Below are 115,343 nucleotides of genomic sequence, written 5' to 3'. Positions count from 1 at the left end.
CCTGGGATGGCATATATGATTCCACAAGTAAGAAGTGCTGATATAGAGGAGGATAGTTCAGTATCCCACATAGAAATAATCATAGCAAGTGGAGCAAAAGCTGCTATTAAATCAAAAAGGCGAGTACCTGCTCTGAAGCATAACACTATAGCAATAACAAGAGCACATATGCTGAATAGGGATACTATCCCAAGAATCAAGTTTGCCACTCTTTCTGCAATTAGATATAGAAGAGAGCGTTTAGAATGGTTCAACGCAGATGCGGATGCAATGTATTCTCCCTTCCGCCATGAAGAAATTGTTTCATCTTTTGTAATGAAATTAATAATACTCCGCTCATTGAATCTCAGAGTAAAATATTGTTTAGCAAGCTGATAAATAATAAATACATGATGTATCACTTTGCCAAGAACCGGAGATAGGAGTATGCTGACTACTTTACATAGATAATAAAGGAATTGTTCGATCTTGCTCCGATTTTCAGTATCATTAAATTGAATGAAGTAGGGCCTGATATGAAATATGGAAACACTGGGTTTCTTTTTAACTCCCGAACATGTATTTATATTTCCGTTGTCTACATAAGAAAGTGGTGGTTGAATGTGATGGAGGCGCATTAAGTTGGCTATAGAGGTATTTGAAGCAGGTGTTCCCTCATTAAGCTGATTTAAAGGTCCTTCAGGAATAGTCAAAATTGGGTGTGGAGAAGTGGGATTAGCGAGTTCACAAAGAGAGCTTACAAGCTCGCGATTGTAAAGATTTCCCCTTAGAGGACTAACCATATATCTTATAAGATACAATAACATCGATTCCATTTACTATAGTGTTTTATTTAATTTGTATTCAAGGATTAAAAAGAACAAAAGAAGATGACTTTTTGGTATGTATTTTTCATGTTTATTGTTAAGATTTTTTTCAGTTTTTATTTTAATTTTTAAAGATCAAAAATTGTGTTAATAAATATGTTTTATATCATCATGGGACCTCCGGGATCAGGAAAGGGAACGCAGTCGCAACGTCTTTCCATTAAGTTAGGTCTGCCTCATATAAGTTCTGGGGAGTTATTGCGTTTCGATATTAAAAAGAGAACTCCTTTGGGAATCAAAGCTCAAGAATATATAGATAAAGGAAAGCTAGTTCCTGATGCTTTAGTTTGGAATATCATTAAGGAAAAATTGCAAGAGCCGGAGTGTGCATCGGGATGTATTATTGATGGATTTCCTAGGACTTTGGACCAAGCCATTTGGTTACATGAATTCTTAGTGCAATGCCATGCTCAGTACTGTGTAATCCAATTAGATGTGTCTCAGGAAGAGGTTGTCCGAAGAATTCTCTCTAGGTTTATTTGTCCCTCATGTAACTATATATCGTCTCAACAAGAGAGTAGTAGATGCCCCCAGTGCCATACAGAATTGATTCGTCGCTCTGATGATACACCTGAGACCATTCTTCAAAGATTAAAAAATTATAAAACATCTACAGAACCACTGACACATTATTATCAAGAATTAGGAAAATTATTACGTATTTCTTCAGAATCTCCTCCAGATGAAGTTTTCCAACGTATTTTAACTGGCATAGAAGTTAAATTTTAAGACGTACCGCAGTTTTGAGGAGTAATGCAACATTATCGACTATGTTCTTCTGTTTCTAATCTTCTTTCTCAGGATGGTGGTTTAGAGACGCAGTTATTGTTTGGAGAGCGTTGTTTACTTGATGATGGGGGAAAATACTATGCTTATTCTCAAATTATATACAGCCGGAAACACAATGTTTGGCACCCTTATCCAGGCTATATTTCTGAGCAATTCGATGCTATTCCTGGCTATTTAGCCCCTAATGCTTTGGTTAAAACATTTGATGCTTTTTTGGAGCCTTGGCACATTCCCCTTCCCTATGGGTCTGCTCTAGTTATAGATCCTTTTGGTAATGTATGTTTGCCTAGAAATTTTCCATCTGTATCGAAAGATGGGAAAGCTTTTTGTGATTTAAATCACCTACGTTTTTTAAATGAATCATTTTCATTAACTACTTTGCTCCAAGAATCACAAAAATTTCTTGATTTTCCCTATCTTTGGGGAGGAAGGTGTGCGCATAACTGTTTAGTGAATTCCGGAGTAGATTGTTCGGGGTTTATTCAGATTTTATTTCAAGCTAATGGGTGGAATATTCCTAGAAATTCTAGAGATCAGTATCAAGACTGTACTTTTATAGATAGTTTTAATAGCCTCCCTTTGGGAGGATTTGTTTTTTTGCAAGAAGACAAGGACAAACATATTTCTCATATCATGTTAAAAACGAGTTCTACATCTTTAATCCATGCATTACAACCTGCGGGTAAAGTTGTTTATTTTGAAATAGGGAAAGATGGAGAATTTGCTGAAGATCGTTTTTACTTTCCTAAAAAGGAGGGAAAAGCATTCTTTGGCATACCTAAAAAAAGGAAGATATTTTTTTAAAAAAAATTTGAAAAAAACGTCTGAGGAGACTTGATCATCATTTTCCTATAAAAAGAGTCGAAAAAATTTTTTTCTATGTTTCGCTGATTTTATAATGAAACATCCGATAGATTATGTTCAGAATATGAGAATGTTGCTAGCGCAATATGCACTGAAACTTGAGCCAAAAGTAATCGCATGAATAGAAATATTTCCACACGACTACTTTTTTTTCTTTTAAGAACTCACTTAAAAAACTAGTCCTAAAGAGACATCAAATAAGTACAAGCAAGCAATTTTCCATCTAAGAAAAACCGTTACTATTTGTCTCTGAATATAGAAATTAACGTTTAGAAAATTGGAAGCTTTTACGAGCTTTCTTATGGCCATATTTTTTACGTTCTTTCTTTCTAGGATCTCTAGTTAAAAAGCCACGAGTTTTTAGTTCTTGCTTGATCTCAATATTCTTTTTTAATAGGGCTCTAGCTAATCCTAATCGTGTAGCAATTACTTGTCCTTGAATGCCTCCCCCATTAATACGAATAATTAAATCAAATTCGCTAGGATTTCCTATCATTTTTAAAGGAGAAAGAATAGTAGCTCTTTGGATTTCCAATGGAAAATAATCTTCAAAAGCTTTTCCATTAACATCAATTTTCCCTGTGCCTGAACGAAGCCTCACACTTGATACTGCTTGCTTTCTTCTTCCCGTTGCTACTGATTCTTGTATTGTAACTTTTACCACAACCTACCCCAAATTAAACATCTAATAAAATCGGTTTTTGAGCTTCAAAAGCTTGATAAGAACTTCCTTTCAGTACCCTTAAGGATTTTAACAACCGCTTACCTAAACGAGTTTTGGGCAACATGCCTTTTACTGCGTGCTCAATAATATATGAAGGCTTTTTAGCTAACATATTTTCGAAAGGGACCTCACGCATCCCAGAAATAAATCCTGTATAATACCGGTAGACTTTTTGAGCTTTTTTACTTCCAGTTAAACGAACTTTTTCAGCATTGATAACAATAACACCATCCCCCATGGGTACATAAGGCGTATAAGTTGTTTTATGCTTGCCTCTTAAAATTTTTGCTATTTCAGATGAAATCCTTCCTAGAGTCTTTCCCTCTGCATTAATAACATACCAAGATCTTTTTACATCAGATACTTTGGCTAAGGTTGTTTTCGTGTCTTTTCTTTTTTCCATAGTAATACTAACCACCTAGTCAGAAGGGGAATTATAATTTTGTGCAAATTTTTTTCCAAATAAAAAGCATAAAAGATGTTACAGATTCACATGACAAAAAAATAATTGCAGCGTGTAAATGAGATAAAATATCTTTTGTTAAGATATAGATGAATATATTGATATTGTTCTTAGTTAAACTAGATAGAGTAAGCTTTAATTCCTTTTTTCTAGAAGATACGTAAGGCTGATGTGCAGAGGATTTCTCTGCGTCGGAATTTGCTTTAAAATATAAGTTCTCCATTTTGTAAAACGCCTTGACGATGGCACTGATTTGCTAGTTGCTTATTATGAGTAACGATGAGAACTCCACGAGTTGTTGTACTTTGAGAAAGTAACAGTTGGTGGACATGCTCAGAGGTTTTGTCATCTAGGTTCCCTGAAGGCTCGTCAGCAAGTAAGATTTCGGGATCATTCATGAGAGACCGTGCAATAGCTACGCGCTGCTTCTCCCCTCCAGATAAGTAGGAGCATCTTGCATGTATACGATGAGATAATCCTATAGATTCTATTAGCGTCATTGCTCTGTCATAGGCCTCAGAGTTTTGGGAGACTTTTTTCTTGGCGATACGTGCTGGAATTAAAATATTATTTATTACTGTCTCATCTTCTAGGAGATAAAAGTTTTGAAAAATAAAACCAATATGTTGGTTTCTAAAAGCAGGGAGGTCATATGCTTCTTTAGATTTTCCTAGAAGTTGTATTTCTCCTGATGATGGCGTATCTAGAGAGCCTAATAGATGTAGTAATGTGCTTTTCCCATTTCCAGAAGCTCCTGTAATCGCGACAATTTCCCCGGGATATAGGTTAAGATTGACCTTATTGAGTATCCTAAGATTTTGGTTATTGCATTGGACAGTTTTGGAAAGATTTTTTGCTTCAATTAGTGGCAGCATATTTATTCCGCCTTTAAAATATCTGAAATTGACATGCGAGCTACCTGCCTGGCCGGGATGCTTCCAGAGATAGCTGCTAAGAAAAGAGTTGCTAGGCTTAGAAAAACAATCGTAGGGATATGGATTTCTTGAGGCAATCCTTGTCCAAAAAATGAGGAATTAAATGCTTCCCTCCCTTGGACATAGCTTAGGCCTCTGGTAATCATTGGGAGGTTTCTCATGGTAAAAATGGAAAAAATGGTTCCTAGAATCATTCCCATTCCTCCAGATATTGCACCACAAAGACCAAAAATGATTTTTAGACTTTTTGATGATGTTCCCATGGCTTTTAGAATACCAATTTCTTTTTTCTTATTATTCACTAGGAGGATGGACATAGTGATAATATTAGAACACGCTACGATGAGGATAATAATAGAAACTAAAGAGAAAAGGGTTTGATCACTATGTAATTGGTCTAAGATGGGCTTAAATTGTTCATGATCATAAAGAGATGTTATATTCCAGTAATTAATTAGTCCTGCTTCTCGTAAAATATTTTCTATATTGTTTGCTATAGGAGAAATTTTTTTTATATCAGAAAAGAAAACATTTAAACCATTGTTCATCCCTAGTCCTAAGGATTCAGAGCGGATTCGTGAAGCCATTTCCATATCAACGAACACAATCTTATTTCCTAAGGGGGATAATCCTGGGTTATAGAATCCAATTATATAAAAAGGATAGGAAACTTCCTTACGAGTTTCTGAGGAAAAAGTAATTAAACTCCCTCTATCCCCTACACAGTATCCTAGCTCTCGGTAACTGATGGGGAGAATAATCGAGCTTTCACGATATTGTGTTTGTAGACGAGAAAAGTCTTCCTTCCACCCTTCAGAAGAACAATTAAAAGGATTTAGAATATCAGAACTATAATCTGTTTGCTCGAATGGAAGGACGCGATCTTGGTATATTTGATTGTCTGAGTAGGCTATAAATTGTGAGAGTGTGCGAGCTTCTAGTTTATTGCTATGAATTTCTCTATCCATGTGCAAGTAACCAATACCCTCTTCAAATTCTATGAGTTTAGCCTGTGTTTTCTCTAAGTAGGGTTTAAGGTTTTCAAAAATAAGCTTTACAGGATCTTTTAATTCTCCATTAGGTTGCTTATCAGGTAAGGGGAAATGTTCGGGAAGATCGTAGTCAATATCAGGATTATAGGGATCAACAATTGAAGAAGCGAGTTTCTCCCCTATGGTTTTCGTAGTGTATTGTGACAAATCTGCATGTTTATCTACTTGATAATAGTAAGACTCATAATAAGTAGCTGAGGGTAAAATTCTCACTGGAGAATGGAGCTGTGAGAGATCATGAACCCACCGTTTTTCTAGTCCATGTATCACAGAGCTAAATACTATAGATAGCCAAGTAACTAAAGAAATAACGCCTATAGAAAATACAGAAATAATGGCAGAAGAAAATCTTTTTTTTCTTGGTATTAAATACTTTAGTGCGATTAAGAGCTCAAGTCGCATAGTTTACCCACAACTTATTGGGAAGCTAGTAGGTAAATTAAAATTTCTACTTTGCTTCTTTAAAGATTACGTGCCTACGCAGCTTCTTATCATATTTTTTTAGTTCTAGTCGACCAGTTGTTTTTCTCTTATTTTTTATTGTCCAATACATATCGGAGCTTTCAGAACTTTTTAATTTAATAATTTCACGATTCTTACTAGCCATGGATCAAACCTTTTAAGAAAATGATAAATCGACTACGATAGTATATTTATTTTCAAAAATAATCAAGGAATCTTCCTTGCAACTACATAGAGAATTTTCATGGCAATTAGTGAACAGGTTTTTTTTACGCAATCAATTTCTAAAAATAAAATTCATTTTATTAGTCTAGGTTGCGCCAGAAACCTTGTGGATAGCGAAGTTATGCTTGGAATTTTACTAAGGGCTGGTTACGAAGCTACAGAAATACTTTCCGAAGCAGATTATCTTGTTTTAAATACTTGTGCATTTTTGAAAGCATCGCGTAATGAATCTATTGATTACCTTCAACACATTATTGATACAAAAAAGAAAGATGCGAAGATTATTTTAACTGGCTGTATGGTATCTAAACATAAAGAAGAACTCTCTCCCTGGCTGCCCCATGTACACTACTTATTGGGATCAGGAGATATTGAGCATATTCTATCTGCGATTGAATCAAAAGAAGCTGGAGAAAAGCGTTCAGCAAAAAGTTATTTAGAAATGGGAGATGTTCCTAGAAAATTATCTACTCCAAAGCACTATGCCTATTTAAAAATAGCTGAGGGATGCTGCAAGCGCTGCGCTTTTTGTATTATTCCCTCAATTAAGGGAAAGTTAAGAAGCAAACCTATCGATCAGATAGTTAAAGAATTTCGCGTGCTTTTAAAGCAAGGGGTTAAAGAAATCATTTTGATAGCTCAGGATTTAGGAGATTACGGCAAAGACTTGTCTCAAGATAGGAAATCTTGTTTAAATGTTTTACTCCAAACTTTGCTTAAAGAGCCGGGTGATTATTGGATTCGTATGTTGTATTTATATCCTGATGAAGTTGATGATGACATTATTGACCTCATGGAAAAAGATGCTCGGTTGCTTCCCTACATAGATATTCCCCTTCAGCACATTAATAATCGTATATTGAAAAGTATGCGTCGCACAACTTCTAAAGAAGCAATCATGCAGTTGCTAACCAAACTACGTGAGCGTATTCCTCATATATATATTCGTTCTTCTTTTATTGTTGGTTTCCCTGGAGAAACAGACGAAGAATTTCAAGAATTAGTAGACTTTATTAAAAGTCCATGGATAGATCACGTAGGAATTTTTTCCTATTCTCAAGAAGAAGGTTCACCAGCTGCTAATATGCCTGATCAGATACCACATAGTGTAAAACTCAAACGAGTGAAGACGCTGTCTCAAATGAAAAAGAAAAATGTTATGAGACACAATAAACAGCTTATCGGGAAGGTACTTGAAGCAGTAATTGATGGATATCATCCAGATAGTAAGCTCTTGCTTACCGCACGTTTTTATGGGCAAGCTCCAGAAGTAGACTCTTGTATTATTGTTAATGAAGCTAAAAAGATCTCAGAATTTGGAGAACGTTGCTTAATTGAGATTACTGATTTAGCAGGATATGATTTAGTAGGACGTGTAATAAAAAGTGCCCGGAAATAAAGTCTTTCCGGGCAGTGAACGCATAGAGTTTATAGTTCATAATAAGGCAGTTGCACAACATTCCAAGAAAAATAAGCAACGCGAAATCCCCCGTTTATGTTAACTAGTGTGAAGTATCCGTTATTTTTTGCTAAAAAAGTAACAGGCGGGAATTGCATCCCCCTAGGCCGCTTATACGAGGTACTTTGAGTGGTTCCTGTTTGAAGTAAAAATTCTTGGTTGTTAACTACTGCATATAATTGCATCGCCCCCCCTACACCATTATCTAGCCAGGCTCCGTGTTTACAGAAAACTACAGTGATGCGGAATAATTTAGGTATGCTAGGACTCGCTTCAAATTCAAGAAATCTTTCTTGAGTCCCATATTTGACACAGGATTCGTCTAATTGTTCTGTGTATGTAGTAAAAGCACTCCAGTTGACATATTTTTCAATGTTACCTATTCCTCCTGTATGTCCTGCAGAATAGGCAGATCGCATGCTGTATTTAAGCCCAGTTTGCTTATAGACGGAAAAAGGAAGATATTGTTGCGGAGCTCCATTAAATAGGCTTTGATTGGTATACTTTACTGTGTTGTTTACTAAATTCACCCTTCCATAGAAGTTAATTTGATCTGAATTATTTGCTAGCGTAGTTGATATCTTACCTCCTGTAAATAAGTTATCGTTACAAGACAACCCCCCTTTTGTGGATATAAGTTGCTCTGTATGCGTATTTTTCGCTACGATACCTTCTGTAACTGTAAGAGCTTTCTTTTTCTTATCTTCTGTAAGATTTTGAGAAATAAGATTGAAGCGTACAAATGTTGGGAAACTAACGTTAGTTTTAGGAGTAGTCATGACTAATCCTCCTCAAAGAATGTTATGGGGAATGGGAACCAGATAATACTAATTGTAGAAGTGTAGGGGAACATATCTTTGTTAGTGAAAATGCTAATATTAGGATTCCCTGTTAAGTCTGTAATAGAGAACATTGCGAATAAAGGTGTTCCTGTTTGTTCCCATCGATTATTCCCGCGAGTATCCCCCATGCATAAAGTCTGACTTTCTTGGTTATCTCTGTTTAATCTTAAGAACAGTGTGGGGTCATTGTTCCCACTATGCGCTCCGCTATTTCGCATTACTTGGTATGTGACTTGATAATTCCCTAGAGATTTTAATGTAATGTACTCCCCATTAGAAGGGATATCAAAATGATTTCGGTATAGTTGTGTGTAATTTTCATAATTATAACCTGCTTCTGCATGTCTAAACTTAATATTTGTATTAGGTTGTACGTAGTAACTACTGGAATAATATAGTGAGCAACATGAATAAGATTGAATTGTTTTATTTTGATAATAGTTGTATGTTATAGCATCTCGTTGAGAAACAGGATCAGCCACACCATTAAATAACGGAACGCTATTCAAAGAATTAGCTGTAATCAACATATCTCCTGATAATGTTGTTTCGTTTAAGTTCATACCATTTTTCCCCGAGACATTACCACCGACATATAGGTCATAGTTTGTAGTTACTTGGTTTTCTACGGTAAGCGTTCTGGCTTGTAATTGATCGTCTATAGTTAAGCTTCCTAAAACTTCAATAGTGGAATTATCAAAGTAAAGGTTTTGATCTTTAATTCCTGTACCTGCGTCATCAATATTAGTTATAGTAGGATAAGGAGAGGAACTCTTAATAATTTTTTTTTTCATGGTAAACTCCTGTCCGGATAAAAGATTACATTAAAATACAAGGCACAGTAGACAAAAGATCCTCCGTATAATCTCATTCTGATTATGTTTTTCTTTCCCTCATCGTTTAATTTTCCTGAGGTATTTTCATTGTTCTTATCAAGTTTAATCACAGTGGCTAAACCACATCTTTCAGCATACCCTCCACCACTATAAACACTAGTTGCGCTATAGGTGGTAGGAGTATCTAAGAGATCTTCTAGGAATATTGTTCCTCCCCAGCCATTATTCCATCCCCAACGTTTAGTAATTCCACAGTCTATAATGTACGTTCCTTTGCTTAATAATTGCAGACAGGTGACACCCTTTTTAACTGTTTGATCCGTAGAAGAATAATCCACAATTTGTATGTGAGAAAATACTTCTGGTGATTGGTAAATAAGTCTACTTTCTCCGAGAATATCAATAGGAGCGTCTGTTGGAGTAAGCAGCATGCCACCTTGAGCTAGAGAGCAAAAAAAGTATTCTGGGGTGAGAATATAATTTGCTGGAACGGGAGAGGTATCATGTTGAGGAGGAGCTACATTGCTGAGTCTGTTTCCATTTAAGTTTATAGATCCTAGTTTAGATTGTGTTAATGTAGAAGTGATATTTAACCCCGAAGCAGACGTTCTTCCATTGACATTAATAGAAGAAGCAAAAGACGCGTCATTTTCAACGTAGAAGCTTTGTGTGGATTCTATAGATTTAGCTTGTGTATCGAAAGTATTGACGTTACCGGCAGAAACATCTCCTTCGAAGGTTGAATCTATCTGGAAATAACAATCATCATTATTAATCATAAGCTATTTTATTATTTAGATTTTTTTTAAAGAAAAATCAAAATAATAAATTATTGGTCAACAACTAATTATTTTAATAAATAAAAAACAAACAAAGAATAAAGATGATTAAAAAAAGAAAAGATGGGGGCGGCTGGATTTGAACCAACGTATCCGTAAGGAGTCGGATTTACAGTCCGATGCAATTGACCACTATGCGACACCCCCAAAAAAAATGCTGGAGAAAGGACTTGAACCCTCAACCGTTCGATTACAAATCGAATGCTCTGCCAATTGAGCTACTCCAGCAATTAAGATACCTATTCTTATGAAGAAAATACTTAATAAGAAAGCAAGTTATACGCGATTAGTTATTTTCTTCCAAGTCTGAATTCATATTTTCTTTAATACGGTAATCTTTTTGTGTGGGGATAAAGTGATCAGTATCTATACTAGCATTTTGAGTCTGGTGCTGATTGCTTACTAGATTTTCATCAGTAAAGTTTGTGTTCATGACTTCAAAATTATATTTATTTAGATTTTTTGAGATTCGTAGTTCTTCTTCAGCTTTAGCTTTTTTTATTGTTTTTTTCCCAATAGTAGATTTATTTTTAGTAATTTGATAATACTTGTCCCTCGCTTTATTTGTTTCTATAGAAAGGCTTCCTGAAAGACGTTGAAATAATTGGGAGCAGGAATTTTCATTTGCTCCTTGATTTGAAGAAAGAACTTCAGCAGAAAATTTAAATTTCCCTTCAGCAGTATATCGAGCAGGCTGGTTATTTTTTTGAAGACAGCAGTGCTTATACTTTTTATTCGAACCGCAGGGACAGGGGGAATTTCTATTAATTTTTTTTGACATGTAATCCTAGGTTGAAGTTGATTAAGAAGGCAGCTAAAATAGTCACAGAATGAAAACAAACTATAAATTTCATATCAACCATATTTTATTATAAGCTTTGTGCTGGGGATCAATTATTTCTCATGTCAGTTCTTCACCTACATCCTCCATGGATTAAAATTGGCAAGCGTATCGAAAGTTTAGTCCGGAAAGCGCTATATACACATGCAATGTTAGAAAAACACCGAAAGATTGTTATTGCTCTTAGTGGAGGCAAGGACAGTCTTACCTTACTTTTAATGCTCAAAGCTATTTCTGGAAGAGGTTTTCCCGAGCTGGATCTTCACGCTGTTCATATTGGAGGAAAATACTCTTGTGGTGCTGAAGTTGGTCAGCAGTATTTAATTAATATTTGTAACAGAATTCATGTTCCATTTACTTCAATTGCATCTTCTTATGAACCTGAAGTCCTAGAATGTTATTCCTGCTCTCAAGTAAGAAGACGCTATCTTTTTCAATCTGCACAAGAAATTGGAGCCTCAGCTGTTATGTTTGGTCATCATAGAGATGATCAAGTCCAAACTACGTTAATGAATCTCTTACACAAAGCTGAATTTGCAGGAATGCTTCCCGTTTTAGATATGGTGCACTTTAATATTACGATTTTACGTCCCTTAATTTTTATTCCAGAATCTTGGATACAAAAGTTTGCTAAAGAAAGTGGATTTGCTAGGGTTACGTGTCGGTGCCCAGTCATTTCCTTAAGAACGAAAACAGAGGCTATGTTAAAGGAATTAGAACTCACGTTCCCTCAAGCAAGACATAATATTGCTTTAGCGGTAGAACGATTTGGCTTATCTAATTCTCAAAAACAAAAAAATGATTAAATTGTATTACAAATTAATTGTATTGATTTTATCAATAAATTCCATTTATTTATGGGCTATTTTATGAGCAAACGATTGAAAATTCTGTTAACTAATGACGATGGTATTTTTGCAAGAGGTATGAGCCTCCTGGTTTCAAGTTTAATTAAAGCAAATTTTGCTGATCTTTATATTGTATGCCCTAAGGAAGAACAATCGGGGAAAAGTATGTCGTTTTCTTATACACATCCTGTGTGTATAGAGGCGTACGATTATCCTCAACCAGTACAAGAAGCTTGGAGTGTTTCTGGGAGCCCTGTCGATTGCGTTAAACTAGCTTTGGGTGACTTGTTCCGGGACTCTTTACCTGATCTTGTATTATCTGGGATTAATCATGGGTCGAACGCGGGAAGAAATATTTTCTATTCAGGAACTGTTGGTGCTATTACAGAAGCTGTCCTTACAGGAATTCCTGGTATAGCTTTTTCTCAAGATCAACATATTTCTTTTTTTCAAGAAGAGCGTGCTCCAGAAATATTCAAAGCTCTTGTTTATTATGCTCTTTCCCTACCCTTTTCTCGTGTTATTGGGTTAAACGTCAACTTTCCTGTGAGCAAGCATAATGAGTCATGGAAGGGATTGCGTCTTGTGATTACAGGTAAGGAATTTGCTAGCGGAAAACCCAGATTGCTCAGTGATACTGGGAAACGACGCTACTTTTCTCTTCATGATTGCCAAACAATCGTGGATGAAGAAGATTTATCAGAAGAGTATCGTACTTTGATGAATAACCATGTTGCTGTGGCACCTTTATTAGTTAGGAACTCTCCGCTATCTTTGATGAGTTTTGAAGAATTTCAGGAATTACAGAATCATTTCGACGCTTTCATCAGTGAAAATATGGAAAAATTTAATGCAGAATTTAAAACACGAGACTTCTGAAGTTTGGGTGGATTTTTAAGAAAATCATATTCTTAAGTATAAGCCGATCTTTTTTTTCGTCATTTCAAACAGCTTCTACGTGCTATACTCTACCCTTCAAATATTAAATTTCTAGACTTTGTGTCTCATGGGCTTATATAGCTAAGCCCTCGACTACTATTCTTCATACTCCACGGAATTAGGTTGTACTTTTTGTTCCATCTTCTAATGTGTTGCTCATTAGTTTTCTCTTGCTATCGAATGAAAATGATTGTGATTAAACTATTTCTTCTGTTAACCTACGCTCCTGATCTTATTTTTGGATGCGTAGCTCAGCGGTTAGAGCACCTGTCTTACACACAGGGGGTCATAGGTTCAAATCCTGTCGTGTCCATTTGCGGGAGTAGTTCAATTGGTTAGAGCACCGCCCTGTCAAGGCGGAAGTTGCGGGTTCAAGCCCCGTCTCTCGCGAACACTCAATCAGGGGTTAGACATGTCCCAGGGAGCTAGTTTAACAAAGTTTAGTTTTCCTCTATATTTTTCCAAAACATTAAGTTGGTTTATTCTTGGTGGGTTTCTTGCTGCCTGCGGTGTTCAAATGGTCTTAGTTCCTAATGAATTAATCGATGGCGGTATAGTAGGCCTATCGCTCGTAGCATCTCATTTTTTAGGGCATAAATACCTTCCCTTTTGTTTAGTTCTATTTAACCTACCCTTTGTTATTTTAGCGTTTAAACAAATTGGTAAGTATTTTGTTATTCAAATGATGACTGCGGTTATTATTTTTTCATGTGCTTTATGGTTGATCGATGCCCTGCCTTTATGGTTGGGATTGAGTCCTATAGTATTTAAAGGCTCTGAAATGGAAACAGTAGTCTTGGGTGGGGCTATTATTGGAGTAGGCTGTGGATTAATTATCCGTCACGGAGGATCTACAGATGGTACTGAGATTCTAGGAATTATTATTAACAAAAAAAGAGGATATACGGTTGGTCAAATTATCCTCTTTGTTAACTTTTTCATTTTTGCTTTGGCAGGACTTGTTTATCAAAATTGGCACACAGCATTTGTATCCTTACTTACCTATGGTATTGCTACAAAAGTTATGGATATGGTGATCCTAGGCTTTGAGGATACTAAATCTGTAACAATCATCACATCATCTCCAAGAAAGTTAGGCCATATACTTATGGACAGTTTAGGCATAGGTCTAACCTATATTCATGCTGAAGGTGGTTTTTCTGGAGAGCCACGGCACCTTCTTTACATCGTTGTTGAACGTTTGCAGCTTTCACAACTCAAAGAAATTGTGCATAGAGAAGATCCTAATGCATTTATTGCTATTGAAAATCTTCATGAAGTTATTAATGGAAGACCTACGCATTAAGTAGGATTATCCCATACTTTCTCTAAGTCGTTTTCTATGCCTAGTGTGGAAAGAATTTTTCCAACAATGGCATTGGTAATGTCTTCTACTGTTTGTGGTTTAAAATACCACATAGGCATGGGGGGTAAAATAATAGCTCCACTACGACTTAATTTTAATAAATTTTCTAAATGAATAGTGTGTAGAGGACTTTCCCTAGGAACTAAAACGAGTTTTCTATGTTCTTTTAAAGCCACATCAGCGACTCTTCGCAAAAGATTATCGCCAAGACCTATGGATAGAGCAGCAATTGTAGCCATACTACAAGGAACAATAATTGTGCCATCTACATGATAAGACCCTGAAGCTAACTTGCTATCAATAGATTTAATCTTATGCTGATGAATGTGAGTATGATTTTCTTTAGGAATTAAAGAAAGTAATGATGTGGTTCCAAGTTCATAATATAGAGTTTGAAATGCCGCATGAGAAAGAATAACTTCAACATTATATTGCATATTCGATAACTGTTCTATTAATTTCACAGCAAGTATAATGCCTGAAGCCCCCGAGATACCTACAATATAACGTTTCATTTTATGTAGTCTGTTTTAAAATTAGTAAAGTTATCATGCTAAATAAAAAGGATAAAGCAATATAGATATTTCCTTTGAAAAAATATGTTTCTGTATTCGTATTAGATTTCAAGGAGTAGTATTGTTTTATTGTCCATATAATCATTAAAGTAGGGAAAGTCACAGACATCCCCCCTATCCAAGGCTGACATAAAAAGACGAACACTAAAGATAAATAAGAAATTAAGCTGACTACTAAACATGCTGATGCTATAGAAATAGCCACTTTTTTACCAAAGCAAGCAGGAATACTGTATAATCCAGATTGTCGATCAAAATGAATGTCTTGCATAGCATAAATGATATCATTTCCTGTAATGATCATAGCTACGCTGATCCCCCATAAAGAAGCAGGAACGATAATATTCCAAGAAAAAGATTCTGGAGATAGTGCTAAGAAATTGATAAGAACAGCTAAGTAGTAGATAAATCCAAGCACTCCATGGCAGAGGAATGTATAATGTTTTGTCTTTGGGTAGAAGGCCATTATAAAACAGGCAAGCATAGAAAATATTCCGCATAAAGGACTAAAGAAAAAAGATATCGTTATAAAAACTACACTAGAAACAAGAACTAAAGATATACAAAATTTTAATGAAAGTTGGCACATAGGAAGGACTCTAGAGGATGTACGCGGATTTTTTTTGTCTATTTCCCTATCAAGGATTTGATTGATAACGATTCCTAATGTTCTAGCAAAAATAAAGGCAATAGACCCCAGTAAAATAGTACTCACCCCCTTCTTTAGAGATAAAAACATTAAAATCTCTGGAAATGATAGTGCAAAGATTGTGGTTGCAGACATAAAGATAATAGAGAATAGTGCATACTTTATATTCACTAGTTTGCTTATATAGTTGATATCCATAGCTCGATATTATTTAAAATTTTTCATTAAAAATACTAAAGTCAACGTATTTAAAACACTTAAGTTATTTACTTCTCACAAAAAATTACCTACCCATCTTTCTTAAGACCTCTATTTACTGGTTTCTTTTATGCTATATGCATATGCATTATCTTAAATAGTTGTTATTTATGTTTATTTTTTTACTTCTCTTTTTAACAAATACCATGCTTCTATAATGGGGATTAGATTCTCTTTTGATTATGAGACAATTACTTTTTATCCATGTAATTAGGTCAGCATGAACGTTATAATGCAGAGTAAGAATAAACGAGAGTCTGATAACCTTAGAGAAGCAATCTCAGAGGAAGTTTCTTTGGCATTCTCTTGCCTAATGAATTCACACTATATTTGCTAACCAATTTATGTATTAGGTTTCCAAAGTTTTCCATTGTCTATGCGGATTGTTTGTTTTCAGGATATTTTGGATTTTTCTAGAGGATGGAGAGTAGTTATAAATGAGACCAGACCGTATTATGCTATTGATCTCTTCATTCCATACACACTACTACCTTTCTAGGATTTTTATTAGTTGAAGAATAGTCTTTATCGTTCATGTATTTATTGAATGTAGAATTTCTGCCTATGGCTATCGAAATTACCAATAAAAACTCGTCTATATTTGTAGATCTATTTGCATATTTAGATTGTTAAATTAATTTTTTTTATATAATTTTCATTAACTTAATTTTAACAAATTAAAATTTGATGATTTATAAAAAATATGTTAACTTACTTCCCTATGTTATAGCAGATGAAGGTTTTACCAAACTATGATCTCCGGTTCAACTCAACAAGTCCCACTAGAATTAAATTCTCATTTAGTAGCTAATCGGAATTTTATTAAAAATGAAAGACAAACTTTTGTTGCAGTTATTGGAGCTATAGTTCTAGGAATCCTAACTCTTTTGACTGGAGTCTGCGTCTTATTACTCCCCTTAGGTATTACTTCAACACTAAGCATTTCTTTTGGAGTGTTAGGTATAGCTGTAGGGGCTGTAGTGATTGCTTTCAGTCTTAGAATTATTTATACTCAAGCTGCTCTACTTAGAAAAAATTTCCTAGAAGTTAAGCAGGCTTTTAAGTTAAGTTGCTCCTCAGTTTCTTTAGAAAAAAATGAGGAGCCAATCTTATCATTTCTCCTTCCCTCTCCTCTCGATGCGTTTACTTATAGCAAGACTCATTGTATGGAGAAAACTAGTACTTGGGTTGCTTTATTGGAAATTATTTTAGGTGTCTCTGCTATTGTAGGCTCTGTTCTTAGTGAGTTGTTAGTTTTCTCTTGGCTTCGTCCTGGAATCAGTCTAGGTTTAGCGATTACTGGAGCTGCTTTACTTTCTTCTGGTATAGCTAATGTTCGAGCTTTTAGTTTAAATTGCCAGGGAATTCTACATTTGTACTTTGCTCGTCGTATGCAGGAAATAAAAAATAGAGAGGAAAAATCCCACGAACAAGCAATAGAGTCCCTGACATCAAGAGTAAATTTACTAGAATCGCACTTAAATCAAGCAAACATTAAAGTAGCAGATTTAACTACCCAACTTGTAGTAAAACAGGCTGAGATTGCTCATCTGAAAAATTCTTTCTTAAAGCCAAGTGAAGTATTGCCGTCTCCCTCTCCTATACAGCAGTTAGGATCAAAACCCCCTTGGGGCCTTGTAAAGTCAACAGCTGCTTACATAGGCTCATTCTTTATTAAAACTGGAGACACGGCAACTAGTGCGCCCCTCGCAATGCTCCAATCTACCAATGCACCGCTTCCTTTAGGAAGTGCCTCTAAGGATTCTTTGTCAGAGGGGTCTTCCGATGAAGAGTGGCATGACGCGGATTAAAAAATTATCTTTACACTTTTAAAAAGTTAATAAACTTATTAAAAAATAAAAAACTTTATTTTGAAAAAAATTGGATAATTAAGGTTATTTTGTTATCATTTATATGGTTTTTCAATTATTTTCAATAAATTATGGGTTTGCCAACGTCTCCTTCGTCTTTACAACAGCACGAAGCTGTTCAAAAGTTATCCATACTCAATAAAGTATACAAGGAGTGCCAGTTAAATCAGAGCATAGTGTGTATTACGATTATTGTTATTGGAATTATTTGTATATTGTCTGGAATTGTACTTACCTCTCTATCATTTATTTTAGTATTTTCCTTACTTCCAGCTCAACTGTCCGTATTTTTGGGTGCCATTCTTATAGGTGTTGGATCCGCACTAGTTGCATTTGGCATAACAAAATATTTTTCTAAACCTCAATCAACAGAACAAGATCAATTATTAGCCGAAGAACTTTTAAAAACTAAATTGATTGCAGAAGAAAAAAAAGAAGAAGTTTTGAGATTAAAAACTCAACTGGGAGAAACACAAGTAACTCTGTGTAATCAAACAGAAGATTTAAAAAATCAGTTAGAGGAAGCTAGGACTCAGTGTGCGAATCTTTTAGTGGAGCGTGAAGAAGCGCAGAAGATTGTGCAGACTAGCCAAAACGAGGTGTCCCAGTTACAAAATGCGTTAGAACAAGCTAAACTTGATTCTGAGCAAAAAGCTGCTAAGATAGGCGAGCTAGAAATTGTGGTTAAAAACCAACAGGTAATTACTGAAGCAATTGCTTCAGATCTAGATACAGTTGTTTCTTCTCAACGAAACACAATAGCTCAAAAAGATCAACAACTAACAGCCTTAAAACAGCAAGTCCAAAACCTTACACTCCAATTACTCTCATCATCATCATCTTCATCAACGGCATTATCACTAAAAACACGTTTTCTTGAAAGCTCGTTTGTAAGAAGATTATCTATGGGTAGTAGTGGTGGCAGGAGTCCTTTAAGATCTATAGACAGTCTCTCTTCTTCGGATTCTGATGAGCGACTTTCCCCACAACAAAGAGAAGAAATCAAAGAGTCGGATGGCGAGGGAGAAGAGACCTGTTCTTCTTCCGATTCTAATTTATCTTAATCTAAGTATAGTCGTTCTGCGTGCCTTTCTTTTTGTTCACGTATTACTGTATTAAGGAAGACCTGAGCAGATTTGCCGAGGATATTCTCGGCCTGCTCTGGCTTTAGTAAACAATTGCGAATAATTTGATGAAGATAGGGATGATCTCTAGCAGTTGTACAATTTTCAAAAAATTTGTCTTCTGATTTCTCATAAAAAAAGTCGGTTCCAAGAACTAAACTGTTTAAAATTCCTAATTTTTCTGCATGAGCAATATGGTATTTTATACTATCTAAAGAATCTCCAACGAAATAATTTACAATGTTTAACCCTATGATTCCTCCTCTTGAAGAAATTTCTTTAGCATGTACATCAAGAAGATTTCTGGGGATATGAGTAATTTGACGGAAGTTTGAGTGGCTAGCCATAACTCGCATGGCTGGTAATTTATTTATAGTATAATCTAAAATATCCTCAGTAAGTTGATCGCAGCAATGGCTTAAATCAATAGGAATTGCTAGTTGATCCATGACTTCTAGCAGACGGCATCCATCCGTTGTTAACTTATAAGGATCTAAAACTCCTCCTCCAAAACGATTTCTTCCATTCCAAACGATCCCAATATAAGCAATAGGTCCTTGAGAGAATAAAGAAACCAGCTTGCGAAAAATGTCATGTAAGTTAGTAGCATCATCTCCAAGCCCTGACGCATTTTCTATACTACGTATAATTGATAGGAATCCTTCTCTATAGAGTTCCTCAGAGTCGAAGGTAAGTAATCTAATACGTTGATCCTGCTTAGGAAGTGAGAAGAATAACTGATTTTGTTCGTTTAGACTGAAAGAATCTAAGTGGTGGTGGGTAAACATAGCACATACTTGAGTATGAACTCCTCCAGAAAGTAGCTGATCTGGAGAACAACGAACACCGAGATCTTGATCAGAAAAATGAGGATGAGAAAGTAAATCACAATGAATATCAATAATCATGAACTTAGCTTTATAGAGTTAAAGGTATAAGGAACTAGATAAGGAGAAAGCTCAGAGTACATTGAAGTGCAAGGATCATATACAAATAAAACTTCAGGTTCTCCGGATCGCAAAGCTTTTCTCAAAGTAGGATAAAAATCTTGAGGTTGCGGGTGATAACAAACGATACCTTGAAAATAAGGATGAAGTTCAAGAAACTCGTTTAAATGAGATGGATTTTTTACTGTATAAATTTTTACATGATTATCAAAAGATCTCGGTATACAATCACAGACAATAGATCCAGGAAGAACACGAGAAATTGCTTCTTTAGGAATAATTCCCTCTCGATACATCTTTAAAGGACGCACACTCATCACTGTAGACTCTAATCCGTAATTACATTGACCGGGAATAATAAAGATGTCTTTATCAGGAAAGTCCTCTAACACCTCGTTGGAGGTTATTGCGGGAGGGAAGTTAGAAATATTTGCAGAAGTTCCTAATAAGGGGCCTGCTTCTTGAATTAACTTCCGCACTATAGGAGAATCTACTATTCTAAATCCTAGGTATTTTTGGGGAAATTGAGGATTAGAATGATGAACAAGTAAAGTCAAAGGCCCCGGGAAAAATTTTTCAGCTAATTTTTTTTCTTGTGCATCTAATGATTGCCTAGATACCTTTTCAATATCTTTTATTTCATTTACGTACACTACCAGGGGCTTAGTAAGATTTCTTTGTTTTAGAGTATAAATTTGTGATGCAGCGTTAGAGAAATTTAATGCTACGCCGAATCCATAAACGGTGTCTGTGGGAAAGGCAATAACTTTTCCCATCTCCAGATATTCTAAAGCGCTTTTTATAAAAAGATCTTGAATAGCAATAAACATCGAGAATGCAAAAAAATTTGCTTAAAATGCTAATAATTTTAGAGTAACTTTTCTCGAGAAATTTTATCACACTAACTTTTCTCATCCAAGGCATTTGTATTTTCAAATCAAAAAGTGATGGAATAAATGAAACAAAAAACTTGACATCCAAAGTATATCCAACTTAGTATTTTGAGGACTCGCAATAAGATTCAATGTCTCTTCTTTTTTGTCTATGGGATATTCTTTTTTTCGTCGTCAATTTTCTCAATTAGACGCTATTGTGGCCCCAGGAAATCCTGAGGATCCAATAATTATCTTTCTTCATGGTTATGGAAGTGATGCTGATAACCTAACATTTTTCCCTACGGCCTGCCCTTTTAAAAATATAAGACCTACATGGGTATTTCCCAGAGGTTTAGAACAATTACACTCTTTTGCAGGTGGACGGGCTTGGTTTCCTTTAGATGAGTCTTTATTTCAAAATCTGATTTCTAATCCTGACATTACTCCAGAAACGGAGCATCAGTACCAAGTATTATTTAACCTTGACTTTAGTAGGCCCAGATTAGCTTTAGAGAGTCTTATATCAGACCTAAATCGCCCTCGCCATGATATCATCATTGGAGGGTTTAGCCAAGGAGCTATGATGACTACTCACCTAATTTTGTCTTCAAAAGTACCCTATTGTGGCGCGTTAATTTGCTCTGGAGCTATGATTTTAAATAAAGACTGGGAAGAGAATATTACTATTTGTGGTAAATCCCCTTTTATTCAAAGCCATGGTTACCGAGATAGTATTCTTCCCTACTATCATGGAGAAAAATTATATTCTCTCCTATCTTCTCATCTTACTGGTGATTTTATTTCTTTTCATGGAGGTCATGAAATACCTACAGCTGTGCTACAGAAAATTCAACAAACAGTTCCTCAATGGACGAAACTACCTTAATTTTTCATTAAAGAGCGAAGAGAAAGCAACTGCAACGCTACCCATTCCATACAACTAGATGCTGACGAAGAGTTATTCAAGGCTTGACAGGCTTTGTCAATGATGACTAGAACTTTTTCTATAGGAAGTACCGGCAAATTAATAATTTCTTTAGCATATTGAGGATAATTTAATGTAGAAGCACTCATATTTAAAGAAAGGATAAATCGGTCACGAAATAATTTTAAAAGAACTTCTAAAAAGAGTTTGGCCTTATCTCTAAGAATTTGTTTGTCTATATCAGGTGTCCCCTTAACAATTTTTCCAACTTCAGTAATGTTCATAGTCCCTGAAGCATATGCAAATAAGTAGGCCATTTCTTCTGAGTTCAAAGAAAACTGTTCCTCTCCACCAATATAAAGTACTAGATTACGAGAAATCAGAGTTGGAGGCAAGCTCTGCAGATTTGTAGATGTTAATATAATTTTACTATGTAAAGGAGCTTCTTCAAGGACTTTCAAAAATATGGAAATTGCTGGCAATAGCATGCGATCTACTTCATGTATAATATACACTTTATAGGTGCCCTCAAAAGGGAAGACAGAAATATTTCTTTTAATTTCTCTCGGGATTTCTATAGTATGTAGCCTACCTTTCCCTGAGGGAAAGAACTCATAAATATCCGGATGAATATTTTTGGAAATTTTATACTGGGATTCAGGATTATCTTTTAACAAAATATGAGATGCTAAATCACGAGAATACTGAGAAAGCAGAGGTAACGAAGATCCATGTAAAAGTACAGCGTGAGGAAGCTTTCCTTGGTTGATCTTTTCAAGCAAGGACTCCCATGGGTCTTTAGCAGCTTGTTTCATAGGATAAGTTCTGTATACGCAGGTAAACCTTACTTAAAGACTCTTCAATGGGCATCGTACCATCTAAGACAAGATAACTATTGATGTTCTTACGAGCAAGAGATAGAAAACCCTCACGAACTTGACTATGATATTCAAGGGGTTTATTCTCAAATTTATCTAAAGCTTTCTGCCTTTGCTTTCTTTCGATTCCTTCAGTTACAGGAATATCTAAAAGACAGGTGAGGTCAGGAAGGAAACTTTCGTTTCCTACTACACGATAGCAAAGATCAGCAACATAATCTTCACCTAATCCTTCAGCAATTCCTTGATAAACAATTGTAGAATCGTGGAATCTTTCGCAAATTACAATTTTCCCTAAGTCTAAAGCCGGAAGAATTATCTCTGATATATGTTGAGCACGTGATGCAAGAAACAAAAATAATTCTGCATGTGGAGAATTAGGTGGTTGGGGATCTAAAATCCATTGACGCAATTTTTCCCCCAAAACTGATCCTCCCGGCTCTCGGGTGGAAACGACGGACTTACCTGCAGTAATTAGCTTATTCGCTAAAAGTTGTGCCAAAGAGCTTTTCCCAGCACCCTCACATCCTTCAATTACTATAAACACGACGAATTCCCTTCTTGTTCGTACTTATTTATGGTAAGACACTCTGCATTTCTTCCAATGTTGTTTCTTCTTCTGTTAAGGAAAGTTTTTCCATAGCTACTAAGGTATCGCCATCTTTAAGATGTACGAGACGCACTCCTTGAGTAGATCTTCCCATAACACGAACATCCTGCATATTAATACGAATTGCCTGACCTTGCCCAGACATGAGTAAAATGCTATCATGATCCGCAACTGAAATCGCTCCAAGAACATTACCATTTCTCTCATTAATTAAAATAGAGCGTACGCCAACTCCTCCACGATTTGTCTCCCGGAAATCACTAACTTGGGAACGCTTACCAAATCCATTGTTACAAACAACGAGAACAGATTGACTATCCTCAACAATTTGGCAAGCCACAACACAATCTTGATTATTTTTTAATGATACTCCCCGGACTCCACGTGCTGTTCTTCCCATGGGGCGCACTTTATCATGAGGGAAGCGTACGGCCATACCTAATCTTGTAAATAACATGACTTTTTCTTCGTCACTTGTAATGTGGTTTGCAGCAATAAGCTCATCACCATCGTCTATTTCTAGAGCACGTATACCTTTTTTCCTCGGGTTACTAAAGGCCTCTAAAGCCACTTTTTTCACAAGTCCTTGCTTCGTAGCTAAAAACAGGAACCCAGCATTTTCAAAACTTTTTATATTGAGAACTGCTGCTAGCTTCTCCCCAGAACGAATTCCCTCTAGGAAATTAATAATAGGCTTCCCTTTGGAACGCCTTTCCCCTTCAGGGAGTTGCCAAACCTTTAACCAATAACACTGTCCGAAATTTGTAAAGATAAGAAGATAATCTTTTGTAGAAGCTGAGTATACAGCTTTTAAAAAATCTGTATCTTTTTTCATATCAAATCCAGAAACACCGTGTCCTCCACGTTTTTGTTCTTTGAAGACTTTAACAGGCATTCTTTTGACATAATCATCACCAGAGATCGTAATTACCATAGGCTCATTGGCAATCATATCCTCGATATCCAAAGCTTCACCTGAATGCAACTCTATAGTTGTTCTACGTGGAGTTTTATGTAATTTGTGTAATTCCTGTAGTTCACTCCTAATAATATCTTTAACTAATCCTTCATCAGCAAGCACACGTTTATAGTAAGCAATTTTATTACGCAGCTCCTCATATTCTTTTTGAATTTTTTCTGATTCTAAGCTCGTTAGTTGATACAGGCGTAAATCTAAAATAGCGGTAGCTTGCTGTTCAGTGAAGGAAAAATTTTCCACTAACTGCTGCTTAGCGAGCTCTTTACTCTCACTACTACGAATTGTGCGAACAACTTCATCTAAATAAGAAAGAGCTCTTAAGAAACCTTCTAGAATATGAGCTCGTGTTTCAGCTTTATTCAACTCATACCGAGTTCTCCTACGGACAACTTCTGTGCGATGTCGTATCCATGCTGAGATTATTCTATGGATGTTCATTGTCCTAGGAAGATTCTTATCTAAGGCTAACATATTGGCCCCAAAAGTTACCTGTATATCGGTAAATTTATAGAGACGATTGATTACAATTTCTGAGGATTCTCCTTTTTTTAACTCTAATACAACACGTATGCCATCTTTATCTGACTCATCACGAACATCAGAAATGCCTGCTAAAGTTTTATCATTTACAAGGTCCGCTATTTGTTCAATAAGACGAGATTTATTCACGTTGTAGGGCATCTCAGTCAGAATAATATTCTCGCGATGTTTCTCTTTATTCTCTTCTACATGCAAACGAGCACGAACTTTGATTTTTCCTTTTCCAGTATGATATGTAGAACGAATGCCTTCGATACCGCAAATAATCCCCCCGGTTGGGAAATCGGGCCCTGGCATAACCTTCAAAATTTCATCAATAGATACATCAGGACAACTTAAAACCAAAAGCGTAGCTTCTATTAACTCGCCAAGATTGTGTGGAGGGATATTTGTCGCCATCCCTACAGCAATACCTGAAGAACCATTACAGAGAAGATTAGGGAACTTAGATGGGAAAACAGTGGGCTCAGATTTTGTCTCATCATAGTTCGATACCATATCTACAGTATCTTTATCTAAATCTTCCATAAGGCAAATTGCACTATGAGTTAGACGAGCTTCTGTATAACGCATAGCAGCTGCGGGATCTCCATCAATGGAGCCGAAGTTACCTTGGCCATCTACTAAAGGATAACGCATTGCCCAATCTTGAGCCATACGCACAAGTGTGGGGTAAATAACGCTTTCTCCATGAGGATGGTAGTCACCGGAAGTATCACCACAAATTTTAGCACATTTACGGTGCTTAGCTCCTGGGGTAAGACTCAATTGTCTCATTGCAAAAAGAATGCGTCGCTGCGAGGGCTTCAAACCATCACGAACATCAGGAAGTGCTCTAGAAATAATTACAGACATAGAGTAGCGAAGGTAGCTCTCTTTCATTTCCTCTTCAAGATTTTTAGGGACAATGATTTCTTCTTTATTCAACATAATAATACCCGCGTCTCCTAAATATCTAAGTTATTCATCCTAATAGATAGAGCATGACTTTCAATAAACTCTCTTCTAGGAGGAACTTCCTCTCCCATAAGCATAGTAAAAATATGATCTGCTTCAACAGCATCTTTTAATGATACACGAACTAAAGTTCTCTGCTCAGGATTCATAGTTGTATCCCAAAGCTGATCAGCGTTCATCTCTCCTAATCCTTTATAGCGTTGGATTTCTATTCCCTTTCTTCCTAGAGTTTTTAAATAATCAACAACTTCTTTCAAAGTAAAACATGTATAGGGAAGAAGGCTAGAATCTCCATTAGTAATCACTATCTCCAAATCCTTAGAAATCAGATAGTGACGAATATCCAACCCATAATCTCGAAGCTCATCTTGAATCTCTGTGAAAATTGCGGTTTTATATAACTCAATAACTTTTGTAGAATTAGTATCACTAAGTTGAGCAAGCTCAAGATCTTTTTCTTCTGAAGAATAAAAATACCGCCCTCCCCGATTTTCAGTTGCAGGGTAATAATATACTGGGTATCCCTGATTTTCTTTATACATTTCTATAAACTCAGAAAAAGGAATTGCCTTTTTCTCTAATGTAGTAATGAAACTCTCTACGCTCAAAATGAGCTTCACAAATCGGTCAAGAGCGTCCCCGGATAACTCTCGATTCGTATTCTTAAATACTAACTTACTATCTTCTATTCCAAGAGTTAAAAGATAATCATCCATTTCTTTTTCAGAAAGGATATAACGAAAATCTTTTTTCTTACTGATTTTATATAAAGGTGGCTGGGCTATATATACACATTCATTTTCTATCAATGCAGTCATATGACGATAGAAGAATGTTAAAAGCAAGGTACGAATATGAGAACCATCTACATCGGCATCTGTCATAATAATAATGCGCTTATAACGTAACTTACTTAAATTAAAGTTATCTGAACCAATACCACAACCCAAAGCAGCTATAATGGTTCCAATCTCTTGATTTTGAAAAATCTTTTGTAGGCGCGCTTTCTCCACATTCAAAATTTTACCTCGAATAGGAAGAATTGCTTGAAACTGTCTATCCCGGCCTTGCTTAGCAGATCCTCCTGCTGAATCCCCCTCTACAATGTACATTTCGCACTTTTCAGGGTCTTTCTCTAAGCAATCAATAAGCTTACCTGGAAGGCGTGCGCTATCTAAAGCACTTTTTCTTAAAGTAAGTTCTCTAGCTTTTTTTGCAGCTTCCCGCGCTTGAGCAGCAACAAAAACCTTGTCTACAATCAGCTTAGCAATCTGAGGATTTTCATCAAAAAATGTAGCTAAAGCTTCTCCTGTAATTTGTTGTGCTACAGAACCTACATCACTGTTCCCTAATTTTTGTTTTGTTTGTCCTTCAAACTGTGGGTTAGGAACTTTAACAGAAACAACACCAGTCAATCCTTCACGGATATCCTCCCCTGTTAAAGACAACTTATCAGTTTTTGCTAAATTATGTACTTTAATATACGTATTTAACACTCGGGTAAGAGCAGTAGAAAACCCCGTAAGGTGTGTTCCACCTTGACGTGTTGGAATATTATTTGCGTAGGAATAAATTAATTCCGTATATCCCGAATTCCATTGAAGAGCTGCTTCAAATTCAATATCGCCATCATCTCCACTTCGAGAGCCGGATATATAAATAGGATCTGGGAAAAGACTTTCTTTATTCTGATTCAAATAGCTAACAAAAGAACGAATCCCTCCTTCATAAAAGAAAGTAACTTTACTAAAGCTCTCATCCCGATCATCATCAAAAATAATGGTAATACCACGATTTAAAAAAGCAAGTTCTCGTAATCTTTTAATCAAAATAGAACGATCAAAAATACACGAAGAAAAAATTCGACTATCTGGATAAAAAGTAATCTCAGTCCCCTGCCTATCTGTAGATCCTAAACACTGTAGGGGAGTGAGAGGAACTCCTCGAGAAAACTCCATAGAATAGATCTGAGAATTCTTAAACACTCGGGCGACTAGCTTCTCTGATAAAGCATTAACACAAGAAACCCCAACTCCATGAAGACCTCCTGATACCTTATAGCTATCTTTATCAAACTTTCCTCCAGCATGGAGAACAGTAAGAACGACTTCCAAAGCAGAAACTTCTCTACCTTGCTTTTTAGATTCTTTTTCATGAACTTGTATAGGGATTCCTCGACCATTATCTACTATAGAAATCCCTCCATCCGCTAGAATACGCACATGTATTTCAGAGCAATACCCAGCCATAGCTTCATCAATACTATTATCAACAACTTCATAGACTAAGTGATGTAAGCCCGTGACACCAGTATCTCCAATATACATTCCGGGACGCTCACGAACAGCTTGAAGACCTTCTAAAACGGTAATAGATGAAGCATCGTAATTTTTATCTCTTGCGTCCATAATGTATTTATCCTAACAAAAACTGTATCTCTTTCACTTTAGCATGAGGGACTCTTTGATGTAGTTGCGCTATCAAGCCACTTTGCTGGGTTTGTTTAAGCATGGCATACAAAGAAGAGTGGTAAATTTTTACTAATAAAATTTGATTCTTAAAACCTAATGCCTGGAACATCCCAGTATACTGAGTTCCTAACATTTCATTCCATGCTTCTATTACTTCTTGAGGATTAGCTGCAACTATACGTTCTATTTTTTTCAAGTATCCATGTAAATAATGCTTTGCATGTTTAATTGGGGAAGCAGTTTTTTTTGAAACTTTTGTGCTATTCAGCGACTTTTGTTTTAAGAAGGGAGACATGAACGTACCTGGCAACATCACTGCTCAATTATACGCTGTATAATAAAGGATGTCTTATAATCTCCCATATGAAAAAAGTCAATATCACCTTGAAAAGGTTATTTCAGCCTTTTCTTAAAAAGACATTAATGAAAATACAAGGCGAAAAATGGCTCACTAAGAACACCCTATAAATCGTAAGTCTAACTATCCAAACTCACCTTCTTTAATGTGTTAAAGAAAATCTCTTGTATAACCAAAATAATACTACCGCCTAAGCCCATAACACTTATCAAAGGAATTGCTAAAACAGCACATACACCCGCTACTAAGCAACAAAATAGTTTGAGAGCCAACTCAAAGATAACTAAAATAACTCCTAAACCAGTAATTTCTAAAACTCCTCTAACATAGTGACCGGTTTTATATGCATTAGCATTCATTGTTATATAACAATCGCCATATGACTTAATAATTACTTGAGATACTCGTATCCCTTCTTTATTTAAGTTATCATAGTATTGTGAAATAGCTAAAATCCTTTGGGATCCTACAAATATTCCTACTATTGGAATGGCTCCAAAGAGATTCATTAAACAATTTGAATGAAATAATTTTGGCGGAAAAGGTGCCCCTAAAGGCGCTAAAGGCCCTAGATTATTAGAAGACATTAAAAAAAACCTGACACTTAATGAATAAGCAAATAAATCATATAAGAAAAAGAATTAAAACTAAAGAAAATTATTAAATGATATAACTATACACTTTGTCATACAAAGATAGAATAGTGATTAGATACTAACTTAACAGCATATCACTCAATTGAAGAGTAGCTTCATTATACTAAAAAAATAGATTAAAACGCTTCTTGTGAATATTTAGTAACGCAAAACTTTCGCATAGCATTTATTAATGCACCTTCCTAAGAATTTGCGCAATAACAGAAGGGAGATTGTCTTTAGGTCTCTAAAGGAGAGTGTTCTCAAAACCTGAATTTCTATCGGTGGAGAAATAACACAACATCATCTTCACTTTACTAAGTACCATCAATATCAACTAAGTAAGGATGGAAATAATAGCTTAGCTATCTTTCTTTTCAAAATCATCTCTTCTAATTCCTTTGGGGTCTTGTTTACAATCTGTGCCAAAAGAGACATCTGGTTTCGACTAAAGACTCCCCCAGTAAACCTGCCTAAAATCAATGTTGAGATCACGATGTCTATCGATTCTTTCCCAGCATAAGGCAAATAGGATTGTACACGCGACTGGAGTGTTTCTAAATTACGCATGATTGAGATAACAGAGAGAGCATTATTAAACAAGTTAGACGACTTTCCATAAAATAGCTTATTAAAACATTTTATGATTTTACTAAGATTCTTTTTTAAAGGAGAATTTTTCATATTGATATTGGACACTAGTTTCAATAAACTATCTGGACATAAAACGGCTAGTTCTTGTAATAGCCTCTGCAATTCACATAACAGTTCCTCTTTTTCTTCACTACTTGCAGACTCCTCTAACTGAAGCCCACTATTACTACGCATATAAGCTAAATCTATATGCTCTATAGGAATCTTAGTTTGACTCGATTCCTTGATTGACAATACTAAAACATCTTGCCATCTATCACACGTATTTCCATGTAAAAAACATAGAGCCCCTATAATATTTCCTGATGCTAACAATTCAATCACTCGCTTACGCTGCTCGGCCGATATGGGCAATTGTTGAATAGAACCTACAATGTACGGATACATACTACAATCAGATAAGCACCACCCACTTAGCAAAAAGTTAAGAAGTCGTAATAAAGAAAGATAAACTTGTAGATTATGAGGTGATAGTAGCGATTTTATTGTTTGCAAAAAATCAAGCAGGGATCGCCCTTCACTTGATTTAGTGAGAAGATTTTGAAACCAAATTCCCCCCAGTGAAGAACTAGAAAATAGATCTCGGGCATTACAAGTAATACGTAGGACAGAGTGAGAGCCGCACCCCATTAAGGGAGGGAGAAACATCGATACAGCTTCTACTGGAGATACCGGGGACTCTCCCTTATGTAATTTAGTAATAAACTGAGTCAATCCAATACAAAGAGAGGAAAATTGTTTATTAACCTTACCTTGTTCCTTCTTGTATCTCGGAAGCTTTTCAAGACTTGGTAACAGTTGATCTTTCTGAAATAAATTCAATAATTGTTGATGCAAATTGGTCACAAATAAGTTCTCAACCACAGCCCCTGCTGATTCCATACCAGATGATACCTCCGAAACAATGTCTTCGGTTGTAACAGGTGCAGGTAAGGATTGCTCAGAAGTATCCAAGTGTTCATTTAAAGAAGAAGACGGAGACTCAGGAGAAGAAATTTCCTCTCCAGGTGAAGATTGGCAAACTTTCTGGACTTGTTTAGGGATGAATTCCTGGTAACTCAAACTCTGTGCTAAATCTAAAGCACAGTTAACAAAGCACTCTCTTAAATCCGCAGAAGCTTCTCCAAGATCCGCCAGCACATTCCTAACCTTAATAAAATAGGAGGCAAATGAAACGAGGGACACTGCTGTGAATACAAGCAGAGCTGATCCTGTAATAATAGGGAACGCTACAGGTATGGAGGGAATAATTAACAATAATAGTGTTGTAAGTAGTAGAATCGAGGCAACAATTCCTGTGACTAAGCCAATAATTTGAGCCTGTCTTATACTACGAACTACATGTGCGTGATCAGTACCTTTATAAGCATCAACAACTACAGGCTGGGATAAGAAAGAATCTGAGCGCATTTAATGTTTTAACCTTCAAAATAAAAGAAAATAAACTTTTCATTTAAATAATGATAAAATATTAAAATTTTAAAATGGAAAAAATTTTTAATCACTTCTAATGATTATTTTATAAAGATTCTTGACAAATCGTAGCGATTCCCTTCAAACTAGCATTGTTACTATGATTTTAGGGAGTAGAGCTCTATGCTGAATATCTACGATTTATTAGGAAATGATGCTGACAACTTATTAAATTATACATGCCAATGCATTCCACAGGGAACTCTTACCCTTCCTTCTAAGGACTTTGTTGATCGTGTTTTTTCCAATTCTGATAGAAATAATCGAGTGCTAAGATCTTTACAAACCATGTTTTCTCATGGACGCCTTGCTGATACCGGGTATCTCTCAATTCTTCCTGTGGATCAAGGTGTGGAGCATACAGCAGGAGCTTCCTTTTCTCCTAATCCCATATATTTTGATCCTGAAAACATTATTATGCTCGCTATAGAAAGCGGATGTTCTGCCGTAGCCTCTTCGTACGGAGTTCTTAGCCTACTATCTAGAAAATATGCTCACAAAATTCCCTTTATCTTAAAGCTAAATCACAATGAACTTCTTTCTTACCCAACTACCTATCACCAAATTTTCTTTAGTCAGGTAGAAAGTGCTTATTCTATGGGAGCTATTGGTGTAGGAGCTACCATTTACTTTGGCTCAGAAACCTCTTCTCAAGAAATTGTAACTGTCTCTCAAGCATTCGCTAGAGCTAGAGAACTTGGGTTAGCAACAATACTTTGGTGTTATTTAAGAAATAGTCACTTTATTGTTAACGGCATAGACTACCACTCAGCTGCAGATCTAACTGGTCAAGCAAATCACTTGGGAGTTACCCTTGGAGCAGACATCATTAAACAAAAACTCCCCACATGCCAGGGAGGATTTAAAGCTATTAACTTTAGTAAAACTGATGATAGAGTGTACTCAGAGCTTTCATCTCTACATCCAATAGATTTGTGCCGTTATCAAGTGCTAAATAATTACTGCGGTAAAGCGGGTCTCATTAACTCAGGAGGTCCTTCAGGAAAAGATGACTTTTCTGAAGCTGCAAAGACTGCTGTAATTAACAAACGTGCAGGAGGTATGGGGTTAATTTTAGGTAGAAAAGCTTTTCAAAAACCACTTGCCGAAGGCATACAATTACTCAACTTAATTCAAGATATTTATTTGGACCCCAATATTACAATAGCGTAACCAGAAAGGCTTTTTATGCATACCCATTCAAAATCTTCAAAGCCCTTGGGCACATTCACAGTAGGAATGTTGTCTTTAGCAGTAGTGATTAGTTTAAGAAATCTCCCGCTAACAGCAAAACACGGCTTATCTACACTTTTATTTTATGCTATTGCCGTCAGTTGCTTTATGCTCCCTTATGCTTTCATCTCAGCAGAATTAGCTTCATTTAAACCTCAAGGAATTTACGTGTGGACACGAGACGCCTTAGGAAAATGGTGGGGCTTCTTTTCCATATGGATGCAGTGGTTTCATAACATGACTTGGTACCCCGCCATGCTAGCTTTCATAGCCAGTACTTTAGTATACAAAATCAATCCTGCCTTAGCTCACAATAAGATTTATTTAGCTTCGATTATTCTCTCTGGCTTTTGGGGACTTACTTTTTTTAATTTTCTGGGGATTAATACTTCAGCATTATTTAGCTCTATATGTGTAATTGTAGGGACTGTGGTCCCTGGGATAATTTTAGTATCTTTAGCTACGTTCTGGATTATCTCGGGAAATCCTATAGCTATTTCCTTAACTTGGAAAGACGTGGTGCCTAACATTAATAGCATGTCTTCATTAGTATTATTATCAGGCATGTTACTCGCTCTCTGTGGACTAGAAGCGAATGCCAACCTAGCTTCTGACATGATTAACCCTAGGAAAAACTATCCTAAAGCAATGTGCATAGGGGCTATTTCTACACTAGCTATTTTAGTTCTAGGATCTCTATCCATTGCTATCGTGATTCCTAAAACAGAAATTAGTCTAGTTTCTGGACTTATTCGAGCATTTTCTCTTTTCTTTGATAAATATAACCTCTCTTGGATGACTAGTGTTATTGTTATAATGACAATTACCGGTTCTTTGGGGGAACTCAATGCATGGATGTTTGCAGGAACAAAGGGACTATTTATTTCCACGCAAAATGACTGCCTTCCTAAAAAATTTAAAAAGGTTAACTCAAAAAATGTTCCTACCAACCTTATGCTATTTCAAGCTATTGTAGTTACAATATTTACTTTAATCTTTTTGTATTTAGATTCTGCGGATTTAGCTTATTGGATTTTAAGTGCTTTAAGCGTTCAAATGTACCTAGCTATGTACATCTGTCTATTCATTTCTGGCCCAGTTCTTCGAATTAAAGAACCTAAAGCGCAACGCCTCTACTCTGTACCTGGAAACTTTTCTAGCATCTGTATACTTTCCTTTTTAGGAATTGTGTCATGCTTATTTGCTTTATGGGTTAGTTTCTTTCCCCCTCAAGAAATTATACAACTATCCGAAGCAAGTAAAATCAGATATTCCTTATTTTTACTTCTAGCCTTTTTAATCAATTGCTTAATACCTTTTGGTATCTACTACACCCATAATAAGTGGACTAAATCTTCTACATAAGGACGCTATAAGCAGTTTTTATTAAAAACTGCTTATCTTCTTTAATTTCTAGATAGAGAAAATCGTAAAAAGAAGGTCAGCTTTCTGTAAACAATTCAGGAAGTAATTCTTCTAAAAAATGACTTGAAGAAATGATTTCCATTAAATCCAGCAAGTGAATTCCTAAATGACTCGCCATAACTCTAAGTTCACGATGATTAATTATTCCCGCTCTAAACATACCGCTAACCAAAGGTTGAAGCAGAGCTTTCCAAGAAGAAATAGGCATAGCTTTAGAAAGAATCTCCCTAATAAGACTCTGGTACTTTTTATGACTATGTAAAAACTCAATTAATAAAAATACATTCTTCAGCAAGGTTTGTTGATGCTTCCTAACAAATGCACAGAACTCCCAAAGTGACGATAAATTTTTCGCTAAAACAAATTTAAAACTCCATGAGGATACCGAAGGCAAATCTAAACAAAATGCTATGTGCAAATTCAGTTCATCCATTAGCATTCTTAATGCAGGATCATTATTTACATATTCCTCAGAATTTATCCCAGGATGCTCCGCATAACACTCTGATATAGCCAAAGCCTCTAGAGGCACTGGCAATATACTAATAAACCTATTAAGTAATTCTGTGGGTAGTTGCTTGCAAATTAATTGAACGAAGTTCCCCTTTTCTATACACAAGCGCACTTCTTCAGTAAGAAGATCTTTGTTATATTCTTCTATAACCTCTTTATAATTTTCACTAAGGAAAAAGCCAAACATCCATAAATTAAATGAGCAAAGCATTGACTTTAAATATGAAATCCCTTTCTGAGCTCCCCAAGCACTAGAAAGATTCATCACATGCTCAACAATAGAGCAACTGATTTCAGGTTTTTCTAAAATAAGAATTAAAAAATCAGCACAAGAATGCTTTTGGAGCAATTCGCTCCATTTATTTAAATAGTAGAATAGAGTGAGCTTAGAATGTCTAAAAGACAATTTAGGAACAAATAAATCTTGGATTTCCTTCAAAATCCTTCTAGATAACCCTTCTTCTCTAGAATCATGTAGAAGAGCTGTTATCATTGTTTGAACATATTCTTCCAATAATTTTTCTAAATTTGCTACCCTTTCAGCAACATTATGCTTATAATCAGAGGTGTTTCGATAATACCTCCCCTGAATAAACACACGTTCTTCTATTTTTTCATTTAAATACGTCGTTTCAATTTCTTCAGGGTCTGCCTTAGTAGGCAAATCGATTAAAGTTTGTAAAAACTCCTTCTCTTCCTTAGAAAACTCCATGTCATTAGAAAGGACCAACTTAGATAACAGCTGTTTTTGAGAATTTAAAAATGCAATGAGAACCAAGCCAGATAAGCATGTAATCAAAGTAAAGCTAAATAAACTCATAACAGCTATAGTACTAGATAGCGCATTAGCACCGACAAGTACTGCAACAATAATAGCAATAATTGCGATACATGAGCTACAAATGACTACAATGATAACATCTCTGGATACAAACCGGCTGTACCGAGAATTTATTGTTACATCATGCTGATTTCTAAGACCTTGCGAATCAATTACAGAATGAATAAGAACCTGTTACAAAAACAAAAAATTAAAATGTTAACTAAAAAAGAAAAAATTTAATAATCCCGTTATTAAGAAAAATATTACCATCGACATAATGTCATTTAGTGCCGTTACAATGGGGCCTGAAGCTAAAGCGGGATCTACACCAAGCTTCACAAAAAAAAATGGAGAAAGAACTCCAAGAGTTGTCGCCGTGAGTGAGGCGCCTAAAACTCCAGAAGCAACAGTCACCCCTAATTGCAATCCTCCAGCAAACAAATTCATTCCCATGAATCCCATAAGATAAACAACTAACCCACAAAGAATTCCTAAAGCTACTCCTGTTAATAAGCCTATACTCATTTCTTTAAAGATTGTTTCTCGACGACGTCCGAAAGAAAGAGTTCCAGTTGCCATACTTCGTACTAAAATTGTACTACATTGTACTCCCACATTTCCAGACATCCCATTAATTAAAGGAATAAAGAAAATAACTAAAGCTAGTAGAGAGGGGGCTATTTTCTGAAAGTACGACATCACAGAAGCACTAACCAATCCTGCGCATAAAGTTACTAGTAACCAAGGAGCCCTTAAAAGAAACCTCTGAACCACATGGCAGCTGTGATATCCCACATCTTCTGTAGTTCCTGCCATACGTGCAATGGTTTCATCAGCAATATCTTCAATAGCTTCTACTACATCTTCATAAGTAATAGCACCTATAAGAAAATTCTCTTCATCTACTACAGGTAGTGCTGCAATTTTATAACGCTCTACAAGGTCAACTACTTCTTCTCGAGTGGCATCAGGCAAAACTTTATGCTCTACCTGATTCATGATTTGTTTTAGAGGAATCTCGGGAGGGTTAATAATTAAGCTCCGATCGGTAACTACTCCCTGTAATTCTCCCTTAAAATCTAAAACAAATACAAGGCGCGTTAAATCTATTCCGGGGTTGCTTCTAATACAGGCCGCAACATCTTGTACTGTTGTTTCCATTAAAAATGCGAAAAACTCATTTGTCATCAGCCTTCCCGCAGTATTTCTACCATGCTTTTGCAGATCACGAATTTTTAAAGCTTTTTTAAAATCTATAAGCTCTAAAATCCTGCGGTACCGACGATCAGGAATATCATCTAATACCCAAACAGCTTCATCTGGAGGCATTTGGTCAATTAAAGCACAAACCTCCATATCAGTAAGCTTTCGAAAAATTGCCCAACGCGATGCAGAATCTGTATTAATAATAAATGCAACTCTAGCAGCCATACAGGAAAGATTTTTATAAAGAATAGCTCTAGAATCTGGAGGTAAACAAGAAACGGCATAAGCTAAATCTATAGGATGATACTCACTAACAATCTTAGAAAGATCATGAGAGTGGATACTTGTGGATAAACAAGTAAATACTTTTTCAAGTTTAAAACTGAGCTCATCATCTAGGTGACTCGTTTTTGAATCCATCAAGTTCCCAGAGCCTAAAGCCGCATCTAACTTTTCTTCATTTCTATTTTGTTCTCCCACCACAGCTTATGCCCCTTTGACTTGCCATGACTTCATGAAAAGCACGACCTGCCCTTAAATTTGCTAAATAAGGATCATTTACCCAACGTGATTCTGTAATTTTAAAGCCAAAATCTACAGAACGCAACACCATATTCCACGCTAGATTTATTTCTTTCTTTACAGCATAAAATCTAGCCAAGGTATAATAAGCCTCACTGCATCCCAATGCAATAGACTGCTCTAAATACATCTTAACTAGCTTTTCTGATTCAAAACAGTTACGTTTCCAAAATAAAAATAACCATGCCTTACCTAATAAGAGTAATACTTCTTCTTGTTGATCAGAAGAATCGCATAGTAAAGTATTTAAAATTACTAATGCCTGTTCAACCAAATCCTTATCTTGCAGTAATTCTCCTTTTCCAAGAAGAGTAGAAGCAAGAAGGAGCTTAGCTCGAAAAGACAATTTTTCCTCATCTATACTAGATAATAACATATGGGCTTCATCATAATATTTCTGAGATTGCTGAAGATCTGCTAATAAGTAACACGAATGCCCCCAGAGCTCTAGAATTTCCGGGCGATGGCTAAGATCCCAAGCTTTACGGTAATATAGTAAGGATTCTTCTAAATAAATTTCTTTGTAAACAGGATCTATAGTTACCTCTGCTAAACAACGTAAGGCAAGCCCACGATCACTCCAAAACAAAAATACCTCAGGGCGTAAATCACACATTCGCTTCACTACATTGACAGTTTTTTGAAGCAGCAAAGGACTCTTTTTCCTTACTCCCCAAGCAAAATATACATCAAACAGTTTTTGCCAACTATTAATACTTCCAGCATCTCTATCAATACATGATCGAAAACAAGAGGCAGCGGATGAAAAGTGCGCATCATCGCTAAAATATAAAGCAAAACAAAGCTGAACAATGCCCAAAGCATAAATCAAAGAAAAATTCCCTGGGAAAGTCTTCATAGCAGCAAGTAGGCGTATACGACTTTCCTTAAATAAATTTGGCTCATCTAAATACAGTCCTAACATAGCTATCCCACTCGCTAATAGCGAAGAAAGCACAATAGGGTCCCCCCCTTTTTTCTGAGCTACAGACAGCTTATCCAAACCTAGTTCTATATACTTCATATTACTATTTAGCCATCCAGAGCGAAGTAACAGTTCACCCCAAAGTATCCAAAGTTTGGAAAACTGAGGGCAGGCCTGAATAGTTTGATAAATAATTCTATTTGCTTGATAAAAATGCTCTTTTTCATATGTAAGATCGAATAGTCTGACTGCAGCTACAGCATAATTATAACGGTAATTTTCATACGCACGATCATCGGAATCACGATTAAAACTTAAGAAAATTGCTATAGACAAATGTTCCATTGCTTGCTGTATATAGGAGGATTTCCCAGAATGTAAACCTAAAATTTGTAAACATTCAGCGTAATCTGAACGTACACCTGCTTGATTTGGAGCAAACTTAAGTGACCTCATAAAACAACGACAACTTTTAACTAAAAGCTCCTGTAATTTCTCCTTATGATATAAAAATAAGTATGTTCTTCCTAGCGACTCATATACACGTGCTGTTGCAGAAGGGGAGCGCTCTTCACTGCTAATTCCAAACTGAAAATGCTCCCAACCAAAATGCTCCTCTAAATGAGGATGAATTTCTAGTAACTGATCAATTATACGGTGATTCGTTACTACTTGAGTAAGACAACGTTCATCACCATTTAAAGAAAATAGTTCAAAATTTGCACAAATTCTAGCAGAACATAAAGATAACCTATCGGAAGAGCTAATTCCTAATTGCTTAAATAGCAGATCTATATAAGTTAAAGCCGCATGAAGAATACGCGAATCTTTGGTTTTAACCCCATAATACATGCCATAAAAGATCACTCTTTTTAAAATAGCAATATGATCCCGAGTAAGCATTAATAGGCTTTCAGATAAAGCCACATAGCCCTCACTCATATCTTTAGATTTGTCTAAGTCAATTAGCTCAGAAAGCAAAAAATTGATAACTTTATCCGAGCAACCTAATTCCTCAAAAGCTTTGAAATCTTCCATTGCAGAAGAAATAAAAATGAGAGGTAAATCCATCTTCTATCTGCTTTACTACAACATTCTGGCCTTCTTTTTATCAGGAAGCCTGACTAATTCTCTATCTTCTTAGAACATAGAGCTATTTCATTATAAGAAAAAGCAATCAGATAATAAAGTATTTAAACACCAACTAAAAGTATTTTATACCCAAGTACTCTATGAAGATATGTCTCTACTTAAGAGACAGAATGGACAGCAGATTCTTGTACTATAGATAGTCCGGGATATACAAAAAGTTCCTGCCCAGAATAATATTGAGATGACGGACGAGTCCCATAAACGATTTCTCCATCCTTAAAGTATAGCAATGCACAAGGTTGGAAGCAGCCCATTAAATAATAACTAAATTGCCCAAGGCCAAGACGGCTACCCCCTCCTTCAAATTGGAAATTATGCTCAGGACAAACTAACCAAATACCCCGTGAACGAATCACATCATCATTCCATGCCCTCTCCAAACAAGAGTAGGCAACACGACCAGATAAAGGATTAAGCAATCCATACAATACTGTTATCATAGAAGCAGTGGCATAGAAAGGTGCTCGCAGAGCGTTAGCCAAAGATCTTCCCATTTCACGAGCAATATCTTTAGCTATAAATCTATCGCACTCCAGGATTTTAGAATTACTCTTAAAGGACTGTACAAATACTTGCAACAGAATATAAAAAGGAATAACTAAAAAACGGATGAGATTGTAACATATCCTAAAAATAGCAACAAAAGGTGCGGCTATCAAAGGAAAAAGAAACATAGGAACTCGCATATCTACTTCTCCTGGATACTGATAGACAAGAGCTACACCTGAATCATTCGAATCTAAAGTAGATAAATCCGCATATCCCCCTCTATCTAGCATACAAAGAACTCCAGAGTTATTCTTTGTAAAAAAACTTAAAGGCATGGGAACCCAATGCCTTTCTCCAAAAGGCTTTATTACCGTGCCAGATAAGACGTCAACTTTTTGACTAAGACGATAAAGAACGTAGATGCCCCCACTTATTAGAATAAGGGGAAGAAGAACAGCTATGGATATAGAAATACCTGTTATACTAAAGACTTGTAACTGCAGAGAGCCTATTAATGTAGCTAATAAAGCTAAAGTGACTAACAGTGATAGCGCTATGTAAGCAATACGTAAGGAATAACTGGGTGAATATCTTTCAACATTAACATAGGGACTAAGAGAAGGAATAACGTGAGAACAAAACTTCTCTTTCCATAAACTCTTTTCCGCATTCGCTATGTTCTTAAAGTTAAGAGGAACTAATTTTGCATTAACTTCAGACAAATTAAAAAAAGACATGTTGAATATTGTTCAAAAGTTTCATTTTGTTTTCAAAGAAAAATTCTCGAAAATATTATACTCATCTCATTCTTTTATTAAAATTACTTAGCAACACCCATGAGCAAGAAACTTAAAAAACCAAATTATACTACCATGCTATTAACCAGCATCATACTCGGGCTGGCTTTAGGTGCTTTAAATTGCGACTTCATATTTCAAAGTGCAGCAATTGTATCAGGATTTTTTTTAAAATTCCTAAGATTTTTAAGCCTTCCTCTAGTATTTTTCGGTATTGGCTCAACAATTACTTCTATTCAAAGCTGTAAGGTTATGCTGTCTGTTGTGCAAAAAACTTTATACTATACATTGTTAACCACCGTTATTTCCGCAACTGTAGGATTAGGATTATTTTTATTAATTCACCCCACAATGCCATTAAAAAAAGGCTTACTCACTAACCACGGATCTTCAGCTACAAGTTACATCGAAATATTATCAAAAACAATTCCTAATAATATTCTAGAGCCGTTTATTGAAAATAACGTGCTCTCTGCAACATTTTTATCTGCCATACTAAGCGTCTCTTCTTTGTTTCTTCAGGAAGAAGAAAGAAAGTACACCCACAAACTCTTCTCTACGTTTTTTTCTATTTTATTAAATATTGCTAAAGGAGTTCTTAAATTATTACTCCCCGCAACACTTGCCTTCTCTATTCTACTTTATAAAGAGCTCTCTCAAAGCCAAGGGAATTTAATTAAATTCAGTAAGTATCTTATTTGCATAGTAGGAGCAAATCTTATCCAAGGGCTTATCATCCTGCCCATGCTATTAAAAACAAATAAATTATCCCCTAAACGCATAGCACAAGCTATGTCGCCTGCTTTAATCACAGCTTTTTTTTCAAAATCTTCAACAACCACACTTCCTCTCACAATGGAATTGGCTGAAGAAAAGCTCAGTATTCACACCTCACTATCTCGTCTAGCCTTTCCTCTTTGTTCTGTAATTAATATGAATGGATGTGCAGCCTTTATTTTAGTTACTATCCTTTTCATTTGTACTTCTTATGGTATGACATTTTCTATATTCTCCATGATTGGGTGGATTTTTATTGCAACACTATGTGCCGTAGGTAATGCCGGAGTTCCTATGGGATGTTATTTTCTTACCTCCTCTTTGCTCACATCTATGAATATCCCTCTCGATATTCTAGGGCTCATCCTTCCCTTTTATACCATGCTTGATATGATCGAAACATCTCTAAACGTTTGGTCTGATTGCTGCGTTGTCAATATTACAAACAAGCGCTTGTCCAAAAAAATTAAAGCAAATGAATTATGAAAGACCGTATCCAATTTTCTTCTCGATTAGGTTTTATCTTTTCCATGATGGGAATCGCTATTGGAGCTGGAAATATCTGGCGTTTCCCTAGAATTGTCGCACAAAATGGTAATGGAGCTATAATTATCGTCTGGCTTCTCTTTTTATTTATCTGGTCCATTCCGTTAATTCTTATCGAACTTGCTCTAGGAAAATTAACTAAAAAGTCTCCTATAGGTGCTTTGATTAAAACATCTGGCCCTAAATCTGCATGGTTAGGAGGATTTATTACCCTTGTTACGACATGTATCCTAGCGTATTATTCCAACATTGTTGGCTGGGGTTTGAGTTATTTTTACTACTCTATTTCTGGAAAAATCTATGCGGGAAATAATTTTGTTCATCTATGGGAATCTCACTATCAAAGCGCGTTCCCCCTAGGATTTCACTTTTTATCCCTACTTCTAGCCTATATGATCATTCGCAAGGGAGTTGTGGAAGGAATTGAAAGATGTAATAAGATCTTAATCCCCTCCTTTTTTATCTGCACACTGATTCTTTTTTTACGCGCTATAACCCTTCCTAATGCTATGCAAGGAATTAAACAGCTCTTCAGCTTTGAATGGTCTGCATTATCCAACTATAAATTATGGCTTGAAGCATTAATACAAAATGCTTGGGATACAGGTGCTGGATGGGGATTGTTATTAGTATATGCGGGATTTGCATCTAAAAAAACAGGTATAGTATCCAATGGAGCTTTGACAGCAATTGCTAATAACTTAGTCTCTTTAATTATGGGAGTGATTGTATTTTCCGCTTGTACTTCTCTTGATGTCTTAGGAACAACGCAATTACAACAAGGTTCAGGAGCTTCAAATATAGGGATAGCATTTATCTATTTACCCGAACTTTTTACTAGAATTCCAGGAGCTTCCTATTTACCTGCTATGTTCAGTTCTATTTTTTTTCTAGCTTTTGCTATTGCCTCCCTATCTTCTATGATCTCCATGCTATTCCTTTTATCCCAAACTCTCTCCGAGCTAGGGATGAGAAAACATATAGCAGAGTCTGTAGCTACAATTATTGCTTTTTTACTCGGAGTCCCTTCTTCCCTAAGTATTACTATATTTACTAATCAAGATTCTGTGTGGGGGACAGGATTAATTGTTAACGGCCTTATCATTATCTACGCAGCAATCACCTATGGCCTACCTCGGTTAAAAAAACAAATCATTTATTCTGTTCCCGATGATATCCACCTCAATAGTACTTTCGATTCTATGGTAAAATATTTACTACCCATTGAGGGGATACTATTACTTTGTTGGTGCTTTTACGAAGGACTATTCCCTAAAGACGGTAGCTACTGGTGGAACCCTTTCTCAGCATATAGTTTATCAAGTTTAATTTTGCAGTGGTCAGTTGGATTAATTATTTTATGGTCCTTAAATAAAAAACTTTTTAAACAATTTTCATTGCATAATTTAAAAAATAAAATTTAGCACCTTGATATAAATTCTTACTTTAAGATACGATTTTATTGATTTGAAAATTTCCTCGGAAATAAAAGGAAAGAAGTATGTCTGCTCCTGCATGCAACAACTTGGAAAATGGCACTTCATTAACTAACGTACTCGTTAGTATGGATAATCGTGCACGTCAAACATGCCATAGAATAAATGAACTCGCCACACAAGTAAATACCATAACCAATTCTCTTTCAGAGTTTTCAGGAAAAGCAGAAACAGCTCTGGCATTATCAGCAACTACAGATGCCAATCTCTTTAAACTAAAACAACAGGTTGAAGAATTATCTGATTCTCTAAAAGCTGTTGGAGGATTATTAGTAGATTTAGTTGAAGAGCCAGCAAGATCTCGCCTTCCTCAAAAATCATCTAGCATGAAGTATGTAATAAAATGTACTCCGCCAGGTTTATGTGCAAAAGTTATGGCTGTTATCATCACAGTTATCGCCTTAATTTCTATTGCTGTTCTTATTGCATGTGCAGTAGCCGCCTGTGGTGGATTCCCTATTTTCGTTTCTTTATTAAATATGTATACTATTGGTGCTTGTATATCACTACCTATTCTCTCTTGTACTTCTGTAGCAACACTAGTGTTATCATCACTATCTATTGTCTCATTATTAAAAAGCCAACCTACCATTTATGTATCAACGAAACAAAATGTAGCTTAAGTTTATTGCTCAAACATAATATTAGGAAATATCGACCCATGAATCCCGTTTGCTCCGATTTAACTAATGACACCTCTCCCTCAAATCCTTTTTTATTGCAAAATGAGTTTAGGCAGAGTTTAATGAGTTTACAATCTGCGTTAGCTGGAATACAAAATCAGATGGGATATGGTTTACAAATGCCCCTGCCCTCTACTGCTGGTTACGGAGATCCAGCATATTTAATACGTACTACACAAAATAATGTCTCTGCAATTTCAGAAATAAGAACAGAAGTTTCCGCTATTAAAGCGAAACTCCAACATCTAACAGCTCCTGCTACTCTTTGCACAGGCCCCATGGCTCTGGCCACATGCTTACTGGCAATTTCTTTAGTAGCGATTGGTATTATAGTATTGTCCTCCCTAGGCCTTGTGGGAATCTTACCACAAGTAGGAGCCATTTTAGTAAGTACTTCTAATGCTATTTGGACAATTGTTAGTGCATCTATTGTTACGGTAATTTGTTTAATTAGCGTGTTGTGTGTTACACTAATCCGTCATCATAAGCCGGTTGTCATAGAAGAATTTCCCTTTAAATTTTAAAATAATATTTATTCATTCTAATTAAAGAACTCTCCTTGAAATTAATTAATTTAATTTGTTAAAGTATTATTTTCTTTGGTGGGTTTGTTATGAAAAAAGCCCTACGCTTGTTATTAGATCTGCATCAAGGAGAAGAAAAGCGCGTTTTCCTATTTTTATTGTTAGGATTAATCTGGGGAACGGGATGTTATGGAACATTAGCTCTCAGCGAAGGATTATTTCTTGAAAATTTAGGGACAGAAATACTCCCTGCTACATATCTGAGTTCTTCTTTTATTTTGTGCGTTTTTTCCTCATTGATTCTTTATAATTTATTTAAAAAAAGAATCTCTTCTAAATCCCTATTCCTGATTCCTATAACCAGCATAATAGGTTGTAACCTTTATTTATTGTGTTATGTCTCAACGCATAGCCATCCACTAGGAACTCCACTATTTCTTTATAGGATCTTCTCCTGGAGCCTGCTTATTCTTGCTTATACAAATTTTTGGGGATTTGTAGATCAATTTTTTAATTTACAAGATGCCAAAAGACACTTTAGCATATTTAATGCCATTATATTTCTGGGAGACGCAGTTGGTGCTGGAATTGTTAATCAAATCCAGGTTATAGGCATAGAACGAATTCTCATTCTATTCATTGTCATTCTTTTAGGTTGCTACCCCATCATACACTATATATCAAAATCTTTGAAAGAATTGTCTGAAGATCATGATCATTTCATAGATACGGGACATCCTCCCCCTCTATCCAGGTCTTTAAAACTTTGCTTAACTGATCACTATACATTTTATTTACTTGGCTTTTATTTTCTAATGCAATTACTTGCTATTGCAACAGAATTTAATTACCTCCAAATTTTTGAAAAATACTTCACTAATAAGGCACCCTATGAACTTACAGCACATATAACTAAATGCTCTTCATGGATTTCGTTAGTAAATATGTGTTTCGCCCTATTTATTTATGGTAGGCTAGTAAAAAATATTGGTGTAAATAACATTATTCTATTCGCCCCTCTATGCTTTTTAAATTTATTTTTATTTTGGTCTTTTAATACCTCTATAACCATAGCTACAATAGGTATGGTTGCTAGAGAGGGCGTCACTTATGCTTTAGACGATAATAACTTACAATTATTAATTTATGGCGTCCCGAACAACATCCGAAATCAAATTCGTATTGCTATAGAGTGCTTTATTGAACCAATAGGTATGTTTGTTTGGGCATTAATCTGTTTCTTTACTTCTAGTCAATGGCTTTGTTTATTTATAGCCATTATTACAGTGATTTTTTCCTTTTTATTACGTTCATATTACGCAGAAGCCATTTTAAGAAATTTATCCTCCCAAACTATCCACCTTAAAAAAACTATACAGGGATGGATAAAATCCATGTCTTTAAAAGATAAGAGACAAATCGAACTCATTTTACTAAATCACTTAAAACATCAAAATGAACGTAACCAAATTTTTGCTTTTCAGTATTTACTAAATCTAGGTAGCCGCAGCGTGCTGCCCAGCTTACTCATACACATGAATAAGTTCAGCTTACCAGGGAAACTCAAAGCTATAGAAATGCTGAAAAATAGTCTATGGGCTAAAGATTTTCTTACCTTGGAACTTTTAAAACGCTGGTCATCTAACACCCCACATCCAGTAATAGCCACAGGGATTCACCTATATTTTGCAGAACATGACCTACTACATATTTCAGATATTTCCGAAGACCTATATGATCAACCAGGAAAAAGGCTCTTGGCAGCCATTCTTACAGTACGTCGTCAAGAAATTAGCGGCCATTACCGCGATTTTGCAGATACTCGACTTAAAGAGCTCCTAAGCTCCTCGGACACACAAGCCGTGTCCATTGGTCTAACCATTCTTACATTAGAGAAAAATCCCGATAACTTTCCTATCCTTATTGAATTTTTGGATAATAAAGATCCTGAAATCTTTTTACAAACATGTAAAGCTATTGAAGCTTCTGTTAGAGCAACTCATAAGCCCTATTGTAGAAACCTTATACAAGCTTTAAAAAATCATACAGATAATGACGAAGCCTGTTACTACCTCTTAAAAACAATTAGTATTATCTTAGATTCTTTATATATAAAGGAATTTGTACTTACAGCAGCATTATTAAAAAGTAAGTCTAGGAAATATGCAGAGTCTATTATAACAGAACTCCCTAAAGAAACAGCGGCATCATTTATTCAAATTCTTTCTGACCATAATATCCATAATCGCTGTCGGCTCCTTGCTGTAAAAGCACTATGTAAAGTTGATAATAAACTGTTAAAAAAGAACGCTTATAAAATTCTGAAAGCTAGAGCTTTAAAAGCAATTTTTTACGACTATCATAAAAATTATATCCAAAGCTATTATCCTCGATATAATCTTAGTCTACTAGTCAATACTCTAGAGTCCAATTATCAATCAGAAGTCAATTTTATGCTCGCATTCCTAGGAATCCTGGGATCTATGGACTACTCGGATATTCTTATACGCGCCTTAATAGGAAAAAATAAAAAAGCCAGAGCTCAAGCATTAGAATCCTTAGAAAAAAATTGTGATAGCTATCTACTTTCTCTACTTGAGCCCTTTATTAATAACACGGCTAAGCGCAGTGAAAAATATTATCTTAGATGGGGGGTGATTCCTCTAACTCTGAAAGAATTGTTAAATATGATAGAAAACTCTCCCTCATATTTAAACAAACTCGTTTCTAGACAATTAAAAGAAGAGCTAGCACATTTTGACCCAGATTTTCAACCAGTACCTTTATACACTCATGCAAATGAAGACCATGAGGCTTATAATAAAGATGATTCTGACATCATCACCTTTACCATTTAAAAGGAATCCCTATGAATTTAATTGATCGAGCCTTCTTACTAAAAAAAAGCCTGGTATTCAATACCTTAGATATGGATATTCTTCTAGCTATTGCCGACAAAGCAGAAATTATGCTTTTTAAGCCTGGGGCTAAAATATTCTCTGTACAACAGCCTGGCTTTAGTGTATATATTATTGCCGAAGGCTATGTCAAAATTACTAATAATGCAGCACTATCTGTTACAATCTCATCACACGAATGCTTTGGTGAAGAAAGTTTATTTAATAATAAACCGCGCGAATACAATGCTGAAGCCATTACACAAGTAAAAGCCTTAGTCCTAAGTAAAGGACAATTCCTAAGTATTTTAGAAGAATGTCCATCGGTAGCACTTACTCTTTTAGAGCAGTATGCTAAACAAATTACCTTTAGGCACCCGATATCCTAGAGAAGTGGTGCGTTATAGTAACGAAAATTCTACTTACGAATGCAATAAAACGCACCAGAAAGGCAGCTATTATACGATGTTACTGCTGACCCTGACGCATTTTAATATATGCGATAACATCACCCACAGTTCGTAACTTCTCGGCTTCTTCTTCAGAAATTTCAAAGGCAAATTTTTCCTCTAAGCTCATAATCAATTCGGTTAAATCTAAACTATCAGCATTTAAATCTTCAATAAATGAAGACTCTTCCTTTACCTCACTGATATCTACACCTAATTGATCAACTATAATTGCCTTTACATCATCTTCTAAACTCATAGCTATATTCCTTAATGTTTCTAATCGATTACTTAAAAATTCTTAATAAGAAATGATCACTTAGTATCACAAAAGCTTATTTTCCAATCTAGAGTATTCACGACTTAATATGTGATGCCCCCATCAACACTTAATACTTGGGCTGTAATGTAAGAAGAAAGAGGCGAAGCTAAAAATAATGCTGCATTAGCAATTTCTTCTGGGAATCCCATTCTTCCCATAGGGATATTTTTTAGCCAATTAGATTTCAGTTCTTCATTTAATACCCTAGTCATGTCAGTATCAATAAATCCAGGAGCTATACAATTCACTCGAATATTTCTTGCTGCTACTTCCTTAGCTAAAGCTCGACTAAACCCAATAATGCCAGCTTTGGCAGCTGCATAGTTTGCTTGTCCTGGGCTACCCATAATTCCTACTATTGAACTAATATTAATTATTGAACCAGAACGAGCCTTAATCATCGGCCGAATTACACTGGAACATAAATAATAAAGGGAATTCAAATTTGTATTAATTACAGAAGACCACTCTTCCTCAGACATACGCATCAGAAGGTTATCTCGAGTAATACCAGCATTATTCACTAAAATATCAATACTACCATGATTACTGAGAAACGCTTGCATAGCTTCTTTTACGGAACTACAATTACTCACGTCCGCACTTACAAAGGTAACCGGCCTATCTACAATTTGAGAAAGCTCTTTAGCAGCGTGCTTCCCTTTTTCTACATTAATACCCCAAATTTCTACATCAGCTCCTTGTTCTACAAAAAGTTTAGCAATAGCAAATCCTATCCCCCTAGAGCCTCCTGTAATGATCGCCTTTTTCCCTAATAGAATCTGATTCATTAGCCCCCCATCAAAAAATTTTGGATACTCTCTACCGTACCTAGGCTCCTAATAGGTTTACTCATCCCCATAGATCGTCCCAATCCTGCAAGAACTTTACCCGGTCCTAATTCTAAAAATCCATCAACTTCGGTATCCATTTGAGAACAACTCTGATACCATAATGTTGGAGAAGTCATCTGCCTGACTAAACACTGACGAATTTCTTCAGTATCCAATAAAGGCTTTGCCACAACGTTAGAAATAAAAGGAATCTCTGAATCATTCATATCCAAATTATATAAATAAGGAGATAACTCATCCTCTGCAGTCTGCATTAAAGGAGTATGAAATGCTCCAGATACTTTCAATAAAACTGCTCGCTTCGCCCCTAAATCAATAAACAATCGCATGGCTTCTTCTATTTTTTCACGTATCCCAGCAATAACAAGTTGTTTGGGAGAATTATAATTAGCTACCCAAATGCCATCACCCAAACTAGATATGTTCTCTTCAACAACATCAGCTGTTAGCCCCACAATAGCTGCCATGGCTCCGGGACGATGCTTACAAGCCTCATTCATAAACTGAGCACGCTTATGAATAATACGGAAACCATCAACAATAGAAATGCGTTTCGAAACGACCAGTGCTGTATATTCCCCTAAACTCAATCCAGACACTAATGAAGGAACAATAGACATACGTGAGGATATAATTTTCACGACTGATAAACTATGCAGATATGTAGCTAGCTGACTATATGCTGTTTGCAATAAAACTTCTTCTGGGCCTTCATACATAATTGAAGATAAAGAAAACCCTAAAGTTTCATCTGCCAAAGCAAATAGTTCTGCAACTTCGGGGTACATATCTACTAAATCCTTACCCATACCTACATATTGACTACCTTGACCGGGGAACAAAAAAGCTATTTTTTTATCCATAAGTAAAATCCTATACCTGCTGTAAAATCACGGCTCCCCAAGATAACCCACCACCAAAAGCTACTAAAAGTAGGTATTCATTAGTAGTAATGTTATGTTTATGCAGTAGTTCATCTAAGGCTATACCTACAGAAGAAGCTGCTGTATTCCCATACTTAGATAACGTTTTAAATACCTTGTTCTCGTCAATATCGAAACGCTTTGCTATTGCATCAATAATACGTTCATTTGCTTGATGAGGAACTAACCAATCAATATCTTTTTCTTCAATTCCTGCTTTAGCAATACAATCTTTAGCAGCAAATTCCATCCGACGCACAGCATGTTTAAAAACTTCCTTCCCTTCCATAGCAATAAAATGCTTACCCTCCTCCAAGGTTTTCTTAGAAGCGGGAATACGGCTTCCTCCAGCGGGTAAACTTAATAACTCAGCTAGAGAACCATCAGCCCCTAAACTTACGTTAGTAATTTCTAACGCACCGGGCCGACTCAAACCTATTACACAAGCAGACCCACCATCTCCAAATAAAACACAGGTATTTCGGTCTTCATAGTTTACAAATGAAGATAATTTATCTGCTGCAATCAACAAAACATTATTATACATGCCTGATTCTATATAGGCTTTAGCCAAAGAAAGCCCGTACAAATAACCAGTACAAGCCGCCAAACAATCAAATGCAGGAACTTCCTTGATACCAAGATATGCTTGAGCTAGAGCGGCACTCGAAGGAAAAATATAATCTGGAGCCGATGTAGAAAAAATAATACACTCAATTTGATCTTTATTTATCCCTGCATTCTCTATAGCCCGCTGAGCAGATTCAGCCCCCATTATAGAGGCATATTCATTTGGCTCAGCAATACGTCGCTCCTTAATTCCGGTTCTTGTTACTATCCACTCATCAGAGGTATCTACCATATGTTCAAGATCAAAATTCGAGAGAATTTTTTTGGGCAAATAAGAGCCCGTGCCCCAAATAGATGCTTTTCTTGTTTTTTTCACGAACAACCACAAATAAAGAAAAAAACTAGTATACTATTCAAAGAGTTTATACTCTAACTTTTATTTCGCATAAGACTCTTACCTATGCCTACAGAGTGGAAAAAATTATAAATTAAACTTTAATATGGTAAAATATCCAAGTTATATATCTAAATTAATATCTCTGCTTAGAAAGCTTCCTGGAGTAGGTTTTAAAACAGCAGAAAAATTAGCATTTGAATTGCTTGAATGGAATGAAGAACAGTTGCAAGGTATTGGACAAGCCTTTATGGAAATTGCCTCTTCCCGCTGTCACTGCCCCACATGCTTTTGTCTAAAAAATTTGCCAGAAAGCCCCTGTGATTTTTGCCAAGAATCGCGTGATCCAACTATATTATGTATCTTAGCCACTCCCAAAGACGTGTTTTCCTTTGAACGTTCTCGAGTCTTCCGTGGCCATTACTTCATCTTAGGAACACTATTATCACCCATCACAGGAAAACATATCCAAGATGAAAGGCTACAGTTATTAAAACAACGTATACAAACACTAAAACCAAAAGAGATCATTATCGCTCTAGATGCAACCTTGGAAGGAGATGCTACAGCACTTTTTCTAAAACAAGAGCTCATATCAGTAGATATTTCTATTTCTAGATTAGCTTTAGGTTTACCCATCGGTTTGTCTTTTGACTATATAGATCCAAACACGTTAGCCAGGGCATTTTCAGGAAGAAGCCCTTATTAAAGCAAAAACACAATTTTAAAAAGATATATGGTTCTCTATAGCTTATAAAAGAGTAAGATCTTGAGAAAAAACATCCTACCCCTTATTTTTGTGCTTACTTCAATAAACAAGTTTCTCTGTCTTAGAGCAAATTCTTGCGAGTGTTCATGATGCGAAATAAAGTTATTCTGCAGCTTACTGTCTTAGCACTAATCCAAGCTCCACTACTTCTAATTGCTACTACAGAAACTGTCAAAGAAGGGTATACATTAGTTGAATCCATCACAATTACAACTAAAGGTGAAAATTCTTTAAACAAGCACCCCCAGCCAAGATTAAAAACCAAACAAGGCTCTTTGTTTTCTCAAACAGATTTTGATGAGGACTTGCGTAATTTATCAAAAGACTATGATAAAGTAGAACCCAAAGTAGATTTCTCTAATGGCAAGACCACAATCTCTCTAGTTCTTGTTGCTAAACCTTGTATTCGCAATATCCATATTATTGGGAATGTCGCTGTTCCTCAACATAAAATTACTAAAACATTGCAATTGTATGAAAATGATCTATTTTCTAGAGAAAAATTCTTAAAAAATCTTGATGAACTGCGCCTTTATTATCTTAAACGCGGATACTTCGACTCTCAAATTGCTTACGAATTAGATCATAATGAAAATTACGGCTATGTTGATATAACCATAAACATTCATGAAGGCCCTTGTGGTAGAATTAAAAAATTAGAATTCCGAGGAATCAATCGCTCAGAAAAATCTGATATTAAGGAAATCATTCATACAAAACAATATTCTAGAACTACTAGCTGGTTTACAGGAAGTGGTTTGTACCATCCTGACATTGTTGAGCAAGATACCTTTGCTATTACGAATTATCTACATAATTTAGGGTATGCTGATGCAACGGTTACTCCTCAAAGAGAAGTTGACTCTTCAGGAAATATAGTCCTTTGCATGAATGTAAATAAAGGTCCTCTTTATACCCTGGGGCACGTCCATATTGAAGGCTTGGATCTCTTACCCCAACGACTTATAGAAAAGCAATTATCCGCAGGACCTAATGATATCTATTGTCCTAATAATATTTGGGATGGAGCTCAAAAAATTAAAGATGTTTATGCTAAATACGGCTACATAAACACAAATATCGACGTAGTATTTTCGCCTCACACTCAACGACCTGTGTATGACGTCACTTATCAAATTAGTGAAGGCTCTCCTTATAAAGTTGGTTTAATCAAAATTACTGGAAATACACATACAAAACATGATGTTATCTTGCATGAAAGTAGCCTATTTCCTGGAGACTCTTTTAATAGATTAAAGCTTGAAGATACAGAGCAACGTTTAAGAAACACAGGATATTTCCAGAGCGTGAGTGTCTATACTGTGCGCTCACAATTAGATCCACTAAACAGTTCGGAGCAATATCGAGATATATTTATAGAAGTTAAAGAAACAACAACAGGAAATCTTGGGTTATTTCTTGGATTTAGTTCTCTAGATAATTTATTTGGAGGCATTGAACTCTCAGAAAGTAACTTTCATCTATTAGGACTTCATAATTTATTCTCTAAAGGATTAAAATGCTTACGTGGTGGTGGTGAGTATTTATTCTTAAAAGCCAACTTCGGAGATAAGGTTACGGATTATACGCTCAAATGGACCAAGCCACATTTCTTAAACACTCCTTGGATTTTAGGAGTAGAACTCGACAAATCGATTAATAAGGCTCTTTCAAAAGACTATTCTGTTGAAACTTATGGCGGCAATGTCAGCACTACATATATTCTAAATCAAAAATTAAAGTATGGCTTATACTACCGTGGTAGTCAAACAAGTCTACATAAGAAAAAAAATCAAGTAGGCCCTGATCTTGATGCTAATAAAGGTTTTGTTTCTGCTGCTGGAATAAACCTAAATTATGATTCAGTAAATAATCCACGCAATCCTACAACAGGTATTCGTGGGGGTATAAGTTTTGAAGTTTCTGGTCTTGGAGGGTCCTATCACTTTACTAAGTTATCTATTAATAGTTCTATCTATAGAAAGCTAACAAGAAAAGGCGTTTTAAAAATTAAAGGAGAAGCTCAGTTTCTCAAGCCTTTTAGTGATACTTCTATGGACGGCATTCCTATAAGCGAACGCTTTTTCCTGGGTGGAGAAACTACTGTTCGTGGATATAAACCCTTCCTGATAGGCCCTAAATTTTCTCCTACAGAACCTAAAGGAGGCTTATCTTCTTTACTACTTACTGAAGAATTTCAATACCCCCTAATCACGCAACCTAGCGTAAGTGCCTTTATATTCCTAGATTCTGGATTCGTTGGACTTCAAGAATACACTATTCAGCTAAAAAATCTCTGTAGTAGTGCTGGATTTGGTTTGCGTTTTGATGTTATGAACAATGTTCCCGTCATGTTAGGATTTGGCTGGCCATTCCGTCCTACAGAAATGTTCAATAATGAAAAGATCGACGTATCCCAACGCTTCTTTTTTGCTCTTGGAGGTGTTTTCTAAAAAGATTGCTACATTCTTATCTGTAGTGAATCTAGCAATATTTGCTATATAATGTTTTTCTTTAGATATTAAGAAAGGTTAGTAATGAAAAAAAGTTTATCCATTTGTTCAATTTTAATCGCCTCATCAGCCACGTTACAGGCTTCTGAAAGTATCAACTCATTAGAAAGCAGATTGGGTGTTGTGAACTTAAAACGCTGCCTAGAAGAATCCAGGCTAGGAAAAAAGGAAACTGAAGAACTTGAAAATATGAAACAGCAATTTTCAAAAAATTCAGAAAAAATGGAAGAAGAACTCACAGCAATTTACAATCGACTACAAGATGAAGACTATATGGAGAGTCTCTCAAGCACAGCCTCCGAAGAATTACGAAAAAAGTTTGAATCACTTTCCATGGAATATAATGCTCTACAGTCACAATACTATCAAATGATCAACCAAAGTCACATGAAACGAGTGCAAAAGCTCATACAAGAAGTGAAAAAAGCCTCTGATATTGTTCGTGAACAAGAAAATTTAACAGCTATACTCAATGATGAAGTAGTTTTATCTATTGATAGATCTTCCGATAAAACAAATGAAGTTATTAAAATTCTTGATGATTTTTTTAAAAATAATTAAACTGCCGCAAATTTAACGGATTTTTCTATGTCTAAAGAGCTTGTTTATAAGCTTCAACAGTTAGCAGATTTATTGCAAGTTGAAGTCCAAGGAAATACAGAAACTCTTATTTCCGGTGTAGAAGATATTAATGAGGCTCAACCTCATCATGTTACCTTTTTGGACAATGAAAAATATGTTCGTTTTATAAAGACTACACGAGCTGGTGCTATAATTCTATCAAAAGCTCAGGCTCAAAAGTATAGTCATCTAAATAAAAATTTCTTAATAGCTTCAGAACTTCCTTCTGTCACTTTTCAAAAATGTGTTGAGTTATTTATTTCATCTATTGACTCAGGATTTACAGGAATCCACTCTACAGCAATTATTCACCCCTCAGCACGCATCGGAAAGAATGTATGTATTGAACCCTATGCAGTGATTTGCCAACAAGTATGTATAGAAGACAATTCCTCTATTGGTGCAGGAAGCATTATTGGTGCAGGATCCATTTTAGGAGAGGGATGTGTTATTCATCCCAAAGTAACTATTCAGGAACGCTCTGTCTTAGGGAAACGCGTAATTGTTCATCCAGGGGCAGTAATAGGTTCGTGTGGTTTTGGGTATATTACCGATGCTTTTGGCCGTCATAAACATTTAAAACACCTAGGTCAGATAATTATTGAAAATGATGTAGAAATTGGAGCCAACACAACGATTGATCGTGGACGCTTTAAAAGTACTATTATCGGTGAAGGAACAAAAATTGATAACCAAGTGCAAATCGCTCATCATGTGAACATTGGAAAACACTGTGTTATCGTTGCTCAAGTAGGAATTGCAGGTTCTACAAAAATAGGTAACCATGTGATTGCAGGCGGTCAAACCGGAATCACAGGACATATTTCAATCACGGATCATGTCATTATGATGGCACAAACAGGGGTAACTAAATCTATTAATTCTCCTGGAATTTACGGTGGGGCTCCCGCACGTCCTTATCAAGAAATCCATCGTCAAATTGCTAAAATACGTAACTTGCCTAAATTAGAAGAGCGCTTAGGTAGTCTAGAAAAAAAGATGCAACAATTGGCCCCAGCTAGTATAGAAGAACAAACTTTAGCAGAAAGCTCTAATAATTAAGTATGTATTTTTTTAAGCGTCTTTTCAGCATTAAAATTTTAACTATGTTTTTATTAACAATAGTCGGGCTAATTTTCCCAGAAGAAATCAGTGATGTTAAAGTTTTTATACCCATTTTAAGTTCTTTAAGATTAGAAAATATAAAACATTCTACTCCATAATTTAAAAATTTCACTGTAGTTTCAGGCCTTGTAAAAATAGAACATCCTATAAACTTTAAACTTGAGAAATCTACGTTGATCGCTAGACTACGAATTGTATTAGCTAAACTATAACGTAAAGCAATTGGACTAGGTGTGGTGATTATGGTAGATGTAACATCAAACTGACACAGCTTTCCCTGAATATTTCCTGAACTTTGTAATCCTTGGACTAGATTAGAATAATTTAATAAATCTATACTGATATTTTCTTGAAGAATCAAAGAAATAAAAACCCCATAAGTTCTTACTAATTTTCCTAATTCTCTTCCTAAATCATAAAAATCCGTGCAGTCTATTAAAGATAAATCTCGGTAAGATAAATAACAGAATAAACTATGAGATACAGAGGACCCCGTTAACAAAGGAAGTGCGTTTAATTGATTGAAATCTTGGATATATTTACTTTGTTGTTCTAAAGAACCGTACAGTAATAAAATACCACCTAAAGCAAATGACTTTTCATATTCCCTAATGACTTCTATAAAGGAACAAGAATCCATCCTACAATTGGGGGCATAGAAAAATAACTGTGCTAATCTACTATCCATAGACTTTAGCGTAGTGAATAGTTCTTTAGCCTCCTCCAGATCTTCGTTTTTATAAGGAAGCCATTGTATCTTGTTTGGACAATGCCCAATAACTTGTTTTTCATGTTGAAATTCTCGTGCTGAAGTAATAATTTGCTTTTTAATATCCAAAAACTTTTTAAGCTCAGCACCTTTTTTGAAATTATTGGGATCCTGACTATAGGAATTTCTCATCAAGCTATCTGTTTTTTCAATATAAAAACAATGCTGATTACCTCGCCTCCTAATGTCCATGTATCTATCCTTCGATTCAAATAGGCGTACAAGTCAGTAAATATTAAAGATTTTTCTAAAAAAATTAATTACTTTTTTGATCTTGTCTTTTCAAATCTATGAATTTATAATGCAGAGTAAACTTAGACTATATGTAAGATATGCCCGATTCTTATAATCACTATAATATTGTCTCACAAACCACTGACATATCTATTGTAAAAACAGCTGTTGAAACCTATGGCGTTCCTCAATGCTTAGCTATGCTTAAGCAAATGCTACTAATTCGCGAATTTGAGGCACGAGGAGAAGAAGCTTATTTAGAAGGGCTTGTCGGAGGATTTTATCACTCTTATGCAGGCCAAGAGGCCGTTGCCACAGCAACTATAGCAAATACAGGCATCCATCAATGGTTCTTCTCATCCTATCGTTGCCATGGTTTAGCAATATTACTCAATATTCCACTACAATCTCTTGCAGCAGAACTCTTAGGAAAAGTTACTGGCTGTGCTCTAGGCAGAGGAGGGTCTATGCATATGTGTGGGCCAAATTTCCCTGGAGGATTTGGTATTGTTGGAGGACAAATTCCTCTTGCAGCAGGAGCTGCATTCTCTATCAAATACCGAGGAGAAGACAAGATTTCCCTAGGGTTTATTGGAGATGGTGCCGTTGCACAAGGAGTATTTCACGAAACATTAAATTTCGTTGCCTTGCATCAACTTCCTCTCATGCTAATTATAGAAAATAATGGCTGGGGTATGGGCACATGTTTAAAGCGAGCTATTGCTAAACAGCCTATAGGAGAATCTCAGGGATCTTCTTATGGAATCAGATCATTTACTTTACAGGGATTTGATCTTTTCAATTGCCTTTTGGGATTTAAAGAGGCGTATAATTATATGCAACAAACCCGTCTTCCTACTATTGTAGAATGCTTATGCGCACGATTTCGTGGACACTCTATTTCTGATCCGAACCTCTACAGAAGTAAAGAAGAAATGCAACATATATTCAAAAAAGACCCTATTCTTTTTGCTAAAAATTGGTTTATTCAATTAGGAATTTTATCAGAAGAAGATTTCTTAACCATGCGTCAAGAATGTAAAGAAGAAGTTTTACAAGCTTTCGCAAAAGCGAAGACAGACCCAGATCCAGATATTGCGACACTCGAAGAAGGTGTTTATGCCTAAGTATGTTACATTAGAAATTCGTGAAGCACTTAGGGAAGCTATTGACGAAGAAATGGCGAGAGATCCTAATGTATGTATACTAGGGGAAGAAGTTGCAGAATATAACGGTGCTTATAAAGTAACAAAAGGCCTTTTAGATAAATGGTCTGCTGCTAGAGTTTTAGATACCCCGATTAGTGAAGCAGCATTTGCTGGTATTGGTATTGGAGCAGCATTAACCGGCCTACGTCCAATTATTGAATTTATGAGTTGGAATTTTTCGCTAGTCGCTGCAGACCAAATCATTTCCCATGCAGCAAAAATGCACTATATGACTGGAAATCGATTTTCGGTTCCTATTGTATTTCGGGGACCTAATGGCGCGGCAGCACAAGTCTCTTGCCAACACTCGCATTGTGTTGAAGCTTTATATGCAAATATCCCCGGATTAATCATTATTTCTCCATCCAATCCTTATGACGCCAAAGGATTATTAAAATCTGCAATTCGAAATAATAATCCTGTTCTTTTTTTAGAGAATGAATTGGAATATAACTTAAAAGGAGAAGTCCCAGTAGAAGAATATTTAGTGCCTATTGGAAAATCTCGCATCATTGAAGAAGGTACCGACTTAACCATAATTACTTACGGCCGCATGGTAACTGTTACTAAACAAGCCGTACAATTAGCTAAACAACGCTACGGGCTATCCATAGAGATTCTTGATCTACGTACAATCAAGCCTTTAGACACTTCTGGAATCCTTGCCTCAGTGAAAAAAACAGGAAATTGTATAGTCGTAGAAGAAGGCCATTATTTCGCAGGAATTTCTGCAGAAATAATTACAGAGATCACAGAACACGTTTTCGATTATTTGGACCACCCTCCATTAAGGGTATGCCAAAAAGAAACTCCCATGCCTTATAGTAAAGTTTTAGAGCAGGCAACTCTTCCGAATATTAACCGCATTATAGATACCATCAAAAAGATCATGAGGTAATTTGTGATTTCTTTATTAAAAATGCCTAAACTTTCTCCAACCATGGAAGTAGGAACAATCGTAAAATGGCATAAACAAAGTGGAGATAAAATAGAGTTTGGTGATGTTCTCGTAGAAATATCTACAGATAAAGCAGTCCTAGAGCATACAGCATCTGAAGAAGGGTGGTTCAGAGAAATTTTAACTCAACCTGGAGAAAAAATGACTATTGGTACCCCCATAGCAATAATATCTTCAGAAAAAGATGAGTACTATAACTTAGAAGAACTCCTTCCTAAAATTCCATCTTCTACGTCTTCCATAACTGAAGATGCAGGAACTCCTTCTCCCATTTTATCTACAGATACTCAAGCCTCAGCCCCTAAAATGACTGTCGTTGGATTTAAACCTGAACCTCCCCTTTCTGCACCACTAGCATTAAAACAAGATAGTAGCAAATCCCCCATCTCTCCACTTGCTAAACGTATAGCTAAAGAAAAAAACCTTGATGTTTCTGGAATTCAAGGAAGCGGCCCTGGAGGGCGTATAGTAAAAAAAGATCTAGAAAACGCTCCTCTTAAAGGTATTGCAGGGTTTGGTTATCCTGAAGCTCCTGATGTGTGTCCAGGGAGCTATCACGAGGAACACCTTTCTCCTATTCGTGAGGTAATTGCAGAAAGACTCCAAGCTGCAAAAACCTTTATCCCTCATTTTTATGTTCGCCAGAAAGTCTATGCTACTCCCCTACTAGCTCTACTAAAAGAATTACAATCTCAAGGAATTAAACTTTCTATTAATGATTGTATTGTTCGTGCTTGTGCTCTGGCTCTAAAGGAATTTCCTAATATTAACTCAGGATTCAACAGTATTGATAATAAGCTTGTGCGATTTGAAACCATTGATATTTCTATAGCCGTTGCTATTCCTGACGGTATTATCACGCCCATTGTCCGTTGTGCAGATCGTAAAAATATCGGTATGATTTCTGCAGAAATTAAAAGTTTAGCTGCTAAAGCAAGATCTCAATCTTTAAAAGAGGAAGAATATAAGGGAGGATCTTTCTGTATTTCTAACTTAGGAATGACAGGAATTACCGAATTTACAGCAATTATTCATCCTCCCCAAGCTGCCATTCTTGCAGTTGGTAGTATTGCCGAAGAAGCTATTGTGATTGATGGAGAAATTACTGTAGGCTCTACATGCACGTTAACGCTATCTGTGGATCATCGTGTAGTTGATGGATACCCTGCTGCGCAATTTATAAAACGCATACAAAAGATTCTTGAATCCCCTTCTGTGCTTTTATTAAATTAGTACAAGCAAAGCCTTCCCTAGGGGGACTTTTAAGTTAGTTCGATCGTGGTATATTCCAAATCTCCTTAGCATACTGAGCAATCGCTCTATCACTAGAAAAGAATCCCATTCCTCCTACATTATAAATTGATTTTTTTACCCAAGCATCTTGCTGAGTATATAGTGAAGCAATTCTCTCATGCGATAGAATATAGGACTCTAAATCAGCAAGTACGAAAAATGGATCTCCTTCATGCAACAATCTATGCACAATGGGTTTAAAGAGAGAAGCATCCGAAGTATTAAAAAATCCTTGATCTAAGAGTTGCAATACACGGGCTATTTTAGGATTCCGATCACAAATACTTTGAGGATAGTATTCTCTGCGCATTTTTGCTATTTCTTCTTCGAGCAAACCGAAAATGAACATATTCTCCTTACCAATATACTTCAGCATTTCTATATTGGCTCCGTCCATGGTTCCTATTGTCAAAGCTCCATTTAGAGCAAATTTCATATTTCCTGTTCCAGATGCTTCCATGCCTGCTGTAGAAATCTGCTCAGAAATATCTGCTGCAGGCATGATCATCTCAGCTATAGTCACACGATAGTTAGGTAAAAATAGAACTTTCAATTGCTCATTAACTTTAGGATCTTGATTAATGCATTCAGCAACGCTATTAATTAATTTAATAATTAACTTAGCAAAAGCATATCCAGGAGCTGCTTTACCTGAAAAAATCACAGTTGTAGGTGCATCAAGTCGAGAAGAGTTTTCTTTAATATCAATATAAAGATAGATAACACGCAGAATGTTCATCAACTGTCGCTTATATTCATGAATGCGTTTTACATGAAAATCGAACATCGATAAGGGATCGATTTTTACTTCCAAATGTTTTTTCAATTGTGAAGCAAAATCTTCTTTATTTTGTCGCTTAATCTTCTTCCATTGTTCACAAAATCCTGCATCATCAGCAAAAGGAAGAATTTTATGGATTTCTGAAAGATCTATGAGATGCTTAGTGCCTATAGTCTGATCTAATAAGGAATTTAATCTAGGATTACACAATGCTAACCAGCGTCTAGGAGTGATTCCATTAGTAACATTCACGAATTTATCAGGGAAAAATTCTACGAAATCCTTAAATACGGTAGTTTTAATCAAATGAGAATGGAAGTCGGATACGCCATTAACTTTTGCGGAGCCTACAACAGCAAGATTTGCCATATTGATATGTTTATTACATCCCTCTTCGATAATCGATAATACACGCCTCTTATCATTATCTCCTGGAAACCGTTGAGAAACCTTGTCCAGCCAACGAGAATTAATTTCATAAATAATTTCTAAATGCCTAGGCAATAGTCTAGCAAACAAATCTATAGACCAACGCTCTAAAGCTTCTGGTAATATAGTGTGATTTGTATAATTAAATATCTTAGTTGTCATATCCCAAGCCTTGTCCCAAGGCATCTCCTCTCTATCAATAAGGATATGCATCATTTCTGCTATTCCTAATGCAGGATGAGTATCATTTAGCTGTACTGCTACCTTATCAGCTAAACGATCTAAAGAAATATGAATTTTGGTATACCTACGGAGAATATCTTGGATAGTTGCTGAAACTAGGAAATACTCCTGTTTCAAACGTAATTCTTGCCCCTCAAAAATAGAGTCATTGGGATATAGAACTCGAGAAATATTTTCTACCAGAGCAATATCTTCTATGGCTCGAATATAATCACCATGATTAAAATAATTAAATTGAAATCCATGGGGTGACTGGGCTTGCCACAAACGTAAAGTATTTACTGTATCAGTTCCATAGCCCGGTACGGGCACATCATAGGCCATGGCAAGGACTTCTTGTGTATCTACTAGCTCAGCAATTTCTTTACCTCTAGCATCAGTGTAATGAAGCACTCTACCATAAAAATGCACAGGATAAAGGTATTCTCCACGACAGATTTCCCAAGGATTTCCATAACGCAACCATTCATCTGGAGATTCTACCTGATAACCATTGATAATTTTCTGGTCAAAAATTCCATAATCATAACGAATACCATAGCCATAAGCTGGTATACCTAATGTTGCCATGGAATCAAGATAGCAGGCAGCAAGACGCCCTAATCCCCCATTACCTAAACCAGCATCAGCTTCCATTTCTACTAAACTATCAAAATCATAATTCAAACTGGCTACTGCTTCTCTAACAAGATCAAGTATGCCCAAATTCAAAAGTTGACTTTTTAAGAGCCTTCCAAGAAGAAATTCCATCGAAATATAGTAAACCCGCTTCACGTCCTTCTCATAATAAGCATTCTGCGTTTTTAACCATCCTCGAGCTAACCACTCCATTACCGTCTGAGTAACAGCAAAGAATATGTCCCGTGCAGAGGCAGATTCTGGAGACTGAACAACACCAAAATATAGACGATTTAAAATAGCCTGACGCATGGTCTCTAGGTTTACTAAATTCTTATTGAAACTCATATAAATTCATCCGGATACAAATATTAAAAAGATAAGGATCTTTCCAAGCTAATAAGAAAAAATTATAAAAAAATAAAGAACTTAACAAATAACTGTGAAACTCACTAAGACTTTAGGTGAACCATAAAAATACAAGAGAATAAATAGAAAATGGACGTAGAATTCCTAAGAGATAAAATTGATAAGAAATATATTGATCATATAAAATATGTTTCCTGTTTTTAGTTAGAGGGTATTATGGTTGCTCCTCACCCGTTCGGATTTTTTTCCGGCCGCCCCAATAAAAATGTTTTTACTCTGCAAGATATAGATAAATCATCTAGTAGCACTAGTCGCAAAGTTTCTCGTGCTCAGCCCAGTGCTACTCAGGCTTTAGAAAGAAAGAGAGCTAATTCTCTTCTAGTTATGGGAATCTTTTTGTCACTGTCTTGTTTAATCCACAGTGTCTCGTTAGCATTAGTGTTAGGGGCCGGTTGTGTGCTAGCCCCCGTAATTATAGCAGTAGTTCTCCAAACTCTTATGATTTTAAGTATTATGATATGTTTAGCATGGACTGCTTATAAAGCTTTCATTACAAATCAAAAATAAAGTATGGTTATTAAGGCTTAACAAGGAAGTTCTTCTTCTGAGAAGAACTCCAAGCTTGTATATGTCGAAGTAAAAATCTTCATAAGGTCTTTAGTAGCAATACTGATATCACGGTCTCCTCCTTCTACTTTTTGAGCAACTGTGCGTATGGAAGCAATGACTGTTGAATGATCTCTAGAGAAGATATTGCCTATACGTACATATGATAAAGACAACCTCTGTCGGCATAAATACATGGCAACCTGTCTAGGCAAAACATACTCTCGTGACTGAGATCTCCCCAAAATACTTTCTGGAGACACTCCATAATATTGAGCCACAGCACGAACAACCCCTAGAGGAGTTAATCGAATACTTTCAGCAGCCTCTAAAACATCATGTAAAAGTGATTGGACATCTGTTTCATAAAGCAATTGCTGAGTAATCTTCTTATAAGCAACACGCTTGGATAGCAAGTTTATTGCGTGTAACAATGTTTTTACATTGGACGATAATGCGCGAATTAAAAAATCTAAAGCCGAATCTTCTATTCGAAGATTCAATTGCTCAGACTGTCTCCTTAAGAAGCTATATAATCCCTCCCTAGCAAGAGGATGGATAGGAACAACTACTCCCCACTCAAACCGGCTAATTAATCGTTCCTCTACAGACTTCAAGTCCCCTGGGGCACACGAAGAGGAAATCACAATAAGCTTGCCGTCCGTGTGTAATGAATTAAACGTATGAAAAAATTCCTCTTGTGTAGCTGCCTTCCCAGAAAAAACTTCAATATCTTCTATAAATAAGGCGTCTACATTACGATAAAAGGAACGAAAGCGCTGCATTTCTCCAGAACGTATTGCTGATACCAAATGCTCTGTAAACAAATTTGAAGCAACATAGAGAATTTTCCCTCCCGACTCTTTAAGAGCTCCAACTGCAGACTGCATCAAATGTGTCTTCCCCGCTCCTTCGGGGCCAAATAAATATATAGGATTGAAAGGGGAACTTGCTGCGTCTCCGGAAAATTTAATAAACTCTTGAAAAATACGGAAGGGTAAATCGTTTTCAGCAGTAACCAGAAAATTCGAAAATGACATATTAGGATCAATATCGCCATATTGCATAGCAAAACATGACGCCTTTTCATACGGAATCTGCTTTTCCCCGTACAAAGAAGCTGTTTTATCTAAGGACGTAACGTGAACTCGGATGAGTTTACCATTATTATTCACTAGATGCGTTTTGATCTTAGGGCGTATATGCTCTTCAAACCAAGTTACTTGAAAAGAATCCTTAGCCTCAAGATAAAGATTACACGCGTCAAAGCATAAGACCTTTAATGACCTTAACCATTTGTCTACAGTACCCACACCCATTTCTTTTTCTTGTAGCAAAAGAAAGTCTTCCCAAGCTCGCATAAAACTATCTCATCCAAATAGTTTTTATATATCTTATATTAAAGAAAAAATCTTTGTTTTTAATTATCACCTTTATTTTCTCTTATTAAGAGAGACTTCATTTTTAATATGTTTACTATCTAAAATTTTATTGGTAGCCCACTGTTGAACTATCCCAAGCAACATAGAAGAAAGCCAATAAATATTTAATCCCGAAGGGAAATTATAAAACATTAGAGTAAATAGAATGGCCATCATAGTTCCCATAGCTGCTTGCTGGCGTTGTTGGTCTGTCAAAGGCCCTTTCTTATTAGCAGAGATTTTTTGCTGAGCAAACATGACAACTCCTAATAATATAGGAAGAAGATGAAACTCATTTCCAAAAAACCACACGGGTGTTGTCCAAGAGAATAATACGTCAGGAGCTGTCAAATTATCGATCCATCCAGGAATAAAAGTAGCCCCACGAAGTAAAAATGATGATTTGAGTAAATCAAACATAGCTATAAGAAAAGGCAACTGAATCAATAAGGGCAAACACCCAGTAATAGGATTCACTCTATTCGTCTTATACAAAGACATGATTTCCATCTGAGCTCGTTTTGGCTCTTTCTTATATTTCTGTTGAATCTCTTGAATGTATGGAGAAAGTTTTTGCATACGTCTCATAGAACGTATTGACCAAGCATTTAAAGGATATAGTAATAATTTTAAAAACACGGTAAGTAAAATAATAGAAATTCCCCATGAACCAGTAATTATTTTAAAAAACTTCATAATAATGAAGAGTAGTGCCGCAAATGGCTCTGTAATAAAAGCAAATAAACCACGGAAAGTGATGCACTCTAAATAGTTGGGGCTATCTCCTTGAGCATTTGTATATGCCTGATCTAAAGCACTTAGAGTAGGTTCCGCAAGAGGACCTGCATACACTAAGAAACGACATGATCGTACTTCTTTAGGCAAAGGAAGTAATGCTTCATACCCTGGATACTTAGAACTAGGATAAGTTTGATTTTTTGGAGAAAGTAGAGACAAACGAGTAGGAACAATATTTCCCGGAATATATGCGGAAGCATATCCAGCAGGAATGTCAGTCAACGGCGACAAAATAATTCCAAAATACCCATTAGAATTAATAATCCACTGAGGGTATACCCCATTCTGTATTGTCAAAGGATTTTTAGGCTTAGGTAGCTTGACCTTATCCAATTGTCCCTTATTTTTTCTAATAACCCGGTATTTAATTGCGGGAGTGAAAGCATTAGACATAATCTCTACTTCAGGGACACCCGAAGTTATCCATACATCTTCAATAGAACGATCTAGAGAAAATTCCACTTCAAATGTATAAGGTTGATTATTTGATAACTTATATCTTTTTTTGACCAGACTATCTAAACTTTCTAGTTCTAAAACTGTAGAATCAAAATGAACTACACGATATCCAGAAGTCAAAGCAGTTGTCAGCTCTCTTCCTGAGACAAGGTTTAAAGCATGATAATGAAAAGGAGTTCTCTTTTTAGGGTCAGAAAGCTCGCCTCTACGTAATAATGGATAATATCCTCCAATACTATTCACAATTTCCTGATTATTAGCTCCTATAGCTGGAAAACCAGGAAAAGAAGATTCCTTAGGAGCCTGAGCAACTAAATCACGATCAAAACCAATTTCATTAACTATGCTTTGACTACTTTTGGAAGAAAAAGGAAGATTAATTCCTTCAATAGATCCACTATCACTAGAAATCACTAACTGCATATAATCATTAGACAACACAAAATATTGCTCTGTTGTCAATGTATTGATACCACGAGATTCGGTAAAAATAGCCGCCCGAGTTATAGGTAAGTCTAAGGGCTCTAATTTTTCAGTTCGAGAATCATAAACACCTAAAGGAAGGTATTCATTCCCAGATCGCCAAAAGACTAGCGAAGTCCCGTAAACGGGACAGTTCTTATTATAAATTTTGCCTTGATCTTGAGAATATTGCCCAATAAAAACTACTGGCTCCTGATTATTACGAAACTCAACTACTAAAACAGGCAAACTTTCATTAGTTACGGGTAGAAATACTCTGCTAACATTGGTCGATATTTTAGCAGTAGAGTCGTTATACAAAACAACACGAAGATCATCAAAAACAGTAGTTTCACCAAGGAAATTCCAGTGCACCTCAGAGGCGTATACTGAATGCTCTGTAGGCCCTCGATGCAAAAGAAGTAGATAATTCCCAATGCGCACTGCATGACGGTTTTTTTGCAATTCTTCTTCAGGAGACACTGACCAAGGAGCAATACTTAAGCCTACCGCCTGTGCAATAGAAAGGACTTCATTTGAAATTGCCCTTTGTTCTTTAGATAAAGCCTTATAATTATGAAAATCCTTATAACCAAAAAAGATCTGGCACCCTAGAAAAGCCATGCTAACTAAAGTAACAAATAGTAGCGAACGTTTATTCATTGAAGTCAACTCTAAAAATTAAACCAAAAAGCTAAAGTATCATAATATCTATTTATCTCCCATAGAGATTATTAATACCCATGAACTGGATTCTACTTTTCAGTAATTGAAGAGATATTTTTTTTACTTCTAATAAAACAAGAAACCCCTAAAGATAAACCCAACATAAACATAGGGAAAGACAATAGTTGCCCCATTGTGAATAAACAATCCGCACTCACAACCACCCCCTGATGACTTTTAAAAAACTCAGCAAAAAAGCGGATAATAGAAACACCAATTAAAGCTAAGGATGTTACCCGTCCAGATCCTAAAGAAAAATAACGCTTGTAACTTAAAAAAAACAAACACGAAGAAAGCAATAAATAACTTAATCCTTCATAAAGCTGCACAGGATGTAAAGGAATACCAGCCATACCTTGAGAAGGAGAAGAAAAAATCACCCCCCAGGGCAAATCCGTAGGTGTCCCTACAATTTCTTGATTCATAAAATTTCCAATGCGAATCAGAAAAGCTGCTATACCAAAAACTGAAGCAATTAAATCACAAATAAATAAAAAAGTTAAAATAGGAATCTTTTTCTTATATTTCTTTGAAAAAATCATCGCCCAAAGAAGCAATCCAACTATACCTCCGTGGCTTGCTAAGCCTCCATTCCAAATTTTAAACATCTCTAGGGGATTTTGAAGATAAAACCAACCTCCATAAAACAAAATATAAGCAATACGTGATCCCGGAATAATAAATAAAAGAGAATAAAGAGCAAAATTCTCTAAAGCATCTTTCAATTGCTCTTTGGAGAAAAGAAATCGATCTTTTTCAGGGAAACAAGATAATGCTAAATAAATAGCGGAAATAGAAGAAAGTAATATCCCTAGAGAAAAACACAAACCATACCAAGAAATACGAAGGGAATATGTCTCTGAATGCCATAAGAACTTTGAACAATTCCAATATATCACTGATAAAACAACATGCATTATTCTAGTCCAAATAGAAAAAAAATCATAATTTACATACAATAGCTTTTTTACAAATAAAAAGACGCACAAATTCAACTAGATGATTACTAATCGGTATAACCCGCTCATTTATCTCCCTGGACTTCTTTGGTTGTTTGCAGGAGTGAAATTGCTTTTGAAAGCCTCTCTTATCGTATACGAATCTGCTTTTTCTTTTAGATTTCTTTTCTTACTGGCCATGGGAGCTTGGATTTGTGCATCCTTAAAGTATCGTTATATTTTATCAAGATCCGTATCTTATCAAAGCGAATTGGCCTATCAATTAACTACTAACGCTATATCCAAAAAAAACTATATCAAAAGAACTTTTCTTTCTAAGCGAACTCTTATTCTTATTGCTATGGTCTCAATAAGCTTATTTATTCGAAAATTTATAAATTATCCGGTGATTTTATTTTTTATTCGCCTATCCATTGGTTATGCCCTGATAAAAGCCGTTATAACCTATTTTTCAAAATTTCCAAAAATCCTATCAACCAGATCATGAACTATTATGCAGACCACTCATATAGGAACAGATATTATTGAAATTGTTCGCATCCAAAAAGCAATAAAAACTCATGGCCAAAGGATACTAAATAAAATTTTTACTAAAGAAGAGCAAAAGTACTGTTTGAAACTTGCTCATCCTTACCCTTCCTTTGCAGCAAGATTTGCTGGAAAAGAAGCAGTTGCTAAAGCTTTAGGAACAGGAATAGGTAAAGTAGTTGGTTGGAAAGATATAGAAATATATAAATCAATGAGACAACAACCTGAAGTACTTTTATCCCCAAAAGTTTACGAAAAATTCAAAGTTTCTCAAATTTCTCTATCAATGAGCCATAGCCGCGAGTATGCAACTGCTGTCGCCATTATACTAATTTAAAAACCTTTCAGCTTCTAATGCAGCCATGCATCCACTACCCGCAGCTGTGATGGCTTGCCTATAGTATTTATCTTTAACATCTCCTGCAGCAAAAACTCCGGGCACCGAAGTTTTACATGTACCGTGTTCGGTAACGATATACCCATGGCTATCTAGAGAAAGTTGCCCTTGTAAAAAATTTGTGTTTGGTTTGTGGCCAATAGCAAAAAATACTCCCCCTGCTTCCCTGGTAATAATATCTTTAGAAACATTATTTAAAATATCTACAGAGCGAACAACACTATCTCCTGAGATTTTGACTAATTCGCTATTCCATAGGAAAGTAATTTTGTTACTCCCTTCTGCCTTCTTAATCATGACTTTTGATGCTCTCAAAGCATCCCTTCTATGCACAACGAAAACCCGCTTTCCATAACGAGTCAAAAATATGGCTTCTTCTAAAGCCGAATCCCCTCCTCCAATAACATATAAATCCTTATTTTTAAAAATAGGAGATGCTCCGTCACAAACAGCACAGGCCGTAACTCCTTTTTGCCAAAACTCATCATCTCCAGCTCCAGGAATGTCCAGACGTTTCGCAGACGCTCCCGTAGCTATAATACAGGCATCACAAGTATATTCCTCAGAATTTGACATGATAACAAAAGGACGTTTATTAAAATCGACCGCAGTTACATCCTTTGAAAGAATCTTTGTCCCGAATCTTTCAGCCTGCCTTTTCATGTTTTCCATTAGTTGCTGCCCCAAAATTCCTTCTGGGAACCCAGGAAAATTTTCTACATCAGTAGTTGACATTAATTGCCCGCCAGCAATTCCTGAAAAAAATCCCTCAAATAAAATTGGCTGTAAAAGTGCTCTTGAAACATAAATCGCTGCAGTATAGCCGGCAGGACCGGACCCAATAATAATTACCCTAGAATGCCCCATCTATTCTTACTCATTCGAACATTTTCAAAACAAAATCTAAAACAAATAAAAAATTTTTAAGCAACAAATTAGATAAAAATACTCAAGCAAGGGAGATCTTGCCTTTTTTAAGGTTTATATTTACACTATCTTTTTTGACTTTGTAGTTTTTAGGAGAACAACATTAAATGCCAAAACAAGCCGAATACACCTGGGGATCCAAAAAAATTCTTGATAATATAGACTGCCTCTCAGAAGACATGGTTGAGTTTAAAAATCTTCTCTACTCAACTCACGGAATTACTTCGAGCGATGAGGAACCTGCTAGTGAAGTACAGCCTGGCGCTATCCTAAAAGGTACTATAGTTGATATTAATAAAGACTTCGTAGTCGTTGATGTTGGACTGAAATCTGAGGGTGCTATTCCAATGTCAGAGTTTGCCGACTCTTCTGAAGAATTAGCTATTGGTGCTGAGGTTGAAGTTTATTTAGACCAAACAGAGGATGAAGAAGGCAAAGTTGTTTTATCTAGAGAAAAAGCCACTCGTCAACGGCAGTGGGAATATATTTTAGCCCACTGTGAGGAAGGATCGATTGTTAAGGGGCAAATTATACGCAAAGTCAAGGGCGGACTTATTGTTGATATTGGAATGGAAGCATTTTTACCCGGGTCCCAAATCGACAATAAGAAAATTAAAAACTTAGACGATTATGTTGGTAAAGTTTGTGAATTTAAGATTCTAAAAATTAATGTTGATAGAAGAAATGTCGTTGTTTCAAGAAGAGAATTGCTTGAAGCAGAACGTATTTCTAAAAAAGCCGAACTGATTGAACAGATCACTATCGGAGAATATCGTAAAGGTATTGTTAAAAATATTACAGATTTTGGAGTCTTCTTAGATCTTGATGGCATTGATGGTCTTCTTCACATTACTGATATGACCTGGAAGCGTATACGTCACCCTTCAGAAATGGTAGAAATGAATCAAGAGCTAGAAGTAATTATTCTCAGTGTTGATAAAGAAAAAGGGCGCGTTGCTTTAGGTCTAAAGCAAAAAGAACACAATCCATGGGAAGACATTGAGAAAAAATATCCTCCGGGCAAACGTGTTGTTGGTAAAATTGTTAAACTTCTTCCCTACGGAGCTTTCATTGAAATTGAAGAAGGGATTGAGGGATTGATTCACGTTTCAGAAATGTCTTGGGTAAAAAATGTGGTTGATCCCAGCGAAGTTGTGAATAAAGGTGATGAAGTCGAAGCTATTGTTCTTTCTATTCAAAAAGAAGAAGGAAAAATCTCTCTAGGGTTAAAACAGACTGAGCATAATCCTTGGGACAATATTGAAGAAAAGTATCCTATTGGTCATCACGTACACGCAGAAATTAAAAATCTCACTAATTATGGTGCCTTTGTTGAACTAGAACCTGGTATTGAAGGCTTAATTCATATTTCTGATATGAGTTGGATTAAAAAAGTCTCTCATCCATCTGAATTATTCAAAAAAGGTAACACTGTTGAAGCTGTTATTCTTTCTGTGGATAAGGAAAGTAAAAAAATCACTTTAGGTGTAAAGCAGTTGAGCTCAAATCCATGGAATGAAATTGAAGCTATGTTCCCAACAGGCAGTGTAATCTCTGGAGTAGTTACTAAAATTACAGCATTTGGAGCCTTTGTTGAACTGCAAAACGGCATAGAAGGGCTCATTCATGTATCAGAACTTTCTGAAAAACCATTCGCAAAAATCGAAGATATCCTTTCCATTGGTGATACTGTGTCAGCTAAAGTAATTAAGCTAGACCCTGACCATAAAAAAGTTTCTCTCTCTGTTAAAGAATATCTAGCCGATGAACATCGTGATGATGCTGTTGATGATAGTTTAGATTTAAATAACGACAGCCTAGCTTGTGTAGATAACAAGGAAAAAGAGAAATAATATTACTTATTTGTAAGCTAGTTTTATTTGTGGAAATGAAACTAGCTTCGCGTGACATTCTGTCAGTTCCCCTATTTATAAGAGGAGTATAATGAATAAAGATCTTGTAGCTATTTTTGACTACATGGAAAAAGAAAAAGGAATTCAACGCCCTGTTATTATTAGTGCGATTGAATCTGCTTTAAAAATTGCAGCAAAAAAAACATTAAGGGATGACGCTAATATATCGGTAAATATTAATTCTCGCACTGGAGACATTGAAGTTTTCTGTGAAAAAGAAATTGTAGAGATATGCCATAACCCTAGCAAAGAAATTCCTTTAGACAAGGCTAGGGAATATGATCCTGACTGTCAAATTGGACAGTATATGGATGTTCCTTTCGTTTCAGAGAATTTTGGAAGAATTGCTGCTTATGCTGCAAGACAAATCATAGGACAAAAATTACGTCATGCAGAAAGAGATGTTATCTACGAAGAATATCGATATCGAGTAAATGAAATCCTTTCTGGTATTGTTAAGCGATTTAGTAAAGGTTCTAACTTAATTATAGACTTAGGCAAAGTTGAAGGTCTTTTACCTGCTCGGTTTTATCCTAAAACAGAAAAGCACAAAGTTGGGGATAAAATTTATGCTCTACTATACGAAGTACAAGAATCTGATAACGGTGGAGCAGAAGTAATTCTTAGCCGTAGTCACCCGGAATTTGTTAAACAACTGTTTATGCAAGAGGTCCCAGAATTAGAAGAGGGTTCTGTTGAAATTGTTAAAATTGCTCGAGAGGCGGGCTACAGAACTAAATTAGCAGTTCGTTCATCTGACCCTAAAACAGATCCTGTAGGAGCTTTTGTCGGTATGCGAGGTGCGCGAATAAAAAATATTATTCGTGAATTGAATGATGAAAAAATAGATATTGTAAACTATTCCCCAGTACCCACAGAATTACTCCAAAATTTACTTTGTCCTATAGAAATTCAAAAGATTGCTATTTTAGAAGACGATAAGGTTATTGCAATAGTTGTCCACGATTCTGATTATGCCACAGTGATTGGTAAGCGAGGAATTAATGCTCGACTAATTAGTCAAATCTTAGGTTATGAACTTGAAGTTCAACGTATGAGTGAATACAACAAGTTATTAGAAATTCAACGTCTACAGTTAGCAGAATTTGACAATCCTTTATTAGATGAGCCCCTAGAAATAGAAGGCATTAGTAAATTGGTTATTCAAAATCTTGTATACGCAGGATACGACACAGTTAGAAAGTTATTGTTAGCTAGTGCTAATGATCTCGCTGCTGTTCCTGGAATTAGTTTAGAACTTGCTTATAAGATTCTTGAGCAAGTCAGCAAATATGGAGAAGGAAAAATTGACGAAAAACCTAAAATTGAAGATTAAAAATTCTCAATTAACGAAAGCTGCTGGCTTAGATAAATTAAAGAAAAAACTAGCTCAAGCAGGATCTTCAGAAACTAAGAACTCTTTAGATAAACCTTTAACAAAGGCATCTGAGAAGTTAACAAAGAAAAAAAGTACGGTAGATGCTAATGGATCTATAGCGACTGAATCTTTTCCTATAGAAGCTGCACCACGTAGAATACGAGCTAAAAATCGCTCTTCATTTGCATCTGAAGGCCAGGAAATTCCTTCTACCCCTGTTGTAGTAGAAACTAGTTCTACTCCCCTTCACGCTACTACGGAAGAGAATAGTCCTTCGCCTGAAGAAAGAATTCAGGAAGAACAACTTAAAGAAGCTCTCCCAGATATATCGGAAGAAACAGAAAGTTCCTCTCCACAAGAAATGGTTTCCTCTGATCCAGAATCAACACTAGAAAAAAAAGAAGTTAAACAACTTAAAAGTATTGCTTCTATTAAATCCAATTTTGGGCCTACAGGAAAGCATATTAACCACCTATTAGCTAAAACTTTTAAGTCATCTCCTAAAACAGAAGACAGGGCTATATCAAAAGAACGTACAGGCTCCCAGACACCTCGAGCACCAATATCTCTAGACTCCCCAGAAGAAAATAAGCCTCATGCAGCAAATCATCGTTCTTCCCAATCTTTATATCGCAAAGATCCAGGGAAAAAGGCGGGGACTGATTTTCGCGATCGTTCTAAAAAAGACGATGCCCCTAAAGCATTTACAGGACGAGATCGCTATGGGTTGAACGATAGTAATGAGGAAGAAAAATGGCGAAAAAAACGTGTGCAAAAAACTAAGAAACATTACGACGAGCACACAATACAACGTCCTACACACATTAAAGTCCCTCTTCCTATCACTATTAAGGATCTTGCAGCCGAAATGAAATTGAAAGCTTCTGAATTAATTCAGAAGATGTTCATCCACGGTATGAGTTATGTAGTAAATGATATTCTAGATAATGAAACTACTGTACAGTTTATTGGTTTAGAATTTGGTTGTACTATTGATATTGACTCATCAGAGCAAGATAAACTTTATATTGAAAGTAACACTGTTAAAGAAGAAATACAAGAAACAGACTCAAGTAAATTAACTATTCGTCCTCCAATTGTTGCTTTTATGGGTCATGTAGACCACGGGAAAACGACATTAATCGATGCATTAAGAAAAAGTAATGTGGCTCAGACAGAAGCAGGAGCTATCACTCAACATATGGGAGCTTTCTGTTGTTCTACCCCCGTAGGAAATATTACAATTTTAGATACCCCCGGTCACGAAGCTTTTTCTGCAATGAGAGCTCGAGGAGCAGAGGTATGTGATATTGTTGTCCTAGTAGTTGCTGGAGATGAAGGAATTAAAGAGCAAACTCTAGAAGCTGTGAAACATGCACGCGATGCAGACATTACTATTGTAGTAGCTATTAACAAATGTGATAAACCGAATTTTAATGCAGAAACCATCTATAGGCAGCTATCAGAAATTGATCTGCTTCCTGAAGCTTGGGGAGGAACCATTGCTACAATTAACACTTCAGCAAAAACAGGAGAAGGATTATCAGAGCTTTTAGAAATGCTTGCACTACAAGCAGAAGTTTTAGAACTTAAAGCAAATCTATCAGCAAGAGCTCGGGGAATTGTTATTGAATCAGAACTACATAAAAGCTTAGGGGCTGTTGCAACTATTTTAGTACAAAACGGAACATTACATCTTGGTGAAGCACTTGTCTTTAATAATTGCTACGGCAAAGTAAAAACCATGCATAACGAACATAACCAACTTATGCATGCAGCTACTCCTTCTTCCCCTGCGTTAATTACTGGATTGTCAGGCATTCCCAAAGCAGGAGATCCCTTTGTAGTTGTTAAAAATGAAAAAACAGCAAAAGAAATTATTAATGCTAGACTTGCTGGTCAGAAGAAGTTTGCTCTACAAACAAAACGTCCGAATTTTGACACCATGTTACAAAATAAAAAAGTGTTGAAATTAATTATTAAAGCAGATGTTCAAGGCTCAATTGAAGCTCTAGTCAATTCTATTTCCAAAATAGTATCTGATAAAGTTAGTGTAGAAGTTCTTTCGGGCAGTGTTGGGGAAATTTCGGAATCTGATATCCGTTTAGCTGCAGCTTCTAAAGCCACGATTATTGGTTTCCATACCAGAATAGAAAGCCATGCGGATGTTTTGATTAAAAATCTCGGAGTTAAAGTACAATTATTTAATATAATCTATCACGCTGTAGACGCTGTTAAGGAAATGATGACCGCTCTACTTGATCCTATTGCAGAAGAAAGAAATCTTGGTGCAGCCGAAATTAAAAAACTATTCAAGTCATCGCAGCTAGGTATAATTTACGGTTGCTTAGTTATTGAAGGCACAATGACAAGGAACCAAAGAATCCGTGTTGTTCGTAATAATGAAGTTCTATGGAAAGGACATTTATCTTCTTTGAAACGTACAAAAGACGATGCTAAAGAAGTGAAAAAAGGATTTGAGTGCGGTATTTTATTAGAAGGGTACCAGCAAGGCCAGGTAGGTGATATCTTACAATGTTATGAAATTATCTATCACCCACAACAGCTTTAAGGTGTTATGACGGAAAATAGGCGTATACAAAAAGTCAATGCTGTGCTTCGTGAAGCTATCGCTAATGTCATCTTAAAAGACATTAAACACCCGAAGATTTCTAATCGTTGGATTACAGTAACTCGAGTATCATTGTCTAAAGACTTACGGTTCGCGCGTGTCTATGTTTCAATTATGCCTCATGAAAACACTCAATCCGAAACTTTAGCAGCTTTGAAATCTTCTTCCGGCTATATTGCCTATAAAGCTTCTAAAAATATTGTGCTTAAGTATTTCCCAGAACTAACATTTTATCTAGATGATATTTTTTCTCCTCAAGACCATATAGAAAATTTGCTTTGGAAAATACAACAACAAGATAAGAATTGAACTTACCTCTTTAAGAAGATTTAATACTGACGAAATTATTATGGAACTTGCTACAGAACTTAAAGAAGGCATTCTTCTTATAGATAAGCCTGAAGGAAGAACCTCATTTAGTCTTATTCGTGCTCTCACCAAATTAATTGGGGTTAAAAAAATTGGGCATGCAGGGACTTTAGATCCCTTCGCTACAGGGGTCATGGTTATGCTAATAGGACGTAAGTTTACTCGTTTATCCGATACCCTATTATTTGAAGACAAAGAGTATGCAGCTGTTGCCCATCTCGGTACAACTACGGATTCCTATGATTGTAATGGCAAGATTGTAGGTAGATCTAAAAAAATTCCAACATATCAAGAAATTCTAGAAGCATCTCAATATTTTCAAGGAGAAATCCAACAAATTCCCCCGATGTTCTCTGCTAAAAAAATTAATGGAAAAAAACTTTATGAATACGCCCGTAAAGGATTATCTATAGAGCGTCGTCACTCTACAGTTCAAGTACACTTACAAATTACTAAATACGAATATCCTCTTCTTTGTTTTTCTGTCCGCTGCAGCAAAGGAACTTATATCCGAAGTATTGCTCATGAACTAGGTAACATGTTAGGTTGTGGAGCCTATTTAGAAGAATTACGACGATTACGTAGTGGAAATTTCTCTATAGATCAATGTATTGATGGTCGTCTACTTGATTGTCCTGATTTTAACGTGTCTCCCCATCTAAGAGATTTCCATGGAAATATTTTATAGTTTAGCATCCATTGATTTCCCTTTAGATTCTATAACTATAGGTTTTTTTGATGGCTGTCACTTAGGACATCAAAAACTATTAAATTGTCTTTCTTCTTATCCAGGAAGATCTGGAATCATTACTTTTGATGTGCATCCCCAAGAGATTTTGCAACCTCCAGGACCTCGATTAATTATTAGCAAAAACGAAAAACTTCAGCGTCTGCAAAGTTTCCCTATCGATTGCTTATGTATTCTTCCCTTCACCAAAAGCTTTTCTAATCGATCAGCTGAAAATTTTATTTGTTCTCTGCATCAAGTTCTACGTTGTAAGCGCTTAGTATTGGGGTATGACTCTCGATTAGGTAAAGGAGGACTCGGAAATGCAACAACCTTACGTCCATTAACCAATGCCTTAGGAATGGAAATTACTGAGGTCCCTCCATGTAAAATCAATAATGAAATAGTTTCTAGTAAGAAAATACGCCAATTTTTATCTCAAGGCGACCTAGAAAGAGCGAATAAGCATTTGGGCTATACTTACATGTTTTCTGGGACAATTACTTCTGGCTGTGGTCTAGGAACACAATTAGGGACAGCAACAATTAATCTTCCTCAAGAAGATAGTGTGCTTCTTTGTGGAGTTTATGCATGTAAGATAGAACATAATAAACAATGTTACTTAGGAGTTATGAATTTAGGTTATGCTCCTACTGTAAATAGAAATGCTTTATGCTTGGAAGCTCATCTTTTTGATTTCCAAGAAAATATATATAACGAAACTGTTTCAGTGATTCCTCAAAAACTCTTGCGAAAAGAAAAAAAATTTTCTTCCCGTACAGAACTTGCACAAGCGATTCGCCAAGATATTCAAAATGCAAAAAACTTTTTCTCTAATTATGCAAGAACAGCATGATATCACCATCTTGGACTATATAGTCTCTACCCTCTATACGTAACTTACCTGCTTCGCGAACCCCTGAACGTCCATTATAAGTAAGCATATCGTTAAAAGTAGCCACTTCGGCGCGAATAAACCCTTTTTGAATATCTGTATGAATCTGCCCTGCTGCTTCTACAGCTGTAGAACCTTTAGAAATTGTCCAGGCCCGCGTTTCCTGAGGGCCCGTTGTAAAATAGGAAATCAAACCTAAAGTATGATACGCAGTGCGCACAAGTCTATTAAGACCTGATTCCTTTAACCCTAAGCTACTAAGAAAATCTGGTCTATCTTCGATAGGAAGAGACATAATTTCTTCTTCCAAACGTACACAAATAGGAATAACTTGAGCAACTTCTTGCTTAGCAACTTCTTCAACAGCAGCTACATACTTATTATGCATACTTTCTAAAGAGTCTTCTCCTATGTTTGCTATATACAATACAGGCTTTGCTGTGAGAAAAGGATAAGGTTTTAATTGGTGCCATTCCTCTGCTGATAAATCTAAAGTACGTACAGGATGACCACTTTCTAAATGTGCAATTACTTTATCAAGGATTGGCAATGCTGCTCCGCTATCTTTTTTCCCTTTAGCTTGCTTAGATAACTTACTATGAATACTAGTAGCAGAAGAAAAGTCCGCACATATCAATTCTAAATTAATTACAGTAATATCATCACGTGGATCTATCTTTCCTGATACATGAGTCACGTCATCATTGTCAAAACAACGAACTACATGAGCTATAGCATGCGTTTCACGAATATGAGAAAGAAAACGATTCCCCAATCCGGCCCCATCCGCAGCTCCTTTAACTAAACCTGCAATGTCCACAAACTTCATGTCAGTATAGATAACTTTCTGACTTTGACTCATCTTAGCCAAGATATCTAAACGATTATCGATAATAGGAACAATACCAACATTGGGGTCAATCGTACAAAAAGGATAGTTACAAGAAGCTACCTGAGCTCCAGTAAGAGCATTAAATAACCCGGACTTACCTACATTAGGGAGCCCAACAATCCCACATTCTGTATGCATAATCTTATCTTTTATTGATGTTATATCTCACAAAAACACTCGATTTTAGTAATTACCATTTTCCATGCCAAGCTAAAAGCCCCAGCCATCTCTTTCTTACATCCTTTTTGGGAGAGGAAAAAGCAATATAAAACTGGCCTAATTACAGACCAATATTTTTACCTAAAGAATTCTAAAGATAGAATTTTAACCATTCATACTCAATGTTCTATGGTTCTCTCTTGTGAAAAACACACTTATAAGGTAAGTTGCAGATTATTCCTAATTTAATGCTCTTTACGTTGGCCAACAATGGGCGAAAAAACAGAAAAGGCAACCCCGAAGCGTCTTCGAGACGCAAGGAAGAAAGGCCAGGTAGCGAAATCTCAAGATTTCCCTTCTGCGATTACTTTTATTGTCTCCATGTTCACAGTATTTTATTTAACATCTTTTTTCGCTCAACATTTAGGGAGTTTCTTGGCTTCTATTCTTAAAGAAGCTCCTATACATCACAATCCAAGAGTTACTTTATATTACTTACACAATTGCTTAACTTTAATCCTTACAACCTCTCTTCCTCTATTAGGAGCTGTAGGATTTGTAGGCCTTCTAGTTGGATTTCTTGTCGTAGGGCCAACATTTTCTACTGAGGTTTTTAAACCTGACCTTAAGAAATTTAACCCTATTGATAACTTAAAGCAAAAATTTAAAGTGAAGACTTTAATCGAATTGCTTAAGTCCATGCTGAAAATTTTTGGTGCTGCGTTAATTTTATATACTACACTTAAAAATCGTGTACCTTTAATTATAGAAACTGCGGGGGTTTCCCCTATTGTTACAGCCACTATCTTTAAGCAAATTCTTCATAAAGCAGTTATATCCATTGGGATTTTTTTCTTAGTAGTTGCTGTTCTTGACTTAGTGTATCAAAGAAAAACCTTTGCCAAAGAACTCAAAATGGAAAAGTTTGAGGTTAAACAGGAATTTAAGGATACAGAAGGTAATCCGGAAATTAAAGGGCGACGAAGACAAATTGCTCAAGAAATTGCTTATGAAGATCCGTCTACCCAAATTAAACATGCAAGCACAGTGGTATCTAACCCTAAGGATATAGCTGTTGCTATTGGCTACATGCCTGAAAAATATAAAGCTCCCTGGATTATTGCTATGGGAATTAACTTGCGTGCAAAAAGAATTATTGCAGAAGCTGAAAAATATGGAATTCCAGTTATGAGAAATGTCCCTTTAGCCCACCAGCTTTGGGATGAAGGAAAAGAGTTGAAGTTTATCCCAGAATCTACTTATGAAGCTGTAGGAGAAATTCTTCTTTATATTACATCTCTTAACGCGCAAAATCCTAATAATAAAAACATTAACCAATTCGATAATCTATAATGAATAAACTACTCAATTTTGTCAGTAGAACCTTTGGCGGAGAAGCAGCATTAAATATGATCAATAAATCAAGCGACCTCATCCTCGCTTTGTGGATGATTGGCGTTGTTTTGATGATCATCTTACCTCTGCCTCCAACCATTGTGGACTTGATGATTACCATTAATTTGGCTGTCTCCGTCTTCCTGCTAATGGTAGCTTTATACATTCCTAGCGCTCTACAATTATCTGTTTTCCCTTCCCTACTCTTAATTACAACTATGTTCCGGTTGGGAATTAACATTTCTTCCTCACGACAAATTCTACTCAAGGCATATGCAGGTCACGTTATTCAAGCATTCGGTGATTTCGTGGTAGGAGGAAACTATGTTGTTGGATTTATCATCTTCCTTATCATCACGATTATCCAGTTCATTGTTGTTACTAAAGGTGCTGAGCGTGTTGCTGAAGTCGCTGCGAGATTCCGTTTAGATGCTATGCCCGGTAAGCAAATGGCTATTGATGCAGATTTACGTGCCGGAATGATTGATGCGCAACAAGCACGTGATAAACGGGCTATGATTCAAAAAGAAAGTGAGCTTTATGGAGCCATGGATGGTGCTATGAAGTTCATTAAAGGAGACGTCATTGCTGGTATCGTTATCTCCTTAATTAATATCGTAGGAGGTTTGACTATTGGCGTCACCATGCATGGCATGGATTTAGCTCAAGCTGCCCATGTATATACACTATTATCCATAGGAGACGGATTAGTTTCTCAAATTCCCTCCTTACTGATCTCACTAACTGCTGGTATTGTAACTACTCGAGTATCTAGTGATAAAAATACAAACTTAGGTAAGGAAATCTCCTCACAATTGGTTAAAGAACCTAGAGCTTTGCTATTAGCTGCAGCGGCAACGTTAGGGGTAGGCTTCTTTAAAGGGTTCCCTTTATGGTCATTCGCTATTTTAGCTCTTCTCTTTGGTATTCTTGGGGTTATTCTGCTTGCCAAAAAAAACTCTTCATCTCAAAAAGGTGGAAATGCTTCTACCACAGTGGGAGCTGCTAATGATGGTTCTGCTACAGCGGGAGATAATCCTGATGATTATTCATTAACTCTCCCTGTGATTTTAGAATTAGGTAAAGATCTTTCCAAGCTTATCCAACAAAGGACAAAATCTGGGCAGAGCTTTATTGATGATATGATCCCTAAAATGCGCCAAGCTTTATATCATGATATCGGTATCCGTTATCCAGGGATTCATGTGAGAACTGACTCACCTTCCTTAGAAGGTCATGATTACATGATTCTTTTAAATGAGGTTCCTTATGTGCGTGGGAAGATACCTGCAAATCACGTATTAACTAATGAAGTAGAAGAGAATCTCAAGCGATACAATCTTCCGTTTATTACCTATAAAAATGCTGCTGGACTTCCTTCTGCTTGGGTAAGCGAAGATGCTAAAGCAATCCTGGAAAAAGCTGCTATTAAATATTGGACTCCGTTAGAAGTAATTATTCTTCACTTATCCTATTTCTTCCATAAAAGCTCCCAAGAATTCCTAGGAATTCAAGAAGTACGTTCTATGATTGAATTTATGGAACGTTCCTTCCCTGATCTTGTAAAAGAAGTCACAAGGCTCATTCCTCTACAAAAACTTACAGAAATCTTTAAGCGTTTAGTTCAAGAACAAATATCGATTAAAGATTTACGAACCATTTTGGAATCATTAAGTGAATGGGCTCAAACAGAAAAAGATACTGTTTTGCTTACAGAATACGTACGCTCCTCTCTAAAGCTCTATATTAGCTTTAAGTTTTCTCAAGGACAATCTGCAATTTCTGTTTATCTTCTTGACCCTGAAATTGAAGAGATGATTCGAGGAGCTATTAAACAAACCTCTGCTGGCTCCTATCTAGCTTTGGATCCCGACTCTGTTAATCTCATTTTAAAATCTATGAGGAATACGATTACACCAACTCCTCCTGGAGGACAACCCCCCGTATTATTGACAGCAATTGATGTAAGACGCTATGTAAGAAAATTAATAGAGACTGAATTTCCCGATATCGCTGTAATTTCTTATCAAGAAATTCTCCCAGAAATTCGTATTCAGCCATTGGGAAGAATTCAGATTTTCTAAATATCTGTTTTTTCTTAGCGAGGGTATATGGCGGCATCTGGAGGTGCAGGAGGCTTAGGCAGAGCAAATGCTGTTGACGTAGCTCAAGTACAACAAGCAGCAGCAACAGCAGATGCCAAAGAAATCATTGCCACGCAAGAGCAATCAAGTATCAGCCTGATTAAGGATAACCAAGACGTATCCAACCCTGCAGCAGCTACCCGAACAAAGAAAAAAGAAGAAAAGTTCCAGACTTTAGAATCTAGAAGAAAGGGAGGGGCCGCACAGACAGAGAAAAAGTCTGAGGCCACAGAAGAAAAATCTGATGCAGATCTTGCAGATAAATATACAGAAAATAATTCCGAAATCTCCGCAGGAGATTTAAGAAGCATTCGCGATTCCCTAAAAAATGATGCTTCTGAAGATGACATATTAAGTCTTTTGCAATCTAAATTCTCAGATCCTGCATTACAGAGCATTGCATTAGATTACCTAATTCAAACAACTCCCAATGCCCAAGGTGCTTTAAAAGATACTTTAGTTAGAGCCCAACAACGCCATACTCAACAGAATCACCAAGCAGTTGTTGGTGGGAAAAATATTTTATTTGCTTCGCAAGAATATGCTTCAGCTCTCAATGTTTCTGCTCCTAGCTTACGATCCCTCTACCTAGAAGTCACTTCCAACTTTCATACGTGTGACAGTTTACTCCAAATGTTACAGTCACGTTATAACTATGAGGAAATGGCTACTGTTTCTTCTTTTCTACTGAAAGGGATGTCTGCTGACTTAAAATCTGAAGGAGCGTCCATAGAGCCTGCTAAACTGCAGGTTTTAATGACAGAAACTCGCAATCTTCAGGCAGTAATTAGCGGTTATGATTTCTTTCAAATAAAACTTCCTACTCTTACAGCATCATTAAAAGCGGAAGGAGTGTCTCTCCCTGAAGACCTAACATTTCAAAAAGTCGGCGACACTTTCTTTTCGTTAATTGGTGATAAGTTTCCTACTGCATCTAAAATGGAACGTGCTGTTCGTGGACTTGTGGGAGATGACGTCGATGCTGTATCGTCAATACTCAACCTTTTTTTCACAGCTATAAGGGGAACATCCCCTAGATTATTTTCTTCGGCGGATAAACGACAGCAACTTGCAACTATGTTAGCCAATGCATTAGATTCCGTAAATATTAATAACGAAAACTACCCTAAACCTACCGATTTTCCTAAACCGTATCCTTGGTCATAACTCTACTTTTGGTACTATGCAAAATCAATTCGAACAACTTTTAGAAGATTTAGGTAAGCAACTTAATGCTTCACTGGCTCCTGACAAAAATCAAGCGTGCGTGATTCGCTTTAACAATATAGATGTACCTATACAAATTGAAGAAGATGGAAATTCGGGAGATATTGTAGTGGGGACTATACTAGGGTTACTGCCAGAAAATGTATTTAGAGAACGTATTTTCAAAGCAGCACTTTCAGTAAATGCCTCCCCACAATCCAATATTAAAGGTATTCTTGGCTATGGTGAGTTAACCCAACAATTGTACTTATCTGATGTATTAAATATGAACTATTTAAATGGAGAAAAGCTTTTTCATTATTTAAATTTCTTCTCTATGCATGCTAAAATTTGGATCTCTGCATTACAAACAGGGAATCTTCCTGATTTACATATGTTAGGAATGTATCACCTATAATTCTATTTAGGGGAGAGGCGAGCATCTTTACATAAAAAGAACTAAACACTATTTCTGAGTTCATTTCTTTTAATCTTTTGGATTTCAGCTTTTTATGTATTCTGCACATAGGACTTATGACTCCATTTTCTCAAGCCATACGCTATATCCAAAATTCTCCAGCGAAGCATTGTTGGAAAATCCTTGGGACGCTTCCTAAGCATGGAATTGCTGTCCCCCTATTTTCTCTGCATACGCAAAACAGCTGTGGTATTGGAGAGTACTTAGATTTACTTCCTCTTATTTCCTGGTGCCGACAACATGGGTTACAAATTATCCAAATCCTTCCTATTAATGATAGTGACGATAGTAGTCCCTACAATAGCTTAAGTTCCGTTGCTCTAAATCCGTTACATCTTTCCTTATATGATCTCCAGTATATCCAGGATATTCCTAATGCTAATGCTCAAATTACAATGATGCAGCAGCTATGCAAGCTTCCTTATGTACACTATTCTCAATTAAGAGCTGCCAAATGGAAATTCCTAGATGATTATTATCGTTATGCCTTACATAGGGGGGCTCTCAAAAATGAGGAATTTCAAATTTTTTGTGAAAAAGAGAAATATTGGTTACGGCCATACGCAGTATTTCGTTCTATCAAACGACACTTAAACAACGCACCTATCAATAATTGGCCTAAAACCTATACAGACATAAAAAACTTTTCTGCTATTGAGAAACAATTTTCTTATGAGTGTAGTTTTTTCTCCTACCTCCAATTTTTATGTTTCTCACAAATGTCTCGAGTAAAAGACTTTGCTGATGACAACCAAATTTTCCTTAAAGGAGACCTTCCTATTCTTATTAGTAAAGATAGCTGTGATGTTTGGTACTATCGTCAGTTTTTTTCCTCTTTTGGTTCTGTAGGCGCACCTCCCGATATTTATAATGCTGAGGGACAAAATTGGCATCTTCCTATTTACAATTGGAATAACTTAAAAAAAGACAACTATTTCTGGTGGAAAGTCCGCTTACGTTATGCGGAAAACTTTTACTCTATTTATCGTCTAGATCATATTTCAGGCTTATTTCGTTTTTGGGTTGTGGATGCTAAAGGAAAGGGAAGATTTGAACCCGCCTATTCTCAAGAATATATCGAACAAGGGATGGATATTCTTACTCACTTACTGAAAGCATCGAGAATGCTTCCTATAGGAGAGGACTTGGGAAGTGTTCCTCAGGATATTAAACAAACTTTGTTCAAACTAGGTATCTGTGGAACACGAATTCCTCGCTGGGAGCGCCATTGGGATAGCGATGGGAGTTTTATTCCATTTGATGAGTATCCCCCACTATCTGTGACCTCCTTATCTACACATGATTCTGATACCCTAGCCCTCTGGTGGAAACATTCCCCAAAAGAAGCTCAAGCTTTTGCTCAATTTCTTGGACTATCTTTCACACCCACCCTTTCTGAAGAAGACCAACGTTATATTCTCCAACTATCTCATAAAACTTCTTCTATTTTTCATATTAATCTACTCAATGATTACCTTGCGCTTTGCCCAGATTTAGTATCTAAAAATTTACAGTATGAGCGTATTAATATTCCGGGAAGAATCTCTAAACATAATTGGGTGTATAAAGTGCAACCCTCTATAGAAAGACTCTCCACTCATGAAAAATTCAATGAAAATATCTCATTTATTCTTTCTAGCCTTTAGATGTTCATTAAGTACTTAAAATAAATTTGAATTGGGAGTAATCAAAATTTTTTGAATAAAAAATCTTTCCCATATATTGGGAAACGTCTAACATAGGATCCTTTCATCGTATGTGTCCTACACCTTGCGATAATTAAAGTTAATCATAGGGAAATCATGTCAAGAAAGTGTCCACTTACAGGGAAACGGCCTCGTCGCGGAAATAGTTACACCATGCGAGGTATTGCCAAAAAGAAAAAAGGAATTGGTTTAAAGGTCACAGGGAAAACTAAAAGGCGTTTCTTCCCCAATATGGTGACGAAAAAGCTCTGGTCTGTAGAACAAAATCGGTTTCTCAAACTTACAATCTCTACTTCAGCCCTCCGTCTTATTGATAAGCTCGGTTTAGAAAAAGTAATTGCTAGATCTAAAAGCAAAGGTTGCTAAGCCATATTCAAGTAAAATAAGGGAAATGTCGTGTCTTCCTTAAGGTATTTTATTTCCCTTTTACGTTCTCAAAATGAGCTTGTTGATATTTTTGCACCCGTAGATCCTTATCTAGAAATAGCAGAAATTCATCGTCGAGTTATTCAAAATCAAGGTCCCGCTCTCTTATTTCACAATGTTCAAGGATCTTCATTTCCTGTATTAACGAATCTTTTTGGGACACAAAAGCGGGTAGATCTAATATTTTCTACTATTCCTGAAAATTTAGTATCTCAAGCTATTCAGCTACTTTCCTCTCCCCCGAAATTCTCTCATTTCTGGAAGCACCGTAAGCTGTTACGCCGCTGTTTATCTCTAGGACTCCGACACTCTTATATTTCAAAATTTCCTTACCAACAGATGTCCTCGGTGGATTTAAACCGCTTACCCATACTCACTTGCTGGCCCGAAGACGGAGGAGCTTTTCTCACCCTGCCTCTTGTCTATACAGAATCTCCTAGCTCGAAAATCCCCAATCTAGGCATGTACCGCATGCAAAGGTTTGATCATCAAACATTAGGGCTCCATTTTCAAATTCACAAAGGGGGAGGAATGCATTTTTATGAAGCTGAACAAAAAAATCATCATCTTCCTATTACCGTATTTTTATCCGGGAACCCCTTCCTTATTCTTTCTGCTATAGCTCCCCTTCCAGAAAATATTTCTGAAATCCTTTTTTGCACATTTCTACAAGGAAAAAAATTATCCTATAGAAAAGATCCATTCACCCAACATCCCCTCATGTATGATGCTGAATTTATTCTCATAGGAGAAGGAATTGCCCATCAACGTCATCCCGAAGGACCTTTTGGAGACCATTTCGGTTACTATAGCCTACAACATGATTTCCCTATTTTTTCATGCAAAAAAATCTATCATCGCAAAGATGCTATTTACCCAGCCACAGTTGTTGGCAAACCTTACCAAGAAGATTTCTATTTAGGTAACAGGCTCCAAGAATACCTTTCTCCCCTATTTCCCCTAGTCATGCCTGGAGTTCAAAGATTAAAAAGTTATGGAGAAGCAGGTTTCCACGCATTAACAGCAGCTGTTGTCAAAGAACGCTACTGGAAAGAATCCCTTACAACAGCCTTAAGAATCCTTGGTGAGGGACAGCTATCCTTAACAAAGTTTCTTATGATCACAGATCAACTTGTGGATCTTAATGATTTTCCTAAATTGTTAGAGACCCTATTGTCACGAATGCTTCCTCATCGTGATCTCATTATTCTATCAGAAACTTCAAATGATACTTTAGATTATACTGGCCCCTCATTAAATAGAGGATCAAAAGCAATCCTTATGGGAACAGGGCCACAAATTCGGGATCTCCCCACCCACTATACAGGAAAATCCTTACCTCAGGTAACCGATATTGGAGTCTTTTGCTCAGGATGTCTTATTCTAGAAACACTGCCACAAGTATCCCCTGAAAAATTACTTTTACATCCCAGCCTAACCTCCTGGCCACTGATTGTCCTAACAGAAAATCTTGATTCTCTGGTATCAAGTCCTAAAGATTTTATCTGGAAAGTCTTTACTAGATCCTCACCAGCCACGGATATCTACTCACATTTTACTCATGTTGTCCATCACCACCCTCACTATACCTTTCCTATCATTCTAAACTCATTAATGAAACCTCATTACCCAAAAGAAGTTGTTGCTGACGAAGATACTGTACGTAGAGTTTCTCAACATTGGAACGCATATTTTTCACACACTAATTGAATTTCATTAAATTTTTACTAGATAAGTAATTGCATTTTCTTTAAAAAAAGCGCTTTTAAAAATTAAATAGATATTTCAAAAAACCTTATCCAAGACTCATACTATGAAAAACAAAGCGTATTCGCGTATAAAAATTGCTATAACATTAGGATCCTTACTTATTCTAGGTATCTTTCTAAAATCTCCTTCTCCAGATACCTTTCAGACTTTCCTTTCTTCATCAGAACCAGTAATCTATAGTAAACAATGTAATGACGAACCCCTACGAGTTCTTTGTGATGCTGTTGATCACGCAAAAAATAATGTGTTTTTAAGGATTTATCGTCTCACATCTCCTGAAGTCTATACCAGCTTTGCAAATCAGGCAAAAGCAGGCCGTACAGTAGCCATCCATTATGAAAAAATGATAGGGGTTACTGACTTTCCAAGTAGTTCAAAAGTAACTTTAGTAGAGCATCCCGTGGAAGGAAGGAAACTCATGCATCAAAAAGCTCTTGCTATTGACGATACCTATGCATGGTTAGGATCTGCAAACTACACCTATCCCTCCTTAGTCCAAGATAGTAATTTAATCATTGGACTAAAAAGTAGTGAGCTCTGCCAACACATTAAAAAAGAATCTTCAGGAGAATTTAAAATCCGTAAACAAAATGCACAATATTTCTCTTTACCTGGGGATCAAAGGAAAGCACTAGCTGCAGTATTACAACTATTAAAAACAGCCAAAAAAACCATAAGAATTGCTATGTTTGCTCTAACCTATCCCCCGATTTTTTATGAGTTAAACGAAGCACAAAAACGCGGAGTGGATGTGCAAATTCTTGTAGATAAGGATTTTAAAAAATCAGCAATTCATCAAATTGAAGCGTTAAAAGATTCCCATCTGACATTGCGAGCTAAAGTGACCCGTCACCGTCTCCATCATAAATTTGCTATTATTGATAATCGTATATTGATTACAGGTTCAGCAAATTGGTCTGAGGCCGGCTTTAACTTAAACTCTGAAGATCTGCTCATTCTGGATAACCTAACGAATAAACAATTAAAAAAATTGAATGCTATCTGGAAAGACCTAGAAAATCAGTGTGCTGTTGTGTATCCTGTAAAACAGGAAGAAGAAAAAGTGTTGCCTCTTCCTTCCCAGCAACAAGGAAAACACGCTGCTTAAACTTCGTCATCTTTACTCCAAAAGAGTAAGGAAGCCATATCGAGTACTCCTCGATTTCTAGCAATAACCCATGCCTCAGCAGCATTAGCAATCGCTTGAGCTGCTGAAGTATTGATTTTAAAAGTTTTTTTTCCTTTAGCAATTTTAAATGATACCCTTTTTTGCTTTTCTTTTTTCTGTTCTTCTTGATGCTTATTTTTTGCTTTAGGATGCATTAAATGTTGAAAATCTAAATCTAAATTACGCAACTGAGAAAGCAAAATGTTCGCTTGCTTTTTATTCAGAATTTTAAATTTATGTTGCTGGCGTTTCCTATCTTTCTCTTGATCAGCAATAGCGAGCAAAGCTAAACGTATGGCCTCATTTTTAGCAATTTCATCAGAAATTCTTTGATTCAGCGTCATTTGATGTTGTTTGCTGTCTTGCTGAATTGTCTGTGAAGGCATCGCTCCATAAGGATCAAAAGATAAAATACGCACCTTAGTCTCCAAATTTTAAATTGGAATTGTTCTTTTTACCTTTAGGTAAGTTCTTGTTACCACCATGCCCCTGATCAGAATCTGATCCTCCTCCAGAAAATCCTCCTCCGTCATCATGAACAGAAGAAGCTTCTGGCTTCCCTTGCACGACAAAACGTGAAGAGTAAGTAAACGGTTGAGGAGGACGTAACACTAATGGTGGATCTATAGCAACATTACGATATTGATAAATTAAAGGATCCGGAGGACCTCCAGGACCTTTATGATGATCAATCTCATATTTATACTCATCCAAGGAAACAGGAGTGGGAGCAAGAAAAGCTACCCCTCTCTCTGCTGGAAATAAATAAGCAGAACTTACCGTATTCATTCCTGAGGAAGCTGCAGAAGCATCATATTTCTCAAGAGAGCTCTGCTCAGGGACTGGATCAAAAATATTATTCACAGTTCTATCATTTAAAAATACTGTGGATTGCTCGTGATTAACAGTTTCCTCTTCCGTTGTTATAACTTCCCTAGGAAAACGGTAAGAACTTTCACTACGAGATCCTAATACTAAAGATCCGTCCTCCCTCCCAGGATCCCTCCCTCCAAAGGAAAAATCTGTCTGTGATTTTACTTTTTCAATACCAGGGGCTAAGTGTGTTTTTTTATCGTAAAAACTTTTAGCTATCGTTCCAGAAATCCTAGGAGGAGGAAAGCGTGTCCCGGAACTAGATAAAAAAGAACCAGGAACATAAATTGTAGAGCTTGCCCCAGAAGTAAGCAAACTTGCCATCATTTCTGCCATGGCCATTTGTTCTTTTAAAAGATCCTCCTGCATCTCTTTCTTTTCATTTTCTTTTATCGATTGTTGTACAATCCCATAACTACTATCTATTTCAAGAGATTCGACTTTCCCCGCATCCTCGCCTGTAGTAAGCACCTTAGTATTTTTTAAAGCGCTACTTTTATGCATGCTGGTACTAAAATTCTCCTGACTTAAATCAGCTAGATCCACCATACCCTCGTTTTCTATAAGAGAAGCCCTACGCAATAAAGAAGAAGTTTCCACATTAGGATCAAGTAGAGAACTGATCATTTCTCCACCAAGACGGCTTCCCGTCCAGTAGTTCACTACGTCCGAAGTAACTGCTCTTGTCGTCTGTACAGGACCAAAAGAAGCAATTGCAGAGGATTCTGAAGCACTAATACTTCCAGAAGATACCCATCCGGAAGCTAAAGAGGTCGACTGCAGAGAATCTACAGATAACCTAGAAATATCCGAAGAGCTTTTCCCTAATCCAGAAGCATCTAAATAAAACCCTCGCATCTCAGGGGAAATGCGATTATTTTTTTTATCCACCATACCTATAGAGCTAGGAAGCATCGACCTACCTTCTCCATTAGATTCAGCAATGCGAGCAGATACTCGAGAAGCTCGAGTTCCAAATCCAGAAAGAAATCCTTGGATGCTGGCGCCTATCTTTGAAAATTTCGATCGTAATCGTGATTTTAACGATGTGGAGGCTTTTTCCTGGGTTTTCTTGTACTTTCCCTCATTAATCGTTTTCTCAGTCTCATACATTGCTGTTTGTCCTGACACAGCTAGGGCTTCCTGCTTGCTTGTAGACGTAGCTTCCTTAACATCAGAGAACACTGATTTTTTCGTCCCTTCCATAGACTCTGGTTGCTTTCCAGCAACTGATGGATCCCAAGGATTTGGGCCTGATGGGGAAATATTACCGCTTCCAGAAATTACCATATTTCTTATTCTTAAAATTAAAAAAATTCAGTTAGTTACACTTTAATTTTAAAAAAAAACCAATTAATTAAAAAAAAAGAACTTAGAAACAAACAAAAAAAAACGCAAGGTGATAAACACCTTGCGAAAAAAACTTCAACATAAGAGAGAGAATTGAGCGGGTAGATGCAAGAAAGTGCATCGCTATGGCTATAGACAGGCGCTTGGCCAAACTGACCGGCAATATGAAGATTATGGAGATCTTCATATTGCCGCAGCTTCTATAGCGCAACATTAGCCCAGGCCCACTCCCTACCTTATTCCAGGTTTGTCCCGTTGTGCATGTTTTTTATCTCTTGACGTCCTTCTTTAAAGCCTTATAGTGTATTTCCCAAAGTCCTGAATATCTGTAAAAACAAACCCATCTTGATAATTAAAAATTAAAATACGGTTTGTATCGGAGATCTGCTTATCTAATAGAGAACGTACTAGCTCGTCATACTCCTTAGCGCGCTGATGGAGGTTCTTTTGGTCTTTCGAAATAAGAAACTTCGAATTCTTCCTTTTTAAACTTTTAGGTTTATTGAAAAGCTGCTCTGTTTTTTTCTGAATTACTCGAGACAAATCTCTCTTATTTCTTTTTTTCTTTGCCTCGTCGCTCATAAAAATAAAACCCTTTAAAAAACCTACAATTAATTTTACTTAAAAAAAATAATTAATTAAAAATCAAAAAATGAAATGAAAATTAAATGATTAATAGCCAGATAGTTGTTGAAACAAAAAAAGAAAAACAAAAAATAAAGATAGTATTAAGAAACAAGAAGCGGATAATCTTTAATCCTGGTATGAAGCTTTAATAGACTGAATAAACGTAGCTACTTATGAATATGTTCCTACCTCTACAGTGCTTATATTTATCTATGGCGCATTTCTTTCTCCTCCCCCAGATATGTCCTGACCTTAAGCCTGTTTTCTTTGCTCCCTATTTAGTTGCTAACTTTTACAGGTTATCTAAAGAGAAAGTCCTACTACGCGCTTTACTTCTTGGTATATTTTGTGATACTGCCTCTTCCTGTCTTTTTGGAATTCAGACTTTTTTGTATGTAATTACTAGTGCGCTTCTTTATAAAACTCACAGAATCTTTCTTAAGGATAAATGGCTCTCTCTGCCTATAATTACAATCTTCTTTTCCATAATCTTTGTTTATCTTTCGTATCCAACATTAGCATTTTTTAATTACACTATGACATGGAGCCTCTCTTCTCTAGTATCCGATACGAAATACGCTGTAATTGTAGGATTCATCTACAGTATAATCACTTATGTCCTCCCATGGATGATTACACGTAGTGCCCTCAAAATCCTAGCTTTACTAAGGAAGCTCTTATGTTATTAAAAGGGAAACCCATTGCAGATCGCATTTGCGATCAACTAAAACAAAAAATACTCTCAAGTACAGCATCTCCAGGATTTGCTTCTGTTCTCATAGGAAAAGACCCTATCTCGGAGATATATGCTCACAAAAAAATAAAGCATGCTACAGCTATGGGGATGACATCTAAACTATATCACTTACCTTCAGATGCCCCCTTAACAAATATTCTCAAACTTATCCGTAAGTTAAATACAGATGCTTCTGTTCATGGAATTTCTATACAACTCCCCCTGCCAAAACATCTGGATAACGATACAATTATTCAAGAAGTCTCCCCCGACAAAGATGTAGAATTCCTTCATCCTATGAATATGGGAAAACTACTTTTAGGCCAATTACATCCTTATGTTCCCTGTATTCCCGGAGCTATTATTGAATTATTCAATTATTACGACATTTCTTTACAAGAGAGTCATGTAGCAATTATGGGGAGCAGTTCTCTTGTGAGTAAACCTTTAGCTGCTATGCTTATGCAAAAGCACCTTGCTATATCTACAATCACTATATTTCCAACCTCTTCTAAAGTTCGTGCAGACATGCTAAAAACTACGGACATTCTGATTTCCGCATTTGGGATTCCTTTATTTGTAAAAGAACACATGCTATCTCCCCACACTATTGTGATCGATGCAGGAGTATCCTATATTGAAGGAGATCATACTACCAAGTATACTCCCATAGGAGATGTCGAGTTTAACACAGTTATTACAAAATGTCGGGCAATTTCTCCCGTTCTCGATGGAATTGAACCTGTAGCTATTGCTATGCTAATGAAAAACATATGGGAAAGTTATCAACAATCCTCTTCATAATTTTTATTACATGGACTATTCAAGGCTGTTCTTCCAAGCCCATAAGTACTACTTTTGAAGGAGAAAGTATGACTATGTCCTACCGCATTGTCCTGGGAAGAGCCTTAACACCCACAGAGAAAGAAAAGTTCAAACAAGAAATTCTATCGGTTTTTCATAAAATAGATTCGATTTACAACAATTGGAACCCTTCATCGGAACTTTCAAAAGTTAATCGAGCTCCTTCTCAAGTTCCTATTCCTATCTCTCAAGAACTTGTACAATTTCTAGAGAAAATTCAACAGCTATATGAACTATCTGAAGGAAGATTCGATCCTACACTAGGAAACTTAAAAACACTCTGGATCACGCATCTCAAATGTAATTCCCTTCCAGAGGAAAAAACATGGAAACATTTTTATGAGCAATCAGGATGGCAGCAAATTATTATTGATTTTGTTCAAGGAACTATTACAAAAAAAACTTGTCGAGTGCAGCTAGATTTGTGTGGTGTGGTTAAAGGATTCGCCGTTGATCATCTTATGACAATCTGTAACCACTTTTGTCCTAATAGCTATGTAGAATGGGGAGGAGAAATTAAAACTTCTGGAGTGCACCCTTCAGGGCGTCCTTGGAGAATTGCTTCTTCATCAATGCCAGAAGTTATAGAAATTCAGGACCAAGCTATAGCAACAAGTGGCAATTATTATCAAAAGTGGACTATTGAAGGCAAAACTTATACCCATATTCTTGATCCCCATACAGGGAAACCTCTGGACATTGTGGGTTATCCCATCATATCTGCCACAGTAATTCATCCAAACTGTGCTTTTGCCGATGCCATGGCAACTGTATTAATGACTTTTCCTAGTAAAACAGAAGCTTTAGCCTGGGCTAAAGAAAAGAATATCCGGGCCTATATTAACGATAACGCTTGAGAGCCGCCTGAGCTTCCCTTTGCTTTTCTCTTGTGATGATGGCCTGGCGTTTATCATGAAGTTTCTTTCCTCGGCAACAACCCAAGCGGACCTTGACGTAGCCTCGAGAAATAAACATACCTAAGGGAATCACTGTTATTCCTTTTTGAGCTATCTTTCCTTCTAGTTTACGAATTTCATATTTATGAAGGAGTAACTTGCGTTTTCTGCGTTCTTCATGATTATAAATATTACCAAAGCGATAGGGAGCAATACTCGCATGGATTAACCACGCCTCTCCCTTAGCAATAGACACGTAGGAATCGCTAAGGTTTCCTCCGTGGTCTCTTAACGACTTGATTTCTGTCCCAGTGAGAACGATTCCAGCATCTAGAGTTTCTAAAACTTCATAATTATGTAAGGCCTTGCGATTAGAAACTATTTCCTTACCTGACATCAATTCTCCCTATCTATAAGCAACTCAAGGATAAGTATAACAAAAAGTATTTTTTCTTCCTTATACTTAGCAAATCTCCTACTAAAATTGACTAGTAAATATCTAGAAGACCAGAAAATCTCTTTATAGTAATATCCTGATTACCTAGATCACTGAGACTCTCCAAGCCTCTAGGAAAAGATGATATCTAGTGACTTACACTGAGGAAAATATGAAGTTCGTCGTCTCTCGAAATGAATTAGGAAATCTGATAAAAAAAATTCAAAGCGTTGTTCCTCAGAACACTCCTATTCCCGTACTGACTCATGTGCTTATAGAAACATGTAATGATGAACTTGTGTTTACAGCTACAGACCTCACAGTAAGTACTCGCTGTGTTGCTAAAGCGAAAGTCTATGAGTCAGGAGCTATTTCTCTTCCTTCAAAACGATTTTTCCAACTCGTAAAAGAACTCACGGAAGCCAATCTTGAAATTTCTGCTTCTACGGGAGAAATGGCAAAAATTACATCAGGATCTTCCTGCTTCCGCCTATTAAGCATGGGAAAAGAAGATTTCCCTATGCTTCCGGACATGCAAAATTCTATAAGGTTTACCCTATCCACAGAACAACTTAAAGAAATGTTACAGCGGACCTCCTTTGCCGTTTCCCGAGAGGAAAGCCGCTACATCCTTACTGGAGTTTTATTTACGATTTCTAATGGCATCATTACTGCGGTAGGGACCGATGGAAAGCGTCTAGCAAAAATAGATATGGAAATTTCTTTAGATAAGTCCTTTGCTGGGGATTATATCATTCCTATTAAAGCTGTTGAAGAAATTATTAGGATTTGCTCTGAAGATGCTGAAGCCACGGTATTCTTAGATCAATCTAAAATTGCTGTAGAATGTGGAAGTACCTTACTCATTACGAAACTACTTTCCGGAGATTTCCCAGATTTCACTCCTGTCATCTCTACAGAAAGCAGTGTTCGTCTCGACTTACACCGTGAAGAACTCATTTCCTTATTAAAACAAGTCTCCCTATTTACTAATGAATCTTCTCACTCTGTAAAATTTACCTTTACTCCTGGAGAGCTAACCCTAACAGCAAACTGTACAAAAGTGGGAGAAGGAAAAGTCAGTATGGCGGTAAACTACTCTGGAGAGCTTCTAGAAATTGCCTTCAATCCTTTCTTCTTTCTAGATATTTTAAAACACAGTAAAGATGAACTCGTTTGTTTAGGAATTTCAGATTCTTATAATCCCGGAATTATTACAGATTCTACGCGCAGTCTATTTGTAATTATGCCTATGCGATTACATGATGATTAATGAATGTTCGCTCTCTCTGTCTTAGAAACTTTAGAAATTACAAAAGTACGGAGATTACTTTTTCTCCAGGAATAAATTATATTTTTGGAGAAAATGCCCAAGGAAAAACTAACCTCCTGGAATCCCTTTATGTATTAGCTTTGGGAAGATCATTTAGAACTCCCCATTTACTTGATGCTATTTCTTTTGGAGCTTCGTATTTCTTCTTAGAGATGACCTTTGATGACTGCGAAGACACATCTCATACACTATCGCTATATGTCGATAAACAGGGGAAAAAAATTATTTATGACCAATCCCCTATGAAAACACTTTCCCAATTAATTGGAGTATTGCCCATTGTATTATTCTCATATAAAGACCGGTTTCTCATTTCTGGAACACCTTCCAACCGTAGGTTATTTCTGAACCTCCTACTATCCCAATGTAATAGTCAGTATAAATATGCCCTTACCTATTATCATCGCGCGCTATTACAAAGAAACACACTTTTAAAAACAAAAAATACTTCTACTTTATCTGTTTGGGATGAGCAACTTGCTACTTCAGGAGCCTATCTTTCACTATGCCGGTATCTCTGCTGCAATCAACTCAATGAATTCCTACATACTTTATGGAGCAATACTCTAAAAGAACAGCTAAGAATAAAATTTAAAAGTTCATTACTCAAACAGGACGCTATATCACAAGAAACTCTTGCTAAAGAGCTTCATAAACAACTTGCCTCATCATTAACCCGAGACCTAGAGTTAGGAAATACCTCAGTAGGCCCACATCGTGATGATTTCATACTCATGGTAAACCATTTACCAGCAGCGCAATTTTCTAGTGAAGGTCAAAAACATACTCTACTTGCTACTCTAAGGCTCGCCGAATGCCTTTATATTCGAGATAGTTATCATATATGTCCTCTATTCTGTATAGATGATATTCATTCAGGATTAGATAACCAACGCATCTCTCAATTCTTAGACCTAGCTCCTACTTTAGGTCAGACGTTTATAACATCAACATCTTTCCTAGACCACCCACTAATTATTAACAGCCGATCTTTTTATATTCATCAAGCTCAAGTACTTTCACATTCTTTATTAAACAAAAACCACAATTAATTATCTTAAATAAGTTAATTAAACAATCTAGATTTTAATAATAAACTTATTAAAATAATTATATCGGTGTGCAAATGAATAAATTATTATTAATTTTACTTTTTCTAATATCAAGTCCCTCAATTGTGGCAGATACTTCTATAATCCAAAAACTTCCTTCAGGAATTAGTGGGATTAAAGAAACTTCGACACAAAAAGAGTCTGTAATCTGTATTCATGCATTTCTAAGATCCTATAGATCCTTAAAACCTATTGGAAATCTCTTGGAAAAAGAAAACTACGACATATTTATATGGAATTATGAAACAAGGAAATTCACATTAGAAAAACATGCCGATCATTTAATCAGCCTAATTAAAAAAATTGCAGAGCTAAAACCTGGCGTTCCCATAAATTTTGTTACTCACTCTATAGGAGGAGTAATCGCTCGTGTCGCCCTATCAAGGCCCGATTGCCCTCAAGAAGCAAAGTGCGGAAAAGCTATTCTGATGGCACCACCAAATGCAGGGTCTACCTTAGCAAGACGTTACAGATCCCTAGCTATTGTACAAGTTGTCTTTGGAGGAAAACTTGGACGACAACTACTAACCTACTGCCCCACAAAAATGCTAAATATCGCAAAAATTCCTTCTACAGTTGATGTGCTTATCCTAAGTGGAAATAAGCGAAGTAAATTCATTCCCTTCCGTCTAGAATACGAAAATGACGGGAAAGTCTGTACTATAGAAACTTGTTTAGATACGCCTCATCAAGCCTATATAATTAATACCAACCATACATATATCATTACGAATAAGAAATCCTTATTCTTAATGAGAGAATTCTTGAAACATGGCAGTAAGACAAGCGCCTTCCAAGCAAGGTCTTCAGATATAGAGCAGAAAGTCAAAGAGGATAGGAAGAAAAACTCTCGACTAAATACGAACAAAAACAGGGACATCTATGTTATCCACTGTTTTGGTTCGCACCCCTATAACCTTTATGGATTTCCCAAAAATTGGAAAACTAAATCCCTACAAACAAACGAAACACATCCTGAAATGTTAGAACAATAAAGAAAATAATTAACAATAGAGAAAAAGGAATTAATAGTTTTTCTACAAGTTGCATATTCAAGCGACGACGTGTGACTATTTCCCAAAGACATAAGACAATGTAGCCACCATCTAAAATAGGAATAGGAAGCAAATTTAAAACAGATAAATTCATACTCACTAGCCCTATCCAAAATAAAGCCTCAGATAACCCTAATGACCATCCCTTATGCAGCATATGAACAATACCTATAGGTCCTGATAACCACTGCAAGTGTAGCCGGCCAAAAATTAAAGCTTGAATCGTTCGCAAGCTATCCTTAAAAATATTCCACATTAATGTACCGGGGAAAGGGTTATATTTTACATTAGCGTCCTGTAAAGGAATACCCAAAGACATGCGTTGCTTTTCCATTTCGATTTTCTCTAAATAATAACGCCGCTGCTCTTGATTTCTTAATTTCTTTGCTACCTCGCGACGTTGATTTAAAAGTTTATCGGAATAAATACTAATCCAAGGCTTTGGTTGAATAGGAGGCAATAAGCGATACACCCCCGACTGTCTTAGCTCATGCTTACTTCCTAAAGATTGAATGATTTTTAAAAGGTCATTCGCATTGTAAGAATTCAGAAAACGCTGGTTAGCGATAGAAGTATCTACTTCCTCCAATTGTTCTGCTGTCATGCTTTGTACAATTATCGATACCTTGTGATCTTGTAGTAAGCGAAGAATGTCAATACTATTACTTACGGGTATACTATCTATAGCTAAAATACGATCACCAAGTTCTAATTTTTTTTCTATATGGGGGAAAGAAGATTCTGGATCTATAGGATCCAACTGCCCTTCTATATAACCATAGCTATTTACTATGTAAGGTATTGTATATAAAGAAGACCACTTACCTTTAATACCGGCTTCATACTGATTATCAATAAGTTCGTTTCTTACGTAGGAAGACAAATATAAAGTGCCTGCTCGTACTCTAGGGATGCGCAAAAATAATTCTTGATCGTTACGTAAAACTTTAATGAAAGCATAAGCTTCTTCAAGCATTTGAGAAATTTGGACAGGAGAAAATAATAATTCTCCATCCATCCACACTAAACGGTCTCCGGCCTGCATGCCAACATCTGCCATAGGTGAATGTTGTACAATAGGTTCGTTATACCGATATAACAAGTAACTAGCTCCTGCAAGAGGAATACCCAATTTATTCACATTAAATTCTGTATCAATAGCAAAGGGACTTGCTGCATCATTAGATAAATAGGCTGGATGTAATCCTTGTAAAGATAAATAACCATCTAATAAAGCCGCGGTGATGGCATCTTTATCAGAAAAATAGCTCTTATTATTGCAAGTTAGGATTTCGTCCCCTAACTTTAATCCCTTGTCTCTAAGTACAGGATGAGCCCAACCAACAATATTCGAGTATTCTGAATACGCTTTCGTTCTTCCACCGCAAATATAAAGAGCTCCAAAAACAATAAATGCTAACAAAATATTTGCCAGAGGCCCTGCAATAAGAACAAAAATTCTTTTCCAAGGAGACTTACTAAAAAAACCGTGAGGAATGTCATACACAGAATCTTGGTTCGTAACGCCTTTTTCTTTTTTATCCATTCCTTTAATACGGACATACCCTCCGAAAGGAAAGACACCTATACGGTATTCTATGTTCCTAATCTTTTTTTTATATAAAGCGGGACCAAAACCAATGCTAAAACTCTCTACAGCCATACCAACACTCTTGGCTGCTAGTAAATGACCTAACTCATGGATCAATACCAAAACCCCTAAAGCTAGGGCTGCAAGAATCAAATATATTATTGTCATATGTGTACCAGGTTATATCTCCTGAGCAAAAACTCTAGCTTCCTTATCAACTCCTAAGACATCGTCTAATGAAGTACATGCAAAAGCTTTATAGTTTTCCATAAGCTTGGATAATTTATTCAAAATATCATGCCAAGCAATTTCTCCCCTTAAAAATCTATAAACTAACACATCGTTAGCAGCATTGAAAAATGCTCCTGAGGACCCTTTATCATTTAAAACTTGACGAGCTAAACGAATGCTAGGGAATCTCGCTTCATCTATCGGGAAAAATTCTAACGTGTGCTTCTTAGAAAAGTCCATCCCTTGGCAAGGAGTTGAGAAACGTCTTGGCACTGTTAATGCGTGTTGTATGGGGAAGAGCATGCTGGGCGGATTCATAACAGAAAGCACCGTACCATCAGTAAATTCTACCATACCGTGAATTAAACTCTGAGGATGAATTACTGCATCAATCTCTGCGTTTTCTAATCCAAATAACCAATAAGCTTCAATAATTTCCAATCCTTTATTCACCAGTGTAGAAGAATCTACTGTAATTTTCGTCCCCATATGCCATACAGGATGATTTAAAACATCTTGAATGGTTATATGAGCCATCTCATCTTTGGATTTATAAAATAACGGACCTCCTGATGCAGTCAAAATTAATTTTCTAACCTCACTAGGATCTTTTCCTTCTAAACATTGGTATAAAGCATTATGTTCACTATCTATGGGGACAACTTGAGTTTGATATTGCTGAATGACTTTTTTAATTATTTCCCCAGCAGAAACTAAAATTTCTTTATTTGCTAACGCTAAAACCTTCCCTGCTTTAATAGCCTCCATAACTGCAGATAAAGCAGAAATTCCTGAAGAAGCAGCAACCACGATATCCACTTCTTGAGCCGTTGCTGCCGCTACTAAGCCCTCTTCACCAAGAAATACTTGAACTTTGGGAAATTCTTTAGAGACTTCGGAGTATAGCTGCTGATCATATACTGAGACTATTGAAGGTGAAAACTCTCGAATCTGATCAAAAAAGACGTCCTTATTATTCCCATAGCAAGCAAGCGCAATTACCTTGAATGTATTGGGTAGAGAACGAATTATAGTTAAAGCTTGCCTCCCAATACTTCCTGTAGATCCAAAAATTGCTAAGCGTTTCAAATACAACTAACCTTAATAATACAAAAGAAGAATCATACCCTTAGATTTAAGAGTTGTCAATTCTGTTCAAACTCCGTATTGAGAATTTCTTAGAAAAGAATCTCTTACTATGCTGAAACAGCACGACCACTGTATAAATCATAAGCAATAAAATAACAGAAAGCCCAGAAGTCGATAAACCAACATTATAGGATGTGAGGATTGCTCGAGAACATGCAGGAGCTAGTAAAGCAACGATTACTCCAAAAAAAAGAGACCAAGCCAGCATACTCCGGGCAGAAGGAACAAAAATTTTAGCAATCAAACCTGGTATTAATAAAAAGGCCAGGGCCATGAGAACACCAACTGCTTTAAATGCTCCTACTAAACTCACAGATAATTGTAAAATAATAATATAATCAATGATCTTAATAGGAAGACCTAAAGAATGAGCAAATACGGAATCAAAAGAAACACAAATAAAACTACGAAAACCTAAAAAAGAAATAACTAAATTGACTAAAAGCATCATATAAACAGGAAAAATATCCTTGGAAGTCAAGGAATCTGCATTTCCTAAAATAAGTTCCGTACCTATATGGGCATTACGTGTTAAAAATACTAAAAAAAGTAAACTGACTGAAAATAACAAAGAAAAAACTAGAGCGGTACTGGCTTCTTCAGGAACATGGAAAATGTTTCTAATAAAGTAAATTAAAAAACCGGTGAATAATGCCGTAGAAACCGAGGCAAGAGTTAATTCTCCTAAAGATAAATGACTCAATTGATGAGTGAATAAACAAATACTTACTAATCCTAATAGGACAGTATGCGAAACCGCATTAGCATACATAGCCATTTTCTTTAGAACTACAAAACTCCCAACAACAGCTCCAGAAACGGCAATCGCTAAAAAAATCAAAACCTGAATATCATCAATAAACAAGTGGCTCCGGAATAATTCTCCTGAAAATACCCTAGAGAAAAAAACAACAAAAAATTGCATAAAAGAAACCCCAGAATATGGAGAAAATGCACCAATCATAGCCCCTCCTTTTTCTGTTGTTTCTGGGGAATCACACGGTCATGTGGATCATAGTAGGGATTATCCAACATTTCTGTAAGTGTAGAATCTAAATCTTCCGTTAAAATATGCTCTATTTCTTCTGCAAACTCATGAACCTCTGCCTCCTTAAAATCTAAGGAACGCACAAGATAACATTCCCACAGCCTATGGGAACGAACTAACCTTTCTGCTTCCCTCCTCCCTCGATCAGTCAGGCTCCAATAGCACCCTTTACGCTTTAAAAAACCTCGTAACTTAAGCAACCAAATTCTAAACCAAGGAAATGGCCTAGGCCCAAAATATTCTTGATACTTATAAGAACAAACAAAATCTCGTGCCCCAACTTCAATAAGCTTGTCCTCACTTAAATACCAAAATACCTTTAACAAATGCTCTTGATTCTTTAAAAAAGCAAATCGTTGTCTACGAATCGACCGAATGATCCAACCGGATTTTGGAGAAAATAATAAACAAAGAAAAACTAAAATCCCCGAAATAATCACAATTAAAGGACCTGTGGGCAAAGTAATTAAGCCAGAACGACCAGGAACACGACAAGTTATAGCTACAGAGATATAACTACCTAGAGCACCACAAATACCACCAAACACACTAGAGCATATAAAAATATACGAAAGCCGATCAGATAATTGACGTGCAGCCAAAGAAGGAGCCACAAACATAGCAGATATCAATACAATACCCACGGAACGTACGCCGCAAACAATCACAAGAGAAATAAATATTAACATGATCGTTTTTGAAACTGTGGTGCCTAATCCACAGGTAACAGCATAATCCTTGTCAAATAAAACAACGACAATTTGACGATACAACCACCAGATGAAAAATGAAGAAATAAGAAAAATGAGAACAGCTAACTTTGCTTCTGCATAACCTAGGGTTGCTGCTTGCCCATATAAATAAGCGTGGATACGATTATAAAGCTGGGGACAGCAATCTTTCGCATAGCTAGCTAAGATAACACCCATACTAAAAAAACTTACAAGAATAAAGCATAAAGAAGCATCTTTATGCATTTTAAGTTGTTTTTCTAAAAACATAATCAGGCCATATCCCAAAATTGATGCCAGACAGCCAAAAATAATAATTACAATAATAGAATCAGAAAAACAGACCCCTTTAGTACTTAGTAAAGCACCAAAAATCAATCCAGGATAAGAAGCATGCGATAGACTTTCGCTTAACAATGGTTGCCTACCAACTAGCAATATAGTCCCCCATAAAGCTATGGTCATACAAATAATTGTAACGGCTAAGAAGCTGGATAAAAATACTGAATCACTAAAAACACAACTGAACATTGATTAACAGGTCCCCTGATTCTTTCTCCTAGAAAGTTTAAGAGAACGATCTAGTAAATCCAGTTCACAACCATAGGCTTGAAAAATATTTTCATTAGTCAAACATTCATCTACAGTACCACAGCAAACCAAATGCTTGTTTAATAAAATAATATGATCAAAAAGCTGGCGCACATGACTGAGATCATGATGGACAACAACAACAGTCTTTCCTAAAGACTTTAATTCTTGCAACACACTCACCACAGTATGATATGAAGCCATATCAATAGCTGAAAACAACTCATCCATCAAATACAGATCTGTTTTTTGCATAAGGGCGCGAGCTAGGAATGCTCTTTGCTGCTGTCCTCCTGAAAGTTTACCTATTTGTCTATTGGACAAATTAGACAAGCCAACACGCTCTAAAATTTTATAAGCTTCCTGACGATCATCTTCAGTAATTCTTCCCCACATTCCTTTGTAGCCATAGCATCCCATAAGCACAAGATCTAGGACAGTCATGGGGAAATCCCAATCCACACTGGCTCTCTGAGGCATATAAGCAACGCGTTGATAGACTTTCTTAAATTTCTTTCCAAAAAACAATGAAGAACCTGCCGAAGGGCGGATTAATCCTAAAGAGGTTTTCAATAAAGTACTTTTTCCAGCTCCGTTAGGCCCCAAAACTGCGGCTAAAACGCCCTTTTTTAAAGAAAATGAAACGTGGCATAAAACATCAGCATAATCATAGTTTACACATAAATTATGAACAGACCACGCTATGTCATTATGTTTATTCAAAAACAGTTCCTCCTAGTTCTTTAACAATAGTACGTACATTATGTTTAAAGGTATGAAAATAATCCTGCTGAACATTGTCACTATATAGGGGGGCTTTTGCTAAACGGACATCATGTCCTTTTTGCAAGCACGAAATGATTTTTTTTAGTGCATCTTGATTTAAAGTATCTTCTGGGAATACAACGCGTACATGATGTTCTTGAATATATTCTGCTACCAACATAATATCTCGGATACTAACTTGTGCTTCTGGAGATGTTCCTTCAGGAGAAATGCATCGTTTAATCCAAGTATTATTTTCTACCTCTTGATCACTAGCTAAATAGCGACGAGTAAAATAACTGAAAGCATTGTGTCCCGAAACCAGATAACGAGACTCCTCCGGAATAGTTAGCAAACACTTTTTAGCCCACTCATCCAGAAGCTGCATCTCTTCTAGCAGAACCAAGGCATTAGCTGTAAACTCCTCCGCCCATTGAGGAAATTCCTCGACCAATGCCTTAGCCATTTCCTTAACTCCTTCACGCCAAATACTAATATCTAGCCAAATATGAGGATCATAAACCCCATCTTCTTCTAAAGGAACAAAAGCATTATTGTTCAACAATCGTGAACCAATATTTACCACCTTTGGATTCCCTTCTATGTGCTTACGCAAACTTACTGTATGTTCTAATCCCAACCCATTACAAAAAATTATTCGACTCACAGCAATTTTATCCTCATCGCCTTTCACCATTTCATAGGTATGGGGATCAATCGAACCATTGATAAGGACCATAGGGCTAACTTTATCACCAACAATCCTACATACACAATCGTGTAGCATACGATTCGTGGATAAAACATAAACCTTTTGGTTGTTTTCAACATGAGAAGAAGAACACCCACTAACTATAAAAATGAATGTCAAATAAAGTAGTTTATGCACCTTTTTTAATAAGTAGGGCTCCATAGACCTCCATTAAGGAAATTAGCTTGCACGTACAACTAAATCCACAGCAACGAAACTCTTAAGATTATATAAACAGAATATAAAAGTCTCGTTAATTCAGAACATCTACTTGAAAAAATAAAGAAAAGAATATCCCTTATTTTTTCTAAAAAACAGAATTTATTTGGAAAAGTCCAATTTGCAGAATAAATCCACTCTTTAATTATGAGGATGTGAACGTTTCGAGTAAAAACTTCTCCTTCTTACTTATGATTGCTTCTTTTAAATTTATTTATGAAACATAAGTGATATTTTTCTTGAAAATATTATTGCTAAAAAAAGCAAGACTCAACATAAATTATCTCTCTAAAATAAAGAGAACTTTAATTTTATTGTTCTAAACATTAATTTGAAAGTATGCCAATTTTTACTTCTAACAAAGTTAGCATAGATTGAGTTTAATAAAGATTTAGCAAGTTATAGAGGTGAGTCTCATGGTCGTAGAGCAGTCGAATGCAAATGAAGAAATGGAAAAACTGATCTTAAAAGCTATTAAAAAGGTTTGCGGAAATAAAGAAAACGACCTGTGCCGCTATCTTCCCGGGCCAAGTGGTGGATATATGCATCACTTCACATTAAAAAAAATGAAAACAGCTTCTCCTGAGCAATTCTTAAAAATGTTAAAAACATTTATCCTAGAATCTGATTCACCAAGAATGATTAATCCAAAACCGAGAGCTCCTAGAGGATCAAAGAAGCGTCGTGATTTCATTAATTTTACAAAAACCGATATCGAACGCGTTCTAGAATTAGCTAGACGGGTGGGTGATAAGGATCTCTTAGCAAGATTTAGTCCAAAAAAGCCCCTACCCTCTCTAAAGCGAGAGTTAATTCGATCTATTCGTAATGGCATTGTCAGCTTTGAATTATGGAACGCCTACGTAGAGGCTGTTAAGACAAGCTCTTCGAACGTAGACTCACCTCAGTCTTTCGTTTAAAAAAACTTAACAATAGATTGTTTTCGACTTTCATTCATTTTCTTTGGTTAAGGAATTGTTAACCTCTTGTTAGCCTTTTTCCTTGTCAATTAGAGAAAAAATTGATACTCTAAAAAGCCGAAAATCAAAATTAATTGTTTTTAAAACAAAAAAACTAGTACTTTATAAATAAATTTAAATAAATCAAGCTATTTCAGAGGGTAATATGACACAAACAGCGGAAAAACCTTTTGGAAAATGGCGATCTTTCCTCTGGCCGATACATACGCATGAGCTAAAGAAAGTGTTGCCTATGTTCCTAATGTTCTTCTGTATCGCATTTAATTACACTATACTACGTGATACAAAAGATACTCTTATCGTAACGGCTCCTGGATCTGGTGCAGAGGCTATACCTTTCATCAAACTGTGGCTTGTCGTTCCGTGCGCTGTTGTTTTCATGCTCATTTATGCAAAACTAAGCAATATTTTAAATAAACAAGCCCTCTTTTATGCGGTTATTTCTCCATTCCTACTCTTCTTTGTTTTATTCCCTACAGTGATTTATCCTTTCCGTGATATTCTTCACCCCACTAATTTTGCTGACAAATTACAATCTTTTCTGCCTCAGGGGCTAGCAGGTTGTGTTGCTATGCTGAGAAACTGGACTTTCGCAGCATTTTATGTCCTCTCAGAACTCTGGGGAAGTGTAATGCTTTCTTTAATGTTCTGGGGTTTTGCTAATGAGATCACTAAAATTAGTGAAGCAAAACGCTTCTATGCTTTATTTGGAGTTGGAGCAAATATTGCGCTTCTTGCTTCCGGCCGTTCAATTATCTGGGCTTCTAAACTTCGTGCAAGCGCTGCAGCAAACACAGATCCTTGGGGGCTTTCTCTCTATCTCTTAATGGGGATGGTTTTACTTTCAGGCGCTGTAATTGTTTTATGCTACTGGTGGATGAACAAATACGTTCTTACTGATCCAAGATTCTATACTCCTGAAACCAACAAATCTAAAAAATCTAAGCCAAAGATGAGCATTAAGGAAAGTTTTGCTTACCTTGCAAGATCTCCTTATATGCTATATTTGGCCCTTTTAGTTATCTGCTACGGTATTTGCATTAACTTAGTAGAAGTTACTTGGAAAAGCCAATTAAAAATGCAATATCCCAATGCTAATGAATACAGCCAATTTATGGGGAATTTCTCTTTCTGGACCGGAGTCGTCTCTGTATTTGTTATGTTATTTATTGGTGGTAACGTTATTCGTAAATTTGGTTGGTTAACAGGTGCTCTTGTTACTCCTGTTATGGTATTAGCTACGGGCGTTCTCTTCTTTACTTTGGTTATCTTTAGAGATCAGTCTTCCGGTATTGTTACAGCACTAGGAACAACACCATTAATGCTTGCTGTTATTGTTGGAGCTGTCCAAAACATCTTATCTAAATCCACTAAATATGCATTATTTGATGCAACTAAAGAAATGGCTTATATTCCCTTAGATCAAGAACAAAAAGTTAAGGGTAAAGCGGCTATTGATGTAGTTGCTGCTCGTTTTGGAAAATCTGGAGGATCTTTAATTCAACAAGGGTTGTTAGTAATTTGCGGAAGCATTGGAGCTATGACTCCTTACTTAGCTATAGCTTTGTTTGTCATTATTTCCATATGGTTAATTTCTGCTACAAAGCTTAATAAGCTCTTCCTAATTCAATCAGCCTTAAAAGAACAAGAAGCTTCCATAGAAGGAGAAGCTGCTGCTACTGTTAATACGGTAGAAGAACCTTCAGAACCTTCAATTCAAGGAACTCCTGCTGTTGAAAACGCGTCTTCATAAAGCTTTTTTAAATAGAAAGATTTTCTTTTAACAAAATCCCTAGTTGTATTTTTACAATTAGGGATTTTTAATGTATGTAATCTAAAAGAAAATACTTCTTATTCTACTACTGCTAGTAGATTGACAACTAACTATTCTCTGTCTAACATATCTCTCAGAGTAGTTTCTCTAAGTGAAAGTTGTATTTTGAAAAATTATAAATTAGAAAACATCCGCAATTTTTCTATTATTGCTCACATTGACCACGGGAAGTCAACAATCGCAGATAGATTGCTTGAACTAACAAGTACTGTAGAACAAAGAGAAATGCGAGCGCAACTTCTAGACTCCATGGATCTAGAAAGAGAGCGCGGCATTACTATTAAAGCTCACCCTGTTACAATGACGTATATGCATAATGGGGAAATTTATGAGCTCAACCTTATTGATACCCCAGGTCATGTCGATTTCTCTTATGAAGTATCACGTTCATTAGCTGCTTGCGAAGGAGCTTTACTTATTGTGGATGCTGCTCAAGGAGTCCAGGCACAAAGTCTAGCTAATGTTTACTTAGCTTTAGAACGTGATTTAGAAATTATTCCTATTTTAAATAAAATCGATCTCCCAGCGGCTGATCCCGAAAGCACATGCAAACAAATTGAGGACTATATAGGCTTAGACACGACCAACGCCATTTGTTGCTCAGCAAAAACAGGCCAAGGAATACCGGAAATCCTTAAAGCCATTATCGAACTTGTCCCACCTCCCCAGGTTCCCAAAGAATCTGAATTAAAAGCTTTGATTTTTGACTCCCACTATGATCCCTATGTAGGAATCATGGTTTACGTACGTGTGATGAGCGGGGAAATTAAAAAGGGTGACCGAATTACTTTTATGTCTACTAAAGGCTCCTCTTTTGAGGTGCTAGGAGTAGGAGCTTTTCTTCCCGAAGCAACATTAATAGAGGGTTCTTTAAAAGCTGGTCAAGTGGGGTACTTTATTGCCAACCTAAAAAAAGTTAAGGATGTTAAAATTGGTGATACCGTAACTACTGTAAAGCATCCTGCCAAAGCACCTCTTGCAGGCTTCAAAGAAATTAATCCCGTAGTATTTGCTGGAATCTATCCAATTGATTCTTCAGATTTTGATACTTTAAAAGACGCTCTAAGTCGCCTACAACTTAACGATTCTGCTTTAACAATAGAACAAGAAAGTAGTCACTCTTTAGGCTTTGGTTTCCGCTGTGGCTTTCTTGGCCTTTTACATCTAGAAATTGTCTTCGAAAGAATTACAAGAGAATTTGATCTAGATATCATTGCTACAGCACCCAGTGTGATTTATAAAGTCATATTAAAAAATGGAAAAACTCTATTCATAGATAATCCAACAGCATATCCTGATCCTGCGACTATTGAACATCTTGAAGAACCCTGGGTACATGTAAATATCATCTCCCCTCAAGAATATCTTAGTAGCATTATGAACCTATGTTTAGATAAGCGAGGGATATGTCTAAAAACAGAGATGTTAGATCAACGTCGTCTAGTCCTTTCTTATGATCTTCCTCTAAATGAGATTGTCTCTGATTTTAACGATAAATTAAAATCAGCAACTAAAGGCTATGGATCTTTCGATTATCGCCTGGGAGATTATCGTAAAGGTGCTATAATTAAATTAGAAATTCTAATTAATGAAGAACCCGTAGATGCATTTTCTTGTCTCGTACATAGAGATAAGGCTGAAGCTAAAGGAAGAACTATTTGTGAAAAGCTTGTAGATGTGATTCCTCAACAACTATTTAAAATTCCCATTCAAGCAGCTATTAATAAAAAAGTAATTGCACGAGAAACCATACGAGCTCTGTCTAAAAACGTCACCGCTAAATGCTATGGTGGAGATATTACAAGAAAACGTAAACTATGGGAAAAACAAAAAAAGGGAAAAAAACGCATGAAAGAATTTGGAAAAGTATCTATTCCCAATACGGCATTTATTGAAGTATTAAAAATCGATTAAATAGCCACATTTTTCGTTAGAGACTCTCATTTCAGAAAGCCTCTTTCTCCGTGTACAAGAAAAAACATTGATAAGTTTAACTTACTTGTTTAGTCGTCTTTGTCCCTATCCAATCTGTATGGTAAAATTCCCCTCGAGGACGATCTTTGCGTTCATAAGTATGGGCTCCAAAGTAATCACGTAATCCCTGAGCTAAAGCTATAGAAGAATCTTTCATGCGATACCCATCATAAAAAGTAATAGCAGCAGCTAAACAAGGAATAGGATATCCCGACCCTACAGCATAGGCTACTGTTCTACGCCAACCAGATTCAGAATTTTGCAGCACAGATTTAAAATACCTCTGCAAGATTAATGAAGGTGCTTGCGGTTCCTTTTTAAAACCATGATAAATATCTCCTAAGAATGCACTTTGTATTATGCATCCCCCTCGCCATAATAAAGCAAGCTCTCCTAAATCTAACTTCCATTGATACTCATCCGAAGCCTGCTGTAACAACATAAACCCTTGGGCGTAGCTAATAATTTTAGAAGCATATAAAGCCTGGAATACATCTTCAATGAACGTGTGAGGATCTCTAGGCTTTTCAAACACTATAGGAACCCCTGGAAGTTCTTGAGAAGCCTTCTCTCGAATAGATTTCCATGAGGATAGGTAACGTGCTAGAACAGATTCAATAATTAGAGATAAAGGAACATCAGAAAAAATTGCATCCGCCGCTGTCCATTTTCCTGTACCTTTTTGCCCCGCAACATCTAAAATTGTATCAATAATAGGGAACCCTGCTGAATCCTTCGAGGCTAGGACGTCTACAGCAATTTTCATCAGATAACTCTCTAATTCACGATGATTCCATTCAGCAAATATAGTAGACACTGCTTCTGGAGAAAGATCCAAACGAGTTCTTAATAGTCCATATGCCTCACAAATTAACTGTATGTCACCGTATTCTATACCATTATGCACCATCTTGACATAATGCCCGGCCCCCCCTGTGCCTATCCAAGAACAACAAGAGTTTCCCTCTACTTGTGCTGCAATCTTCTGAAAAATAGGAGCTATCAAAGGCCAGGCCTGAGAATTCCCTCCTGGCATAATAGAAGGGCCATGACGAGCTCCTTCTTCTCCGCCAGAGATTCCCATGCCCACGAAGAGAATTCCTTTATCCTTAAGCTGTTGGTAACGTCTTTCAGAATCTTTATAATAGCTATTTCCCCCATCAATAATAATGTCGCCAGCATCAAGGTAGGGCAATAGGGATTCTATACTTTGATCTACGGGAGCCCCAGCTTTAATCATAAGCATGATCTTTCTAGGACGTTTTAAAGAACATATAAAGCTCTTTAAATCCTCATATCCTTGTAACAAGCCATTGCTTGGATTCTGGTGAAGAAATTCTCTTGTTTTCTCTGTACTGCGATTATAAACAGAAACAGAAAAACTATGATCTATCATATTTAAAACAAGATTTTTCCCCATTACAGCCAAGCCAATAAGTCCGATATCTGATTTCTCTACCACCTGCTCTCCTCACTCATTCTAGATACACAACAAGCTTCTTTTTTTTACCCTGTGCTAGTAAAACATAATGATCATAACATACTTGTGTATCTTCACAAACATCATGTTCAGACATAGGAATATTATTAATATATAAGCCTTTTTGCGCGATTAATCTTCTAACCTCTCCCTTGGAAGAACACAATCCAATCTCTACACAAATATCCATCCATCTCTTCCCTAGCACTTGGGACTTTCTTAAAGAAACTCCATGCCCTAAGGAAATAAGATTTTGAAAATCCTGCTTCGACATACTTGCTTCTTTACCAGGACGTATACTCTGCGTGATGGATTGAGCAGCTTTTAATCCTTCTTCTCCATGTATAGAAGTCACAATAGTTTCAGCGATAAACTTCTTTGTAGACAATGGTTCGGTAAGTAATTGTTTATCTAAATCAAAAATGTCCTCATTACTTAATAAAGTTAAAGTCCGAGCAATCTTAGGAATTTCGGTATCAGCTAACCGTAAAAAGTATTGATATAAATCATAAGGAGAAGTTTTTTGGGGATCTAACCACAATGCTCCTGATTCGGTTTTTCCGATTTTCTTTCCTTGACTATTTGTTAGTAGTGGATAAGTCAGTCCATGTGCCTGTCCTAAGCCACACCGCCGAATATAATCAATTCCTGAAGTAATATTTCCCCATTGATCACTACCCCCGCACTGTAAACGTACACCGTAATTTTCCCATAGAAAAGCAAAATCATAAGATTGCAGGAGAATATAGCTAAATTCTGTATAACTAATGCCTTCTTCAGATTGAATACGTTGCTTCACAATATCCTTGGAGAGCATAGTTCCTATCCGAAAATGTTTTCCTATATCTCTAAGAAAGTCAATCATGGTAATATTTTGAAACCAGTCCAGGTTGTTCACAACCTGGACACCAGGCAAATGATAAGCCAGACATGCAGCAATCTTCTGACCATTTTGAATAACTTCGCTACGTTGTAATAAAGTCCGCTCTGTACTTTTACCTGAAGGATCTCCAATCATTCCTGTCGCAGAACCAATCAAAGCTATAGGAGTAATCCCAAATTGGGCCATTCTACGTAAAAAGCATATCCCAATCCAATGCCCTATGTGCAAAGAAGAAGCTGTAGGATCAAATCCCACGTAAGCCGAGATTTTTCCTTTAAGAGTAGCTAATCCAGATGAGGTATCTTCAAGAATACCTCGTTCTTTTAAATGCTTTATAAAATTTTGCATCATAACAAAAACACTTATCAGAGAAATGATCTTAACTATCCATGTTCTTAATATGCAAGATTCCTATAGAGGATAGCGTAAAAAGATTGCTTATAGGAATAAATTCGTATCTTGTTTAGAATTAGTTTCGTTTGCCAGATGAGAAAACTATGATCAACCCTACTAATACAAACACGACATTTGTTTTCACCGACATGATTTCATTAAGAATATCTAATCGGGCTCTTTCTATTCTTTGCGTTGTGCTTTTTACTCTTGCAATGATTATGATTATAGGCTGTTGTACAGCTTTAATTAGTTCTAGAAATATTTTCTTTTTATTTTTATCTACTTTAGGTGGGATAGTATTGAGTGTGGGCATCATCTTACATCATGCCCTCCTATCTAGAAAAAATTATACGCAGATTTCCTAAGCGAATGCAGATAAAGCAATTCGTAGCTTCATGAGAGCTTTAGAGTGAATTTGAGACACACGAGACTCACTTACACCAAGGATTTTTCCTATTTCCTTTAAAACTAAATCTTCATAATAATAAAGAGCCATTACTTTACGCTCTCGCTCATCAAGCCCTTGAATAGCAGCTGTTAAGAATCGAGTAAACTCTTTTTTATCTATAGCATCATACCCTGTTTCTGCCCGCTCGTCGGGAATTCTCTCCTCCAGGGCTATTCCTTCTCCATCATAAAATGAAGATCTTTCTTCATTTAATGAAATAATCAGTGCTGGACGTGCAGAAATAAACCATTCTGATAGCTCTTCTTGAGAAATTTGAAAATACTCACAAAGATCCCCATCCGTCGGTTCTTTCCCTAAAGACTGGCGTAAATTTTCTATAGCTTCTGATAACTTATTTGCCTTTTGATAAACACTTCTAGGGACCCAATCTTGCTTTCGCAAATCATCAATAATTGCAGCTTTGATTAAAAATAGAGCATATCCCTCAAAACGACGACTTCTCTCTGGATCAAATCTCTCCACAGCTCGCACTAATCCTTCAATTCCAGAAGAATAGAGATCTTCCGCCGTTACATGTGAGGGCATGCCAATAATCAAACGATGCACTACATTCTTTACTAAATACAAATAGGCATCGATAAGAGTATCTCGATACTCAACATTGTGAGTTTCCCAATACAAATCCCAAATTTCAGAAATACTGTTTTTTATTTTGTTTTCCACAATTTATTAAAAATAATTTCTAACAATAGTTCTAATTAAACCATTTTTATTTTTTTTTGTAATTCTTCTCATAATTAAAGAGCCAAAACTTCATCAGAAACTGATCCTAATAAAGACAGGGGGATTTCTTCTGGAAGCTCATTATGGGATAGTACCAAAAGATCAGGGAAATGGGGCTCGATGATTTTTCTTAGCTCGCACCGAGATTCATATCCAGTGACAATCGCTCGGAAATCTCCTCCTTGAGATCGCTGGAGTATACTCTTTACCTGGTTTACTACTTTATTACACATTAAAGGATGCGATTGTGAATATAAATCGCTGATCATTCTCTCTACATGAACATCTAAGGTAATAATTTCTAATGCATTTTCCTTATCCCATAAAGACCTTCCAATATGTTTCCCCAAATGCTTACGAACCTTTTCTATTAGAGTCTCTATATTTTCCTCATGAGATCCATAAAGAGCAATGGATTCAAGAATCTTAGGGAAAAACCTCAAGGAAATGCGCTCTCTGACAAGAGCTTTCGCCAAAAACATCAAAGAATTTTCTGAAATTTTTTTAGGAATAATTTCATCAACCGATATGCCCCAAACTTCCTGAGCATTTCTAATTAAAGCCTTAATATGCTTACCATGAAGAACTTCTGGAGCAAGACTTCTCAATATAGGGAGAAGACTATCTAAAGTCATTTCTTTGAAATAGAAGGGCTGTCCTTCATAACTTAAACACAAGGTTTTCCCTGTGTGCATTACACATAATTGCCTGGGTAATGCTATGCCCAACTCTTCAAAGACAGCTACACAAGCTTGATGATAAACACTATGGGGATCTTTTCCTGAATACTCTTGGGGAAGGTAAAGATATAATTTTTGCAAATTCTCCCATTGAGGCGACATAACATCTTCTTGAGATTTTTTTTTATATCCTAAGAGTAATGATGTCACGCAAATGACAATAAGAGTCTTTGGAATTCCAGGAATGAACAGAAAAAAAGAAAATACAAAAGCAATAATACGAAACTGTTCACGCACTTGTTCATAGTAGTGATGCATGTGCTCTATCAGCGTGTCTCTTTTTCCTACCTTAGATATAAGAGTCGCCGCAGCACATGAAGTAAGCA

The 115,343-nt window shown here is 36.3% G+C and carries 100 protein-coding genes, 4 tRNA genes and 1 pseudogene (2 of these 105 only partly in view); 53 read left to right on the top strand and 52 right to left on the bottom strand.

All coding sequences use genetic code 11. The features are described 5' to 3' along the window. Nucleotides 1-782, bottom strand: partial view of an inclusion membrane protein GarD gene (gene garD, locus M787_RS04430; RefSeq protein ID WP_051273838.1) — the 5' portion only. 418 nt of this gene lie to the left of the window's left edge; the window shows 782 of its 1,200 coding nt (coding positions 1-782); it begins with the start codon at nucleotides 780-782; its stop codon lies off the left edge, out of view. Between the two features lie 168 nt (nucleotides 783-950). Between garD and M787_RS04425 the strand changes: the two genes are divergently transcribed. Both M787_RS04425 and M787_RS04420 read left to right on the top strand, forming a co-directional pair. Beyond that, nucleotides 951-1,595 carry an adenylate kinase gene (locus M787_RS04425; RefSeq protein WP_051273836.1) on the top strand — a complete coding sequence of 215 codons (645 nt, stop codon included), beginning with the start codon at nucleotides 951-953 and terminating at the stop codon, nucleotides 1,593-1,595. A gap of 24 nt (nucleotides 1,596-1,619) precedes the next feature. Then, on the top strand, nucleotides 1,620-2,459 hold the full coding sequence (locus M787_RS04420) for a C40 family peptidase (protein ID WP_021828370.1): 840 nt from the start codon (nucleotides 1,620-1,622) through the stop codon (nucleotides 2,457-2,459). 322 nt (nucleotides 2,460-2,781) lie between these two features. On the opposite strand, the gene rpsI is transcribed toward M787_RS04420, so the two are convergent. From rpsI to rpmG, 5 genes are all read right to left on the bottom strand, one after another. Beyond that, the gene (gene rpsI, locus M787_RS04415) at nucleotides 2,782-3,183 is read right to left on the bottom strand and encodes a 30S ribosomal protein S9 (protein ID WP_021828369.1); all 402 of its coding nucleotides are present in this window, start codon (nucleotides 3,181-3,183) and stop codon (nucleotides 2,782-2,784) included. Nucleotides 3,184-3,196: 13 nt separating this feature from the next. Continuing rightward, complete coding sequence (gene rplM / locus M787_RS04410) at nucleotides 3,197-3,646, bottom strand: 50S ribosomal protein L13 (RefSeq protein WP_021828368.1); 450 nt, start codon at nucleotides 3,644-3,646, stop codon at nucleotides 3,197-3,199. A 263-nt stretch (nucleotides 3,647-3,909) separates the two neighbouring features. After that, nucleotides 3,910-4,581 (bottom strand): ABC transporter ATP-binding protein, encoded by a 672-nt coding sequence (locus M787_RS04400; RefSeq protein WP_021828366.1) that lies wholly within the window; start codon nucleotides 4,579-4,581, stop codon nucleotides 3,910-3,912. Between the two features lie 2 nt (nucleotides 4,582-4,583). After that, a complete protein-coding gene (locus tag M787_RS04395; protein ID WP_021828365.1) occupies nucleotides 4,584-6,095 on the bottom strand; it encodes an ABC transporter permease in 1,512 nt (503 codons plus the stop codon). Nucleotides 6,096-6,141: 46 nt separating this feature from the next. Beyond that, nucleotides 6,142-6,300, bottom strand: a complete 159-nt coding sequence (gene rpmG / locus M787_RS04390) for a 50S ribosomal protein L33 (RefSeq protein ID WP_021828364.1) — start codon at nucleotides 6,298-6,300, stop codon at nucleotides 6,142-6,144. Nucleotides 6,301-6,399: 99 nt separating this feature from the next. Between rpmG and rimO the strand changes: the two genes are divergently transcribed. Further along, on the top strand, nucleotides 6,400-7,779 hold the full coding sequence (gene rimO / locus M787_RS04385) for a 30S ribosomal protein S12 methylthiotransferase RimO (RefSeq protein WP_021828363.1): 1,380 nt from the start codon (nucleotides 6,400-6,402) through the stop codon (nucleotides 7,777-7,779). 29 nt (nucleotides 7,780-7,808) lie between these two features. Here the strand turns inward: rimO and M787_RS04380 are convergent, their stop codons facing one another. The 6 genes from M787_RS04380 to M787_RS04355 form a co-directional block, all read right to left on the bottom strand. Continuing rightward, nucleotides 7,809-8,618, bottom strand: a complete 810-nt coding sequence (locus M787_RS04380) for a hypothetical protein (protein WP_021828362.1) — start codon at nucleotides 8,616-8,618, stop codon at nucleotides 7,809-7,811. A gap of 2 nt (nucleotides 8,619-8,620) precedes the next feature. Beyond that, entirely contained in the window at nucleotides 8,621-9,475 is an 855-nt protein-coding gene (locus tag M787_RS04375) for a hypothetical protein (RefSeq protein WP_021828361.1), read from the bottom strand. Beyond that, nucleotides 9,472-10,296 (bottom strand): hypothetical protein, encoded by an 825-nt coding sequence (locus tag M787_RS04370; RefSeq protein WP_021828360.1) that lies wholly within the window; start codon nucleotides 10,294-10,296, stop codon nucleotides 9,472-9,474. Before M787_RS04370 ends, M787_RS04375 begins: the two co-directional genes overlap by 4 nt. 124 nt (nucleotides 10,297-10,420) lie before the next feature. Continuing rightward, nucleotides 10,421-10,503: transfer RNA gene (locus tag M787_RS04365), tRNA-Tyr, on the bottom strand. A gap of 8 nt (nucleotides 10,504-10,511) precedes the next feature. Continuing rightward, nucleotides 10,512-10,584, bottom strand: a tRNA-Thr gene (locus tag M787_RS04360). 58 nt (nucleotides 10,585-10,642) lie between these two features. Next, a complete protein-coding gene (locus tag M787_RS04355; RefSeq protein ID WP_021828359.1) occupies nucleotides 10,643-11,137 on the bottom strand; it encodes an SEC-C metal-binding domain-containing protein in 495 nt (164 codons plus the stop codon). 122 nt (nucleotides 11,138-11,259) lie between these two features. Between M787_RS04355 and M787_RS04350 the strand changes: the two genes are divergently transcribed. The 5 genes from M787_RS04350 (at nucleotide 11,260) to M787_RS04330 (ending at nucleotide 14,290) form a co-directional block, all read left to right on the top strand. Next, nucleotides 11,260-12,003 (top strand): tRNA 2-thiocytidine biosynthesis TtcA family protein, encoded by a 744-nt coding sequence (locus M787_RS04350; protein WP_021828358.1) that lies wholly within the window; start codon nucleotides 11,260-11,262, stop codon nucleotides 12,001-12,003. Between the two features lie 63 nt (nucleotides 12,004-12,066). Continuing rightward, on the top strand, nucleotides 12,067-12,924 hold the full coding sequence (gene surE, locus M787_RS04345) for a 5'/3'-nucleotidase SurE (protein ID WP_021828357.1): 858 nt from the start codon (nucleotides 12,067-12,069) through the stop codon (nucleotides 12,922-12,924). Between the two features lie 300 nt (nucleotides 12,925-13,224). Continuing rightward, nucleotides 13,225-13,297: transfer RNA gene (locus tag M787_RS04340), tRNA-Val, on the top strand. A gap of 3 nt (nucleotides 13,298-13,300) precedes the next feature. Continuing rightward, nucleotides 13,301-13,374 (top strand) — tRNA-Asp (locus M787_RS04335). A gap of 22 nt (nucleotides 13,375-13,396) precedes the next feature. Continuing rightward, nucleotides 13,397-14,290: a YitT family protein gene (locus tag M787_RS04330; RefSeq protein ID WP_021828356.1), complete on the top strand. Its 894-nt coding sequence runs from the start codon at nucleotides 13,397-13,399 to the stop codon at nucleotides 14,288-14,290. On the opposite strand, the gene M787_RS04325 is transcribed toward M787_RS04330, so the two are convergent. Both M787_RS04325 and M787_RS04320 read right to left on the bottom strand, forming a co-directional pair. Beyond that, entirely contained in the window at nucleotides 14,287-14,865 is a 579-nt protein-coding gene (locus M787_RS04325) for a flavin prenyltransferase UbiX (RefSeq protein ID WP_021828355.1), read from the bottom strand. The two genes, M787_RS04330 and M787_RS04325, sit on opposite strands and share 4 nt — an antisense overlap. A gap of 1 nt (nucleotide 14,866) precedes the next feature. Further along, entirely contained in the window at nucleotides 14,867-15,709 is an 843-nt protein-coding gene (locus M787_RS04320) for a UbiA-like polyprenyltransferase (protein WP_238582557.1), read from the bottom strand. An 875-nt stretch (nucleotides 15,710-16,584) separates the two neighbouring features. On the opposite strand from M787_RS04320, the gene M787_RS04315 reads away from it, so the two are divergent. Then, the gene (locus M787_RS04315) at nucleotides 16,585-17,643 is read left to right on the top strand and encodes a CPSIT_0556 family inclusion membrane protein (protein WP_021828353.1); all 1,059 of its coding nucleotides are present in this window, start codon (nucleotides 16,585-16,587) and stop codon (nucleotides 17,641-17,643) included. A 131-nt stretch (nucleotides 17,644-17,774) separates the two neighbouring features. Continuing rightward, nucleotides 17,775-18,767 carry a hypothetical protein gene (locus tag M787_RS04310; protein ID WP_021828352.1) on the top strand — a complete coding sequence of 331 codons (993 nt, stop codon included), beginning with the start codon at nucleotides 17,775-17,777 and terminating at the stop codon, nucleotides 18,765-18,767. On the opposite strand, the gene M787_RS04305 is transcribed toward M787_RS04310, so the two are convergent. Beyond that, nucleotides 18,764-19,735 carry a membrane dipeptidase gene (locus M787_RS04305; RefSeq protein WP_021828351.1) on the bottom strand — a complete coding sequence of 324 codons (972 nt, stop codon included), beginning with the start codon at nucleotides 19,733-19,735 and terminating at the stop codon, nucleotides 18,764-18,766. The genes M787_RS04310 and M787_RS04305 overlap by 4 nt on opposite strands. Continuing rightward, nucleotides 19,732-20,604 carry an L-threonylcarbamoyladenylate synthase gene (locus M787_RS04300; RefSeq protein WP_021828350.1) on the bottom strand — a complete coding sequence of 291 codons (873 nt, stop codon included), beginning with the start codon at nucleotides 20,602-20,604 and terminating at the stop codon, nucleotides 19,732-19,734. Before M787_RS04300 ends, M787_RS04305 begins: the two co-directional genes overlap by 4 nt. Nucleotides 20,605-20,818: 214 nt before the next feature. Between M787_RS04300 and M787_RS04295 the strand changes: the two genes are divergently transcribed. After that, nucleotides 20,819-21,535: an alpha/beta hydrolase family protein gene (locus tag M787_RS04295; RefSeq protein WP_021828349.1), complete on the top strand. Its 717-nt coding sequence runs from the start codon at nucleotides 20,819-20,821 to the stop codon at nucleotides 21,533-21,535. Here M787_RS04295 and M787_RS04290 read toward each other — a convergent pair. From M787_RS04290 to M787_RS04260, 7 genes are all read right to left on the bottom strand, one after another. Continuing rightward, entirely contained in the window at nucleotides 21,532-22,389 is an 858-nt protein-coding gene (locus M787_RS04290) for a DNA polymerase III, delta subunit (RefSeq protein ID WP_021828348.1), read from the bottom strand. The two genes, M787_RS04295 and M787_RS04290, sit on opposite strands and share 4 nt — an antisense overlap. Continuing rightward, nucleotides 22,373-22,999 (bottom strand): dTMP kinase, encoded by a 627-nt coding sequence (gene tmk / locus M787_RS04285; protein ID WP_021828347.1) that lies wholly within the window; start codon nucleotides 22,997-22,999, stop codon nucleotides 22,373-22,375. Before tmk ends, M787_RS04290 begins: the two co-directional genes overlap by 17 nt. A gap of 28 nt (nucleotides 23,000-23,027) precedes the next feature. Further along, on the bottom strand, nucleotides 23,028-25,511 hold the full coding sequence (gene gyrA / locus M787_RS04280) for a DNA topoisomerase (ATP-hydrolyzing) subunit A (RefSeq protein WP_021828346.1): 2,484 nt from the start codon (nucleotides 25,509-25,511) through the stop codon (nucleotides 23,028-23,030). Between the two features lie 17 nt (nucleotides 25,512-25,528). Further along, nucleotides 25,529-27,946: a DNA topoisomerase (ATP-hydrolyzing) subunit B gene (gene gyrB / locus M787_RS04275; protein ID WP_021828345.1), complete on the bottom strand. Its 2,418-nt coding sequence runs from the start codon at nucleotides 27,944-27,946 to the stop codon at nucleotides 25,529-25,531. Nucleotides 27,947-27,953: 7 nt separating this feature from the next. Beyond that, nucleotides 27,954-28,304 carry a DciA family protein gene (locus M787_RS04270; protein WP_021828344.1) on the bottom strand — a complete coding sequence of 117 codons (351 nt, stop codon included), beginning with the start codon at nucleotides 28,302-28,304 and terminating at the stop codon, nucleotides 27,954-27,956. A 182-nt stretch (nucleotides 28,305-28,486) separates the two neighbouring features. After that, nucleotides 28,487-28,954 carry a hypothetical protein gene (locus tag M787_RS04265; protein WP_021828343.1) on the bottom strand — a complete coding sequence of 156 codons (468 nt, stop codon included), beginning with the start codon at nucleotides 28,952-28,954 and terminating at the stop codon, nucleotides 28,487-28,489. A 381-nt stretch (nucleotides 28,955-29,335) separates the two neighbouring features. Then, nucleotides 29,336-31,066, bottom strand: a complete 1,731-nt coding sequence (locus M787_RS04260) for a CT214 family putative inclusion membrane protein (RefSeq protein ID WP_021828342.1) — start codon at nucleotides 31,064-31,066, stop codon at nucleotides 29,336-29,338. Nucleotides 31,067-31,252: 186 nt separating this feature from the next. Between M787_RS04260 and M787_RS04255 the strand changes: the two genes are divergently transcribed. Together M787_RS04255 and M787_RS04250 are read left to right on the top strand one after the other, a co-directional pair. Next, nucleotides 31,253-32,302 carry a class I fructose-bisphosphate aldolase gene (locus M787_RS04255; protein ID WP_021828341.1) on the top strand — a complete coding sequence of 350 codons (1,050 nt, stop codon included), beginning with the start codon at nucleotides 31,253-31,255 and terminating at the stop codon, nucleotides 32,300-32,302. A 15-nt stretch (nucleotides 32,303-32,317) separates the two neighbouring features. Next, a complete protein-coding gene (locus tag M787_RS04250; RefSeq protein WP_021828340.1) occupies nucleotides 32,318-33,727 on the top strand; it encodes an amino acid permease in 1,410 nt (469 codons plus the stop codon). A gap of 76 nt (nucleotides 33,728-33,803) precedes the next feature. Here the strand turns inward: M787_RS04250 and M787_RS04245 are convergent, their stop codons facing one another. The 4 genes and pseudogenes from M787_RS04245 to M787_RS04230 form a co-directional block, all read right to left on the bottom strand. Continuing rightward, nucleotides 33,804-35,171, bottom strand: coding sequence for a CT214 family putative inclusion membrane protein (locus M787_RS04245; RefSeq protein WP_420795482.1), 1,368 nt, complete (start codon nucleotides 35,169-35,171; stop codon nucleotides 33,804-33,806). Between the two features lie 168 nt (nucleotides 35,172-35,339). Then, nucleotides 35,340-36,749 carry a magnesium transporter gene (mgtE, locus tag M787_RS04240; RefSeq protein ID WP_021828338.1) on the bottom strand — a complete coding sequence of 470 codons (1,410 nt, stop codon included), beginning with the start codon at nucleotides 36,747-36,749 and terminating at the stop codon, nucleotides 35,340-35,342. Nucleotides 36,750-36,775: 26 nt separating this feature from the next. Then, nucleotides 36,776-38,907 (bottom strand): annotated as a pseudogene (locus M787_RS04235) (hypothetical protein). A 179-nt stretch (nucleotides 38,908-39,086) separates the two neighbouring features. Then, nucleotides 39,087-40,214: a hypothetical protein gene (locus M787_RS04230; protein WP_021828336.1), complete on the bottom strand. Its 1,128-nt coding sequence runs from the start codon at nucleotides 40,212-40,214 to the stop codon at nucleotides 39,087-39,089. Nucleotides 40,215-40,313: 99 nt separating this feature from the next. On the opposite strand from M787_RS04230, the gene M787_RS04225 reads away from it, so the two are divergent. The 6 genes from M787_RS04225 to M787_RS04200 all read left to right on the top strand — a co-directional run bounded on the left by M787_RS04225 (nucleotide 40,314) and on the right by M787_RS04200 (nucleotide 47,586). Beyond that, a complete protein-coding gene (locus M787_RS04225; RefSeq protein WP_021828335.1) occupies nucleotides 40,314-41,537 on the top strand; it encodes a dicarboxylate/amino acid:cation symporter in 1,224 nt (407 codons plus the stop codon). Beyond that, nucleotides 41,531-43,021 (top strand): sodium-dependent transporter, encoded by a 1,491-nt coding sequence (locus tag M787_RS04220; RefSeq protein WP_420795481.1) that lies wholly within the window; start codon nucleotides 41,531-41,533, stop codon nucleotides 43,019-43,021. The genes M787_RS04225 and M787_RS04220 overlap by 7 nt, the downstream gene beginning before the upstream one ends. 77 nt (nucleotides 43,022-43,098) lie before the next feature. Then, entirely contained in the window at nucleotides 43,099-43,716 is a 618-nt protein-coding gene (gene incB, locus M787_RS04215; protein WP_021828333.1) for an inclusion membrane protein IncB, read from the top strand. Between the two features lie 38 nt (nucleotides 43,717-43,754). Beyond that, nucleotides 43,755-44,300, top strand: a complete 546-nt coding sequence (locus M787_RS04210; RefSeq protein WP_021828332.1) for a hypothetical protein — start codon at nucleotides 43,755-43,757, stop codon at nucleotides 44,298-44,300. 89 nt (nucleotides 44,301-44,389) lie between these two features. Further along, nucleotides 44,390-47,158, top strand: coding sequence for an MFS transporter (locus M787_RS04205; RefSeq protein WP_021828331.1), 2,769 nt, complete (start codon nucleotides 44,390-44,392; stop codon nucleotides 47,156-47,158). A gap of 11 nt (nucleotides 47,159-47,169) precedes the next feature. After that, on the top strand, nucleotides 47,170-47,586 hold the full coding sequence (locus M787_RS04200) for a cyclic nucleotide-binding domain-containing protein (protein WP_021828330.1): 417 nt from the start codon (nucleotides 47,170-47,172) through the stop codon (nucleotides 47,584-47,586). 79 nt (nucleotides 47,587-47,665) lie between these two features. On the opposite strand, the gene acpP is transcribed toward M787_RS04200, so the two are convergent. The 4 genes from acpP to fabH form a co-directional block, all read right to left on the bottom strand. Beyond that, nucleotides 47,666-47,905, bottom strand: coding sequence for an acyl carrier protein (gene acpP / locus M787_RS04195; RefSeq protein WP_021828329.1), 240 nt, complete (start codon nucleotides 47,903-47,905; stop codon nucleotides 47,666-47,668). A gap of 104 nt (nucleotides 47,906-48,009) precedes the next feature. Beyond that, on the bottom strand, nucleotides 48,010-48,759 hold the full coding sequence (fabG, locus tag M787_RS04190) for a 3-oxoacyl-ACP reductase FabG (protein WP_021828328.1): 750 nt from the start codon (nucleotides 48,757-48,759) through the stop codon (nucleotides 48,010-48,012). Further along, on the bottom strand, nucleotides 48,759-49,685 hold the full coding sequence (gene fabD, locus M787_RS04185; RefSeq protein WP_021828327.1) for an ACP S-malonyltransferase: 927 nt from the start codon (nucleotides 49,683-49,685) through the stop codon (nucleotides 48,759-48,761). The genes fabG and fabD overlap by 1 nt, the downstream gene beginning before the upstream one ends. A 10-nt stretch (nucleotides 49,686-49,695) precedes the next feature. Beyond that, entirely contained in the window at nucleotides 49,696-50,691 is a 996-nt protein-coding gene (gene fabH, locus M787_RS04180; protein WP_021828326.1) for a ketoacyl-ACP synthase III, read from the bottom strand. 124 nt (nucleotides 50,692-50,815) lie between these two features. On the opposite strand from fabH, the gene recR reads away from it, so the two are divergent. The 4 genes from recR (at nucleotide 50,816) to lpxD (ending at nucleotide 55,674) form a co-directional block, all read left to right on the top strand. Next, nucleotides 50,816-51,418 (top strand): recombination mediator RecR, encoded by a 603-nt coding sequence (gene recR / locus M787_RS04175; protein WP_021828325.1) that lies wholly within the window; start codon nucleotides 50,816-50,818, stop codon nucleotides 51,416-51,418. A gap of 146 nt (nucleotides 51,419-51,564) precedes the next feature. Next, a complete protein-coding gene (bamA, locus tag M787_RS04170; RefSeq protein WP_259668450.1) occupies nucleotides 51,565-53,931 on the top strand; it encodes an outer membrane protein assembly factor BamA in 2,367 nt (788 codons plus the stop codon). Between the two features lie 84 nt (nucleotides 53,932-54,015). Further along, nucleotides 54,016-54,552, top strand: coding sequence for an OmpH family outer membrane protein (locus M787_RS04165; protein ID WP_021828323.1), 537 nt, complete (start codon nucleotides 54,016-54,018; stop codon nucleotides 54,550-54,552). Nucleotides 54,553-54,579: 27 nt separating this feature from the next. Continuing rightward, nucleotides 54,580-55,674, top strand: coding sequence for a UDP-3-O-(3-hydroxymyristoyl)glucosamine N-acyltransferase (gene lpxD, locus M787_RS04160; RefSeq protein WP_021828322.1), 1,095 nt, complete (start codon nucleotides 54,580-54,582; stop codon nucleotides 55,672-55,674). Here the strand turns inward: lpxD and M787_RS04155 are convergent. Continuing rightward, on the bottom strand, nucleotides 55,664-56,698 hold the full coding sequence (locus tag M787_RS04155; protein ID WP_021828321.1) for a hypothetical protein: 1,035 nt from the start codon (nucleotides 56,696-56,698) through the stop codon (nucleotides 55,664-55,666). The two genes, lpxD and M787_RS04155, sit on opposite strands and share 11 nt — an antisense overlap. A gap of 140 nt (nucleotides 56,699-56,838) precedes the next feature. Between M787_RS04155 and M787_RS04150 the strand changes: the two genes are divergently transcribed. From M787_RS04150 to M787_RS04140, 3 genes are read left to right on the top strand one after another with little or no spacing between them, the layout of a single operon-like run. Further along, a complete protein-coding gene (locus M787_RS04150) occupies nucleotides 56,839-57,867 on the top strand; it encodes a thiamine pyrophosphate-dependent enzyme (RefSeq protein WP_021828320.1) in 1,029 nt (342 codons plus the stop codon). Next, a complete protein-coding gene (locus M787_RS04145) occupies nucleotides 57,860-58,846 on the top strand; it encodes an alpha-ketoacid dehydrogenase subunit beta (RefSeq protein ID WP_021828319.1) in 987 nt (328 codons plus the stop codon). Before M787_RS04150 ends, M787_RS04145 begins: the two co-directional genes overlap by 8 nt. A gap of 3 nt (nucleotides 58,847-58,849) precedes the next feature. Then, a complete protein-coding gene (locus tag M787_RS04140) occupies nucleotides 58,850-60,139 on the top strand; it encodes a pyruvate dehydrogenase complex dihydrolipoamide acetyltransferase (protein WP_021828318.1) in 1,290 nt (429 codons plus the stop codon). A 34-nt stretch (nucleotides 60,140-60,173) separates the two neighbouring features. On the opposite strand, the gene M787_RS04135 is transcribed toward M787_RS04140, so the two are convergent. After that, nucleotides 60,174-62,618 (bottom strand): glycogen/starch/alpha-glucan phosphorylase, encoded by a 2,445-nt coding sequence (locus M787_RS04135; protein WP_021828317.1) that lies wholly within the window; start codon nucleotides 62,616-62,618, stop codon nucleotides 60,174-60,176. Nucleotides 62,619-62,855: 237 nt separating this feature from the next. Here M787_RS04135 and M787_RS04130 point away from each other — a divergent pair, with 237 nt between their 5' ends. After that, complete coding sequence (locus M787_RS04130) at nucleotides 62,856-63,206, top strand: hypothetical protein (protein ID WP_021828316.1); 351 nt, start codon at nucleotides 62,856-62,858, stop codon at nucleotides 63,204-63,206. A gap of 17 nt (nucleotides 63,207-63,223) precedes the next feature. On the opposite strand, the gene dnaA is transcribed toward M787_RS04130, so the two are convergent. The 3 genes from dnaA to M787_RS04115 all read right to left on the bottom strand — a co-directional run bounded on the left by dnaA (nucleotide 63,224) and on the right by M787_RS04115 (nucleotide 68,028). Continuing rightward, entirely contained in the window at nucleotides 63,224-64,606 is a 1,383-nt protein-coding gene (gene dnaA, locus M787_RS04125) for a chromosomal replication initiator protein DnaA (RefSeq protein ID WP_021828315.1), read from the bottom strand. Nucleotides 64,607-64,678: 72 nt separating this feature from the next. Further along, nucleotides 64,679-67,048, bottom strand: coding sequence for a membrane protein insertase YidC (gene yidC / locus M787_RS04120; RefSeq protein ID WP_021828314.1), 2,370 nt, complete (start codon nucleotides 67,046-67,048; stop codon nucleotides 64,679-64,681). Nucleotides 67,049-67,140: 92 nt separating this feature from the next. Continuing rightward, nucleotides 67,141-68,028, bottom strand: a complete 888-nt coding sequence (locus M787_RS04115; protein ID WP_021828313.1) for a prolipoprotein diacylglyceryl transferase — start codon at nucleotides 68,026-68,028, stop codon at nucleotides 67,141-67,143. An 82-nt stretch (nucleotides 68,029-68,110) separates the two neighbouring features. Here M787_RS04115 and M787_RS04940 point away from each other — a divergent pair, with 82 nt between their 5' ends. Both M787_RS04940 and acpS read left to right on the top strand, forming a co-directional pair. Next, nucleotides 68,111-68,557 carry a hypothetical protein gene (locus M787_RS04940; protein ID WP_021828312.1) on the top strand — a complete coding sequence of 149 codons (447 nt, stop codon included), beginning with the start codon at nucleotides 68,111-68,113 and terminating at the stop codon, nucleotides 68,555-68,557. A 6-nt stretch (nucleotides 68,558-68,563) separates the two neighbouring features. Then, nucleotides 68,564-68,935, top strand: a complete 372-nt coding sequence (gene acpS / locus M787_RS04105; protein ID WP_021828311.1) for a holo-ACP synthase — start codon at nucleotides 68,564-68,566, stop codon at nucleotides 68,933-68,935. Here the strand turns inward: acpS and trxB are convergent. Then, a complete protein-coding gene (gene trxB, locus M787_RS04100) occupies nucleotides 68,927-69,862 on the bottom strand; it encodes a thioredoxin-disulfide reductase (RefSeq protein WP_021828310.1) in 936 nt (311 codons plus the stop codon). The genes acpS and trxB overlap by 9 nt on opposite strands. Before the next feature lie 167 nt (nucleotides 69,863-70,029). Here trxB and rpsA point away from each other — a divergent pair, with 167 nt between their 5' ends. The 6 genes from rpsA (at nucleotide 70,030) to M787_RS04070 (ending at nucleotide 77,797) form a co-directional block, all read left to right on the top strand. Continuing rightward, on the top strand, nucleotides 70,030-71,775 hold the full coding sequence (rpsA, locus tag M787_RS04095) for a 30S ribosomal protein S1 (RefSeq protein ID WP_021828309.1): 1,746 nt from the start codon (nucleotides 70,030-70,032) through the stop codon (nucleotides 71,773-71,775). A gap of 91 nt (nucleotides 71,776-71,866) precedes the next feature. Beyond that, entirely contained in the window at nucleotides 71,867-73,171 is a 1,305-nt protein-coding gene (gene nusA, locus M787_RS04090; RefSeq protein WP_021828308.1) for a transcription termination factor NusA, read from the top strand. Further along, the gene (gene infB / locus M787_RS04085; protein ID WP_021828307.1) at nucleotides 73,128-75,785 is read left to right on the top strand and encodes a translation initiation factor IF-2; all 2,658 of its coding nucleotides are present in this window, start codon (nucleotides 73,128-73,130) and stop codon (nucleotides 75,783-75,785) included. The genes nusA and infB overlap by 44 nt, the downstream gene beginning before the upstream one ends. Nucleotides 75,786-75,791: 6 nt before the next feature. Then, nucleotides 75,792-76,154: a 30S ribosome-binding factor RbfA gene (gene rbfA / locus M787_RS04080; RefSeq protein WP_021828306.1), complete on the top strand. Its 363-nt coding sequence runs from the start codon at nucleotides 75,792-75,794 to the stop codon at nucleotides 76,152-76,154. Between the two features lie 40 nt (nucleotides 76,155-76,194). Next, nucleotides 76,195-76,902 carry a tRNA pseudouridine(55) synthase TruB gene (gene truB, locus M787_RS04075; RefSeq protein ID WP_021828305.1) on the top strand — a complete coding sequence of 236 codons (708 nt, stop codon included), beginning with the start codon at nucleotides 76,195-76,197 and terminating at the stop codon, nucleotides 76,900-76,902. Beyond that, on the top strand, nucleotides 76,886-77,797 hold the full coding sequence (locus M787_RS04070; protein ID WP_021828304.1) for a bifunctional riboflavin kinase/FAD synthetase: 912 nt from the start codon (nucleotides 76,886-76,888) through the stop codon (nucleotides 77,795-77,797). Before truB ends, M787_RS04070 begins: the two co-directional genes overlap by 17 nt. Here the strand turns inward: M787_RS04070 and ychF are convergent. Next, nucleotides 77,775-78,866, bottom strand: a complete 1,092-nt coding sequence (gene ychF, locus M787_RS04065) for a redox-regulated ATPase YchF (RefSeq protein WP_021828303.1) — start codon at nucleotides 78,864-78,866, stop codon at nucleotides 77,775-77,777. The two genes, M787_RS04070 and ychF, sit on opposite strands and share 23 nt — an antisense overlap. Before the next feature lie 291 nt (nucleotides 78,867-79,157). On the opposite strand from ychF, the gene sctU reads away from it, so the two are divergent. The 8 genes from sctU (at nucleotide 79,158) to M787_RS04025 (ending at nucleotide 89,120) form a co-directional block, all read left to right on the top strand. Further along, nucleotides 79,158-80,240, top strand: coding sequence for a type III secretion system export apparatus subunit SctU (gene sctU, locus M787_RS04060; RefSeq protein WP_021828302.1), 1,083 nt, complete (start codon nucleotides 79,158-79,160; stop codon nucleotides 80,238-80,240). Then, the gene (gene sctV / locus M787_RS04055; RefSeq protein ID WP_021828301.1) at nucleotides 80,240-82,366 is read left to right on the top strand and encodes a type III secretion system export apparatus subunit SctV; all 2,127 of its coding nucleotides are present in this window, start codon (nucleotides 80,240-80,242) and stop codon (nucleotides 82,364-82,366) included. The genes sctU and sctV overlap by 1 nt, the downstream gene beginning before the upstream one ends. A gap of 27 nt (nucleotides 82,367-82,393) precedes the next feature. Further along, nucleotides 82,394-83,593 carry a type III secretion system gatekeeper subunit SctW gene (gene sctW, locus M787_RS04050; RefSeq protein WP_021828300.1) on the top strand — a complete coding sequence of 400 codons (1,200 nt, stop codon included), beginning with the start codon at nucleotides 82,394-82,396 and terminating at the stop codon, nucleotides 83,591-83,593. Between the two features lie 16 nt (nucleotides 83,594-83,609). Further along, complete coding sequence (locus M787_RS04045) at nucleotides 83,610-84,050, top strand: CesT family type III secretion system chaperone (protein WP_021828299.1); 441 nt, start codon at nucleotides 83,610-83,612, stop codon at nucleotides 84,048-84,050. A gap of 116 nt (nucleotides 84,051-84,166) precedes the next feature. Further along, the gene (locus M787_RS04040) at nucleotides 84,167-85,756 is read left to right on the top strand and encodes a 4-alpha-glucanotransferase (protein ID WP_021828298.1); all 1,590 of its coding nucleotides are present in this window, start codon (nucleotides 84,167-84,169) and stop codon (nucleotides 85,754-85,756) included. 156 nt (nucleotides 85,757-85,912) lie between these two features. Beyond that, complete coding sequence (gene rpmB / locus M787_RS04035; RefSeq protein WP_021828297.1) at nucleotides 85,913-86,182, top strand: 50S ribosomal protein L28; 270 nt, start codon at nucleotides 85,913-85,915, stop codon at nucleotides 86,180-86,182. A gap of 30 nt (nucleotides 86,183-86,212) precedes the next feature. After that, complete coding sequence (locus M787_RS04030) at nucleotides 86,213-87,952, top strand: menaquinone biosynthesis decarboxylase (RefSeq protein ID WP_021828296.1); 1,740 nt, start codon at nucleotides 86,213-86,215, stop codon at nucleotides 87,950-87,952. 103 nt (nucleotides 87,953-88,055) lie between these two features. Further along, nucleotides 88,056-89,120 (top strand): phospholipase D-like domain-containing protein, encoded by a 1,065-nt coding sequence (locus M787_RS04025; protein WP_021828295.1) that lies wholly within the window; start codon nucleotides 88,056-88,058, stop codon nucleotides 89,118-89,120. On the opposite strand, the gene M787_RS04020 is transcribed toward M787_RS04025, so the two are convergent. From M787_RS04020 to ltuB, 3 genes are all read right to left on the bottom strand, one after another. Then, nucleotides 89,117-89,599, bottom strand: a complete 483-nt coding sequence (locus tag M787_RS04020) for a hypothetical protein (RefSeq protein WP_021828294.1) — start codon at nucleotides 89,597-89,599, stop codon at nucleotides 89,117-89,119. The two genes, M787_RS04025 and M787_RS04020, sit on opposite strands and share 4 nt — an antisense overlap. Nucleotide 89,600: 1 nt before the next feature. After that, nucleotides 89,601-91,343 carry a hypothetical protein gene (locus M787_RS04015; protein WP_021828293.1) on the bottom strand — a complete coding sequence of 581 codons (1,743 nt, stop codon included), beginning with the start codon at nucleotides 91,341-91,343 and terminating at the stop codon, nucleotides 89,601-89,603. Nucleotides 91,344-91,691: 348 nt separating this feature from the next. Next, a complete protein-coding gene (gene ltuB, locus M787_RS04010) occupies nucleotides 91,692-91,985 on the bottom strand; it encodes a late transcription unit protein LtuB (protein ID WP_021828292.1) in 294 nt (97 codons plus the stop codon). Nucleotides 91,986-92,203: 218 nt separating this feature from the next. Here ltuB and mreD point away from each other — a divergent pair, with 218 nt between their 5' ends. Genes mreD through M787_RS03995 form a run of 3 tightly spaced genes read left to right on the top strand, consistent with a single transcriptional unit; the run spans nucleotide 92,204 to nucleotide 94,487 of the window. Continuing rightward, a complete protein-coding gene (gene mreD / locus M787_RS04960) occupies nucleotides 92,204-92,719 on the top strand; it encodes a rod shape-determining protein MreD (RefSeq protein ID WP_021828291.1) in 516 nt (171 codons plus the stop codon). After that, nucleotides 92,710-93,570: a tetrahydrofolate dehydrogenase/cyclohydrolase catalytic domain-containing protein gene (locus tag M787_RS04000; protein WP_021828290.1), complete on the top strand. Its 861-nt coding sequence runs from the start codon at nucleotides 92,710-92,712 to the stop codon at nucleotides 93,568-93,570. The genes mreD and M787_RS04000 overlap by 10 nt, the downstream gene beginning before the upstream one ends. After that, nucleotides 93,540-94,487: an FAD:protein FMN transferase gene (locus M787_RS03995; protein ID WP_034734494.1), complete on the top strand. Its 948-nt coding sequence runs from the start codon at nucleotides 93,540-93,542 to the stop codon at nucleotides 94,485-94,487. The genes M787_RS04000 and M787_RS03995 overlap by 31 nt, the downstream gene beginning before the upstream one ends. Here M787_RS03995 and smpB read toward each other — a convergent pair. Next, complete coding sequence (smpB, locus tag M787_RS03990; RefSeq protein ID WP_021828288.1) at nucleotides 94,471-94,923, bottom strand: SsrA-binding protein SmpB; 453 nt, start codon at nucleotides 94,921-94,923, stop codon at nucleotides 94,471-94,473. The two genes, M787_RS03995 and smpB, sit on opposite strands and share 17 nt — an antisense overlap. 211 nt (nucleotides 94,924-95,134) lie before the next feature. On the opposite strand from smpB, the gene dnaN reads away from it, so the two are divergent. The 3 genes from dnaN (at nucleotide 95,135) to M787_RS03975 (ending at nucleotide 98,402) form a co-directional block, all read left to right on the top strand. Beyond that, nucleotides 95,135-96,235, top strand: a complete 1,101-nt coding sequence (gene dnaN / locus M787_RS03985) for a DNA polymerase III subunit beta (protein ID WP_021828287.1) — start codon at nucleotides 95,135-95,137, stop codon at nucleotides 96,233-96,235. Next, on the top strand, nucleotides 96,235-97,347 hold the full coding sequence (gene recF / locus M787_RS03980; protein WP_021828286.1) for a DNA replication/repair protein RecF: 1,113 nt from the start codon (nucleotides 96,235-96,237) through the stop codon (nucleotides 97,345-97,347). Before dnaN ends, recF begins: the two co-directional genes overlap by 1 nt. 74 nt (nucleotides 97,348-97,421) lie before the next feature. Next, a complete protein-coding gene (locus M787_RS03975) occupies nucleotides 97,422-98,402 on the top strand; it encodes an esterase/lipase family protein (RefSeq protein WP_021828285.1) in 981 nt (326 codons plus the stop codon). On the opposite strand, the gene M787_RS03970 is transcribed toward M787_RS03975, so the two are convergent. From M787_RS03970 to M787_RS03945, 6 genes are read right to left on the bottom strand one after another with little or no spacing between them, the layout of a single operon-like run. Beyond that, nucleotides 98,353-100,221: a site-2 protease family protein gene (locus M787_RS03970; protein WP_021828284.1), complete on the bottom strand. Its 1,869-nt coding sequence runs from the start codon at nucleotides 100,219-100,221 to the stop codon at nucleotides 98,353-98,355. The genes M787_RS03975 and M787_RS03970 overlap by 50 nt on opposite strands. 12 nt (nucleotides 100,222-100,233) lie before the next feature. Continuing rightward, a complete protein-coding gene (gene dxr, locus M787_RS03965; RefSeq protein WP_021828283.1) occupies nucleotides 100,234-101,373 on the bottom strand; it encodes a 1-deoxy-D-xylulose-5-phosphate reductoisomerase in 1,140 nt (379 codons plus the stop codon). A 46-nt stretch (nucleotides 101,374-101,419) separates the two neighbouring features. Continuing rightward, a complete protein-coding gene (locus M787_RS03960; RefSeq protein ID WP_021828282.1) occupies nucleotides 101,420-102,397 on the bottom strand; it encodes a metal ABC transporter permease in 978 nt (325 codons plus the stop codon). Next, complete coding sequence (locus tag M787_RS03955) at nucleotides 102,394-103,743, bottom strand: iron chelate uptake ABC transporter family permease subunit (protein WP_021828281.1); 1,350 nt, start codon at nucleotides 103,741-103,743, stop codon at nucleotides 102,394-102,396. Before M787_RS03955 ends, M787_RS03960 begins: the two co-directional genes overlap by 4 nt. Before the next feature lie 3 nt (nucleotides 103,744-103,746). After that, a complete protein-coding gene (locus tag M787_RS03950; protein WP_021828280.1) occupies nucleotides 103,747-104,526 on the bottom strand; it encodes a metal ABC transporter ATP-binding protein in 780 nt (259 codons plus the stop codon). Next, the gene (locus M787_RS03945; protein ID WP_021828279.1) at nucleotides 104,519-105,481 is read right to left on the bottom strand and encodes a metal ABC transporter solute-binding protein, Zn/Mn family; all 963 of its coding nucleotides are present in this window, start codon (nucleotides 105,479-105,481) and stop codon (nucleotides 104,519-104,521) included. Before M787_RS03945 ends, M787_RS03950 begins: the two co-directional genes overlap by 8 nt. A gap of 473 nt (nucleotides 105,482-105,954) precedes the next feature. On the opposite strand from M787_RS03945, the gene ddbA reads away from it, so the two are divergent. The 3 genes from ddbA (at nucleotide 105,955) to lepA (ending at nucleotide 110,266) form a co-directional block, all read left to right on the top strand. Continuing rightward, nucleotides 105,955-106,458 carry a DNA binding protein DdbA gene (gene ddbA, locus M787_RS03940; protein ID WP_021828278.1) on the top strand — a complete coding sequence of 168 codons (504 nt, stop codon included), beginning with the start codon at nucleotides 105,955-105,957 and terminating at the stop codon, nucleotides 106,456-106,458. Nucleotides 106,459-106,663: 205 nt separating this feature from the next. Next, nucleotides 106,664-108,271 (top strand): NTP/NDP exchange transporter Npt1, encoded by a 1,608-nt coding sequence (npt1, locus tag M787_RS03935; protein ID WP_021828277.1) that lies wholly within the window; start codon nucleotides 106,664-106,666, stop codon nucleotides 108,269-108,271. Between the two features lie 186 nt (nucleotides 108,272-108,457). Continuing rightward, the gene (gene lepA, locus M787_RS03930; protein WP_021828276.1) at nucleotides 108,458-110,266 is read left to right on the top strand and encodes a translation elongation factor 4; all 1,809 of its coding nucleotides are present in this window, start codon (nucleotides 108,458-108,460) and stop codon (nucleotides 110,264-110,266) included. A 76-nt stretch (nucleotides 110,267-110,342) separates the two neighbouring features. On the opposite strand, the gene gnd is transcribed toward lepA, so the two are convergent. Both gnd and tyrS read right to left on the bottom strand, forming a co-directional pair. Beyond that, entirely contained in the window at nucleotides 110,343-111,746 is a 1,404-nt protein-coding gene (gene gnd / locus M787_RS03925) for a decarboxylating NADP(+)-dependent phosphogluconate dehydrogenase (protein ID WP_051273840.1), read from the bottom strand. A gap of 55 nt (nucleotides 111,747-111,801) precedes the next feature. Then, on the bottom strand, nucleotides 111,802-113,037 hold the full coding sequence (gene tyrS, locus M787_RS03920) for a tyrosine--tRNA ligase (RefSeq protein WP_021828274.1): 1,236 nt from the start codon (nucleotides 113,035-113,037) through the stop codon (nucleotides 111,802-111,804). 149 nt (nucleotides 113,038-113,186) lie between these two features. Here tyrS and M787_RS04860 point away from each other — a divergent pair, with 149 nt between their 5' ends. Continuing rightward, nucleotides 113,187-113,450, top strand: coding sequence for a hypothetical protein (locus M787_RS04860; RefSeq protein WP_021828273.1), 264 nt, complete (start codon nucleotides 113,187-113,189; stop codon nucleotides 113,448-113,450). On the opposite strand, the gene M787_RS03910 is transcribed toward M787_RS04860, so the two are convergent. Together M787_RS03910 and M787_RS03905 are read right to left on the bottom strand one after the other, a co-directional pair. Then, nucleotides 113,447-114,217: a FliA/WhiG family RNA polymerase sigma factor gene (locus M787_RS03910; RefSeq protein WP_021828272.1), complete on the bottom strand. Its 771-nt coding sequence runs from the start codon at nucleotides 114,215-114,217 to the stop codon at nucleotides 113,447-113,449. The two genes, M787_RS04860 and M787_RS03910, sit on opposite strands and share 4 nt — an antisense overlap. A gap of 74 nt (nucleotides 114,218-114,291) precedes the next feature. After that, nucleotides 114,292-115,343, bottom strand: partial view of an FHIPEP family type III secretion protein gene (locus M787_RS03905; protein WP_040429755.1) — the 3' portion only. 673 nt of this gene lie beyond the right edge of the window; the window shows 1,052 of its 1,725 coding nt (coding positions 674-1,725); its start codon lies off the right edge, out of view; its stop codon occupies nucleotides 114,292-114,294.

The organism is Chlamydia gallinacea 08-1274/3 (assembly GCF_000471025.2).
Classification (GTDB): domain Bacteria; phylum Chlamydiota; class Chlamydiia; order Chlamydiales; family Chlamydiaceae; genus Chlamydia; species Chlamydia gallinacea.
Note: the sequence above shows the minus strand (reverse complement) of the source record. Positions and strands in the feature narration are given on the sequence as shown.

Coding starts and splice junctions, on each gene's coding strand:
- M787_RS04000 (WP_021828290.1), top strand. CDS start 92,710: ATGTTATTAAAAGGGAAACCCATTGCAGATCGCATTTGCGATCAACTA.
- M787_RS04205 (WP_021828331.1), top strand. CDS start 44,390: ATGAAAAAAGCCCTACGCTTGTTATTAGATCTGCATCAAGGAGAAGAA.
- M787_RS04165 (WP_021828323.1), top strand. CDS start 54,016: ATGAAAAAAAGTTTATCCATTTGTTCAATTTTAATCGCCTCATCAGCC.
- M787_RS04295 (WP_021828349.1), top strand. CDS start 20,819: ATGGGATATTCTTTTTTTCGTCGTCAATTTTCTCAATTAGACGCTATT.
- rpsA (WP_021828309.1), top strand. CDS start 70,030: ATGCCAAAACAAGCCGAATACACCTGGGGATCCAAAAAAATTCTTGAT.
- M787_RS04015 (WP_021828293.1), bottom strand. CDS start 91,343: ATGGTAATTTCTGGAAGCGGTAATATTTCCCCATCAGGCCCAAATCCT.
- M787_RS04145 (WP_021828319.1), top strand. CDS start 57,860: ATGCCTAAGTATGTTACATTAGAAATTCGTGAAGCACTTAGGGAAGCT.
- nusA (WP_021828308.1), top strand. CDS start 71,867: ATGAATAAAGATCTTGTAGCTATTTTTGACTACATGGAAAAAGAAAAA.
- M787_RS04070 (WP_021828304.1), top strand. CDS start 76,886: ATGGAAATATTTTATAGTTTAGCATCCATTGATTTCCCTTTAGATTCT.
- recF (WP_021828286.1), top strand. CDS start 96,235: ATGAATGTTCGCTCTCTCTGTCTTAGAAACTTTAGAAATTACAAAAGT.
- ltuB (WP_021828292.1), bottom strand. CDS start 91,985: ATGAGCGACGAGGCAAAGAAAAAAAGAAATAAGAGAGATTTGTCTCGA.
- M787_RS04210 (WP_021828332.1), top strand. CDS start 43,755: ATGAATCCCGTTTGCTCCGATTTAACTAATGACACCTCTCCCTCAAAT.
- rpmB (WP_021828297.1), top strand. CDS start 85,913: ATGTCAAGAAAGTGTCCACTTACAGGGAAACGGCCTCGTCGCGGAAAT.
- M787_RS04860 (WP_021828273.1), top strand. CDS start 113,187: ATGATCAACCCTACTAATACAAACACGACATTTGTTTTCACCGACATG.
- M787_RS03975 (WP_021828285.1), top strand. CDS start 97,422: ATGAATAAATTATTATTAATTTTACTTTTTCTAATATCAAGTCCCTCA.
- ddbA (WP_021828278.1), top strand. CDS start 105,955: ATGGTCGTAGAGCAGTCGAATGCAAATGAAGAAATGGAAAAACTGATC.
- lpxD (WP_021828322.1), top strand. CDS start 54,580: ATGTCTAAAGAGCTTGTTTATAAGCTTCAACAGTTAGCAGATTTATTG.
- M787_RS03945 (WP_021828279.1), bottom strand. CDS start 105,481: ATGGAGCCCTACTTATTAAAAAAGGTGCATAAACTACTTTATTTGACA.
- M787_RS04260 (WP_021828342.1), bottom strand. CDS start 31,066: ATGCGCTCAGATTCTTTCTTATCCCAGCCTGTAGTTGTTGATGCTTAT.
- gnd (WP_051273840.1), bottom strand. CDS start 111,746: ATGGGGAAAAATCTTGTTTTAAATATGATAGATCATAGTTTTTCTGTT.
- M787_RS04350 (WP_021828358.1), top strand. CDS start 11,260: ATGTCAGTTCTTCACCTACATCCTCCATGGATTAAAATTGGCAAGCGT.
- rplM (WP_021828368.1), bottom strand. CDS start 3,646: ATGGAAAAAAGAAAAGACACGAAAACAACCTTAGCCAAAGTATCTGAT.
- M787_RS04115 (WP_021828313.1), bottom strand. CDS start 68,028: ATGCATGTTGTTTTATCAGTGATATATTGGAATTGTTCAAAGTTCTTA.
- infB (WP_021828307.1), top strand. CDS start 73,128: ATGGAGAAGGAAAAATTGACGAAAAACCTAAAATTGAAGATTAAAAAT.
- M787_RS04370 (WP_021828360.1), bottom strand. CDS start 10,296: ATGATTAATAATGATGATTGTTATTTCCAGATAGATTCAACCTTCGAA.
- M787_RS04250 (WP_021828340.1), top strand. CDS start 32,318: ATGCATACCCATTCAAAATCTTCAAAGCCCTTGGGCACATTCACAGTA.
- M787_RS04150 (WP_021828320.1), top strand. CDS start 56,839: ATGCCCGATTCTTATAATCACTATAATATTGTCTCACAAACCACTGAC.
- M787_RS04375 (WP_021828361.1), bottom strand. CDS start 9,475: ATGAAAAAAAAAATTATTAAGAGTTCCTCTCCTTATCCTACTATAACT.
- acpP (WP_021828329.1), bottom strand. CDS start 47,905: ATGAGTTTAGAAGATGATGTAAAGGCAATTATAGTTGATCAATTAGGT.
- fabG (WP_021828328.1), bottom strand. CDS start 48,759: ATGAATCAGATTCTATTAGGGAAAAAGGCGATCATTACAGGAGGCTCT.
- M787_RS04940 (WP_021828312.1), top strand. CDS start 68,111: ATGATTACTAATCGGTATAACCCGCTCATTTATCTCCCTGGACTTCTT.
- sctW (WP_021828300.1), top strand. CDS start 82,394: ATGGCGGCATCTGGAGGTGCAGGAGGCTTAGGCAGAGCAAATGCTGTT.
- M787_RS04135 (WP_021828317.1), bottom strand. CDS start 62,618: ATGAGTTTCAATAAGAATTTAGTAAACCTAGAGACCATGCGTCAGGCT.
- M787_RS04155 (WP_021828321.1), bottom strand. CDS start 56,698: ATGGACATTAGGAGGCGAGGTAATCAGCATTGTTTTTATATTGAAAAA.
- ychF (WP_021828303.1), bottom strand. CDS start 78,866: ATGCATACAGAATGTGGGATTGTTGGGCTCCCTAATGTAGGTAAGTCC.
- rpmG (WP_021828364.1), bottom strand. CDS start 6,300: ATGGCTAGTAAGAATCGTGAAATTATTAAATTAAAAAGTTCTGAAAGC.
- M787_RS04130 (WP_021828316.1), top strand. CDS start 62,856: ATGGTTGCTCCTCACCCGTTCGGATTTTTTTCCGGCCGCCCCAATAAA.
- rbfA (WP_021828306.1), top strand. CDS start 75,792: ATGACGGAAAATAGGCGTATACAAAAAGTCAATGCTGTGCTTCGTGAA.
- M787_RS03955 (WP_021828281.1), bottom strand. CDS start 103,743: ATGTTCAGTTGTGTTTTTAGTGATTCAGTATTTTTATCCAGCTTCTTA.
- M787_RS04225 (WP_021828335.1), top strand. CDS start 40,314: ATGAGCAAGAAACTTAAAAAACCAAATTATACTACCATGCTATTAACC.
- M787_RS04290 (WP_021828348.1), bottom strand. CDS start 22,389: ATGAAACAAGCTGCTAAAGACCCATGGGAGTCCTTGCTTGAAAAGATC.
- M787_RS03995 (WP_034734494.1), top strand. CDS start 93,540: ATGGGAAAGTTATCAACAATCCTCTTCATAATTTTTATTACATGGACT.
- surE (WP_021828357.1), top strand. CDS start 12,067: ATGAGCAAACGATTGAAAATTCTGTTAACTAATGACGATGGTATTTTT.
- M787_RS04300 (WP_021828350.1), bottom strand. CDS start 20,604: ATGTTTATTGCTATTCAAGATCTTTTTATAAAAAGCGCTTTAGAATAT.
- M787_RS04400 (WP_021828366.1), bottom strand. CDS start 4,581: ATGCTGCCACTAATTGAAGCAAAAAATCTTTCCAAAACTGTCCAATGC.
- mreD (WP_021828291.1), top strand. CDS start 92,204: ATGAATATGTTCCTACCTCTACAGTGCTTATATTTATCTATGGCGCAT.
- M787_RS04025 (WP_021828295.1), top strand. CDS start 88,056: ATGAAAAACAAAGCGTATTCGCGTATAAAAATTGCTATAACATTAGGA.
- smpB (WP_021828288.1), bottom strand. CDS start 94,923: ATGTCAGGTAAGGAAATAGTTTCTAATCGCAAGGCCTTACATAATTAT.
- truB (WP_021828305.1), top strand. CDS start 76,195: ATGGAACTTGCTACAGAACTTAAAGAAGGCATTCTTCTTATAGATAAG.
- M787_RS04325 (WP_021828355.1), bottom strand. CDS start 14,865: ATGAAACGTTATATTGTAGGTATCTCGGGGGCTTCAGGCATTATACTT.
- M787_RS04420 (WP_021828370.1), top strand. CDS start 1,620: ATGCAACATTATCGACTATGTTCTTCTGTTTCTAATCTTCTTTCTCAG.
- M787_RS04265 (WP_021828343.1), bottom strand. CDS start 28,954: ATGTCTTCTAATAATCTAGGGCCTTTAGCGCCTTTAGGGGCACCTTTT.
- M787_RS04200 (WP_021828330.1), top strand. CDS start 47,170: ATGAATTTAATTGATCGAGCCTTCTTACTAAAAAAAAGCCTGGTATTC.
- M787_RS04355 (WP_021828359.1), bottom strand. CDS start 11,137: ATGTCAAAAAAAATTAATAGAAATTCCCCCTGTCCCTGCGGTTCGAAT.
- bamA (WP_259668450.1), top strand. CDS start 51,565: ATGATGCGAAATAAAGTTATTCTGCAGCTTACTGTCTTAGCACTAATC.
- M787_RS04255 (WP_021828341.1), top strand. CDS start 31,253: ATGCTGAATATCTACGATTTATTAGGAAATGATGCTGACAACTTATTA.
- mgtE (WP_021828338.1), bottom strand. CDS start 36,749: ATGGATTCAAAAACGAGTCACCTAGATGATGAGCTCAGTTTTAAACTT.
- sctV (WP_021828301.1), top strand. CDS start 80,240: ATGAATAAACTACTCAATTTTGTCAGTAGAACCTTTGGCGGAGAAGCA.
- M787_RS04320 (WP_238582557.1), bottom strand. CDS start 15,709: ATGTCTGCAACCACAATCTTTGCACTATCATTTCCAGAGATTTTAATG.
- M787_RS03960 (WP_021828282.1), bottom strand. CDS start 102,397: ATGATTGGTGCATTTTCTCCATATTCTGGGGTTTCTTTTATGCAATTT.
- M787_RS04270 (WP_021828344.1), bottom strand. CDS start 28,304: ATGTCTCCCTTCTTAAAACAAAAGTCGCTGAATAGCACAAAAGTTTCA.
- fabD (WP_021828327.1), bottom strand. CDS start 49,685: ATGGATAAAAAAATAGCTTTTTTGTTCCCCGGTCAAGGTAGTCAATAT.
- tyrS (WP_021828274.1), bottom strand. CDS start 113,037: ATGCAAAATTTTATAAAGCATTTAAAAGAACGAGGTATTCTTGAAGAT.
- M787_RS04305 (WP_021828351.1), bottom strand. CDS start 19,735: ATGATTATTGATATTCATTGTGATTTACTTTCTCATCCTCATTTTTCT.
- M787_RS03970 (WP_021828284.1), bottom strand. CDS start 100,221: ATGACAATAATATATTTGATTCTTGCAGCCCTAGCTTTAGGGGTTTTG.
- npt1 (WP_021828277.1), top strand. CDS start 106,664: ATGACACAAACAGCGGAAAAACCTTTTGGAAAATGGCGATCTTTCCTC.
- M787_RS04315 (WP_021828353.1), top strand. CDS start 16,585: ATGATCTCCGGTTCAACTCAACAAGTCCCACTAGAATTAAATTCTCAT.
- M787_RS04045 (WP_021828299.1), top strand. CDS start 83,610: ATGCAAAATCAATTCGAACAACTTTTAGAAGATTTAGGTAAGCAACTT.
- M787_RS04040 (WP_021828298.1), top strand. CDS start 84,167: ATGACTCCATTTTCTCAAGCCATACGCTATATCCAAAATTCTCCAGCG.
- M787_RS04310 (WP_021828352.1), top strand. CDS start 17,775: ATGGGTTTGCCAACGTCTCCTTCGTCTTTACAACAGCACGAAGCTGTT.
- gyrB (WP_021828345.1), bottom strand. CDS start 27,946: ATGGACGCAAGAGATAAAAATTACGATGCTTCATCTATTACCGTTTTA.
- M787_RS04395 (WP_021828365.1), bottom strand. CDS start 6,095: ATGCGACTTGAGCTCTTAATCGCACTAAAGTATTTAATACCAAGAAAA.
- incB (WP_021828333.1), top strand. CDS start 43,099: ATGTCTGCTCCTGCATGCAACAACTTGGAAAATGGCACTTCATTAACT.
- yidC (WP_021828314.1), bottom strand. CDS start 67,048: ATGAATAAACGTTCGCTACTATTTGTTACTTTAGTTAGCATGGCTTTT.
- M787_RS04330 (WP_021828356.1), top strand. CDS start 13,397: ATGTCCCAGGGAGCTAGTTTAACAAAGTTTAGTTTTCCTCTATATTTT.
- recR (WP_021828325.1), top strand. CDS start 50,816: ATGGTAAAATATCCAAGTTATATATCTAAATTAATATCTCTGCTTAGA.
- dnaN (WP_021828287.1), top strand. CDS start 95,135: ATGAAGTTCGTCGTCTCTCGAAATGAATTAGGAAATCTGATAAAAAAA.
- M787_RS04380 (WP_021828362.1), bottom strand. CDS start 8,618: ATGACTACTCCTAAAACTAACGTTAGTTTCCCAACATTTGTACGCTTC.
- sctU (WP_021828302.1), top strand. CDS start 79,158: ATGGGCGAAAAAACAGAAAAGGCAACCCCGAAGCGTCTTCGAGACGCA.
- gyrA (WP_021828346.1), bottom strand. CDS start 25,511: ATGTTGAATAAAGAAGAAATCATTGTCCCTAAAAATCTTGAAGAGGAA.
- acpS (WP_021828311.1), top strand. CDS start 68,564: ATGCAGACCACTCATATAGGAACAGATATTATTGAAATTGTTCGCATC.
- dnaA (WP_021828315.1), bottom strand. CDS start 64,606: ATGCGAGCTTGGGAAGACTTTCTTTTGCTACAAGAAAAAGAAATGGGT.
- M787_RS04230 (WP_021828336.1), bottom strand. CDS start 40,214: ATGTCTTTTTTTAATTTGTCTGAAGTTAATGCAAAATTAGTTCCTCTT.
- trxB (WP_021828310.1), bottom strand. CDS start 69,862: ATGGGGCATTCTAGGGTAATTATTATTGGGTCCGGTCCTGCCGGCTAT.
- rimO (WP_021828363.1), top strand. CDS start 6,400: ATGGCAATTAGTGAACAGGTTTTTTTTACGCAATCAATTTCTAAAAAT.